The organism is Pectobacterium sp. PL64 (assembly GCF_022477975.1).
GTDB classification, from domain to species: Bacteria; Pseudomonadota; Gammaproteobacteria; order Enterobacterales; family Enterobacteriaceae; genus Pectobacterium; species Pectobacterium jejuense.
The window spans coordinates 4,723,948-4,839,290 of record NZ_CP092070.1 but is presented as its reverse complement, the minus strand read 5'-3'; the positions used below and the strand labels follow the sequence as shown (position 1 = coordinate 4,839,290).

The following is a 115,343-nucleotide window of genomic DNA, read 5'->3' as shown; positions in this document are numbered from 1 at the left end:
GCTACAGGATTCCAGCCTGTTCTCGAAACGCTTAGGCTCGATGCCAATGGTGGTCTGTGCCGCAAAAAGCTATCTGGCGCAGCACGGCACGCCGGATAAACCATCAGATATGGTGAATTTTTCCTGGCTGGAATACAGCGTACGTCCCGACAGCGAATTCGAGCTGATCGCCCCGGAAGGCATTTCGACCCGCGTCACGCCACAGGGGCGCTTTGTCACTAACGATCCACAAACGCTGGTGCGCTGGCTTAAGGCCGGCGCGGGTATCGCATACGTGCCGCTCATGTGGGTTGTAGACGAAATCAATCGCGGTGAAATCGAGATTCTGTTCAACCGCTACCACTCCGACCCGCGCCCGGTCTACGCGCTCTACACCCGCAAAGATAACCTGCCGCTAAAAGTACAAGTCTGCATTAACTACATGACGGAATACTTCAAAAACGTCGCTCTGACATATCAGGGTTATCGGCAGAATCATAGCGAGGAAAAAAAGTAGGTTTTGCAAAGAGGAAAATGCGAGGCGTTTCCCTCTTTCATACAAAACACATCCCGATCCCGCCATCCGTGCGTTATACCTCTTTCCTTCGTTCAGAAAAGTAAAATCACATGGATAACGTACGAATAAATTCGTACAATATAGGTGAGAGATGGGATTCAAGAATGCCAAAAAGCAGCTTATTGTCTGTTTGCAGTCAGGTAATGTTCTGCATGAGGCCAGAGGGAATATCAGCACGAAGAATTTGCTGGCAACCGGACAAATATCAATAACAGAACTCATTGATATTATTTATCAATCTGCCGGGCCATCTTACTCCTCTTCACCCCATCATTTTGCAGCGCATATTGATGTTCATATCATCCGTTGCCGCCATCGGGGAATACCGTGGTATATCAAATGGTATTTCACCGAGCCGGATTGTGTCTTTATTAGCGTCCACCATTGAGGCGATGACATGAAAATTTTCAAAGTCGGCGATACACAGGCCGCTCTCTGTAACACATGCCAGTCACTTGAAACCGCGACGTTTCAGCTTAAAGACGTCCCGTTCAGCGATAATAGCGGCGTGGTGAGACAGGTTTTGGTTGGCGTTTGCGAACGCTGCGGAAATGTTGCCATCATCCCCCATCAGTCTACCCCCATGATTAAGAAAGCGCTGGATGTGCAACGTAAAGCGTTGGAAAGTCGAGTGCCCGCACACATGATAGACATCCTGAATCTGGCAAGTTGCGAATTAGGTGGGGAGCCCGATTTTATTCCCACGCTGATGAAATATTATCTGCACACACTGGCGGCTGACCACGCAGCGGCAAAAGATATCCCGCGTTTTCTACAAAGTGATTTGGCAAAAGGAAAATCCGAGAAACGTCTTTCACTTAAAGGTCGGCATGTCGCGACAGACATTGATGTACTAAAAACCACGACAAACATCTCCAGCACAACAGACCTGTTAAAAGGCATTGTTCTCAAGATTAAGGAAGACGTTTTGGTACAGCGGGATGAAATACACATCAAGCAGCTCAAATCGATTATTGCCGCGGTGTCCTGATTGTGTGCTCCGCTACATAAAAAAACCGTGCTAATAAAGCACGGTTTTAAAGGAAACTCGGGAGGTCAAAACGAATTATGCGGTGCCGCCGACGGTCAGGCTTTCCAGCTTCAACGTAGGCTGACCCACACCGACAGGTAGGCTTTGCCCTTCTTTGCCGCACACGCCGACGCCTTTATCCAGCGCCAGATCGTTGCCGACCATCGAGATCTGCTGCATCGCTTCAATGCCGGAGCCAATCAGCGTGGCACCTTTGACTGGCGTAGTAATTCGACCTTTTTCGATCAGGTATGCTTCGGATGTCGAGAAGACGAACTTGCCAGAGGTGATATCAACCTGACCGCCGCCAAAGTTTGGTGCATATAGGCCGTATTCGACGCTGGAGATGATCTCTTCCGGCGTGGATTTACCGGCCAGCATGTAGGTGTTCGTCATACGCGGCATCGGCAGATGCGCATAAGATTCGCGGCGACCGTTGCCCGTTGGCGCAACGCCCATCAGACGAGCGTTCAGCTTGTCCTGCATGTAGCCTTTCAGAATACCGTTTTCAATCAGGACATTATATTGCCCTGGAACGCCTTCATCGTCCATCGAGAGCGAGCCGCGACGCCCGGTCAGCGTGCCGTCGTCCACCACCGTACACAGCTCTGATGCAACGAGTTTCCCCATCTGCCCGCTGAATACGGATGTACCGCGACGGTTAAAATCACCTTCCAGACCGTGACCAACCGCTTCATGCAGCAGTACGCCCGGCCAGCCGGCACCCAACACCACAGGCATTGGCCCGGCAGGAGCGGCCACCGCCGACAGGTTAACTAGCGCCATACGCACGGCTTCTTTCGCCCAGGCGTCAACGCGCGCTTCGCCGTCAGCCACTTCCCAGAAATAGTCATAGCCGCCACGCATGCCGCCGCCGCTGGAACCGCGTTCACGTTTACCCTCAGACTCGACCAGCACGCTGATCGACAGACGAACCAGCGGGCGCACATCTGCCGCCAGCGTACCGTCCGTCGCCGCTACCAGCACCAGCTCATACACACCGGTCAGGCTGGCTGACACTTCCTGTACGCGCGCATCTGCGGCACGTGCGACCGTATCAGCACGCTGCAACAGCGCAATTTTATCCTCACGCGTCAGGCTATCCAACGGGTTCAACGTTGGATAAAGCGCATGATGCGACACCGCTCCCAACGTGTGCGCAGTCCCTGTGCCTTGTTCCCGCACAATGCTGCGTGCAGCCTGCGCGCTCTGATGCAATGCGTTCAGCGTGATCTGATCGGCATAAGCAAACCCGGTCTTTTCACCGTCAATCGCACGGATACCCACGCCCTGATCGATATTGTAAGAACCGTCTTTAATGATGCGATCTTCTAGTACCCACGACTCATGGTAGCTGGACTGGAAATAGAGATCGGCATAGTCCAGTCGACGCTCATTAAGCGACCCCAGCACAGCGGCAAGATCGTCAAGATTCAATTTATTGGCGGTGAGTAACTGCTCACTGACAAACGAAAGGCTCATAGTTTTTCACTCTTTATCAGATAATCGGCTGAGTACGCTGCGCTGCCCCAACGGCATTATTCGCCTTTCTTCTTGTTCGGCTCACGCAGCACTTCCTGAATCTTTGGCTGATCGAGGCTACCGGAAATCTGGTAGCGAATCAGCGAAATCTTGTTCCATAGCGGTGCCAACACTTTACTGGCAGCAAACACCGCGGCCCCGACAACCGGGTTAACGGCAAATGCGGTCGCCACCCCCACCGTCGCGGAAATTTCCGGAGCGATAACCGCTTCCATATTGACCTGTCGCTTAGCGAGATCGAGATCGCCTTTTATCGCGATATCGGCCTCCAGCCCGTCGACCAACATATCATCAGTATGCAACACGCCGTCTTTAATCCATGCCGTGTTGCGAATCGAGTCAAAATAAAATCCGCGACCAAACGTATCGCTAAAATCGAACCGCAGCTTACGCATCAGCGCATCAAAGCTCAATAAACGCAGCAATTGGCCAGCCTGACCCGTGCCGACCTCAGCAATTTCACCTTTGCCGATACGCGTGTGCAATATTCCGCTCAGGCTGGCAATATCCGGCGCCCAAGGCGTACCACGCCAGTACAGATCGTAGTCCACATCGAAAGTAACCGGCTTTCAGCGGTGAATCAACGCCGAACCAGTTGGCATTCTGCTCCAGGCTATCCCCCGTCAGGCGGCCTTTTAGCGCAGTCCGCACGCCTTCCGCGTTTTCCTGCCAGGAACCGTTTACCGTCAGGCGGGCTTTGCCCGTATCAATCATACCGTCTGCCAGCGTTAATTTTTCCTTTTCTGGCAGCAGCGTCCCCTGAATACGTCCCATATTCTGCCCGATAATCCAGCACTGGCGACAGTTAAACGCCAGCGACGGCCAGTCTTCAAAGCTGATACTCGGATCGTTTAGCGGTGATTTTTTCTCTGCTAATGCCACCGGGTTGGTCGCTTCATTCCCTTTCCACTGAGGATTGTAGTAGAGATAATTGATGTCGCTGCGCCACATGCCACGATTGGGTATCTCAACCGTTCCGTCAATTTCGCGTCCTTTTGCCTGCACTTCACTGCCAGCAAGCGTATTTTTACGCGTGACTTCCAGATCGTGCCACTGCTGCCCCAGCAGTTGCAGCTCAGGCGTCCGCAGCGTCACCGCTTCTGGAAAACGTAGCGTACTGTGCGCTTTTTTTCCTTCCGCTGATGTCGAGGCACGCAGCGAAGGCAGGAGTCCCAGCCAGCTTTCAGCATCCAGCGGCGGAAGATCGAGCACCAGCGAGGAATCTTCTGGTAATGCAGGAGCCGCCGTTGCCCCGTTCTGCCAGCTTGCTCGCGCCAGCGTCACGGTGTCGCCTTTCAGCAGCCATTGACTATTGAAGTGGTTATCCTTGCCCAGCCGTCCCTGCATCGCGAAACCATTCAGGTCACCGCTAGCTTTTACCTCCAGCGGCAGGCTCTCGCCAGCGGGTTTACTTAGCGGGTTAGGTAAGTGACTACTTACTTTATTTAGATCAGCCTGTACATCAACAGCATACGTTGTTTTACCGGAATGCGGCAGGTTGACGGCCACAGTACTCTTCCAACCCGCCGTGCCGGACAGGGCTTTGCTGGCCGATGCCGGTAAACCGGGCAAGAGCGCAGGCTGCCAGTCGCCCTGCAAGCCAACATTCACCAGAAAAACCTTCGCTTGCTCTTCCGTCGTGAAATTGACCGCCATCGGCTGATTCATCCAGTTCGCCTGAAGCGTATCACTGCGTAAGTTGCCGTTTTCATAGCGAAACTTACCGGTGAGACTCTTAATTGTGGTATCCAGCGGCTTGATGTAGAGGCTGTTATTGTTCAGCGCGATATCACCACTGGCGCGGACATCGTCACCGGCAAGCGGGATATCCAGATGCAGTGTGCCTTTTACTGGCCCACCAATTTTCAGCTCATCCAGCGCCGTACCCAGCGAGGATTTCAGCGGCGTCTGATGAAAATAGTTCCCCACTTCAGGCCCCGGACCGTCCAGTTCGCCATCGACGAGCAGCATCTCTTTTTCATAATCGGGAATGACCGCGCTAATGTTTTTGCCTTCCACCTTGCCCAGCCAGACTTGCGGCGCAAACATCCACAGACCGTTGTTGGCAAAGTCCAGATTGATATCCAGCGGCGTCAGCGCAGGCCAGCCCGGCTGAAATTCGAAGGTGGCTTCTTTAACCGGCACCCAGACTTCAAACTGGCCTTCGTTGTGCGTATACGGGAAATGCTGCGGGTTACCGGCAAAGATCAGCGTGGCGTTATCGACATGGCCGCCTTTCAGCGCACCACTCAGATAGTCCACCAGCTCGGTGCCCATAAACAGTTCAGGATAATAGCGCCAGGCATCCGCCGCATCGGTCAGCCGAATACCCGCCAGAATATCCAGCTTCGGTTCCTGTTTAGCGGGCTGTTCATAGCGGAAATCACCGTTAGCCCATAGCGATTTGGCCTGCACGTCCAGTCCATGACTCCAGAGCGCCAGACCCTGTGCGTCATTACGCCAGTCAATCGTGCCGCTAGCCTGCTTGATTTCCAGCGGCGCGCGGAACATATCAACATAGGGCAGCGTGCTCTGCTTTAACGCGACGCTGACTTGACCACGCTCTACGCTACCGCGAGCAGAGCCAGAGAAATGATCGACCCCCGGCAGTAATTTCCACTGTTTCCAGCTCACATCCTGCCAGTTGGCCTGAAAACGGCTTCGCTCCGGCTGTTGCAGAGGGATATCGACGGCAACGGTATTCAGCGTGCCCGTCGGTTGCAGTTCATCCCAGCGCGCTTTCAATTCTGGCGTCGTGCCGGACAGCAGCGGAAGCAGCGTGCTTACCCGCTCCAATGCCACGTTGCTGGCTCGAACGCGCAGCTCTTCCTGCCGATCAGGCCCTAGCATGTGTTCATTTTTTGGCAGCCAGAGCGCAGAGAGCCGACCTTTCGGCCAGGCGACGCCATCCGTTGCCACATTCAATTCAGGCACATCCACCTGCCAGCCATTTTCCTGACGGCTGACGTGCAACGTCATGTCATCCACATTCAGGCGATGCGCATCGCTGCCTTCACCCCAGCCTGCCGTTCCGTGATTGAGGAACACATCACCGCTGTGGATGTCGCCGTCACGGACGTTCAACCAGGCTGCCAAACTAAAATCGGCACTTTCCAGCCCGGTCGTGTTTTTCATCCAGCGGCTGAGCCAGGGCTTCATATCGATATTGTCAGCTTGCAGGTAGAACGTGCCGTTGCTGAGCAGCCCCTGATCGTCGTGCAAATCCATACGCATCTGCACGACACCGTGCTGACCATTAAAACTCGACAGGCTGATCAAGCCTTCCGCCCGGTGACGCTTCTCGGAATTCAGCCAGGTCAGTTGCGGGATGCTCAGCTCCGCGCGGGAACCGGAAGGGGTCAGAAAGGTAATCTGGCTGTCACGCAGGTCAAAGTGGTCAAACTGGCGCAGGAAAAGATCGCTGACCTTCCCTGATTCCATCAGTTTGCTATCCTGCTGCTGCCCGGTAAATTGGCTATTAATATCCAGTTTTAACTGGTGAAACGTGAGATCGCGAAACTGCCAGCGCCCGTGCAGCAGCGACTGCCACACATCCAGCGCCAGCGTAATGCGTTCAACCTGCCAGTCCGATTCCGGCAGGGACGTGCGAAGCTTTTCAATTTCCAGCGTGGGGCCAAAGGACTCCCAGCGCCCCGTCATCGAGCCGATTTCTAACGGAACACCGGCAGCAGACTGCGCCCAGGCCACCAGCTGTGGCCGGAAGTGATCGAGCTGTGGCAGCACCAGTCTTAAGCCGCTGACTAACAGCGCTACCATCACGACAAGAGTGGCACCCGTGATGATGAGTATTCCGGGCAGTCGCCTCACTAATTTCTCCTTCTTTCGTCGCCGACGACGAGCGCACGAATTTACATCATGACGACGTCAAACTGCTCCTGGCTATACAGGGGTTCGATTTGTACTTTTACCTGTTTGCCGACGAAAATTTCGACCTCAGCTAACGCGTGCGATTCTTCACTTCTCAGCGCTTCCCCGACTGCCGGTGAGGCATAGACCAGGAAACGATCGGTATCATAAGCGTGGTGGACACGCACGATTTCACGCATGATTTCATAGCAGACGCTTTCTACCGTCTTCACCGTACCACGACCATTACAGGTCGGGCATTCATGACACAGCACGTGTTCGATACTCTCACGCGTGCGTTTGCGCGTCATCTCCACTAATCCTAGTTGAGAGAAGCCGCTAATACTGGTTTTGACCCGATCTTTACTCAGCGCCTGCTCCAGAGAATGCAGCACCCGCCGACGATGATCTTCATTATTCATATCGATGAAGTCGATAATGATGATGCCACCGAGGTTACGCAGACGCAGCTGTCGTGCAATCGCCTGCGTCGCTTCCGTGTTGGTATTGAAAATGGTTTCATCCAGATTGCGGTGGCCGACGAATGCCCCCGTGTTAATGTCGACGGTCGTCATCGCTTCGGTTTGATCGATGATCAAATAGCCGCCAGACTTCAGTTCAACCTTTCTGTCCAGTGAACGTTGGATCTCATTTTCCACGTCAAACAGGTCAAAAATCGGCTGTTTACCCGCATAGTGTTCAAGTTTGCAGGTCATCTCCGGGATATATTCGGCGGTAAATTCCAGCAGCGCTTCATACGTCAGTCGGGAGTCAATCCGAATGCGATCCAACGCGGCACCAGCAAAATCACGCAAAATACGCTGGGCGAGCGCCACTTCACCGTAGAGCTTACATTTGGTCTGGTTGCGCTTTTTGCGCTCCATCACCTTGCCCCACAGACGCTTCAGGAACGCCGCATCCTGCGAGAGCTCTTCTTCACCGACGCCTTCCGCAGCGGTACGAATGATGAAACCACCGTCATCATCACAATACTCGGCGACCGTTTTCTTTAAGCGCTCGCGTTCCGCTTCGCTCTCAATCCGCTGTGACACGCCGACATGCGATGCACCCGGCATAAACACCAGATAGCGCGACGGCAGCGTGATATCCGTCGTCAGACGTGCGCCTTTCGTTCCCAGCGGATCCTTGACCACCTGCACCATGAGATCCTGTCCCTGACGCACCAGTTCGGCGATATCACGGACGTGAAAATTCTTCTGTTCGTCACCGGCAACGCATTCGGTGTGCGGCATGATATCGGACGCGTGCAGGAATGCCGCTTTATCCAGACCGATATCCACAAACGCCGCCTGCATGCCCGGCAGGACGCGACTCACGCGGCCTTTATAAATGTTGCCGACAATGCCGCGCTTCGCATCGCGCTCAATATGAATTTCTTGCAGAATGCCGCCATCGATATAGGCAACGCGCGTTTCTGACGGTGTAACGTTTACCAGTAACTCAGCAGTCATGTTTTCCTCTTGCACTCCGCAACGCAGCAAAATTACTGAATAGCTCATGGGTTTCTACCAGCGGCAGCCCAACCACCGCGTAATAGCTCCCGTTAAGCGACCGGACAAAGCATCCACCTTTGCCCTGAATACCGTAAGCCCCGGCTTTATCCATCGGTTCGCCGCTGGCGATATACCGTTCGATATCCTGCTGCGAGAGCGGACGGAAGACGACATCGGTTATCACCAGACAGCTCAATACATCGTCTTTATCTGCCAGCGCGACGGCTGTCATCACCTGATGTGGTTTCCCGGATAGCTGACTCAGCATCGCTGCCGCATGGGCTTCATCCTGTGGTTTTTCCAATACCTGACCGTTCAGCACCACAATGGTGTCGGCACCCAGAACCGGTAAATCAGACGGGGCCGCCACGACACCCGCAGCCGCTTTTTCATGCGCCAGACGCCGAACATAAACTTCCGCCGCCTCCTCCGGTAACCGCTGTTCTTCCACCGCGACATTCAGTACAGAAAAAGGAATATCGAGCTGCGTGAGCAGTTCGCGACGGCGAGGAGAAGCGGAGGCCAGATAAAGCTGAGTCATGAATCACCTTATTGCACAGTAAACTGACGACGAATTTTACGCATCAGCAGGAACAGCCACGGCCAGAGTACGCCATCAACGACGCAATTCCAGAGTGTTTCCGGTCGGAAAGAGACATTAATAACTAAAAATTCTGCCCAGAATACCGTGAGATCCATCAGCAGCGACAACAACATGACGATTAATGCCTGCTGCCATAACGCCATATTTCGGAATAACTGGAATTTAAAGGCAACCAGATAAGCAACAATGCTCAGCGCCAGCGCCCGTACTCCCAGTGTAGACCCAAGAATCAGGTCCATAATCAGACCTAATATAAATCCTGTGCCGACATTCACCCGATGTGGCAATGCCATCACCCAGTAAATGAGAAACAGCGTCAGCCAGGAAGGGCGAAACATGTAGATTTCATCCGGCCACGGCATAATCTGCAAAACCATGGCGATTAGAAAAGAAAGCCAGATAATCCAGTTGCCATGCCTGCGATAACGGTTCATTGGCGGCCTCTTTGCGGCTCGGCGGTGGGCGTAGCGGTATCAGGAGGAAGCGGCGGTCCCATGTCGTCAGGCGACGGTAAAACCTGTGGCATCATCTGCATCAGGCGCTCATTGGCAACCCGATGTACTTCCGCTGGCGGCAGCGCCGTATTGGAGTTGTTTTCCACGCCCCACAGTAAGAGCAGATAGCGCAGACGCTGTAGTCCCGCTGTCGGACGTGCCTGAATAATCGTATAGGCTCGCTGTGTATCAGCCTTGACCGATGACACCACACCAACGGGATACCCTTCGGGGAAACGACCGCCCAGACCCGATGTGACCAGCACGTCACCCACTCGGATGTCGGTATTGTTAGGCAAGTGTTCGAGTTGCAGATCGTCGGCGCAGCCATTGCCGGCGGCAATCACGCGGATATCATTGCGTAGCACCTGAATCGGCAACGCGTGGGAAACATCACAAATCAACAAAACCCGGCTGGTAAACTGACCAACCGCTACAACCTGACCCACCACGCCTTTATCGCTGATGACCGGTTGCCCTTCATACACGCCGTTCGACTGACCTTTATCAATCACCACCTGATCGCTGTAAGGGTCGGTTCCGGCGGACATCACCTGTGTCACCATCTTCTGCTCATCCTGACGCAGCGGCGAGCCGAGCAGTTCACGTAAGCGCGCATTTTCCTGCTTGAACTGGCCTAGTAGCAACAGGTCACTGTTTTTCATCAACAGTTCCTGACGCAGCGCGGCATTTTCAAGGCCTAATTGCTCACGGGTTGCCAGTGAGGCAGACATATTGTCCAGAACCTGACGGGGCCCATTCGCCAGAAAATAGAATGGACTGACGGTGGTGTCCATGTACGTTCTGATTTTGACGAACGAACCGAGCCGACTGTCCGCAACGATCACGACAATCGCGGTAACGACAGCAAGAAAAAGTCGTAATTGCAGGGAAGGCCCCCTGCTAAAAAGCGGCTTCATAAAATTTGCGTATTCCTCGACAGCAACCTCAAATCGCACCTGGCGATTTTTAACGTCACAAAGCGGTGCCCCGTAGGGCGAATTTCATTGCTCAGGCAAATAAAAAAGGGGTAACCACGAAAGATGAAAAACGCAGGCGTTCATCCATCCGGTCCCCCCTTTTCCAGACAGGATTACTCCTCGCTGAACAAATCGCCACCGTGCATGTCGATCATTTCCAGCGCCTTGCCACCGCCACGGGCGACACAGGTCAGCGGATCTTCAGCCACCACAACCGGAATACCGGTTTCTTCCATCAGCAAACGATCCAGGTTACGCAGCAGCGCACCGCCGCCGGTTAACACCATACCACGCTCGGAAATGTCGGAAGCCAGTTCCGGTGGACACTGTTCCAACGCCGCCATGACCGCGCTGACGATACCCGTCAACGGCTCTTGCAGCGCTTCCAGAATTTCGTTGGAGTTCAGCGTGAACCCACGCGGTACGCCTTCAGCAAGGTTACGGCCGCGCACTTCAATCTCTAGCACTTCGTCGCCCGGATAAGCGGAGCCGATTTCATGCTTGATACGTTCTGCCGTCGCTTCACCAATCAGTGAACCATAGTTACGACGAACGTAGTTGATGATCGCTTCATCAAAGCGGTCACCACCAATACGTACAGAAGAGGAGTACACCACGCCGTTCAGCGAGATCACTGCAACTTCGGTAGTACCACCACCGATATCTACAACCATGGAACCGGTCGCTTCGGATACTGGCATGCCAGCACCAATCGCAGCCGCCATCGGTTCTTCGATGAGGAACACTTCACGGGCACCGGCACCCAGCGCGGATTCGCGAATGGCACGACGTTCAACCTGCGTTGCGCCGACCGGAACACAGACCAGCACGCGCGGGCTCGGACGCATAAAGCTGTCGCTATGCACTTGCTTGATGAAGTGCTGCAACATTTTTTCTGTGACCTGGAAATCGGCAATCACACCGTCTTTCATCGGGCGAATCGCCACGATATTCCCAGGCGTTCTACCCAGCATCTGCTTAGCGTCATGGCCGACTGCCGCCACGCTCTTTTGAGAACCGGCACGATCCTGACGAATCGCAACCACAGAGGGTTCATTCAGTATGATGCCCTGCCCTTTAACATAAATCAGGGTATTGGCGGTACCCAGGTCGATGGACAAGTCGTTGGAAAACATGCCACGAAATTTCTTAAACATAACTAAAGGATAATCCTGCAAGCTGGGGGCGAAAAATAAATCCGCCTACTTTACCAACCACACGAAGCAGCGACAAGGCACGAAAAGGCTCTGCTTCGGTGAAAAATGAGTCTGCGTTACGCACGTCGGCGTCAGGGAGAAGGCACAACATGCTTTCTCCTCAGGCGGCAAGGCATCTTACCACTGTCCACCCGACAGAATTGCGCTAACACAGGACATAAAATCTAACATTTAATCGGATTGCCGCTAACGTAAGCACACACTAACCGATTTAACAACCGCCTCATTCTACGTCAATTTGAACGGGACGTTTATATTAAACACGATGCCGTGGTGAATATTTTTTCAGCTCATCCGTTACAGGGACTGATGCGGCAAAAAAATCGCCTTGCCCACCATAAACGCCCTTGCCCAACAACATTCGCCACTCCTCTTTGGTTCGCACGCCAGCGGCAAACACCCGCGTTTGCGTCCCTTTACAGGCCTCGGTCAGGCTTTGTACAAACAGCTGATTTTCCGGTCGGCGCTCAAGACTGCGGACCAAACCAGGATGAAGCTTGATGATCTCCACGGGGAGTGACTTGATATACGTCGTACTGACCAGCGTCAAACCCGCCTGCGTAACCGCCAGGCGACAGCCTAATCCCAGGATCAAATTGAGAACTGGGCGCAGGCGGCCGATATATTGACAGACATCTGCCTCTGCAAGTTCAAATAAAATGCACTGACGCTGCGTTTTCGGACATTGCAGTAAGACGTCTTTCAACCAACGCAGGAAAGGTTTCTGCAAAAGTGAGTCCACACTTACCGGTAGAGCCAGTGTTTCTCCCGGCCAGCTCGCTGACAGATCAATAATTCGTGCCACAAGCTGCCGATCATAGCTGGCTGCCAACCCCAGTTGTTGAACCAGCGGCATATACTCCGCCGCGAGCAGCTCCTGTTCTCCGTCATAAATCCGGCTCATCATTTCGCGATGATGCACCACGCCCTCTTTTGTCACCGCAGGTTTCTGATACAGCCGTGGGCCACCGCGTGCCAGCGTCTGTTCCAGCAGGGTCCGCCATTTCACGCTGCCACGCCCTTTTTCAGGCACCTGCCTGTCAAACACGCACCAGCTGTTACCGCCCTGCAACACCGCATTACGCGTCGCGTCTTCCACACTTTCCATCACCTGCTCGGCGCTTTGCCCGCCGCGATAGGCACAAATACCAATGTGGAGAACGTCCTCGCGATCGATCAACGGACAGGCGGGGAGAATATCGATAGACTTCACCAGCTGCGTGGCAATTGCAGTGGCTTCCTTTAGCGTGCTGTGGGGGAGCAATACGGTGAAATCGCTGCTGAAATAACGCGCCAGCAGCGCAGAGGGATAGCGCATGACAAACGTCGATAGCAGATTGACCAGCGTGAAACGGTATTCCTGAAGCGCATTGGTATAACCGTGCGTTTCTTGCAACGTTTCAAAATCAGGTACGCGAATCATCATGACGACGCCGTGCGTCCCCACTTCTTCGCCATCTTCCAGCTGTGTGGTCAATTGATTATCAAAAAACAGACGATTACTCAGCCCGGTTTCAGCATCCTGCGCGGCGAAAGCACGAATTAACGTATCAACCCGCCCGCGTTCCTCACGTGCTTCCACTAAGTCAGACAGCAGTTGATCGAGCGCCCCGCTGGTCTTAACCGGCCATTCACGTACCGAGCCCTGCATAACCGATTCTCGCTCGCCCTTGAGAATACGCTGTGCGCGCTTTTCCAACTCTTCCTGTCCGGCAGCCTGCCGACGCAGCCAGCGAATGGAGAAGTACAGCATAAGGAGCATCAGACCCGCCGCCAGCAGTACCGATAGCGTCGACACCACGAAACGCGGTAAACCGATCAGCGGGTCGACATATTTTAAGGCGATCGTCATGTTCAAATGATGCATCAGCGGAAACTCGACCTCATGATAGAGGTGCGTGCGTTCCCAGCCGGCCTCGGGCAGCTGTATTGAATAGAGGGTCGAATCGTTATCCTGAATATCCAACGACACAATGCCTGCCGTTTTCATCATTCCCGGCAGCCAATATTGAATATTTTCGGGCGATTGCACTAATAGCGCCTGATCGATACTGGCCGTGACCTCGCGTAGCTGTTGCTCGGTTCGCAACTGGCTATAATAACAGAGGCTAAATATGCTACTGAAAAGCATAAGAAAAATGGCGAGAACCGTCAGCAATACTATGAGTATCGAGAACCTGGTCGTAAATCCCATCCCTGCGTCCTATTCCAAATAATTGTTATTTCTGCGAGTTTGTTGTTTTTTATCAGTTCGCATAGGCCAGCTACATAGTACTTTTTTAACAAACAGTACCTTTTAACAAATAGTACCTGTAATAACTATAGTCGTTAATGACTTCCCCATTTTAATCCTGCTACAGGAGATAGCCCATGCAGGCTTTAGTTCTTGAACAGTCAGACGGACTGACCCACGCTCAGATTCGCGAGATTGACGCCGAGCAGCTTCCCACCGGGGATGTAACTGTCGATATCAACTGGTCCGGCATTAACTATAAAGATGCGCTTGCCATTACCGGCAAAGGCAAAATTATTCGTAACTTCCCGATGGTTCCTGGAATCGACTTCGCTGGAACCGTGCGCCACAGCGACAACGATCGGTTTACCGTCGGCCAACCTGTCATCCTGACCGGTTGGGGCGTGGGTGAAAACCACTGGGGCGGATTGGCGCAACAGGCACGCGTGAAGAGCGATTGGCTGGTTCCATTGCCCGCATCGTTGGATGCACGTAACGCTATGATTCTGGGTACGGCAGGCTTTACCGCGATGCTGTGCGTGATGGCGTTGGAAGACGGCGGTATTACGCCGGACAGCGGCGACATTATTGTGACAGGTGCCAGCGGCGGCGTCGGCAGTACGGCTGTCGCCCTGCTTGCAGAGCTAGGCTATCAGGTGACTGCCGTCAGCGGCCGTGCTGACAACACCGATTACCTGAAAAAACTGGGCGCCAAACAGGTGCTGGATCGCAGCGAATTCAGCGGAAGCCCTCGTCCGCTGGAGAAACAACGTTGGGCTGGCGCGGTGGATACCGTCGGCGATAACGTGTTGGCGACGCTGCTGGCACAGATGGATTACAACGCGACAGTCGCCGCATGCGGTCTGGCTGGCGGTGTTGCCCTGCCGACTACCGTGATGCCATTTATTTTACGTAATGTTCGCCTGCAAGGCGTGGATTCCGTGATGGCACCGCTGGCTCGCCGTCAGCAAGCGTGGGAGCGTCTGGCTGCCATTCTGCCTGAGTCGTTCTATCAACAGGTAACGCAGGAAATCGGGTTGGAAGATGTCCCTGCTGTTGCCGCCGCCCTGCTGGAAAACAAAGTCACTGGCCGCACGTTGGTGAAAATCAGCTAACGTCTTTTGTTGACGCACTCAGCCACCTTCGGGTGGCTGTTACACCCTGCAAAAAAGTATTTCATCTCTCCTGTCGCGGTTTTTACCGCAAGTCATCTATAACTAAGTGAACGGTAAGCATTAAAAACGCCACTTTGCGTCAACAATAATAATGACTGGCGGGAGTTCACATGCACAAACATCGCAAGTTCACGGAAGCCGACGTTACCCCAGAATCCCTCTTCTATCAGCGTCGGCGCGTCTTAAAAGCGCTGGGTATTTCCGCTGCGGCGCTCTCACTGCCATTTTCCGCACAGGCTGACCTGTTGGCCTGGTTTAAAGGCGGTGATAAACCGAAAGCGCCGCCGGGTAAACCGCTCACATTTAGCCAGCCTGCCGACTGGAAACTCGATCTGCCGCTCACGCCGGAAGATAAGGTCACGGGTTATAACAACTTCTATGAATTTGGGTTGGATAAAGCCGATCCGGCAGCGAATGCCGGCGGGCTAAAAACCGAAGGCTGGACCGTCAAAATAGACGGCGATGTCGCCAAACCCGCTCACGCTGGATATCGACGATTTACTCAAACGCTTTCCACTGGAAGAACGGATCTACCGCTTCCGCTGCGTTGAAGCGTGGTCGATGGTGATTCCGTGGGTCGGGTTTGAGTTAGCCAAGCTGATTAAATACGCCGAACCCACCAGCAATGCCCGCTACGTAGCGTTTCAGACGCTTTACGACCCGGAGCAGATGCCGGGACAAAAAGATCGCTTCATGGGCGGCGGGCTGGATTACCCCTATGTAGAAGGGCTGCGGCTGGATGAAGCCATGAACCCGTTGGCGCTGCTGGCCGTCGGCGTTTACGGCAAGACATTGCCGCCACAGAACGGTGCGCCCATCCGCTTAGTCACGCCCTGGAAATACGGCTTCAAAAACATCAAATCCATCGTGCATATCCGGCTTACTCGCGAACAGCCCCCGTGCACATGGAATCTGGCGGCACCGGATGAGTATGGCTTCTATGCCAACGTTAACCCGCATGTGGATCACCCGCGCTGGTCGCAAGCGACAGAACGCGTCATTGGTTCCGGCGGGCTACTTAACGTTGAGCGCCAACCCACGCTGTTGTTCAACGGCTATGCCGATCAGGTCGCCTCGCTGTATCGCGGTCTGAATCTGCGCGACAACTTTTAGTTAACAACACAAAACATCTAGCGAATAACACAAAACTTCTCGCTATCGCCTCCTGTCAGGATAGGAATTTACATCAGCATGAGACTGACGTTACAACACATTACCCGGTTAAAAGTGCTACTCCATCTGGCTGGTTTTCTGCCGCTGCTGTGGCTGATATTGTCCGTTGACCAAGGGTGGTTCAGTGCCGACCCGGCCAAAGATATCCAGCACTTTACCGGAAGAATGGCGCTGAAATTGCTGCTGGCGACGCTACTGGTTACACCATTAGCGCGCTACGGCAAACAGCCGCTGCTCATTCGCTGCCGACGCCTCCTCGGGCTGTGGTGCTTTTTCTGGGCGACGTTACATCTGGTGAGCTATGCACTGCTGGAGCTGGGCCTGGATCATTTGGCGCTGCTGGGCAAAGAGCTGATATCCCGACCGTATTTAACGTTGGGAATCATAAGCTGGTTGATTTTGCTGGCGCTGGCGGTGACGTCGCCACAGATAATGATGCGCAAGTTGGGATCGCAATGGCAAAAACTGCATAATTTCGTCTATTTAGTCGCCATCCTTGCGCCTATCCACTATCTTTGGTCAGTTAAAACGCTCTCACCGCAGCCTATTTTGTATGCGCTCGCGGCGCTGATATTGCTGCTGTTTCGTTATAAGAAATTTCGCCAATGGTGGCGCTAAACGCCGCAGCGACACGGGAAAAGCCGGTGACGGACAGCAGTGAGATTCACGCCTTCTCACGGTCTGGCGCAGGAATATCTCCGCAGATAAGACCAGTATTTAGCTGCGAATTGCCACGATATGGTTATAATGCACGACTTTAATTTCTCGGGCCGGACAATTTGCGTCACGAAAGGTGACAAACGAATAGCTTCGCGCTATTTTGTGCGACACCAAGTCAATCGCGGGAGATAGCAGCACAATGGCAGAAAAGTTTCACATTTTGCTCTTGAACGGTCCAAACCTGAATCTGCTAGGAACCCGAGAGCCCGACAAATACGGTAAGACGACGTTAGCAGACATTGTCAGCGAGCTGGAAACACAGGCGCAGGCATTGAACGTGGAGTTTTCCCATCTGCAATCCAATGCGGAACATGTCCTGATCGATACCATCCATCAGGCCAGAGGAAACACCGACTTCATTCTGATTAACCCGGCGGCATTTACCCACACCAGCGTTGCGCTGCGTGATGCCTTGCTGGCTGTCGCGATTCCGTTTATCGAAATTCATCTGTCCAACGTGCACGCACGTGAGCCTTTTCGTCATCATTCCTACCTTTCTGATGTTGCGGTAGGCGTGATATGTGGCCTGGGGGCAGATGGTTATCAGTATGCTTTACAGACGGCGGTAAAACGCCTGTCAACTTCCAATTAAACAAAAGAGTACGGAACCACATCCATGGATATTCGTAAAATCAAAAAACTGATCGAACTGGTTGAAGAGTCCGGCATCGCCGAACTGGAAATTTCTGAAGGTGAAGAATCAGTACGTATCAGTCGTGCCCCAGCAGCGGTTAACTACCCGATGATGCAACAGGCTTACGCTACGCCGATGATGCAGCCACAGCCTGCACTGGCAGCCGCCGTTGCACCAGCGCCAGTGGAAGCTGCAGCAGCACCGGCTGCCATCAGTGGACACATCGTTCGTTCTCCAATGGTTGGAACCTTCTATCGCACCCCAAGCCCGGATGCTAAAGCCTTCGTGGAAGTGGGTCAGCACGTCAATGTTGGCGATACCCTGTGCATCGTCGAAGCCATGAAAATGATGAACCAGATCGAAGCCGACAAGTCAGGCGTGGTTAAAGCCATCCTGGTCGAAAGCGGTCAGCCGGTTGAATTTGACGAGCCACTGGTTGTCATCGAATAACGAGGCTTATCATGCTAGATAAAATCGTTATCGCTAACCGCGGAGAGATTGCGCTGCGTATTTTGCGTGCCTGTAAAGAACTGGGCATCAAAACCGTCGCCGTTCACTCCAGTGCGGATCGCGATTTGAAACACGTATTGCTGGCGGACGAAACCGTGTGTATCGGCCCGGCACCGTCAACAAAAAGCTATCTGAACATCCCTGCGATTATTTCCGCTGCGGAAATCACGGGTGCCGTCGCGATTCACCCTGGTTACGGCTTCCTGTCCGAAAATGCGGATTTTGCCGAGCAGGTTGAACGCTCTGGCTTTATCTTCATCGGCCCACGCGCAGAAACCATTCGCCTGATGGGTGACAAAGTGTCTGCCATCACAGCCATGAAAAAAGCGGGTGTTCCAACCGTACCAGGCTCTGATGGCCCTCTGACCGACGACATGGACGCTAACCGTGTTCATGCAAAACGCATTGGCTATCCGGTCATCATCAAAGCCTCTGGCGGCGGCGGTGGTCGTGGTATGCGCGTCGTGCGCAGCGACAAAGAGCTGGAACAATCCATCAACATGACCCGTGCGGAAGCCAAAGCGGCTTTCAATAACGACATGGTCTACATGGAAAAGTATCTGGAAAACCCACGTCACGTGGAAATTCAGATTCTGGCTGATGGTCAGGGCCACGCGGTTTATCTGGCCGAGCGTGACTGCTCCATGCAGCGTCGCCACCAGAAAGTGGTGGAAGAAGCGCCAGCACCGGGCATTACGGACGAGCTGCGTCGCAATATCGGCGATCGCTGTGCCAAAGCCTGTATCGATATCAACTATCGTGGTGCGGGTACGTTTGAGTTCCTGTACGAAAACGGTGAGTTCTACTTCATTGAAATGAACACCCGTATTCAGGTGGAACATCCGGTAACCGAAATGATTACCGGCGTGGATCTGATCAAAGAGCAGCTGCGCATCGCTGCCGGTATGCCACTGTCCATCAAGCAGAAAGACGTCAAGGTTCGCGGCCATGCGGTGGAATGCCGTATCAACGCGGAAGATCCGAACACGTTCCTGCCAAGCCCAGGTAAAATCACGCGTTTCCACGCGCCGGGCGGCTTTGGTGTCCGTTGGGAATCGCATATTTACGCCGGTTATACCGTACCGCCGTATTACGATTCCATGATCGGCAAGCTGATCACCTATGGTGAAACGCGCGAAATCGCGATTTCCCGTATGAAGAACGCACTGGCTGAACTGATTATCGATGGCATCAAAACCAACATCGAACTTCAGATGAAGATCATGAGCGACGAAAACTTCCAGAGAGGTGGCACGAACATCCACTATTTGGAGAAGAAACTCGGCTTGCAGTAAACACTGCGCAATCGAGTCAAAAGGCCAGCTTATGCTGGCCTTTGTTATTTAGGGTATTGTTATTTAGGATATATATGCCCTCGGGGATTAATACTGGTAAGCAACGCCTAACCAGTAGTTACGCCCTTCCTCAACATAACCTTCCTGATAAGCGTAAGCCGAATCAAACAGATTATTGACCGACGCATTCACGCTAAAGCCGGCACCCAGACGATAATCCACCCGCACATTGGTCACCGCAAATCCGCGCGTTTTATCGTTATTATCCGAATTATTGAATCCCCAGCTACGCGCTTCTTCCATCACCGTAATGCTGACCGGTTCGACAGGCGTGATCGTTGCCCAGGCGAACACCTTATGCTTCGGCAGATCGACAATGTTGCCGATTTCTTTGCGTTTCACATCGCTATGAATCAACCCATAGTTAACCCCGACGGTTAACCAGTCTTTGACATCACCGTGAATACCCAGATCTATGCCGTAGTAATCGACCCGGCCGCTGTTACGGTTTTGGATCAAACTCGGCGTAATGTTATGTGACAGAATCGCATCCGATACCCGGTTGTAGTACACGCTGGCATCGTAGCCCCAGCCCTCGGTCAAGCCCCCGCGATAGTTCAGCTCAAGGTTTTGCGCACGCTCGGGTTTGAGGTTCGGATTAACCAGCGCATCCTGATTTTTGGCTGGCTTAGAAGTGGTGTAACGCTCTTTCAGCGTCGGGAAACGGCTGCGTTCAGACAGCGATAATTGCAGCTCATCGCGATTATCGAAGCGATACTTCGTCATCATCTGCCAGTTGAATGCATCCTGATTATTTTGGTCATAATTTGTTAGCGTGCCGTTCTTCTCATGCTTCATGCCCTGCTTGCTGTCGCGCCAGTCGTAGCTTACGCCAAACACCGCGTCCAGCTTATCGGACACATTCCACTGGTATTCGCTTGCCATCGACCAGGTTCGGTCCTTATAGCGATCGTAAGGCGCATTAATCGCCCCTTTCTCGCGATGCACGTCATCTTTCCAGTGTACGGCGAACGACAGCAGATCCAGTTCGCGCATATCAATCCCTAATTGCAGCCCCGCGCCGTTACTGAAATCCGCATAATGGCTATAGTTACCGCTCTTATTTTTGAAATCCGCCAGCGTTTTATACATCAGCAAGGTATTTTCAAATTCATCGTGATAGAAGCGGCTTTTCAGCGTCATTCTGTCACTAAGCTTTGTGGTGCCCTGATAGTAATAGCTTTCTTTGTTGTAGTCCGGCCATTGCCAATAGCGTCCTGACTGACCGCTGTTGCCTGCATAAGGTGGCGTATTCTTTTCACCTTCCTGATTGATGTAGGTAAACGTATATTCATCGGATTCCCGCGGCGTAAACCCGACCTTCAGCATGCCGCGCTTGTCATCATTGCCGGAATTCATCCGCTGACCTTCGCTACCGGCAGTCGCGTTATCAACCCCGTGAGGCAACCCGGTAAACCGCTGCTTCTGACGACTGCCGCTAATCTGGAAGAACCCCAGATCGCTTTTCCCGCCAAACGACGCATCCATGTTATGCGCATTGTCACGCCCGCGCGCCCAGCCCTGATTTAAGCGTACGTTCGCTTCCAGCTCTTTTTTCGGCCGCAGCGTCGTCAGGTTAATCGCGCCCCCCATTTGATTCGGGCCCTGCAACAGCGAGGTATACCCTTTTGACACCTCAACCGCCGCCAGATCGGAAGCCTGAAAACGGCCAAGATCCAGGTTGCCGTCATAGGGAACATAAATCGGCACGCCGTCGAGGAAAACCGGCACCTGTCGGCTATCAAAGCCGCGAACTTTTACCTGTTGTTCGCTGCGCCCGCCTGATTTTTGTAACGTCACGCCCGGCACGATATTCAGCGCTTCCGCCACATTGCGTCGATTTAGCTGGTTAATCTGCTCCTGATTCACGATATCGTTAGTCGCCGCAACCGGACTGCTCCATACCGTCATCACGTCTTTATCCTTCGTATTCTCAACCGCGTCACCAGAGGCGGCATAGACGCAAGAAACAGGTAATAGACTGGCGGACAACAACCAACTTAACTTCTTTATTTGCATGACATTGTTCCCTTAAAAAAACACATTGCTGTATAAAAACTTATATAACGATAGATGTCGCCACTTCCCGTCATCCGGGCGTTCAGGATGATGGCGTTAGCGTTTTGGCGTTAAAACGACACGAATATCGGCAGAGGGCGCGTGGTAAGGCGCAGAGGTGACGAGCAGAGCAACGCCGGTTTCGGCATAGCGTTGAACCGTTTGCAGATTGATTCCTCCCGCCGCAGATACCTTACACGCGGGCGCATGGCGAGCAGCGTAAGACAGCGTGGCGATCACCTGTTCAGGCGTAAACTTATCAAGCTGTAGAATGTCGGGCCCGGCGCTAAGCGCCATCATCGCCTCATCAGGGCTATCCACTTCCACGATGATGGCTTTCTCCGGTGCCGCGTGGCGTAGTTGGGCAACATGGGCGGCCCAATCGTCCTGATTCGACAAAAAGCGACGATGGTTGGTGAATAACAGCACCGTTTCTGCACAGCCCATACGGTGCACAATTCCGCCTCCGGCCAACACGGCCAAGACCGAGAGCAGCTTCGTGCCCGGAATAATTTTGCGCGTACAGGCAATCTGCCCAGATGGCACCTCACGGGTATAAATTGCCTTCATTTGATGCAGATACTCGCTGACGCCACAGCACCACTCCAGCACGTTCTGCGTAACTTTCCATCCCTGATGTAACGCGGCGACATTGCCCGTTGCGGCAAGCATCGCCGCGCCGGGCGGCACGCATTCCCCTTCCTGAACGCAATACGTCACCCGCAGCCCCAGCCGCTGTAGCAGGCGTTCCGCCACCGGCATCCCGCTCACACACCCGCCCTGACGATGGAAAAACGTGATGTCCCCTTCCCCTTGCCCTATTCCCAGCGCCCGCGTGGTGACATCACCGTACTGAATATCTTCCTGTAAGAGCTGGTCAAGGTACGCATCCGGGATATAAATCATCGTGCGAACTCCGCATGTGGCACCACATCCCAGTAGACAAACGCCCAATCCCGCGTCGGTGAAACAAGCGGAATATCATCATCCTGATGCGCATCGTAATAGGCTCTCAGGCGCTGTTTTTCTTCCTCACTCAACTTGCCTAATGACCAGGCTACGCCTTCCGCAAAACGCTCGAAGGTTTCGGCATGCCTTTGGCAATTCTGCCCGCGAATAAAGCTCACGTTGGCGTGAATGCCCATGCGATAGAGGATGTTCACGGCATAGATATAGTTCGGTAACGATGTCGACGTTCGCCCGATTGCCGCCGAAATCCGTGGATCGACAAACGTAGGGGAAACGGTGTGGGTGGTGTACACCCGCAGGCGGGCTTTCTGATTCAGCTTGTAGAGCGCGGCCGCCAGATCCATGACCAGCGTCGATCGCGATGCCACCACAATGTCGCAGTCGGGCAGATCCGCCCAGTCGTCTTCCCAGGCACGGTGAGCAAATGTCGCATTCGCTATCCCCATCGCCTCCGCCCGACGACGCGCCACATCCAGCATGCCCTCGCTGTAATCAATGCCGTAAACCTGTTCAAGCCGCGACGCCACATTGAGGCAGACCGACCCCGGCCCACATCCAACGTCCAGCAGCGTTGTCGCCCCCGAGAAATCCATGCTGGCGATGAACCGATCCAGATACGGATCGCGTGGCCCCGCGCATTCTATTGCCATGTTTTCTGCGCGCTTGTCCCAGTGTTCCGGGGTTTTGGCGGTTCTGGCCGCCCGCGCCATATGCGCCTGATAAAGCGCGGAAAAATCAATCTCGTCGATAATCATATTCTCTTCCTGACTTATCTTTTATTCGATGCCGTTTGCCTGCACGCGCAGGGCATCAGGTACGGAAATGGGCGTGAATATCCGCTTCTTGTACGCCGTACAGCGCCGCCAGTCTCGTTGGCGTCAGCAGCGCGTCCGGGGTTCCCTGTTCCGTCCCCGCGCCGGGGTGTAGCAAAACCACGTTATCCGCCACGGCTCGCGCATGCTGAGGATGGTGGGTGGACATCAGCACCGCGATGCCGCTTTCTTTAAGCCGCTTGATGTGTGCCAATAATCGAATCTGGTTGCCAAAATCCAGACTGGCCGCCGGCTCGTCCATCACCATCAGCGCAGGCTGCTGTACTAATGCACGGGCAATCAGTACGCGCTGGCGCTCTCCTCCGCTCAGCGTCGCGTATGAACGCTGGCTCAGCGACAAAATACCGAGCTGTGATAACACCGTTTCAGCACGCGCGATCTCACGTTTTCCGGGCGTGGAAAAGAGCGACAAACGGGGATGACATCCCATCAGCACCATATCCAGCACGCGAAAGGCAAAGGGAGAGTCATGCGCCTGAGGCACATAGGCTGCGACCTGTGCGAGCGCTCTGGCAGACCATGCGGCAATGGGTTTTTCGGCGATGTGTATCTGACCGGAAAAGGCAGGAATCAGACCCAACAGGGTGCGCATCAGGGTCGTTTTGCCACTGCCATTGGTTCCCAGCAAACAGGTAATCTGCCCGGATGGCAGTGAAAACGAGATGTCGCGGTTCACAACGGTGCGGCCATATCCGACACTAACCGCCTGAAGCGTAGCGATACTGCTGCCCGTCATGCTCTTTCCCCCCTCAACAGCAGGAGCAGAAAGAAGGGCGCACCGATGGACGACGTCAGAATGCCGAGCGGCAGTTCAATCGCAGCGATCGTTCGCGCTAGCGTATCGGTGAGTAACAGCAGCAGCGCTCCAACGGCAATAGAAACGGGTAATAGCCGATTAAAATTGTCTCCGACGATCAAACGGCAGATGTGCGGCACCACCAGCCCTATCCACCCGATGATTCCCGCAATCGACACCGCGCTGGCGGTAATTAACGTCGCCGCAAAAATGAATAACAGCCGCGTATAAAGGATATTCACGCCCAGCGTGCGGGCTTCTTCATCCGGCAGGCTCAGCAGATTCATGCGCCAGCGCAGTAAAATAAGCGGGGCTAGTCCAATCACAATCAGTATTGCGGCAACGTTTAAATCCTGAACGGTGATGGCGGAAAGCCCACCCAAGAGCCAGAAAGTAATAGACGGTAGCTGAGTATAGGGATCGGCCAGGATCTTGATCAGTGCGATCGCCGCGCCGCCTAATGCACCGATCGCCATACCCACCAGCACCAGCGCCAACACGGGATCGTGTCGTTTCGCCATACGGGCAATCAGGCAGACCAGCGTCACCGCCCCCAGCCCACCGACAAACGCCAGAAGCTGAATAAACAGCATCGGTAAGCCAAGGAAAATCCCGAGCGTCGCCCCTACGCCAGCACCGGCAGAGACGCCGAGAATATCGGGAGAAACCAGAGGATTACGGAACATGCCCTGATAAGCCGCACCAGCAGCGGCTAACCCGGCACCAATCAGCAGCGCCGCCAGCATGCGCGGCACGCGAATGTTCCAGAACACCGTCGCTTTACGCGGCTCGATCGACGCCGTTCCCTGCGGGGCAGAGATAATTTGCAGGATTTCATGCACAGAGAGGGAATAGTGCCCCACTGCTAAGGCGAGCAGCGCACTGCCGATCAGCAAAACCCCCAGCACTAGAGTAATGGTATGGCTTTTCATGCCACTCTCAGCAGTTGCTCAAGCTGCGCATCATTCAGATCGGTATGGTAAAACAGGCGGAAAAACGTTCGGGTATCGCTTTTGAGCTGCTGAGCGGTGGCAGGGTCAAAATGGCTTTGTAAGCGGCACAGCCCCAGCAGCCGATTCAGGCCGGGTGGTGCATCCAGCCAGCCGAAGGGCAAACCGGACATCAGGATCACACGCTGCTGTGCAACCGCATGCACGCCCTGCCATTGCTCCGAGTGCGTAATGTGCTGATAACTCTGCACATCCTGCGTGATGATAAGCTCCGGATTCCACCGCAGAATGTGCTCCATCGACACCTGAGTCAGCGTTTTTAATTCCCCTGCGGTCGCGACATTCTCAAAACCCAGCAGCTCCACCGCTTCGGTATGGAGAGAACCACGCAGTCCGGTTTCCAGCCCCATCGCCCCGCGAGCGAAATAGAAGCGCGGTTTCTCGGTTTGTGCACTGGTACGGTAAGCATTTTCACGCTGCAAAATAGCCTCGGCAAACTGCGCCTGCTGCTCCGCTCGCGCCGCGACATTCAGTAACTGCCCCACCTGCCGGAGCTGTGAAGGCGTGTCCAGCAAGCCGCCATCCACCAGCACGTAAGGTACACCAGTCTGCTGTGACGTCCTCTGCGCCAGCGAGCGATACGTTTCATCGGCGCTTCCACAGTCAATGATGATGTCTGGATTCAGCGTCAGCAGTTTTTCCAGCGATAGCGTACTGGCTCGGCCCGATAAGCGTCCCAAACGCGGCAATCGGCGTACGGTTTCAGAAAACAGCGCCCCTGATTCACCCGACAAATCAAACGATGAAAACCCAAGCAGCTTTTCTGGCGCCAGTGCTAACAGCAGCAAATCCGCAGGTGGTCCCGCGCTGATAACACGCTGAATATCAGAAGGGTTGGGAATCTGACCAAACCGTCCGGCAATGCGGTCAAACGCATGTGCAAAGGACGCAGGCAAAAGAGGTAAAGCAGACAGTGCCGCCAGATACGACAAAAAAGTACGCCTGTTAATTCCCATGATGATCCCAGAGTTAAATAATATCCGCTCTAAATAATTCAAATTTCAGGCAGGCGGCAAGCGAAGGCATCCCGATGAGCTTACTCAGGTAAGTGATTCGGGTGACTAAGCGCAGCCAACGTACATGCAATTTGAAGTATGACGAGCATCGTTATATATATTTTTATACATCGATATTATCCACACACAAAATTCAGGGTCAATCATCCAGATCACATTTCCAGCGATAGTTGATGTGGGTCATTTGAACAGCGAAATAAGGGGTGTTTTACGCGGGGATACATCGAAGGAAGAAATAGCCTGCGGTAAAAAATAAGCCGATAAACCCGTATAGGTCGGTCGTTTATCGGCTGGGAGCGGTATAATTCGCTAAAGAAATCGGCAATTATTTCCGGGTAGCCAGAATAATACTGGATGCTTTAACCAGAGCGATTAATTCGCTGCCCACATCAATGTTCATGTCTTCCAGACTTTCATTGGTAACGGTTGAGGTCAGCGTCAACCCACCGGCAGTCACCAGTTGTACTGTCGAGTTGACAGCACCTTTCGTAACAGAACTCACCTTACCGTGAAACTGATTGCGGGCAGAAAAATTCAAACCACATTCGGCGGATGCCAGAATGACCCAAGGGGCTTTCACCAACGCAATGGCCGGTTTGCCAACGGCAAGGTCCATAGACTGACAGCTGGCTCGTGTAATCACCGTCGTTAACTTATCCCCACTTTCCAGGGTCAATGCGACTTCATTGTTTACCGCACCCTCAACAATGGAAGACACAACACCCGAAAGCTGATTTCTTGCTGAAACTGACATAACGACTCCTTTGGTTCATCTTTAACATAATAGTAACGACTAAATAATCCAGACAGCAGGAAGTTGCGACACGATAATTACCTGATGCACAACAGCGCCAATATCGTTGGCGCTATTATTACTTTCCTTTCGTATCGCAACTATTCCACGCTGGAATAACAGACGATAAATAATAGCCCTATAGTAAACGTTCTCCTGAGAAAATTATGCGATGTGACGTCCATCATTCGCCAATTACCTCAAGATCAATAAGCCAAGATACTCATTTAGTATTATTTTGTGACGAGATAGATTTTATTTTCGCTGTTATTTACTGGTGATGTTACCGAATCAGGTAAGGTAATCTGGCACGCAACACCTCCTTTTTCCCCATAACGACGCAGATTTTTTCACCACGCGATGAGTCCCCCCTGCGACTGGCTTTTACGCTGATGGCGTAATTCTTACTAGTCAATTGGCCCACATGCCGTAAAATTCCCGCTTTCGTCATCACGACGTTCATAACAATACCCATGTCCTAAAATGACGGGTTGATGCTCCCATTTACGGTGGAGAAGAACATGGATACACGCTTTCCTCAGGCGCACAAAGAGGCCCGCTGGGCTTTTGGCCTGACGCTGGTTTATTTATTGGCCTGGGTGCTTGCCGCCTATTTGCCAGACAACACACAAGGGATCACCGGCCTTCCACACTGGTTTGAGATGGCCTGCCTGCTGCTGCCACTCGTGTTTACGCTGCTGTGCTGGCTGATGGTGCGCGTCATTTTCCGCGATATCTCACTGGAGAGTGACGATGCAAATTGAAATTTTATTGCCGCTGATTGGCTATCTGCTGCTGGTGTTCGGGCTGTCGGTCTATGCGTATCGCCGCCGTCAGGCGGGTAACTTTCTTAACGAATATTTCCTCGGCGGCCGTTCGATGGGAGGGTTTGTCCTGGCGATGACGCTGATCGGCACTTACGTCAGCGCCAGCTCTTTTATCGGCGGGCCGGGTGCCGCGTATAAATACGGACTGGGCTGGGTGCTGCTTTCGATGATCCAGCTTCCCACCATGCTGCTGTCACTCGGGATCCTGGGGAAAAAGTTCGCCATTTTGGCGCGGCGCTACAACGCCATCACGCTGAACGACATGCTGTACGCCCGCTACAACAGTCCGCTGCTGGTATGGTTTGCCAGCATCAGCCTGCTGGTCGCGTTTATCGGTGCCATGGCCGTGCAATTCATCGGCGGCGCACGCCTGCTGGAAACTGCGGCGAACATTCCTTACGACATCGGCCTGCTGATTTTCGGCGTCACCATCGCGCTGTACACCACGTTTGGCGGCTTCCGCGCCAGCGTGCTCAATGATGCGATGCAGGGCATCGTGATGCTGATCGGCACCGTCATCCTGCTGGTCGGCGTGATCTATGCTGCTGGCGGCCTGCACAGCGCAGTGGATAAGCTGCAACAGATTGACCCGATGCTGGTGTCGCCGCAGGGCAGCAACGGTATTCTGTCGATGCCGTTTATGGCTTCATTCTGGGTGCTGGTCTGCTTCGGCGTCATCGGCCTGCCAAACACCGCCGTCCGCTGTATCTCTTATCGCGACAGCAAAGCGCTGCACCGTGGGATTATCATCGGCACGATCGTCATCGGCATTCTGATGCTCGGCATGCATCTGGCCGGTGCGCTGGGTCGTGCCGTAATGCCAGATCTGACCATTCCCGATCAGGTGTTACCGGCGCTGATGGTCACCGTATTACCACCGCTGGCCGCTGGGATCTTTCTCGCCGCGCCAATGGCCGCTATCATGTCCAACATTAATGCGCATCTGCTTCAGGCTTCCGCCACGATCATTAAAGATCTCTATCTCAGCGTACGTCCGCAGCAGATCCATAACGAACGCCGCATCAAGATCCTGTCCAGCATGACCACCCTGCTGTTAGGCCTGCTGGTGCTGCTGGCCTCCTTACGGCCACCGGATATGATCATCTGGCTGAACCTGCTGGCGTTTGGCGGGCTGGAAGCGGTGTTCCTGTGGCCGCTGGTACTGGGCCTGTACTGGGAACGCGCGAACGCCGCGGGGGCGCTTAGCGCCATGTTCACCGGGGCGATTTGCTATACCTTACTGGCTAGCTTCAATCTTCAGCTAGCTGGATATCACCCGATTGTGCCATCGCTGTTACTCAGTCTGATGGCGTTTATTATTGGCAACCGCTTTGGTCATAACCCACCAGCGCCGGTTGCCACTTCATCTTCACTTTAAATGTAATAGAGACTGCTATGCCGTGGATTCAACTGAAAATAAACACCTCAGGAAAGGTTGCAGAACAACTGGGTGACGTCATGATGGAAAGCGGTGCGGTATCCGTTACGTTTCAGGATACGCACGATACTCCGGTGTTCGAGCCGCTGCCGGGCGAGACCCGCCTGTGGGGCGATACCGACGCAATTGCGCTGTACGATGCCGAAACCGATATGAACGCGGTTATCGCCATACTGGAGCAAGAGCCGCTGCTGGGCGTCGGTTTTAAACACAAGATCGAACAGCTGGAAGACAAAGACTGGGAACGCGAGTGGATGGATAACTTCCACCCAATGCAGTTCGGCAAACGTCTGTGGATTTGCCCAAGCTGGCGTGACATTCCTGACCCAACGGCCGTCAACGTGATGCTCGATCCGGGTCTGGCATTTGGCACCGGCACCCATCCAACGACCGCGCTGTGCCTGCAATGGCTTGACGGACTGGATCTGGAAGGGAAAACCATCATCGATTTCGGCTGCGGTTCCGGCATTCTGGCGATTGCCGCCCTGAAACTGGGTGCAGCACGCGCTATTGGGATTGATATCGATCCGCAGGCAATTCAGGCCAGCCGCGATAACGCACAGCGCAACGGTGTTTCCGAGCGTCTTGAGCTTTATCTGCCGAAAGACCAGCCTGCCGACCTGTCTGCCGATGTCGTCGTTGCCAACATCCTTGCTGGCCCGCTGCGCGAACTGGCTCCGCTGATTAGCGATTTACCTAAAGCAGGTGGTCACCTCGGCCTGTCCGGTGTCTTGGCCACGCAGGCCGAAGGCGTCGCAGAAGCCTACGCAGACAAGTTCACACTCGATCCAGTGGCTGAACGCGAAGAGTGGTGCCGCATTACCGGCCAACGCCGCGCATCGTAATAACGTCATCCCGCTAGTCCCGCCCACCGTACGTACAACGGTGGGCACCTTTCTTCTTGCTATATCTCACGATTGATCCCCATAAACAGGCGTATGATGCAGCTCGGCAAGCGACTGGACGTCACCTGCGCCCAGCGCATCAACGATGCCATATCATTATTTTCAAGGGATGAAAAATGAAAGGTAAACTCTCTATCGTATTGATGCTAACCGCCAGCTTTTCCGCCTTGGCGGCCGATCCGGTTCACTGGGGCTACGAAGGCAACGGAGATCCCGCACACTGGGGAAAGCTATCTCCAGACTTCTCGCTGTGTGAAACCGGTAAAAACCAGTCACCCATTAATATCCGCCAGGCGCTGGACGCCCAGCACGACCCTCTACAGTTAGCTTTCCAGTCTGGGACACAGCAAATTATCAACAACGGGCATACCGTTCAGGTTAACGTTGGCTCGGGGAATACGCTGGTATTGGATAACGAGACATTCACCTTGCAGCAGTTTCACTTTCACGCACCGAGCGAGAATGAAATCGATGGTAAACAGTTTCCACTGGAAGGCCATTTTGTCTATAAAGACGCGTCTGGCGCGCTTACCGTTATCGCGCTGATGTTTCAGGAGGGAGAGGCCAATCTGCCGCTAGCCACGACCTGGCAGCAGATTCCGGCTCAGGTTAATCAGGCAGAGGACGTGCGCACGCCAATCGCGATTCAGAGCCTGTTACCTGCATCATTAAACTACTATCGGTTTAGTGGGTCGCTCACCACGCCACCTTGCTCAGAAGGCATTCGCTGGCTCGTGCTGGATCACCCCGTCACTGCCTCTGCCGATCAGATAAACCAGTTCCGCTCGGTCATGCATCACGCTAATAATCGCCCCACACAGCCGCTTAATGGCCGCATCATCATCCATTAAGCCACTTCGCGAGTGCTGGTCAGACTGTTCTGTCGGCCAGCCTCAGGTCAATCAGCACCCTTTTTTGCCACATTAACCAACGCATTTCACTGATAAAGCATTGATAGCCTGCTGTATCTTCACCAAAAATGACCGCGCTTGCAGATAAAATTCTGTAAACAGATGATTATTTCCCAGAACAAAAAATCGACATAAAAATATAACTAGCTGTTAAATATGAATAATATTTTTATGCATCCTTATGAAGTGCATTTTCATTGATCGATAGCCGCAAATTGGTCAAAGTTTGGCCTTTCATCTGACGTAAAAAATGCGTAATATACGCGCCCTTGCAGGCACAGTATGGTCAATTTTTGTCTATGCACATTGGACAATTTCAGCTTAGTAATCGCTTGATAGCAGCCCCAATGGCTGGTATTAGCGATCGCCCATTTAGAGCACTCTGTCATGCGATGGGCGCTGGAATGACCGTGTCTGAAATGCTTTCTTCCAACCCGGAAGTATGGCGTTCAGACAAGTCGCGTTTGCGAATGGTCCATAGCGATGAACCGGGTATCAGAGCCGTGCAAATTGCCGGTTGTGACCCCGATGAGATGGCAGCGGCAGCGAGAATCAACGCTGATTCCGGTGCGCAGATCATCGACATCAATATGGGCTGCCCGGCGAAGAAGGTGAACCGCAAGATGGCAGGATCTGCGTTGTTGCAGTATCCGGATTTGGTCAAACAGATCCTCTCTACGGTAGTGAAAGCGGTAGACGTACCGGTAACACTGAAGATCCGAACCGGTTGGGCACCAGAGCACCGCAACTGTGTAGAAATTGCCAAATTGGCTGAAGACTGTGGCATTCAGGCGTTAACCATTCACGGACGCACCCGTGCGTGCCTGTTCAATGGTTTCGCCGAATACGACAGCATTCGGGCAGTTAAGCAGGCCGTTTCCATTCCTATTATTGCGAATGGCGACATTACAGACCCGCATAAAGCCAGAGCGGTTCTTGACTACACCGGGGCTGACGCCCTGATGATAGGACGAGCCGCTCAGGGAAGACCCTGGATCTTTCGGGAAATCCAGCATTATCTGGACACAGGGGAGTTGCTGGCACCAATGCCGTTGGCAGAGGTTAAGCGCTTGTTGATCGAGCACATACGGGAATTGCACGACTTTTATGGTCCAGGCAAGGGATTTCGTATCGCTCGTAAGCACGTATCCTGGTATCTCCAGGAACATGCCCCAAACGACCAGTTTAGGCGCACATTCAACGCCATTGAGGATGCCAGCGAGCAGCTGGAGGCGTTGAAGGCATATTTTGAAAATCTTGCGTAAACAGAAAAAGAGCTGACAGAACTATGTTCGAACAACGCGTGAATTCTGACGTACTGACCGTTTCCACTGTAAACTCTCAGGCTCAGGTAACCCAAAAACCCCTGCGCGACTCGGTTAAACAGGCACTGAAGAACTATTTTGCTCAATTGAACGGTCAGGATGTAAGTGACCTGTATGAGCTGGTATTGGCTGAAGTTGAACAGCCACTGTTGGACATGGTGATGCAATACACCCGCGGTAACCAAACCCGCGCTGCCCTGATGATGGGCATCAACCGCGGTACTCTGCGTAAGAAATTGAAAAAATACGGCATGAACTGATACTAATCAGTTAAGCATTTGAAAAAAGGCGCTTTACCTCTTGGTTAAGCGCCTTTTTCTTTGCCCTCTATTTAGGCAGTAGCAGCCTTAGCATGGACAGTCTGAGCGGTGGCGTCCAAGATGAGGAATCCGTTGTTAATGACTCATCCCTTCTTGCGTATCCGTCTCCGGCACATGAAAGAGCCGATGCAGGTTATTCAGCCGTTCCGCTAACACGAACGTTAAAATCTCTTTCGATTCTGGATTGTCCAATTCGACAATGGCGTAAGCCAACGCACGACACTGATCGAGTGCTTCTTCGGGTTCTAGCGGCGTGTTATCAAACATGGCGCACCTCCTGAGCAGGCAGGCGGCCAGCAAAGAGCATGACATGACCATCAGGGGAATATTCCCGCGCCTGACATTCGGTGCCAGCGATAATATGCACGACACGCTGGGAAGATGTTCCCAGAGCAAGAAAGCGATACTGAAATTCGGGGCGAGTTTGGGTAGACTGGATATCAGCCATAGTGTTAGCTCCAATAACATTGTGGTTAGAGGCTCGTAGGTGTTGGTAGCACCTGCGAGCTTCGCTATTTTTAACCTTGAATTACTCAAGGTATCAGCCACTATATGGGTTGGGACGTCAGCAGTAGTATCTCGACTGTGTGTCTAGTCGCCCCTATATTTTTTCGTTATCTCTACATTGAATAGAGTTATTTTAAATGACATTAAAGACTTGTATAGAGGAAATGGATTTATCAACACTTTCATTTGCCAACGATATTTTACGTTATCTTGATGAACAGGAAATTTCTCTTATTGAACCAGCTAAGATTTCTAGTGTAGACCTATCGAAGGTAGTTGGAACGACCCATATAAATTATAGAGGAAAAACGTGGGGAGAGCTAAAACCAGTAATAGGTACATCAGAAGGGGATATTTCCAACATTGAAGTTGCGTGTCAACCTTTAAAGCGCGCTGTAACAAATATCTATGCTTTAGAGAAAAAACCTGAATATTATCTCACCATGGAGGAAAAGGATGACTGGAGTTTTATCGAGCTAAACGGAGAATTTTATATATCAGAGGGTAATAATAGAACAGTTATTGGTCGGTTTTTTTTACATCTCAATGATAAGCCACCAATTATTCATGGTGTTAAGGTTACAACAGCAATTAAGAAAAATGGGTTTCACGAAGTAGGCAAGGTTAAAAGCGTTTTATCAAAAATTTTCAGCTACCTAAGAGTATAAGCACCATCAAAAACGCGCTTTTTGACTCTCGATCCGCAACAACTCGTAGGATCCCCATCCGACTATCTATTTTAACCGCCGCTGTTACAAAAATCAGTCAGATTAAGCAGCGGCTAATCCAGAATCACAACACCTCAACCAGCTCAAATTCTTCAAACACCAGCATCATATCTGGGGCGAAGGTGCCTTCTCGTTCGAAAAACGTCTGATGGCCTTCGCGCCATCATAGCCGTAAAGCGGCGATCAGGTAATATCCACTTCCACCCAGAGCGCGGCATGGTCGGACGCCGCCGTGTCCCATGAGGTGACTTCGGGTAGCGGCGTAACGGGTTCCGCGCCCTCTTTGGCGGCAATCTTATCGATATTATAAATCCCCCGACGCTCAATTCCCCACTCCACCACCGCCTGATGTAGCGGCGCAGACAGGAAAATATAGTCCAGCTGATTTAACCGAGCGCCCTTCTTTCCCCCAGAGAAATAGTAGGTATAACGCTCTTTCTCCGGGCGTTCAGGCTCGATAACCGGGTGTAAGTCCGACAGAGAAAACAGCGGGGCCAAACTGTGCCAGGGGTTGGACGAATCTTCGTTCAAATCGCCGAGGATAACCACGTAGTCCTTCTTGAGATCGTAAGTCTGTTGAACAATCTCCGCGACGCGTTCGGCCTGATCGCGGCGCTTCTCCACCCCACGCTGCCGCTCTTCTTCTGTTTGACCACTCTGGCTTTTGAAATGGTTACACAGAATATAAATCGGCTGTTTGAGACCAGCATCTAACGTCACTTCAAGGCAATCGCGGCTAAAGACCGGATCAAAGCGCTTTCCAGCATCAAAAATATGCGTGCGGAGCTGGGCAATCCGATAGCGCGTCAGGCAGGCAACATCAATGCCGCGTGGATCGTTCGGGCTGTCGATCATCACGAACTGGCTGAATTTATTTTCCCCCAGCACCTGATTATTGAAATCACGCAGGACATCCATGTTTTCGACTTCAACGGCGCACAGAATATCGGCGTTAAGCAGGGTGATAATCTTGCCCGTATTCTTACGCTGCTGACTGCTGAACTCCTGCGCCTTAAACACGATTTCGCCGATCCAATCCCCACGACCACGGCAGCTTTTGTTGATCCTAAATCCGGTGCCAGCGTCCTCCTTTTTCCATCGCCCCAGCGTGCCCGCATCGGTACGGATATCAATATAAGGGCGCAGCACGATAGACAGGCGGAACACCTGATCTTTCAGGGCATCATCGTATTGGGGTTGTTCGAGAAGGTGCTGAAGCTGCCTGACCTGTTGCAATAAAGCATCGATCTGCTGGGAATCGGGGAGATTGAGAATCGCGCTACGGTGGAACAGGTTCTCAACGTTATAGCTGGCGATGCGGATTTTCATTGTTGTCTCCTGCTAGGTAGTGGCAAAAGCAATGATGTCCTTTTGAGAATAGAAGCACATTGTGACAGTTGGGCAGCATTCCCAACAGCAATAGACCTTTTCTATCGTTCTTTAACTCAACATGGTTAAAACGTGTTAGACGCACTATATTCACTACAAAAGTCAGGCTCGTGACAAAAGTACGCACGCCATGAGTACTATATTCACTTCTGATATAAATAATCACACAACGTGATTTATAAACAGATGTTTTGTCGCGTAGATTCTTTATTAACAAAAGTTATAAGCGCATCACTGCACACCACTCACAGGAATTCATAATGAAAAAAATACGTTTTGCTTTACTGACCAGCGCCCTGCTTGCTACCAGCGTATTCGCTCATGCCGATGACCTTAGCGCCATCAAGTCTGCAGGGGTTATCAAGATCGGCACGGAAGGCACCTACGCGCCTTATACCTATCATGATAAATCAGGCCAGCTGGTTGGCTTCGATGTGGATATTGGCCGTGCGGTGGCAGAAAAACTCGGCGTGAAAGCCCAGTTCATTGAAGGGCGTTGGGATGGGTTAATCGCCGGTATTGATGCCAAGCGCTACGATGCGGTCATCAATCAGGTTGGCGTAACCAAAGAGCGTCAGGCCAAGTATGATTTCTCCAAGCCTTATATCGATTCCAAGGCGGTGCTGGTTGTCCGTGGCGATAACACCACCATCAAAGATTTCAGCGATCTGAAAGGCAAAAAATCTGCCCAAAGTCTGACCAGTAACTACTCTAAGCAAGCCACCAGCTACGGTGCGGACATTGTGCCGACGGACGGCTTTAATCAGTCGCTGGATCTGGTTCTTAGCGGCCGTGCCGACGCCACGTTAAACGACAATCTGTCCTTCCTGGATTTCAAAAAGCATAAGCCAGATGCCAACGTGAAGATTGCGGCGACCTCAAAAGACGGCGAACCTTCTGCGATTCTGGTGCGTAAAAATCAGGAACCACTGGTGGAAGCATTGAATAAAGCTCTGGATGAAATTAAAGCAGACGGCACCTATAAAACGATATCTGTGCGATACTTCGGGGAGGATGTTTCTCAATAATCGCCCTGTTATCAGAGCGCGCTGTCATCAATTATGATGGTCATCAGCGCGCTCTGTAATTAGCGCATACCGTTATCGGAGCTCGTTTTCATGCCGCCTTGGCTACAACTCATGGCAGACTCCTTTTGGAGTCTGCTTTCTGCGGGACTTAAATTTACTGTCCCTCTGGCTATTCTGTCTTTCATCTTTGGCTTAGCCCTTGGCATTCTCATCGCACTGGTTCGCCTTTATGGCCCAAAGCCGCTGAAATGGCTGGGTGATTTCTACGTTTGGGTTATTCGTGGCACGCCGTTACTGGTGCAGCTTTTCCTGATTTTTTATGGGCTGCCCAGCGCGGGGATTACTCTGGATGCCTTCCCCGCTGCACTCATTGGCTTCACCATCAGCGTGGGTGCCTATAGCTCGGAGATCGTGCGCGGGGCCATCTTGTCTGTCCCGAAAGGCCAATGGAATGCCGCCTATTCTCTAGGCATGAACGGCAGGCAGGCGATTCGCTGGGTCATCTTCCCACAATCTGTTTTCGTGTCACTGCCGCCGCTCTCCAATACGTTTATTTCCTTAATCAAGGATACGTCGCTGGCCGCCGTCATCACCGTGCCAGAGATGTTTTTATCCGCTCAGCGCATCGTTTCCGTTACCTATGAACCCTTAATTCTGTATGTCGAGGCTGCACTGATTTACCTGATGTTTAGCACCGTGCTAAGCCAGTTACAGGTGAAACTCGAAAAGTATTATCAGCGCCACATTACGCACTAACACCTCCCGCATCAGCCCACGCCATCTGCTGGGCTGATGACATTTCCGCGTTCCCAGACTCTCCCTGATCAACAGACAAACCTGAAGACGCCTTATGATCTCCATTTTGACGCACTAAAACAGGGCGCATCAGCCTCTTTGCATTTGTCACGGTGCGCGAATACCCAATTAGGATTACCTACTTAGATCAATAAGCATTCCTTTTCGTCTTCATTATCAAGCAAATAGAAAATTGGCATTTTATTTGCTTTGCTCTGCTCACGTCGGCATCCCGACAGACAGGTATGGTGCACCTCATTGTGCACCGCAACACAACGGTGTACTGCAACAACAGCAGATAACTCTAGACGCTAGGATGATTATGAAAAGAATAGTGATTTCTACTCTGGTTGCTGGCGCGTCACTCTTTGCCGCAATCAATCAAGCCCATGCGGGTGCAACGCTGGACGCCATTCAGAAGAAAGGATTTGTGCAATGCGGTATCAGCGATGGCTTGCCCGGTTTTTCCTATGCAGATGCCAGCGGCAAATACTCCGGCATTGATGTTGACGTGTGCCGCGGACTTGCTGCCGCCGTATTCGGCGATGCCAATAAAGTTAAATACACGCCGCTGACGGCAAAAGAACGCTTCACTGCGCTGCAATCCGGCGAGGTTGACGTGCTGTCGCGCAACACGACCTGGACCTCCTCCCGCGACGGCGGCATGGGCATGCTCTTTACCGGCGTCACCTACTACGACGGCATTGGCTTCCTGACGCATAACAAAGCGGGCTTAAGCAGTGCAAAAGAACTGGATGGCGCAACCGTTTGTATTCAGGCAGGTACCGATACCGAACTGAACGTCGCTGACTACTTCAAGACCCATAAAATGCAGTACACCCCTGTCACGTTCGACCGCTCTGATGAAAGTGCCAAAGCGCTGGAATCTGGCCGCTGCGATACGCTGGCATCAGACCAGTCACAGCTGTATGCACTACGTATCAAGCTGAGCAAACCTGCTGAATTCATCGTTCTGCCAGAAGTGATTTCCAAGGAACCGCTGGGCCCAGTGGTACGCCGTGGTGATGAAGAGTGGTTCTCGATCGTACGCTGGACGCTGTTCGCCATGCTGAATGCCGAAGAGATGGGCGTGACCTCGAAAAACGTCGATCAGCTGGCAGCAAAACCTACCACGCCAGATATGTCCCACCTGCTGGGTCACGAAGGCAGCTACGGTAAAGATCTCAAATTACCGAATGATTGGGCATTCAAAATCATCAAACAGGTCGGCAACTACGGCGAAATCTTCGAGCGTAATGTCGGTATGGGCAGCGAGTTGAAAATTAAGCGCGGCCTGAACGAACTATGGAACAAAGGCGGTATCCAGTACGCGCCAGCGGTACGTTAATTATCAGAAAAACCCGGGCGCAGTGGATCGCTGCGCCCTTCAGTACCCCCGTTTCGAGGTTCCAGCATGCTACAACGCCCAACCGTAAAAGGTGATTTATCACTGACTAATCCAGCGGTGCGCGCCTGGCTGTATCAAATTGTCGTTGTTATCGCGGTATTGGCTGTCGCAGCTTACCTGTTGCACAACACGGTGACCAATCTGGCACAGAGGGGCATTACCTCTGGTTTCGATTTCCTGAATAAAAGCGCCGGCTTTGGCATCGTCCAACACCTGATTGACTATCAACAAGGTGACTCCTACGCCCGCGTTTTTCTTGTTGGGCTATTCAACACGCTTCTGGTTTCGGCGTTGTGTATCGTGTTTGCGTCGATTCTCGGCTTCTCTGTTGGTCTGGCTCGACTGTCCGACAACTGGCTACTACGAAAAATATCTAACGTTTACATCGAGATATTTCGTAATATCCCGCCGCTATTGCAGATCTTCTTCTGGTATTTTGCCGTACTGCGAAATCTGCCGGGGCCACGCCAGTCAATCAACGCGTTTGATGTCGCCTTCCTCAGCAACCGGGGCTTTTACCTGCCCTCTCCTGAATTGGGACCGGGCGCAGCGGCGTTTTTCCTTTCTCTGCTGATCGCATCAGTTGTGGCATGGGTCATCTTTCGGCGTAACCGACGCTATCACGCGTTAACCGGCCAGCCACGTAAAACCTGGCCGCTGACGTTAGGCATGTTGCTTGTGCTGTGCGCTCTCAGCCACCTGATTTTCGGCCCCGCCTTTCACTGGGATATGCCGGAATTAAAAGGATTCAACTTCCGCGGCGGCATGGTGCTGATCCCTGAGTTGGCGGCGTTAACCGTCGCCCTTTCGGTCTATACCTCATCGTTTATCGCTGAGATCATCCGTTCAGGCATCCAATCGGTTTCCCACGGTCAACACGAGGCAGCACGCTCTCTCGGCTTACCGAATCCCGTTACGCTGCGCAAAGTGATCCTCCCACAGGCGCTGCGCGTCATCATTCCACCACTGACCAGCCAGTATCTGAATATTGTGAAGAACTCGTCGCTGGCTGCCGCGATTGGCTATCCCGATATGGTGTCGCTGTTCGCAGGAACGGTGCTCAACCAGACCGGTCAGGCCATTGAAACCATCGCCATTACCATGTCGGTATACCTCATTATCAGCCTACTGATTTCGCTGCTGATGAACCTGTATAACCGCAAGATCGCGTTAGTCGAACGCTAAGAGGCCGTCATGACGATGAACCATTATACGCAAGGCCGTCAGTCCTCTCTGTTCAAAGCGATGCAGTGGGCACGGCGTAATCTCTTCTCAAGTATCAGCAATAGCCTGTTAACGCTGTTTTGCCTCTGGCTATTGTGGGTTGCCATACCGCCACTGCTGAACTGGGCGATCTTTCAGGCTAACTGGATCGGTACTACCCGCAATGACTGTACGCGTGATGGCGCCTGCTGGGTCTTCATTCACGCCAGATTTGGTCATTTCATGTATGGCCTGTATCCGGCGGCAGAAGTCTGGCGTATTAACTTCGCACTCGCCATCGGGTTACTCAGCATTCTGCCAATGTTCCTGAAAAGTATCCCTTATCGCGGGCGCTATATTGCCGTCTGGTCGGTGGCATATCCGCTCATCGCCTGGTGGTTGCTTTACGGCGGTTTTGGAGGACTCAGCAGAGTAGAAACATACCAGTGGGGCGGGCTAACATTGACGTTGATCATCGCTGCCGTGGGTATCGCCGGTGCGTTACCGCTTGGTATCTTGCTCGCATTAGGTCGCCGTTCCACGCTGCCGATAGTCCGTATGCTTTCCGTCGTGTTCATCGAATTTTGGCGTGGTGTACCGTTAATCACCGTGCTTTTTATGTCATCCGTGATGCTGCCGCTGTTTTTAACGGAAGGCACCACGATCGATAAACTGCTAAGGGCATTAGTCGGCGTTATTTTATTCCAGTCTGCTTATGTCGCAGAAGTAGTTCGCGGTGGTTTACAGGCGCTCCCTAAAGGACAGTATGAAGCCGCTGAATCCCTAGGCTTAGGCTATTGGCGCATGCAGGGGCTGGTCATCCTCCCGCAAGCGCTGAAAATGGTTATCCCGGGTCTGGTGAATACCATTATTTCTCTCTTTAAAGACACCAGTCTGGTGATCATCATCGGCCTTTTCGATCTATTCAGCAGCATCCAACAGGCAACGGTCGACCCCACCTGGCTGGGTATGTCAACAGAAGGCTATGTCTTCGCTGCCATGGTCTATTGGATTTTCTGTTTCAGCATGTCGCGCTATAGCCAACATCTGGAAAATCGTTTTAACACCGGACACAAGTCACACTGAGGCCATCCATGAATCAGACTGCATTCACTCAATCAACCGATCACATGATTACCTTAGAGAATGTGAATAAGTGGTACGGGCAATTTCATGTGCTTAAAGACATCAACCTGCAGGTCAGGCAAGGAGAACGGATTGTACTGTGCGGCCCTTCCGGCTCGGGGAAATCAACCACCATACGCTGTATTAATCATCTTGAAGAACATCAGCAAGGGCGAATTGTTGTTGATGGGATTGAATTAAATAATGATTTGCGCAATATCGAAAAAATTCGTACTGAAGTCGGCATGGTTTTTCAGCACTTCAATTTGTTCCCACACTTAACCGTATTGCAGAACTGCACGCTGGCACCATGTTGGGTACGCCACACGCCGAAAAAAGAAGCGGAAGAGCTGGCAATGCACTATCTGGAACGCGTGCGTATCGCCGCACATGCGCATAAATTTCCGGGGCAGCTATCTGGAGGTCAGCAGCAGCGTGTGGCCATCGCACGCTCACTATGTATGAAACCCAAGATTATGCTGTTTGACGAACCGACGTCTGCGCTGGATCCTGAAATGGTGAAAGAGGTGCTCGATACTATGCTTGGGCTGGCTCAGGATGGGATGACGATGCTTTGCGTCACGCATGAAATGGGATTCGCAAAAACTGTCGCTGATCGGGTGATCTTTATGGATCAAGGAGAGATCGTGGAACAAGCCCCACCGGATATTTTCTTCTCCAGCCCTCGCTCAGAGCGTACTCAGGCATTTCTCTCACAAATCCTGCACTAAGCTAAAGCATCCTGCCTGCGTGTCCTACGCAGGCCTTCCCCAATATCACCATTATGATGGATCTCACAGCTCGCGTTATCGCATAACCAACGCGGGCTGGATAAGGTAGGGAAGTTCCTGCATCCGAAAACTGCCCGATGTCCCGTATTTGCTACGGCTATCTACCAGATACACCTAAATAAGTGCACAACAGTGAGCAAATCGTTGCAGCAAAAAGCCCTCGTCTTTCGACGAGGGCTTTCCACTTATTTGATGCCTGGCAGTTCCCTACTCTCACATGGGGAAGCCCCACACTACCATCGGCGCTACGGCGTTTCACTTCTGAGTTCGGCATGGGGTCAGGTGGGACCACCGCGCTATCGCCGCCAGGCAAATTCTGTTTCATTCCAACCGTTATGTTCCACTTTTTGTGTCACACAACCATCAGAACCAATCTCTGAACAAGCTAAAATCAAAATCTCTGAGTCGCCCACAAAACACCTTCGGTGTTGTAAGGTTAAGCCTCTCGGGTCATTAGTACTGGTTAGCTCAACGTATCGCTACGCTTACACACCCAGCCTATCTACGTCGTCGTCTTCAACGGCCCTTCAGGGGCATCTAGTGCCCAGGGAAGACTCATCTCGAGGCAAGTTTCCCGCTTAGATGCTTTCAGCGGTTATCTCTTCCGCACTTAGCTACCGGGCAATGCAATTGGCATCACAACCCGTACACCAGTGGTGCGTTCACTCCGGTCCTCTCGTACTAGGAGCAACCCCTCTCAATCTTCCAACGCCCACGGCAGATAGGGACCGAACTGTCTCACGACGTTCTAAACCCAGCTCGCGTACCACTTTAAATGGCGAACAGCCATACCCTTGGGACCTACTTCAGCCCCAGGATGTGATGAGCCGACATCGAGGTGCCAAACACCGCCGTCGATATGAACTCTTGGGCGGTATCAGCCTGTTATCCCCGGAGTACCTTTTATCCGTTGAGCGATGGCCCTTCCATTCAGAACCACCGGATCACTAAGACCTGCTTTCGCACCTGCTCGAGCTGTCACTCTCGCAGTCAAGCTAGCTTATGCCTTTGCACTAACCTCCTGATGTCCGACCAGGATTAGCTAACCTTCGTGCTCCTCCGTTACGCTTTGGGAGGAGACCGCCCCAGTCAAACTACCCACCAGACACTGTCCGCAACCCGGATCACGGGTCCACGTTAGAACATCAAACATTAAAGGGTGGTATTTCAAGGTTGGCTCCACGCAGACTGGCGTCCACGCTTCAAAGCCTCCCACCTATCCTACACATCAAGGCTCAAGGTTCAGTGTCAAGCTATAGTAAAGGTTCACGGGGTCTTTCCGTCTTGCCGCGGGTACACTGCATCTTCACAGCGAGTTCAATTTCACTGAGTCTCGGGTGGAGACAGCCTGGCCATCATTACGCCATTCGTGCAGGTCGGAACTTACCCGACAAGGAATTTCGCTACCTTAGGACCGTTATAGTTACGGCCGCCGTTTACCGGGGCTTCGATCAAGAGCTTCGCCTTGCGGCTGACCCCATCAATTAACCTTCCGGCACCGGGCAGGCGTCACACCGTATACGTCCACTTTCGTGTTTGCACAGTGCTGTGTTTTTATTAAACAGTTGCAGCCAGCTGGTATCTTCGACTGATTTCAGCTCCATGAGCAAGTCACTTCACCTACCATCAGCGTGCCTTCTCCCGAAGTTACGGCACCATTTTGCCTAGTTCCTTCACCCGAGTTCTCTCAAGCGCCTGAGTATTCTCTACCTGACCACCTGTGTCGGTTTGGGGTACGATTTGATGTTACCTGGAGCTTAGAGGCTTTTCCTGGAAGCGTAGCATCGGTTACTTCATCACCGTAGTGACTCGTCATCACGCCTCAGTGTTAACAATGACCCGGATTTACCAAAGTCATCCACCTTCACGCTTAAACCGGGACAACCGTCGCCCGGATAACCTAGCTTTCTCCGTCCCCCCTTCGCAGTAACACCGAGTACAGGAATATTAACCTGTTTCCCATCGACTACGCTTTTCAGCCTCGCCTTAGGGGTCGACTCACCCTGCCCCGATTAACGTTGGACAGGAACCCTTGGTCTTCCGGCGTGCGGGTTTTTCACCCGCATTATCGTTACTTATGTCAGCATTCGCACTTCTGATACCTCCAGCAGCCCTCACAGGCCACCTTCGACGGCTTACAGAACGCTCCCCTACCCAACAACACCTAAGTGTCGCTGCCGCAGCTTCGGTGCATGGTTTAGCCCCGTTACATCTTCCGCGCAGGCCGACTCGACCAGTGAGCTATTACGCTTTCTTTAAATGATGGCTGCTTCTAAGCCAACATCCTGGCTGTCTATGCCTTCCCACATCGTTTCCCACTTAACCATGACTTTGGGACCTTAGCTGGCGGTCTGGGTTGTTTCCCTCTTCACGACGAACGTTAGCACCCGCCGTGTGTCTCCCGTGATAACATTCTTCGGTATTCGTAGTTTGCATCGGGTTGGTAAGTCGGGATGACCCCCTAGCCGAAACAGTGCTCTACCCCCGAAGATGAATTCACGAGGCGCTACCTAAATAGCTTTCGGGGAGAACCAGCTATCTCCCGGTTTGATTGGCCTTTCACCCCCAGCCACAAGTCATCCGCTAATTTTTCAACATTAGTCGGTTCGGTCCTCCAGTTAGTGTTACCCAACCTTCAACCTGCCCATGGCTAGATCACCGGGTTTCGGGTCTATACCCTGCAACTTAACGCCCAGTTAAGACTCGGTTTCCCTGCGGCTCCCCTATACGGTTAACCTTGCTACAGAATATAAGTCGCTGACCCATTATACAAAAGGTACGCAGTCACCTAACAAGTAGGCTCCCACTGCTTGTACGTACACGGTTTCAGGTTCTATTTCACTCCCCTCGCCGGGGTTCTTTTCGCCTTTCCCTCACGGTACTGGTTCACTATCGGTCAGTCAGGAGTATTTAGCCTTGGAGGATGGTCCCCCCATATTCAGACAGGATGTCACGTGTCCCGCCCTACTCATCGAACTCACAGCTTGTGCATTTTTGTGTACGGGACTATCACCCTTTACTGTGCGACTTTCCAGACGCTTCCACTAACACACAAACTGATTCAGGTTCTGGGCTCCTCCCCGTTCGCTCGCCGCTACTAGGGAATCTCGGTTGATTTCTTTTCCTCGGGGTACTGAGATGTTTCAGTTCCCCCGGTTCGCCTCATGACACTATGTATTCATGTCATGATAGTGTGTCGAAACACACTGGGTTTCCCCATTCGGGTATCGTCGGGTATAACGCTTCATATCAGCTTACCGACGCTTATCGCAGATTAGCACGCCCTTCATCGCCTCTGACTGCCTAGGCATCCACCGTGTACGCTTAGTCGCTTAACCTCACAACCCGAAGGTGTCTTTGATAACTCAAAGTCACTGTTCGCGCTGCGATTATTTGAGAGACTCATTAACATACTGACACGCCATTCATACCCGCAGGCATCAATGCATGTTCAGCTGTCATGTTTCAATTTTCAGCTTGTTCCAGATTGTTAAAGAGCAATATCGTAAACATGACTCCGAAGAATCATCTTTAAGATATTCGTGATAATGTCTTTCACTCATTATCGGATTGGCGTCCCCAAGGGGATTCGAACCCCTGTTACAGCCGTGAAAGGGCAGTGTCCTAGGCCTCTAGACGATGGGGACACGAAAAATCCGCACCAGGTCATAAACCCGGCACGCTCGCGTCAGCATGAGTCTACACTCATGACATCAACAGGTGCGCTTGCTCAGTATTTTCATCAGACAATCTGTGTGAGCACTTCACGCAACACACATCTTTTTGGTAAGGAGGTGATCCAACCGCAGGTTCCCCTACGGTTACCTTGTTACGACTTCACCCCAGTCATGAATCACAAAGTGGTAAGCGCCCTCCCGAAGGTTAAGCTACCTACTTCTTTTGCAACCCACTCCCATGGTGTGACGGGCGGTGTGTACAAGGCCCGGGAACGTATTCACCGTAGCATTCTGATCTACGATTACTAGCGATTCCGACTTCATGGAGTCGAGTTGCAGACTCCAATCCGGACTACGACGTACTTTATGAGGTCCGCTTGCTCTCGCGAGGTCGCTTCTCTTTGTATACGCCATTGTAGCACGTGTGTAGCCCTACTCGTAAGGGCCATGATGACTTGACGTCATCCCCACCTTCCTCCGGTTTATCACCGGCAGTCTCCTTTGAGTTCCCGACCGAATCGCTGGCAACAAAGGATAAGGGTTGCGCTCGTTGCGGGACTTAACCCAACATTTCACAACACGAGCTGACGACAGCCATGCAGCACCTGTCTCAGAGTTCCCGAAGGCACTAAGCTATCTCTAGCAAATTCTCTGGATGTCAAGAGTAGGTAAGGTTCTTCGCGTTGCATCGAATTAAACCACATGCTCCACCGCTTGTGCGGGCCCCCGTCAATTCATTTGAGTTTTAACCTTGCGGCCGTACTCCCCAGGCGGTCGATTTAACGCGTTAGCTCCGGAAGCCACGCCTCAAGGGCACAACCTCCAAATCGACATCGTTTACAGCGTGGACTACCAGGGTATCTAATCCTGTTTGCTCCCCACGCTTTCGCACCTGAGCGTCAGTCTTTGTCCAGGGGGCCGCCTTCGCCACCGGTATTCCTCCAGATCTCTACGCATTTCACCGCTACACCTGGAATTCTACCCCCCTCTACAAGACTCTAGCCTGTCAGTTTTGAATGCAGTTCCCAGGTTAAGCCCGGGGATTTCACATCCAACTTAACAGACCGCCTGCGTGCGCTTTACGCCCAGTCATTCCGATTAACGCTTGCACCCTCCGTATTACCGCGGCTGCTGGCACGGAGTTAGCCGGTGCTTCTTCTGCGGGTAACGTCAATCGACAAGGTTATTAACCTTACCGCCTTCCTCCCCGCTGAAAGTGCTTTACAACCCGAAGGCCTTCTTCACACACGCGGCATGGCTGCATCAGGCTTGCGCCCATTGTGCAATATTCCCCACTGCTGCCTCCCGTAGGAGTCTGGACCGTGTCTCAGTTCCAGTGTGGCTGGTCATCCTCTCAGACCAGCTAGGGATCGTCGCCTAGGTGAGCCATTACCTCACCTACTAGCTAATCCCATCTGGGCACATCTGATGGCGAGAGGCCCGAAGGTCCCCCTCTTTGCTCTTGCGAGGTTATGCGGTATTAGCTACCGTTTCCAGTAGTTATCCCCCTCCATCAGGCAGTTTCCCAGACATTACTCACCCGTCCGCCGCTCGTCACCCAGAGAGCAAGCTCTCCTGTGCTACCGCTCGACTTGCATGTGTTAGGCCTGCCGCCAGCGTTCAATCTGAGCCATGATCAAACTCTTCAATTTAAGATTTGTTTGATTTGCTGAACTCGTCAGCGATGCTCAAAGAATTAGTAACTGTTCATTCGTAATGAATTTACTGTTGTTCACTCTTCAAGACTTTTTATATCGTTAAGATACGGTCTTGTGAGTGCCCACACAGATTGTCTGATTAAATTGTTAAAGAGCAGTGCCACTTCATCGGTGGCGCGGGCTGCATATACTATGCTTTTCCGCTGTGAAGTCAAGTCATTACTGACCGCCTTCGTTGAATCTTTTTTCCTGTCACCCCAACCGCGTGTCGCTGTTGCCGTGTCAGTGGAGGCGCATTATAGGGACGTGTTTTTGCGAACGCTAACTGAATATTTCTCTTTATTCCGCAATTATGGCTCTGACAAAGACGATATTCACATACCGTTCTTTACTGACTACCCAAATCCAGGGGATAACATCATCATGCAACAACGCCGTCCAATTCGCCGCGCTCTGCTCAGCGTTTCTGACAAAGCAGGTATTGTCGAATTTGCTCAAGCTCTGTCCCACCGTGGCGTCGAGCTCCTTTCAACTGGTGGAACCGCCCGTTTGCTGGCCGATGCTGGCTTAGCGGTGACTGAAGTCTCTGACTACACCGGCTTCCCAGAAATGATGGATGGGCGAGTGAAGACCCTGCACCCAAAAGTACACGGCGGCATTCTGGGACGACGCGATCAAGATGATGCGATCATGACGCAGCACGATATCAAACCGATTGATATCGTGGTTGTGAATCTGTATCCGTTTGCTCAGACCGTTGCTCGTGAGAACTGCACATTAGAAGATGCGGTTGAGAATATCGATATCGGTGGGCCGACGATGGTTCGCTCCGCCGCCAAGAACCATAAAGATGTGGCTATCGTGGTCAAGAGCAGCGACTACAGCGCCATCATTAATGAAATCGACGCCAACGAGGGTTCACTGACCTACGAAACCCGTTTCGATTTAGCCATTAAAGCCTTCGAACACACTGCCGCTTACGACAGTATGATTGCCAACTACTTTGGTGCACTGGTTCCGCCTTACCACGGTAAAACCGATAAACCATCAGGTCACTTCCCGCGCACGTTAAACCTGAACTACATCAAAAAGCAGGACATGCGCTACGGCGAGAATAGCCATCAGCAAGCTGCCTTCTATATAGAAGAGAATATTCACGAGGCCTCTGTCGCTACCTCAACACAGTTACAAGGCAAAGCACTGTCTTATAACAACATCGCCGATACCGATGCGGCGCTGGAATGTGTGAAAGAATTTGCCGAGCCGGCCTGCGTTATCGTTAAGCATGCGAATCCGTGCGGCGTAGCGATTGGCGACTCAATTCTTGATGCTTACGAGCGCGCCTATAAAACTGACCCAACATCTGCATTCGGCGGCATTATCGCTTTCAACCGCGAGCTGGATGAAGAAACAGCGCAGGCCATCATTAGCCGCCAGTTTGTCGAAGTCATTATTGCCCCATCTGCCAGTGAGGCTGCATTGAAGGTGACCGCAGCCAAACAGAACGTACGCGTCCTGACGAGCGGTAGCTGGCAACAACGCGTTCCTGGGCTGGACTTCAAACGCGTCAACGGCGGTTTGCTGGTACAGGATCGCGATCTGGGCATGGTCGATGCGTCTCAGTTACGTGTCGTAACCGAGCGCCAGCCGAGCGAACAGGAATTACGTGATGCCCTTTTCTGCTGGAAAGTGGCTAAGTTTGTTAAATCCAATGCGATTGTGTACGCACGGGACAACATGACCATCGGGATAGGTGCTGGCCAGATGAGCCGCGTTTACTCAGCGAAAATCGCCGGTATCAAAGCGAGCGATGAAGGGCTGGAAGTAAAAGGTTCCGCTATGGCGTCTGATGCATTCTTCCCATTCCGTGATGGTATTGATGCCGCTGCGGCCGTTGGCATTACCTGCGTGATCCAACCGGGCGGGTCGATTCGTGATGATGAAGTCATTGCTGCCGCCAACGAACACGGCATTGCGATGATCTTTACCGACATGCGCCATTTCCGCCATTAATTCTGGAGCTGACCGAAATGAACATTTTAGTAATTGGTAATGGCGGACGCGAGCACGCGCTAGCCTGGAAAGCCTCACAGTCACCACTGGCGAAACGTGTTTATGTTGCTCCAGGAAACGCGGGTACCGCGCTTGAGCCAGCGCTGACCAACGTCGATATCGCCGCCACTGATATTCCAGCGTTAGTCGCGTTTGCCCAAGAAAACCACATCGATTTAACCATCGTTGGCCCCGAAACACCGCTAGTTATCGGCGTTGTGGATGCATTTCAGAGCGCGGGTCTAAAAATCTTTGGCCCAACGCAGGGCGCTGCACAGTTAGAAGGCTCTAAAGCCTTTACTAAAGATTTTCTGGCGCGTCACAATATTCCATCAGCGGAATACCAGAACTTCACCGAAGTTGAACCCGCGCTGGCCTATGTCCGCAGCAAAGGCGCACCGATCGTCATCAAGGCCGACGGACTAGCCGCTGGTAAAGGCGTGATTGTCGCCATGACGTTGCAGGAAGCAGAGAACGCCATTCAGGATATGTTGGCGGGGAATGCATTCGGCGATGCCGGACACCGTATCGTGGTGGAAGAGTTCCTTGATGGCGAAGAAGCCAGCTTCATCGTTATGGTAGATGGCAAGAATGTATTGCCGATGGCAACTAGCCAGGACCATAAACGCGTTGGGGATAAAGATACGGGCCCGAATACCGGTGGTATGGGCGCTTATTCGCCAGCTCCGGTGGTGACCGATGAAATCCACCAGCGCGTGATGGATCAGGTGATTTGGCCGACCGTCAACGGCATGGCCGCAGAGGGAAATACCTATGTCGGCTTCCTGTATGCCGGTCTGATGATTTCTGCCGATGGTCAACCAAAAGTGATCGAATTCAACTGCCGCTTTGGCGATCCAGAAACACAGCCAATTATGCTGCGTCTGCGCTCCGATCTGGTGGAACTGTGTCTGGCAGCCTGTGACGGCACGCTGGATCAGAAAGATTCAGTCTGGGATGAACGTCCATCTCTGGGCGTGGTATTGGCTGCAGGCGGCTATCCGGCTGACTACAATACAGGCGATGTGATTTCCGGTTTACCTCAGCAGGATGCCGAAGATGGCAAAGTTTTCCATGCTGGTACCAAGTTGAACGGCAGTAATGTCGTCACCAACGGCGGCCGTGTACTGTGCGTCACTGCATTGGGCAATACCGTGGCTGAAGCGCAACAACGTGCTTATGAAATCGCAGCGGGTATTCAGTGGCAAGGAGTATTCTGTCGAAAAGACATCGGCTACCGTGCGATTGAGCGCGAGCAAGCTTGATAAGCGATGCGATAACGATTGCCTGATCAATACTGAAGCCCGGAGAAATCCGGGGTTTTTATAGCCAGATTTTTTGTATACCCTAAATAATTCGAGTTTCAGGACAAAACGTTAGCGTTTTGAACAACGCAAAGCGTTGGCCCGTTAGGGCGAGGCTCATTTATGCGCTTCGTAACGCGGTAAGAGAGGGAATCCCGATGAGCTTACTCAGGTAAGTGATTCGGGTGAGTGAACGCAGCCAACGCACATGAAACTTGAAGTATGACGGGTATGGCTATTTAGGTTCCCACTGGCAGACGTCATCTTCCACCACCAGCAATAGCTGCGTCCCTTCTGGCGCTTCCAGCCACGCGACGTTTAGCGGGCGCGTTGCATGCGCTTTTTGCTGCGCGATCCATTCACGCGAGTCATTGTCAAAATCAGGGCGAACCACCGTGCCGTCACAAGACTGCACCTGCCCTTCCAGCCATTTCCCTTGCTTTAGCCTCACCTTGCCTGCACGCAATACATCGCTCAATTCCAGCATGCGCTTCGCATCGAACTGGTAGAGCGAGATTTCATCATCAGAAACCGATTCACGTCTTTCGGCAAGCTGCCGCTGCATAAAGCTGACGGTTCCATCTTCTGCAAAGCGCAAACGCATATCTTCTTGTTGCGTCCCGAGCTGATTACGTTGTATCTCGCGTAGCTTATCCTGCTGGAACGTATAGCGCGTCACCACCAGGGCATTGCCTTGAAGCGGGTTGTATACGGTGGTCAGCGCCGTCGTATTCTGCGCATCATCCTTACGCCACAAACGCACAACACCACGATCGGCAACGTAGCCGCTGGCGAAAACGTCCGGCGGTGCGGTGCGGCTACTACAAGCTACCACGGCGATAAGCACGAGGCCTGCGCCACACAAACGTCGTAAAAGCAAAAGGGGCGAAACCGCCCCTCTGCTTAAACTTTTAACCGGCATGGGCTTATTTAACAGCGTCTTTCAGAGCCTTGCCAGAAACAAATGCTGGCACGTTGGCAGCAGCGATTTTGATTTCTTTACCGGTTTGTGGGTTGCGGCCAGTGCGCTCATTACGATGGTTCACTTTAAACGTACCAAAACCAACCAATTGTACTGCATCACCTTCTTTCAGAGACTCGGTAATTGCCGCCAAAGTTGATTCCAGAGCTGCTTTAGCCTGTGCTTTTGACAGATCAGCTTTGTCCGCAATTACATCAATCAGTTGAGTCTTATTCATAAGTTATCCTTACAGTGTGTTTATCGCTTGCTAAGCATCGAGTGCGACGGATATGCCCTTTCCCGTTTCAGGGTGTAATAGCACTCTCCTGCATACACGCACCGACAGCCACTTTTTTTACGCCCCCCAAATGTAGACCAGACAGGGTGCGAATGTGAAGCCTTAAGACAGGCCATTTCAGGCCTTAAATCACGTTTTATCGCGTTATTGATGCAAATTTATCCCGATGTTACTACTTCCGGCCTCGCGCAGATCGGAACGGAGCCCTTTGATCAGCTCAATATCGCGTTCTTCGCAGGCCGCCAACAGGCGAAAAATCTCCCATTGGATGTCCCATTCTTCTTCAATTGCAGGCACAACCTTGAGCTCATCGTCGGTCATTTCTTTGCCTGCCTGCGTCATTTCCAGCATGGCAACTGTGCGAATAGACGTTTCGCTAATCGCTATCGCATGTTCCAGCGTTTCACCGCTTAAGCGCGAATGAATCAGCTCGCCCAGTGCGATACAGGCATCAATAGCCGGGTAGACGCCGTAAAGATCGTAATCTTCCGCGGCGGGAACCGCTTCTTCCAGCTTTTCCAACTGGCTATCAAAATTGACCTTAGCATCTTTAACAACCAATGTTTCCCATACCAGATCGAGAATGCGACGGTAAACCATCGCGTCGCCGAATTCTGTTTGACGACAAAACTCGTGGTAATTTGGATACATACGTTCACAAAGACATGCCATGAAAGTGACATGTTGCCAGCTCGCCAGCTTTTCCAGACGTAAATGAATGGGGTTACGTAACATTTTTATGCTCATTAACGGCGACGGACGGCAGTGTACCTGAAATCACAGTGACGCCCTATGCCTGAATTCCTAAAGTTTTACGACAATACGTTAGCGGCTTGCTGCCGTTGCCAACGCACAAATGCGGGACGATTTGATGCGACAGCATCAGCCCAACGAGTCGGCTCCGGTAAACGGTAGCCGCGCATACAAGATTGTACCCAGTGCAATGCACTATCCTGACTGACTCGATGCCCTGTCGCCACAAACAGCGGATTACAGCGCGCTTTACTGCGCCATACCCAGCCAATCTGCTCGCCCTTATCCAGTAACGGCTGCTGGCTGCCAACGCCCTCCGCCAATGGCTCAAATCGGCCACAAAGTCGACTTTTCGCCACGCCAATCGTCGGAACATCAGCTAGCAGACCGAAATGGCTGGCAACGCCGAGACGACGCGGGTGGGAAATCCCATGCCCGTCGACAAACAGCAGATCCGGTTTCTGTTCAAGCAACGCCCACGCGGCGAGTAGCCCAGGGCATTCACGAAACGAAAGAAAACCGGGGATATAAGGCATTGTCGTGCTGATACGCGCAATCTTGTATTCTATCAGTTCCAACGAAGGATAGCGCATTACCGCAATCGCAGCGCGGGTTACTGAGCCTTCTTGCTCAAAGCCAACATCCGCACCCGCGATAAACGTGGGCTGCTCAAAAGGTAAATCGTCGTGCCGAATCACATCAGAAGCGCGGGCCAACTGTTCAGCCCGCAGCCGTTGTGTATCAATCACATCACCTCCTGTGAATCATGCGTGATAAGGGCGAGACAAGCGATGGACGGCCTCAACAAACACGCCTGCATGCTCCGGCGGCACATCCTGATGAATGCCGTGACCCAGATTGAAAACATGGCCATTGCCTTGTCCAAATCCGGCCAGGATCGATGCCACTTCCTGCTCGATCCGTGCCGGATCGGCATACAACATCGACGGATCCATATTTCCCTGTAGCGCGACTTTATCGCCTACGCGACGGCGTGCGTCGCCGATATCGCTCGTCCAGTCCAGCCCTAACGCATCACAGCCGGTTTCCGCCATCACTTCCAGCCACTGGCCTCCACCTTTGGTGAAGAGCGTCACTGGCACACGGCGGCCTTCGTTCTCGCGCTGTAATCCGTCAACAATCTTATGCATGTAATGCAGGGAGAATTCTTTGTAGTCACGCCCGCTCAGCGCGCCGCCCCAGGTATCGAATACCATCACCGCCTGCGCACCTGCGCGAATCTGCGCGTTGAGGTAAAGAATGACGCTATCCGCCAGCTTATCCAGCAACAGGTGTAGCGTTTTAGGCTCGGCGAACATCATTTTCTTGATGACGGTAAACGCTTTGCTGCTACCGCCTTCAATCATATAGGTCGCCAGCGTCCACGGGCTGCCCGAGAAGCCGATAAGCGGCACTTCCCCAGCGAGATTTTTACGGATCGTCCGCACCGCGTTCATCACATAACCGAGTTCCTGCTCTGGATCGGGAACCGGCAGGTTAACCACATCGGCATGAGACGCGATCGGAGACTGAAAGCGCGGACCTTCCCCTGCTTCAAAATAAAGTCCTAAGCCCATGGCATCAGGGATAGTCAGGATATCGGAGAACAGGATCGCCGCATCCAGCGCATAGCGCCGTAAAGGTTGTAACGTGACTTCACAAGCCAACTCTGCGTTTTTACACAGCGACATAAAATCACCCGCCTGTGCGCGCGTTGCCTTATATTCCGGCAGATAACGCCCCGCCTGACGCATCATCCACACTGGGGTGACATCAACGGGTTGGCGTAATAACGCCCGCAAATAGCGATCGTTTTTCAGATCAGTCATGTTCTTTTCCTTTCAACCTCACGGCGGTTCTACACCGGATAGATGTGATGAAACGGATGCGTTATAAGGCGAGCGCTTTATGAAGCGAATACGCTATGACGCAGGTGCGCGGTGTACGCGAGCCATTCATGACGCCAATACTACCACGTCAGCCTTCGTTCTCGTGATAAGCGCGGCACAGTACCACCGTATCTTCGATAAGCCGACGTGCCACAGTGCCCGGCGGAGGCAACTGCGGGAGTTGGTCATAACGGAACCAGCCTGCGTCACGCAGCTCTTTCGGGTCATGCTTGATTTCGCCACCCGCATAGTCGGCCATAAACGCCATCATCAGTGAATGCGGGAATGGCCAAGGCTGCGAGCTCACATAGCGCAGGTTTTTTATCTGAATTTGGCTCTCTTCCATCACCTCACGCACGACCGTCTGCTCCAGCGTTTCGCCCACTTCGACAAATCCGGCCAGCACGGTGTACATGTTTCCGCGATGCCGATTGTGTTGTGCCAGCAAAATTTCCTCGCCACGGCGAATCGCAACGATGATGCAAGGCGCGATCTGCGGATAATAGCGCTCTTTGCAGTGGTGACATAAGCACGCCAGCTCGGTTTTACTCCGCACCATTTCATGGCCGCAATAACCGCAAAAACGATGAGAGCGATAGAATTCAGCCAGCTGTACGCCGCGCCCCGCGAGTTGGAATAAGCCGACGTCCTGATCGAGCAACTGGCGAACCGATGCCATATCGGAATCCCGCCCCTGACAGACCAGCCAGACAGGCAGTCCTTGCCATTCACCAATTTGGCGAGCCGTTTTCCCCTGCAACGACCACGCCGTAGCCGTTCCGCGCGGTAATTCTCCCTGAGGGAGCCAGATTTGTACCGCATCGCTAACTACCCACCAGCCGGTTTCGTCACCTTTTAGCGTCTGTTCCATATCTTTTTATTGCTCCACTGCCACTTCACTGGCATTTTACATTCAGAGTGATTACATAAGTTTTATAACTGGGATTTCAGTTATTTCTTACCGTTCACGGAGTCAACAATGCTAAACCAGCTACAAAGTCTAACTGAATACGTTGGTGGCAATAATGCGTTAATCGACCAATGGCTACAAGCGCGTAAGCAGCTTCTGGTGGCTTACTATCATCTGGTTGGCATCAAGCCGAATAAGGAAACGCTTTCTCTTCTGGATGAAGAGGCATTGGATAATTTTTGCCAGAATCTGGTGGACTATCTTTCTACCGGCCACTTTCATTTATACGAAAAAATGCTGCATGAAGCCGCGACGCACAGCGAACAAGTATTAGCGCTTTCCACCCAGCTCGACCTCGCCCTGCAAAATAACACGCAGCAAATTATGACGTTTTACGATAGCCATCTGGCGGCAGCCATCGACCACGATAACTGCCTCGAATTCCAGCAGGCACTCTCCCACGTCGGCGAAGCGCTGGAAGAACGTTTTACGTTAGAAGACAGAATGATCCAGCAGGTTTACGACAAATAGTCGTCATTTGACGTTATTTCAGGACATCATCACACATTGTAAAAGCAAAAGCGGCACGCTTTGACATCCGCGTTTTGCCGACATACAGTGTAGGGGTTTTATTGGCCCGTTTAAGAGACGGGCATATCTTGTCGGAGTGCCTAGCGTGCTCGTGTTTCGTTTATGACGAAATTTATGAGCGCACAGGCTGAGACCGTTAATTCGGGATCCGCGGAACCTGATCGGGTTAATACCTGCGAAGGGAACAAGAGTAATGCACCTCATTGAGCCCAAGGCTGTGTATTCCCACATACCTGCTCTGACGCTCAATATCATTATTACTCCCTCCGGGCTCCAGACAAGCAATCTTCCCTTTACGTCTTACAGGAACTTGCTATGTCTACAGAACCATTGTCTAAAGAACCGTTATCTGTAAACCCATTGTCTACAGAAGCACAGCTACCCACAGCATCCAAATCGGGTCGCCGTGAACAGCGTGCCGCCGCCCAGCAGTTTATTGAAACCTTACAGGGAACCGCCTTTCCCAATTCCAAACGCATTTACCTTACGGGCTCACGTGATGATATCCACGTACCGATGCGAGAAATTCAGCTCAGCCCGACACTACTCGGCGGCAGTAAAGACAACCCCCAATACGAGCCCAATGAGCCAATCCCGGTTTACGATACGTCAGGGCCTTATGGCGATCCCGCTGCGCAACCCGATGTCCGAGTTGGGCTAGCGAAGCTGCGCACCAGTTGGATTGCAGAACGTCACGACACCGAGGCGCTATCTGGCGTCAGCTCCGATTTCACCCAGCAGCGTCTGGCGGATGCGGGTCTGGATCATCTGCGCTTCGAGCACTTGCCACGACCTTTACGTGCCAAAGCGGGCAAACGCGTTACTCAACTTCACTATGCGCGACAGGGCGTGATTACCCCCGAAATGGAATTTATCGCCATTCGCGAAAATATGGGACGCGAGCGTATTCGCACTGACGTGCTACGCCAGCAGCATCCGGGCCAAAGTTTCGGAGCTCTCCTGCCGGAGAACATCACGCCGGAATTTGTCCGTCAGGAAGTGGCCGCCGGCCGCGCCATTATCCCTTCCAACATCAACCACCCAGAATCAGAGCCGATGATTATCGGCCGCAATTTTCTGGTGAAGGTTAACGCCAATATCGGCAACTCCGCCGTGACCTCCTCCATCGAAGAAGAGGTGGAAAAGCTGGTCTGGTCTACCCGCTGGGGTGCAGATACGGTGATGGATCTCTCCACTGGTCGCTATATTCACGAAACCCGCGAGTGGATTCTGCGTAACAGCCCCGTGCCAATCGGGACGGTACCGATTTATCAGGCGCTGGAGAAAGTGAACGGCGTGGCGGAAAACCTGAACTGGGAAATGTTCCGCGATACGCTGCTGGAGCAGGCGGAACAGGGCGTGGACTACTTCACCATCCACGCTGGCGTGCTGTTACGCTACGTACCGATGACCGCTAAACGCCTGACCGGCATCGTCTCACGCGGCGGCTCCATTATGGCGAAGTGGTGCCTGTCGCATCACAAAGAGAGCTTCCTGTACGAACACTTCCGTGAGATTTGTGAAATTTGTGCCGCTTACGACGTCGCGCTGTCGCTGGGTGACGGCTTACGCCCCGGCTCCATTCAGGATGCCAACGACGAAGCCCAGTTTGCCGAACTGCATACGCTGGGCGAGCTGACTAAAATCGCCTGGGAATACGACGTTCAGGTGATGATCGAAGGCCCCGGCCACGTTCCGATGCAGATGATCCGCCGCAACATGACCGAAGAGCTGGAGCACTGCCATGAAGCGCCGTTCTATACGCTCGGCCCACTCACCACCGATATCGCACCGGGTTATGATCACTTCACCTCCGGCATCGGTGCAGCCATGATCGGCTGGTTCGGTTGCGCGATGCTCTGCTACGTGACGCCGAAGGAACATCTTGGCTTGCCGAACAAAGAAGACGTTAAACAGGGGCTGATTACCTACAAGATCGCCGCTCACGCCGCCGATCTGGCAAAAGGCCACCCCGGCGCGCAGATCCGCGATAACGCCATGTCAAAAGCGCGTTTCGAATTCCGCTGGGAAGACCAGTTCAATCTGGCGCTCGATCCCCAAACCGCTCGCGCCTACCACGATGAAACCCTGCCGCAAGAATCCGGTAAAGTCGCCCACTTCTGTTCCATGTGCGGCCCCAAATTCTGCTCGATGAAAATCTCACAGGAAGTACGCGACTACGCGGCGAAACAGGAAGCGGAAGCCAAACCGATTGAAGTCGGTATGGAGCAGATGTCGCAAGAATTCCGCTCACGCGGCAGCGAGCTTTATCACAGCGCCACCAGCCTGCAAACCGAGGTAAGCAAATGACGGACTCGACGCCTTTTGCCCCAACGGCACAGCGGCTGGGGCTTTATCCCGTCGTCGATAGCGTGGAATGGATCGAGCGACTACTCGGCGTCGGGGTGAAAACGATCCAGCTCCGGATCAAAGGTCGGTCAGATGAACAAGCAGAAGCCGAGGTGATCCAGGCGATCGCCTTGGGTCGCCGCTATCAGGCGCAGCTTTTCATCAATGACTATTGGAAATTAGCCGTAAAACATCAGGCGCACGGCGTACATCTGGGTCAGGAAGATCTGGATACCGCCGATCTGATCGCGATTAAACAAGCTGGCCTGCGTTTAGGCGTCTCCACGCACGACGATCGTGAGCTGGCGCGCGCGGTGGCGATCAGCCCGTCCTACATCGCGCTGGGGCATATTTTCCCTACGCAAACCAAAGACATGCCATCAGCGCCGCAGGGGCTCGCTGAACTGACGCGCCACATCACCAATCTGCAAGACCGTTTTCCCACCGTGGCGATTGGCGGTATCAGCATCGATAGCGTCCCTGCGGTGCTAAAAACGGGCGTCGGCAGCATTGCCGTCGTCAGCGCCATTACGCAGGCACCAGACTGGCGGCAAGCAACGGCAACGTTGCTCAGGATGATTGAAGGGCGGGAGGCATAATATGGCAACGCATCACCACTCTACGCCAGCCGGACTGAGCGATAGCGAGTTCATGCGCTACAGCCGTCAACTCATGCTGGAAGATATTGGCCCGGACGGTCAGGATAAGCTCAAAGCCGCACGCGTTCTGCTGGTCGGACTGGGTGGGCTGGGCGCGCCCGCGTCGCTCTATCTGGCTGCCGCAGGGGTCGGCACGCTGCTGCTTGCCGACGATGACACACTGCATATCAGCAACCTGCAACGTCAGATTCTGTATCGCACCAGCGATACCGACAAGCCCAAAGCCGTGCTGGCCCAGCGTCAGCTACAGGCGTTAAACCCGAACTCAGAAGCGATTGCGATTACCGAGAGGCTCAGCAGCGACGCGTTACGCCATGCCGTCAGCCGCGTCGATCTGGTGCTGGATTGCAGCGATAACATGACCACTCGCCATGAGGTTAACGCCGCCTGCTTTCGCGCAGGTAAGCCGCTCATCAGTGGGAGCGCCGTCGGCTTCAGCGGCCAGCTCGCCGTCTTCACGCCGCCTTATCACGCTGGCTGCTACACCTGCCTGTACCCTGATACGACCGAACCACAACGCAACTGCCGTACCGCAGGCGTGCTGGGTCCGGTGGTCGGCGTAATTGGCACACTCCAGGCGCTGGAAGCGATCAAACTGCTGGCTGGTATGCCATCCGCGTTGGACGGCAAGCTGAGAATGTTCAATGGCAAACAGCAGAGTTGGAACACGCTTCAACTAACCCGCGCGCCCCATTGCCCGGTATGCGGGGGAGCAGTATGAGAATCACGCTGAATGATGAGCCCTTTGAATTCCCAGAGGCTATCACGGTTAAGGCGCTGCTGAGCCAGATCAATCGGCTCCAGCCTGGTACAGCGTTGGCCATCAACCAGACCATTATCCCGCACGCCACCTGGTCACAGCATCAGGTGCAGGACGGTGATGATATTTTGCTTTTTCAGGCCATCGCGGGAGGATGACATGCTGCACATTGCCGATACGACATTTACTTCACGGCTACTGACCGGCACCGGGAAATTCGCCACGCCAGAACTGATGCTGGCAGCGCTTGAGGCTTCCGGCTCTCAGTTGGTTACCATGGCGATGAAACGCGTTGACCTGAACGGCGGCAACGATGCCATTCTTGCCCCGCTACGCCAGCTCGGTATTAAGCTGCTGCCGAATACGTCGGGTGCCAAAACCGCAGACGAAGCCATTTTTGCAGCCCGACTGGCGCGTGAAGCGCTGGGCACTCGCTGGCTGAAACTGGAAATTCATCCCGATGTGAAATACCTGCTGCCCGACCCTATCGAAACCCTGAAGGCCGCCGAACAGCTGGTAAAAGAGGGATTCACGGTACTGCCCTACTGCGGTGCCGACCCGGTACTATGCAAACGGCTGGAAGAAGTCGGCTGCGCGGCGGTGATGCCGCTGGGCGCACCGATCGGCTCCAATCAGGGACTGCAAACGCGTGACTTTCTCCGCATCATCATCGAACAGGCGCGCGTTCCGGTGATTGTCGATGCGGGTATTGGCGCACCCAGCCATGCGGCTGATGCGCTGGAAATGGGAGCCGATGCCGTTCTGGTCAACACGGCCATCGCCGTTGCTCGCGATCCCGTGGCGATGGCGCACGCATTTCGGCTGGCAGTCGATGCCGGAGGGCTTGCTCGTCAAGCCGGGCTGGGAAGTAAGCAGTTTGTCGCCAGCGCCACCAGCCCGCTCACCGGTTTTCTTCATCGGCAAACAGAAGGGACAAGGTGATGAACGTCGATTTCCAAACCGTCTGGGAACAGCTCGACTGGGATGACCTGACGCTGCGCATCAACGGTAAAACCGCACGCGATGTTGAACGAGCGCTTGCTGCCCCACACCTGACGCGTGACGATTTTATGGCGCTCATTTCACCTGCCGCCAGTACCTATCTGGAACCGCTAGCTCAGCGGGCGCAACAGCTTACCCGACAGCGTTTCGGCAATACGGTAAGCTTCTATGTCCCGCTGTACCTGTCCAACCTGTGCTCCAACGACTGTACCTACTGCGGCTTTTCGATGAGTAACCACATCAAGCGAAAAACGCTGGATGAAGCAGAAATCCTGCGTGAATGCGCCGCTATCAAGGAACTGGGGTTTGAACACCTGTTGCTCGTGACTGGCGAACATCAGCGTAAAGTAGGCATGGATTATTTTCGTCGCGTCTTTCCGCTGATCCGACCGCTCTTCAGTTCGCTGATGATTGAAGTTCAGCCCTTGTCGCAGGACGAGTACGCCGAATTAAAAGCACTGGGTCTGGATGGCGTGATGGTCTATCAGGAAACCTATCATCCGGCGACCTACCAGTTGCACCATCTCAAAGGACAAAAGCAAGATTTCCACTGGCGACTCGCCACGCCGGATCGATTAGGTCGTGCGGGGATCGACAAGATCGGGCTGGGCGCCTTAATCGGCCTGTCCAATAGCTGGCGCACCGACTGCTACATGGTGGCAGAACACCTGCTGCACTTACAACAACACTACTGGCAAAGCCGGTATTCTATCTCGTTCCCGCGTCTGCGCCCCTGTGCGGGCGGCATTGAACCGGCGTCACTCATGGATGAAGCGCAGCTCATGCAGGTGATTTGCGCATTCCGGTTGCTGTCGCCGGATATTGAGCTGTCGCTATCCACACGTGAGTCGCCTTTCTTCCGCGATCATGCCATTCCTATCGCAATTAACAACGTCAGCGCATTTTCCAAAACCCAGCCGGGTGGCTACGCCGACGACCATCCAGAACTGGAACAGTTTTCACCGCATGACTCGCGGCGCCCTGAAGACGTGGCGCAGGCCATCATACGTGCAGGTCTCCAACCCGTGTGGAAAGACTGGGACGGTTATTTAGGCCGGTAGTTACCGAACAGATAAGACAGCGATACGCTTGATTTGGGACGCGACTCGCAAGCCGAAATGAGAATTACACGGAAGACAATATTCTCAGGATAACGCCGCGCAACATGACATTCGGCCTATCGTCACGGCATTCGCTGAGTAATACAGTAGCGTCGTTGGCAAGCCTGAGCATGATTACGGAGCTTGCTGGCCAGAGCCGTTTGCTACTTATCGGCTCTGCACATCAACCCGCCGATACGGGACTTATCCTTACCCGTATCGGCCCTTCCTTAACAATAATCAGGTTACGTTCTGGTCAGGAAACGTGTGCATCATCTTCGCGATTTCACTACCCACGATGCGCAGCCCTTCCCTCATCTCTTCCGTGAAGCGATTGGCATAATTGAGCCGAAGACAATTACGGTATTTTCCCGAGGCGGAGAAGAGCGAACCCGCCGCTATCTGTATGCCCGCTTTTCTGACCTCGCGGCTGAGTTTGAGCGAATCAAAATATTCAGGCAGCTCAATCCACATCAGAAAGCCACCTTGCGGGCGACTCACACAAATATTGGACGGAAAATACTCACGAACCCAGCAGGTAAACGTATCCAGATTAGCTTTGTACTGAGCACGCATACGGCGTAGATGAGGCTGATAGTGTCCGCTACGAATAAATTCTGCCACGGCTAACTGGGGCTGTACCACCGTCGATCCCGTGCTGATGTATTTTGTATGGATCACGCGTTCCAGATAGCGCCCCGGGGCGATCCAGCCGACGCGCAAACCGGGTGCCAGATTCTTTGAAAACGAACTGCACAACAGTACACGTCCGTCTTCATCAAATGATTTTATCGCGCGGGGACGCGGATATTCATAAGCCAGCTCGCCATAGGCATCATCTTCAATAATCGCGATATCAAAATGCTGCGCTAGCGTCACCAGCGATTTCTTGCGGGCGTCAGGCATGATGAAGCCAAGCGGATTGTTACAGCTTGGCACCAGAAGCACGGCTTTGATCGGCCACTGATCCAACGCCAGTCTTAACGCTTCAAGACTGATCCCCGTTACTGAATCGGTTGGGATCTCGATCGCTTTGATATCCAGCCCACGGAGGATCTGCATTGTGCCCGGAAAAGCCGGTGACTCAACGGCTACGATGTCGCCGGGTTGGCAAACGGCGCGGACAGCGACAAATAGAGCTTCCTGACATCCGGTCGTGACCACAATATCATCTTGGGTGAGCTGGCAGCCGCAGTCGACGGTAAGACGGGCAATCTGCTCACGCAGCGCAGGCACGCCATATACGCTGTCATATTGTAAGATCCGAGGATCCTGATATTGGCAGAGGCGAGCCATCTCTTTCCACAGTGGTTTGATGGTCGGCTGGCTTACATCCGGCATTCCGCTGCCAAATTTCAACACGTTGGTTTCCAGACGCACATTCACCAACTCCAGCACCGATTCCCACTGCGTGATCTCAACCGGACGTTGAGCAGGACGAGTCAGCGCGGGTACGGGCGGCGTTGCCTTACGCGGCGTGACAAAATATCCCGAACGCGGCTGCGGCATAATCAACTGCCGGGTTTCCAGCAGATGGTAGGCTTGCTGGACGGTACTGATGCTCACACCATGTTCTGTACTCAGCGCCCGCACAGAAGGCAGGCGTTCTCCGCTTTGGTACAACCCTTGTTCGATCCGCTGTTCTAACAGCCCAGCCAGGTGTTGATAACGCGTCATCAGTATCATTCCCTATCAAGATTCGCAGCAGTAACCAGTACAGATTCACATAAAAATCACCATTCAGATGCAATATCACACAATCTGTATGCTAAAAAAATGGATTTTTTGAGTCTGTATTGAAAATACCTTTCGCCTCATCATAGCGATCATTCACTGGCGAGGGGGAAAATATGGAATTTCATGAGAATCGATCACAAAAACCGTTCCGCGAGTCACCGTTTTGGCTAATGCTGATTTTGCCGTTCCGCTTGTTGAAAGCCTGGCGGGCAAGGGCACAAACGCTGAAGATACTGCAAAATATGAGCGATGACGGGCTTAAGGATATTGGGCTAAAGCGAAGCGATCTTGATCGGTTCAGATAACGCCACGGCAAAAACAGTAGACTAAAAAGCAGTAAAAAAATATGCCGATACAGACTCTGCATCTGTATCGGCACGCGAGATGGGTGAAGTAAAGAGGTTAGTTAGGTAAGGCGTCCGCTGATGTTGCCTTCATCCGCATTCCGACAATCGCCGAAAGTAAGCAGCCAATGGCAAGGTAAGCTGCCACCGCATGCCATGAACCATCCATAAACTGCACCAGCAGAACGGCGATAAAAGGTGTAAACCCGCCGCCAACCACGCTGGCGACCTGATAACCCACACCTGCCCCGCTATAGCGGTACGCCGTACCAAATAGTTCGGTAAACATCGGCTGCTGTACGCTAACAATCATATCGTGGGCAATATTCGCCAGCATGATGGCAAAGAACAGAATCAGCAGTGTGTTATGGCTTTCCAGCGCCATAAAGAATGGCACCGCACTCGCCGCCCCAATCAGTGCACCAGTAACGTAGATCCGACGGCGGCCAAAGCTATCTGCCAGATAGGCAAAGAAAGGAATAGATACGCAGCTGATCGCCCCCACCAGCAGCCCGATGTTCAGGAAGATATCCCGCGATAGCCCAAGATGAGTCGTAGAATAATTGAGGGCAAACGCGGTAACGATATACATCGTCAACAGTTCGCCAAGCCGTAGCGCAATAATCAGCAGAAATGCCTTCGGGTGCTGGCGCAGTGCTTCCATGATAGGGAACGAACGCAGTTTATTGGCTCTTTCTCCTAACGTTTTATTCGCCTCAAATTCCTGAGACTCATCCATCCCGTTACGCACCCACCAGGCGATAGCCACCAGAATCAGGCTGAACAAGAACGGCAGACGCCAGCCCCAGGTGGTAAATTCTTCATTGGTCGTCAAGTTGCTCACCACCGATACCGACCCAGTAGCTAGTAACAGCCCGACCCCAAAGCCAACCTGTACGCCGCTGCTGTAAAAGGCTTTCTTCTTCTTCGGTGCATTCTCTACCGCCAACAGCGCCGCCCCGCCCCATTCACCACCGACCGCAAATCCCTGAATTGCCCGCAGCGTAACCAGCAGCACCGGTGCCCACCAGCCGATGGAATCAAACGACGGCAACAGACCAATCAGCGCAGTAGAAATGCCCATCATCCAGACCGTGATCATCAGCATTCGTTTACGGCCCAGCTTATCGCCGAAGTGGCCGAACACCATGCCACCTAGCGGTCGAAACAGGAAACCAACGCCGAACGTACCAAATGCCGCCAGCGTCCCCATTGTCGGGCTGACCTGTGGGAAAAATTCGGTATTAAATACAAGAGCGGCAACAATTCCGTACAGTAGAAAATCATACCAGTCGACAACGGCCCCCACAAAACTGCCCCATGCTGCGCGTTTTGCTCGATGTTGAGAATGGCTTACTGACTGTGTTTGTAGGGTTTTATCAGAAGAAAGTGAGTCATCTTGCTGAGGTAATGAGCCGCCAGGCTGTGAGAGTGTTGGCGTAGTTGAGGTGTCCATGTCGGTTCCGTTCTATTTACTTTACACTACTGTACAACAAAAAATTTCAGGAAGAAATAAAACGCCGGGAACGTTTTATAACAACGCACAGCGTTGGCCTTTCAGGGGGGAAGGCAAGGACGCCTTCCATCAATTTTTAACGTCGTTTGCGACGGCCTTTAGGTAGCGCACAGGGATGTGCGCAATAAAAAACCCCAGCCATGATAGCTGGGGTTTTTGTTATTTACCGCATGATAGTGCAGCGTAAAGAGACTTACTCGTCGTCGCTGCTACCAAAGCCTGCGTTCAGCAGTTCGGCCAAGTTAGCAGAAGCTTCATCGGCACTCACCTGAGGCACGACAGGTGCTTCACCCGCCTGACGGCGGCGCATACGATCCTGATGGTACGCATAACCTGTACCCGCTGGGATCAGACGACCTACGATAACGTTCTCTTTCAGGCCACGCAGTTCATCACGTTTACCCGCAACAGCGGCTTCGGTCAGTACGCGAGTGGTTTCCTGGAACGATGCCGCAGAAATGAAGGACTCGGTCGCCAGAGATGCTTTGGTGATACCCAGCAGATCGCGGCTGAACGTTGCCGTAATCTTGCCATCCGCTTCCAACTGACGGTTGGCAATCTTGATGCGAGACACTTCTGCCTGTTCGCCTTCCAGGAACTCGGTGCTACCTGCGTTAACGATGGTGCCTTTACGCAACATCTGACGAACGATAACTTCGATGTGTTTATCGTTAATCTTAACGCCTTGCAGACGGTAAACTTCCTGAACTTCGTTGGTGATATAACGCGTTACTGCATGTACGCCACGCAGACGCAGGATATCGTGCGGAGACTCTGGGCCGTCGGAAACAACGTCACCACGTTCTACCACTTCACCTTCGAACACGTTGAGCTGACGCCATTTCGGAATCATCTCTTCGTAAGCATCGCTGCCATCCAACGGAGAAATCACCAGACGGCGTTTACCTTTGGTTTCTTTACCGAAGGAAATGATACCGCTGATCTCTGCCAGAATAGCCGGCTCTTTCGGACGACGGGCTTCGAACAGGTCGGCTACGCGTGGCAGACCACCGGTAATATCCTTGGTACCGCCGGATTCCTGAGGAATACGCGCCAAAGTATCACCGCTGCTGATTTTCACGCCGTCTTCCAACTGCACGATCGCTTTGCCCGGCAGGAAGTACTGAGCAGGCATATCCGTACCTGGAATCAGAACATCTTCGCCTTTGTCATCAACGATTTTCAGTGCCGGACGCAGGTCTTTACCGCTACCGGTACGCTCTGCACTATCCAGAACCACGATAGAGGACAAACCGGTCAGTTCGTCGGTCTGACGAGTGATCGTCTGGCCGTCGATCATATCGGTGAAGCGAATGTTACCGCTCACTTCGGTGATAACTGGCATGGTATGCGGGTCCCAGTTAGCGACAGTTTCGCCACCGCTAACTTCTGCACCATCGCCTTTCGCCATTGCCGCACCGTAAGGCACTTTATAGCTTTCTTTAGTACGTCCGAATTCGTCGATCAGTTTCAGTTCGGTATTACGTGAAGTAATAACCAGTTTACCGTTGCTGTTCACGACGAACTTCGCGTTGCTCAGTTTCAGGCTACCTTTGTTTTTCACCTGAATGCTGGACTCAGCTGCCGCACGCGATGCCGCACCACCGATGTGGAACGTACGCATGGTTAACTGTGTACCTGGTTCACCGATGGACTGTGCCGCGATAACCCCGATGGCCTCACCTTTGTTGATGATATGACCACGAGCCAGGTCGCGACCGTAGCAGTTGGCGCACACGCCAAAGTCAGTTTCGCAGCTTACGACTGAACGTACTTTAACGGCGTCAACGGAGTTCTCTTCCAACATGTCACACCACTGCTCATTCAGCAGCGTGTTACGTGGAACCAGAATGTCCGCTGTGCCCGGTTTGATCACGTCTTCAGCCGTTACACGACCCAGTACGCGCTCACGCAGTGGCTCTTTAACATCACCACCCTCGATAACCGGCGTCATCATGATACCTTCGTGGGTACCACAATCGTCTTCGGTCACAACCAGATCCTGCGCAACGTCAACCAGACGACGAGTCAGATAACCGGAGTTCGCTGTTTTCAGTGCGGTATCCGCCAGACCTTTACGAGCACCGTGCGTTGAGATGAAGTACTGGAGTACGTTCAAACCTTCACGGAAGTTTGCGGTAATTGGCGTCTCGATGATCGAACCATCTGGTTTCGCCATCAGACCACGCATACCCGCCAACTGACGAATCTGTGCCGCAGAACCACGCGCACCGGAGTCAGCCATCATAAAGATGCTGTTGAAAGAAACCTGCTGCTCAACCACGCCATCACGGTTAACCACATCCTCAACGGACAGGTTTTCCATCATCGCTTTCGCAACACGTTCGTTCGCCGCCGCCCAGATATCGATCACTTTGTTATAGCGTTCGCCCGCGGTAACCAGACCAGACTGGAACTGCTCCTGAATCTCGGCAACTTCGGTTTCGGCTTCTTCGATAATCTCGGCTTTTTTCTCCGGGATAACCATGTCATCGATACCTACGGAAGCACCAGAGCGCGCCGCGTAAGCAAAACCGGTGTACATAGTCTGGTCAGCGAAGATAACTGTCGGTTTCAGACCCAAAATGCGGTAACAGGTGTTCAGCATTTTGGAGATCGCTTTCTTGCCCAGAGGCTGGTTAACGATCGAGTACGGCAGACCTTTCGGTACGATCATCCACAGGATGGCGCGACCGATAGTCGTATCAATAATCGACGTCTGATGCGTAACATCGCCTTCGATGCTCTTGATCTCTTCCGTGATACGCACTTTAACGCGCGCATGCAGAGAGGCCAGACCGGCGCGATAAACGCGTTCAGCTTCTTTCGGACCCGTGAGCACCATGCCTTCGCCTTTGGCGTTAACACAGTCACGCGTCATGTAATACAGACCCAATACCACGTCCTGAGAAGGAACGATGATTGGCTCACCATTCGCAGGAGACAGGATGTTGTTGGTCGACATCATCAGCGCACGCGCTTCCAACTGGGCTTCCAGCGTCAGCGGTACGTGAACAGCCATCTGGTCACCGTCGAAGTCGGCGTTATAGGCCGCACAAACCAGCGGGTGCAGCTGGATCGCTTTACCTTCGATCAGTACCGGTTCAAATGCCTGGATACCCAAACGGTGCAGTGTTGGTGCACGGTTCAGCAGTACCGGGTGTTCGCGGATAACTTCGTCCAGGATATCCCATACGACAGCTTCTTCGCGCTCAACCATTTTCTTGGCTGCTTTAATGGTGGTAGCAAGACCACGCAGTTCCAGCTTGCCGTAGATGAACGGTTTGAACAGCTCCAGTGCCATTTTCTTCGGCAGACCACACTGGTGCAGACGCAGGTATGGACCAACGGTGATAACGGAACGACCGGAGTAGTCAACACGCTTACCGAGCAGGTTCTGACGGAAACGACCCTGTTTACCTTTGATCATGTCGGCCAAAGATTTCAGAGGACGTTTGTTAGAACCGGTGATCGCACGACCGCGACGGCCGTTATCCAGCAGGGCATCAACCGCTTCCTGCAACATACGTTTTTCGTTACGTACGATGATGTCTGGCGCAGCCAGATCCAGCAGACGTTTCAAACGGTTGTTACGGTTGATCACGCGACGATACAGATCGTTCAGGTCGGAAGTCGCAAAACGACCACCATCCAGCGGAACCAACGGACGCAGATCTGGCGGCAGTACCGGCAGAACGGTCAGGATCATCCACTCTGGCTTGTTACCAGACTGTACGAACGCTTCCAGCAGCTTAATACGCTTCGTCAGCTTCTTACGTTTGGTTTCGGAGTTGGTTTCGGTCAGCTCTTCACGCAGCTGCTCGCATTCCTGCTCCAGATCCATATTCTTCAGCAGAGCCTGGATCGCTTCAGCGCCCATTTTCGCGTCGAATTCATCACCAAACTCTTCCAGCGCATCCAGATACTGCTCTTCAGTCAGGATCTGACGGCGCTCAAGGTTGGTCATGCCGCCTTCAACCACGACATAAGATTCAAAATAAAGCACGCGTTCGATATCACGCAGCGGCATATCCAGCAGCAAACCGATACGGGAAGGCAGTGACTTCAGGAACCAGATGTGCGCAGTTGGAGAAGCCAGCTCAATGTGGCCCATACGCTCACGGCGCACTTTAGTCTGGGTCACTTCAACGCCGCACTTCTCACAAATAACACCGCGGTGTTTCAGGCGCTTATACTTACCGCACAAGCACTCATAATCTTTTACCGGCCCAAAGATACGGGCGCAGAAAAGGCCGTCACGTTCAGGTTTGAACGTACGGTAGTTGATGGTTTCTGGCTTTTTAACTTCACCAAAAGACCACGAACGGATCATGTCTGGCGAGGCCAGAGCAATTTTGATCGCATCAAACTCTTCGGTTTTAGTTTGCGCTTTCAGAAACTTTAATAAGTCTTTCACGGATTGGCTCCTGTCGGAGTTAGACCTGATAGACACCTGAACCATGCCGTTAAAAACACAATTCAGGTGTCCCTATGACGAATGCCAGCAATACAACGAGCTGGGATTACTCTTCTTCCAGCTCGATGTTGATACCCAGCGAGCGGATTTCTTTCAACAATACGTTGAAGGATTCCGGCATGCCTGGTTCCATCTGATGATTGCCATCCACGATGTTTTTATACATCTTGGTACGGCCGTTCACGTCATCAGACTTAACGGTCAACATTTCTTGCAGGGTATAAGCTGCACCATAAGCTTCCAGCGCCCACACTTCCATCTCACCGAAGCGTTGACCACCGAACTGTGCCTTACCACCCAGCGGCTGCTGAGTAACCAGGCTATAAGAACCGGTGGAACGGGCATGCATCTTATCGTCAACCAAGTGGTTCAGTTTCAGCATGTACATGTAGCCCACTGTAACCTGACGCTCAAATTGCTCACCGGTACGTCCATCGTACAGGGTAATCTGACCGGAGGTAGGGATACCGCCCATCTGCAACAGTTCCTTGATTTCTTTCTCTTTTGCACCGTCGAATACCGGCGTTGCAATTGGCATACCTTTCTTCAGGTTTTCAGCCAGACGCATCACTTCTTCGTCTGAGAAAGTGCTCAGGTCGACTTTTTGACGCACATCGTCGCCCAGGTCATAGGCTCTCTGGATGAACTCACGCAGTTTAGTCACTTCTTCGTGCTGCTTGAGCATGGCGTTGATTTTCTCGCCGATACCTTTTGCAGCCATACCCAGGTGGGTTTCCAGAATCTGACCAATGTTCATACGTGAAGGTACGCCCAGCGGGTTCAGTACGATATCGACCGGCGTACCGTTCTCATCGTAAGGCATATCTTCGATCGGGTTGATCTTGGAGATAACACCTTTGTTCCCGTGACGACCAGCCATCTTGTCACCCGGTTGGATCTGACGTTTAACGGCCAGATAAACCTTAACGATTTTCAGCACGCCTGGTGCCAGATCATCGCCTTGGGTGATTTTACGGCGCTTAGCTTCGAGTTTTTTCTCAAACTCGTGCTTCAGCTCATCATACTGTTCTGCCAGCTGTTCCAACTGATTCTGTTTATCTTCATCAGTCAGACCCAGTTCCAACCAGCGCTCGCGCGGCAGTTTGTCCAGTTTGTCAGCTTCTACGCCGCCGGAAACCAGCACAGCGTGGATACGTGCAAACAGGCCCGCTTCCAGAATCTGCAATTCTTCAGTCAGGTCTTTCTTCGCCTGCTTCAGCTGCATTTCTTCGATTTCCAACGCACGTTTGTCTTTTTCCACGCCATCGCGCGTAAAGACCTGTACGTCGATAATCGTACCGGAAACACCGTTTGGTACACGCAGAGAAGAGTCTTTAACGTCAGACGCTTTCTCACCGAAGATCGCACGCAGCAGCTTCTCTTCTGGCGTCAGTTGGGTTTCACCTTTCGGCGTTACCTTACCAACCAGAATGTCACCACCGGTCACTTCAGCACCGATGTAAACAATGCCGGACTCATCCAGTTTGGAAAGTGCTGCTTCACCCACGTTCGGGATGTCCGCAGTAATTTCTTCAGGCCCCAACTTGGTGTCACGAGACACACAGGCCAGTTCCTGAATGTGGATGGTCGTAAAGCGATCTTCCTGAACCACACGCTCGGAAACGAGGATGGAGTCTTCGAAGTTGTAACCATTCCATGGCATGAATGCCACGCGCATGTTCTGACCCAGCGCCAGTTCACCCAGATCGGTGGACGGGCCATCTGCCAGAACATCACCACGTTCTACCGGCTCACCCAGAGACACACACGGCATCTGGCTGATGCAGGTATTCTGGTTAGAACGGGTATATTTGGTCAGGTTATAGATGTCGATCCCGGCTTCGCCCGGATACATTTCATCGTCATTAACGCGGATTACAATACGGGATGCATCCACGTACTGTACTGTACCACCACGTTTGGCTACGGCAGTTACACCGGAGTCAACCGCAACAGCGCGTTCCATACCGGTACCAACCAGCGGCTTATCAGCGCGCAGGGTCGGAACGGCCTGACGTTGCATGTTCGCACCCATCAGGGCACGGTTGGCGTCATCGTGTTCCAGGAACGGAATCAGGGATGCACCGACGGAAACCACCTGCTGTGTGGAAACGTCCATGTATTCAACCTGATCGCGGCTGAACAAGCTGGACTCGCCTTTGTTACGGCAGGTAACCAGTTCGTCGATGAAGCGGCCTTCTTCGTCCAAATTGGTGTTCGCCTGTGCGATAACGAAGTTACCTTCTTCAATCGCAGACAGGTAATGGATCTCATCCGTCACCACGTTGTCACGCACGCGACGATACGGGGTTTCAAGGAAACCGTATTCGTTCGTTTGCGCATAAACGGACAGGGAGTTGATCAGACCGATGTTCGGACCTTCCGGCGTTTCGATAGGACAAACGCGGCCGTAGTGAGTCGGGTGTACGTCACGAACTTCAAAGCCAGCACGTTCACGCGTCAGACCGCCTGGACCCAATGCGGAGATACGACGTTTGTGCGTAATCTCGGACAGCGGGTTGTTCTGGTCCATAAACTGTGACAGCTGACTTGAACCGAAGAACTCTTTCACGGCAGCCGAAATCGGCTTGGCGTTGATCATGTCCTGTGGCATCAGCGTATCAAGGTCGCCCAGAGACAGACGCTCTTTTACAGCACGTTCTACACGCACCAGACCAACGCGGAATTGGTTTTCTGCCATTTCGCCGACGGAACGGATACGACGGTTGCCGAGGTGGTCGATATCATCCACTTCGCCTTTACCGTTGCGGATATCAATGAGCTTCTTCATCACTTCGATGATGTCATCTTTGCTCAGGATACCGGAACCTTCGATCTCATCACGTAGCAGAGAACGGTTGAACTTCATACGACCAACCGCAGACAGATCGTAGCGGTCTTCAGAGAAGAACAGGTTCTCAAACAGCGTTTCTGCTGCTTCACGCGTTGGTGGCTCACCAGGACGCATCATGCGATAGATTTCAACCAGCGCGCTCAGACGATCGTTTGACGGATCGACGCGCACGGTTTCAGACATGTATGCACCATGATCAAGATCGTTGGTGAACAGTGTCTCAATACGTTTGTGACCAGACTGGCTCAGTTTAGCCAGCAGATCCAGCGACAGCTCCATGTTGGCTGCGCCGATCAGTTCACCGGTGCTCTCGTCGATATAATCTTTGGACAGTACTTTGCCAGCGATATATTCAACAGGCACTTCAATGCGCTCAATGCCGTCTTTCTCTAACTGACGGATATGACGTGCAGTGATGCGGCGACCTTTTTCGATATAAACTTTACCGTTCGCTTCAATATCAAACGATGCGGTTTCACCACGCAGGCGCTCAGGAACCAGATCCATCTGCAATTTATTGCCATTGATTTCATAGACAATTTTATCAAAGAAAAGATCGAGAATCTGTTCGGTGGAATAACCCAGCGCGCGCAGGATAATGGTCGCAGGTAATTTGCGACGACGGTCGATACGGACAAACAGGTTATCCTTCGGATCAAACTCGAAATCCAGCCAGGAACCACGGTAAGGAATAATACGTGCGTTATACAGCACCTTACCTGAAGAGTGGGTTTTACCTTTGTCGCTATCGAAGAACACACCTGGACTACGGTGCAACTGAGACACGATTACGCGCTCAGTACCGTTGATCACGAAGGTACCGTTATCGGTCATGAGCGGAATTTCGCCCATGTAAACTTCTTGTTCTTTGATGTCTTTAACGGTGCCTTCAGGCGCTTCGCGCTCGTAGATCACCAGGCGCAGTTTTACGCGTAGCGGCGCAGAGAACGTCACACCACGGATCTGACATTCTTTAACGTCAAATACTGGCTCGCCCAAGCGATAGCTAACGTATTGCAGCTCTGAATTACCGCTATAGCTTTTTATAGGGAAAACAGAACGGAATGCAGCTTCCAAACCGTACTGACCTTCCGGGTCTTGCTCGATAAACTTCTGGAACGAGTCAAGTTGGATAGAAAGGAGATAAGGTATGTCCAAAACCTGTGGACGTTTACCAAAATCCTTACGAATGCGTTTTTTCTCGGTATAGGAGTAAACCATAGGGTTCCTCAGCTAGCTGACAAGTCGAACCACTCTGTCTGCCCTAACAAGGGCAGTTCATGCAACACTATTTATGTTGGTCGGAAAATAGAGAACTTTCCGTAATACGTCTTTCTATTACTCTTAAACCATTTCGTTGCTCTTGCTTAGGCATGGAGCCCATGCAGGAAAGCAGTATATTAAGTCGTCAATAGAAAAAAATATTGGGAGAAATCAATGGCTAAACAGTGTGAAATCCCATTGATGCCCTACAGCGCAAAAAGGCTGGTGACTAAAAAGTCACCAGCCATCAGCCTAATAAATCAGGCTGCAACCTGAAAGGTTGGCTTATTTAACTTCAACTTCTGCGCCAGCTTCTTCCAGTGATTTTTTCAGTGCTTCAGCGTCATCTTTGCTCACGCCTTCTTTCAGAACTGCAGGTGCAGATTCAACCAGATCTTTGGCTTCTTTCAGGCCCAGACCAGTTGCGCCGCGAACAGCTTTGATTACAGCAACTTTGTTAGCACCGATAGCTTTCAGCACAACGTCGAACTCAGTTTTTTCTTCAGCAACTTCAGCTGGGCCAGCAGCAACAGCTACAGCAGCAGCAGCAGAAACACCGAATTTTTCTTCCATAGCAGAAACCAGCTCAACAACATCCATTACAGACATAGCTGCTACTGCTTCCAGAATTTGATCTTTAGTGATAGACATAACAATTGTTCCTAAGAATCAGAAATAGTTTATACGTTAGCAAGTACGTTAGAAAAGAAAGTGCTATTACGCAGCTTCTTTTGCATCGCGAACAGCAGCCAGAGTGCGGACCAGTTTGCCTGCAGCGGCTTCTTTCATGGTCGACATCAGACGTGCCAGTGCTTCTTCGTAAGTCGGCAGCGTTGCCAGACGGTCAATTTGAGCCGCCGGGATCAGCTCACCTTCAAAGGCTGCAGCTTTGACCTCGAATTTTGCATTCGCTTTCGCGAACTCTTTGAACAAACGAGCAGCGGCGCCCGGGTGTTCCAGAGAATATGCAATCAGGGTCGGACCGACAAACGTGTCTTTCAGGCACTCAAATTGAGTACCTTCAACAACGCGGCGCAGCAGGGTGTTACGAACAACACGCATGTAAACGCCAGCTTCACGCGCTGCTTTACGCAGTTCGGTCATTTTATCAACGGTAACGCCACGGGAATCCGCAACAACCGCAGACAGCGCACCTTTGGCTACTTCGCTGACTTCAGCAACAATCGCTTGTTTGTCTTGAAGATTTAATGCCATTAGCTTTTGCTCCTGGATTTAGCCGGAGAAACTCTCCGGAACTCACTTCACTTATCGCCAAAATTAGAGATAAGCGTTGAAACACGGTGAGCAGAATCCAGTAAAAATTATTCTTTATAAAAAAGAAAAACGTTATTTAGGCTCTGTCACCGTCTACGCAGGGAATTAAGTTTCTTACGAAACACCTGCGGTCTTGGACGGAGGCCTGGATAGGCCAGGCTCCAACCGAAAATTCTTGCGTCATTCCACTTGAGGAACAACGGGCGTAAAATTATAGGTAAATCTCACACCCGAGTAAAGCGGAACAAAAGCTATTAGTTAGCAGCAGCGTTCAGACCGCTCTGGTCGATGGCAACGCCAGCGCCCATAGTGGTAGACAAGCTAACTTTCTTGATGTACACGCCTTTCGCCTGAGATGGTTTTGCTTTTTTCAGCGCAATCAACAGAGACTCTAGGTTTTCTTTCAATTTGTTAGAATCGAAATCAACCTTACCGATAGTGGTATGGATGATGCCGTTCTTGTCGTTACGGTAACGAACCATGACCAGCTTTAGCATTGTTAACCGCTTCAGCAACGTTAGGAGTTACAGTACCCACTTTCGGGTTTGGCATAAGGCCGCGTGGACCCAGAACCTGGCCCAATTGGCCAACAACGCGCATTGCATCTGGAGATGCAATAACAACGTCAAAGCCCATTTCGCCTTTCTTGATCTGATCAGCCAGATCTTCCATGCCCACGAATTCAGCGCCAGCGGCTTTAGCAGCTTCAGCGTTTGCACCTTGGGTGAAGACAGCTACGCGAACAGAACGACCGGTGCCGTGAGGCAGAACGGTTGCACCGCGAACGTTTTGGTCAGATTTACGTGCATCGATGCCGAGGTTAACAGCTACGTCTACACTTTCTACGAACTTAGCAGTGGCCAGCTCTTTGAGCAGAGCAACAGCTTCGTTGATGTCATACTGTTTAGTTACATCAACTTTGTCACGGATCACGCGCATGCGCTTGGTCAGCTTAGCCATTTATTAATCCTCCACTACCAGGCCCATGGAACGAGCAGTACCTGCGATAGAGCGCGCCATGGCGTCTACATCAGAACCAGTCATGTCCGCAGCTTTAGTTTCTGCGATTTCACGAACCTGAGCGCTCGTTACTTTACCTACTTTGTCTTTGTTCGGCTTGCCGGAACCAGACTTGATACCAGCCGCTTTCTTCAGCAGAACAGCTGCTGGAGGCGTTTTGGTAACGAAGGTGAAAGAACGGTCAGAATAAACGGTAATAACAACCGGAGTCGGCAGACCCTTCTCAAGGCTTTCAGTTTTAGCATTGAATGCCTTACAGAATTCCATGATGTTAACACCTTGCTGACCCAGAGCCGGACCTACCGGTGGGCTCGGGTTAGCCATACCAGCTGCAACTTGCAGCTTGACGTAGGCTTGTACTTTCTTGGCCATTTAACTTTCCTCGATTGGGTAATAGCGCCTAGTAAAAGGCTCCCCGTGGTTTGTGTTACGTTTCAGTCGCCGTTAAGGCCACTGAAAAACAAAAGGCGCGAAATTATAGGTTAATTTCGCGCCATAGGCAAGTCGCTATTTTCAGCAAATCTTATCAGGCAATTAGCCTTTTTCGACCTGAGCAAAGTCCAGTTCAACAGGAGTCGCACGACCAAATATAGAAACAGACACCTTCAGGCGGCTCTTCTCATAGTCTACTTCTTCAACAACACCGTTAAAGTCGGCAAATGGACCATCGTTGACACGAACCATTTCACCCGGTTCAAACAGCGTTTTCGGACGAGGTTTGTCACCAACCTGCTGGAGACGATTCATAATCGCATCCACTTCTTTGTCACTGATTGGAGCAGGACGGTCAGATGTGCCGCCAATGAACCCCATAACACGAGGTACGCTGCGTACAAGATGCCAACTAGCATCTTCCATCACCATCTGTACTAAAACATAACCAGGGAAAAACTTGCGTTCGCTCTTGCGACGCTGGCCACCACGGATCTCAACGACTTCTTCAGTCGGAACCATGACTTCGCCAAACAGTTCTTCCATATTATGGAGTTTGATATGTTCACGCAGAGATTGTGCTACGCGACCTTCAAAACCAGAAAACGCCTGAACGACGTACCAACGTTTTTTTGGAGCTTCAGACATCTTAGAACCTCAGGCCAGTGATAAACGATACCAGACGGACCAGAATACCATCCAGTCCCCACAAAATCAGTGACATCACGGCAGTCACCGCGGCAACGATTAACGTGGTGTGTAACGTTTCCTGACGAGTCGGCCAAATTACTTTGCGCACTTCGGTACGCGCTTCGCGAGCAAACGCTACGGTTGCTTTGCCTTTCGTGGTCAGCAGTGCCACACCACCGGCTGCGGCGATCAGGATAACAACGGCCAATGCACGCAGAGGAAGACTAAATTCGCGGTAATAATAATTGCCAACAATCGCAACAACCAGCAAGGCACCTACTACTAGCCACTTAATCACTTCCAGGCCACGCCCACTATCCTGAGCTTCGGTATTCGCAGCGATTCAACAAATAACTTTGCCCCGCAACCACGGGGCAACCAAACCGAAAGATTTTCAGCATTACATACTTTAGCCCGCGCCTACTGTACGGCCGCCTTCACGGATTGCGAAACGCAAACCGTCGTCCATCGCGATTGGGTGGATCAGGGTAACAACCATTTTGATGTTGTCGCCCGGCATTACCATCTCTACGCCTTCTGGCAGTTCGATGGTGCCCGTTACGTCAGTGGTACGGAAGTAGAACTGAGGACGGTAGCCTTTGAAGAACGGAGTATGACGGCCGCCTTCATCTTTGCTCAGGATATACACTTCGGATTCGAACTGAGTGTGCGGCTTGATTGAACCCGGCTTGACCAGTACCTGACCACGCTCGATTTCTTCACGCTTGATACCACGCAGCAGAACACCAACGTTCTCGCCTGCACGACCTTCGTCCAGCAGTTTGCGGAACATTTCTACGCCGGTACAGGTAGATTTCGCAGTATCTTTGATACCAACGATTTCAACTTCTTCACCGACTTTAACGATACCGCGCTCTACACGACCGGTAACAACAGTACCACGACCGGAGATGGAGAATACGTCTTCGATTGGCAGCAGGAACGGCTTGTCAATCGCACGCTCTGGTTCTGGGATGTAAGAATCCAGGTGCTCTGCCAGTTCGATGATTTTTGCTTCCCACTCAGCTTCGCCTTCCAGCGCTTTCAGAGCAGAACCACGAACCACTGGGGTGTCGTCGCCTGGGAAGTCGTACTGAGACAGCAGCTCACGCACTTCCATCTCAACCAGTTCCAGCAGCTCTTCGTCATCAACCATGTCACATTTGTTCAGGAACACGATGATGAAAGGAACGCCAACCTGACGACCCAGCAGGATGTGCTCACGGGTCTGAGGCATTGGGCCGTCAGTCGCAGCAACAACCAGGATCGCGCCATCCATCTGGGCAGCACCGGTGATCATGTTTTTCACATAGTCGGCGTGTCCTGGGCAGTCAACGTGCGCATAGTGGCGAGACGGGGTATCGTATTCAACGTGAGAGGTGTTGATGGTGATACCACGTGCTTTTTCTTCTGGTGCGTTATCGATCTGGTCGAATGCACGAGCAGAACCACCGTAGGTTTTAGCCAGAACGGTAGTGATTGCAGCGGTCAGCGTTGTTTTACCATGGTCAACGTGGCCGATAGTACCGACGTTAACGTGCGGTTTTGTTCAAATTCACAGAAAGAAAATCAGGAGGAGGAAAAGGAAGTGGTGCTGATAGGCAGATTCGAACTGCCGACCTCACCCTTACCAAGGGTGCGCTCTACCAACTGAGCTATATCAGCACATCTTGGAGCGGGCAGTGGGAATCGAACCCACATCATCAGCTTGGAAGGCTGAGGTAATAGCCATTATACGATGCCCGCATCCTGGAACTCGGCTACCTAATTTTTCTGTAGATTTTGAAGTTGAGGAATAAGATTTTATAGACCCCGCCTTCGTCGATCCGGCTTAGTCTTACTACCGTATCGAATATCCTGTTTCCAGGATTGAATTTGGTGGTGGGGGAAGGATTCGAACCTTCGAAGTCTGTGACGGCAGATTTACAGTCTGCTCCCTTTGGCCGCTCGGGAACCCCACCTGATTGTGTACTTGATGGTGCCGGCTACCGGAATCGAACTGGTGACCTACTGATTACAAGTCAGTTGCTCTACCTACTGAGCTAAGCCGGCTTCAAGTGCTGCGCATTCTAGGTAGACAGAACGCTCGATGCAACAAAAAAATTGCGTAAAATGCGCTATCGCTTAGATTTTATCCAAATTCAGCTATAAATCTAGAGTAACAGTAAGAATTAGCGCAAAGAACCACCAACTCTATCCAACAAAGTGGTGATTTCACCATCAACGGTCCTCTTGTTTCTCTTGCACCAAAAATACAGTTTTGCCCTTTAGAAGAGCAGTCGCTGCACTGACTGATGCTATTTTGCTCGCTTTTCTAAGAGAATAGACCTGGAATGCATTTTGCTTGGTTAAGAATAAATTTCTGTCGAAGGGAAAAAATACGATGAAAACCGTTCAACTCAATGCAGCAACCTTACCTGTCTATCGTGAGGAACTGGCTAATCTATTGATAGATGCTGTAGAAAAAGGCGCTTCTGTTGGATACCACTCGCCACTATCCCACAAAGAAGCCACAGAATATTTTCATAGTTTGCAAACATCCGTTTCCAACGGTGAACGTATGATATGGGTCGCGCGCGATGAGGAGGGTATCGTCGGAAGCGTACAGCTCGAGTTGTGTCAAAAACCAAACGGGAAAAACAGAGCTGAAATTCAAAAATTACTGGTTCATAGCCGCATAAGAAGAGCGGGAATAGGCCGACTACTCATTCAGCTATTGGAAAAGAGCGCACTTTTACAGCAGAGGGGCCTGCTCTACTTAGACACCCAAGCAGGTTCTCCCGCAGAAGCGTTCTACCGTGCCTTGGGTTATCGCCATCTGGGAGAATTGCCAGACTATGCTTGTACACCTGATGGCTATTACCATCCAACGGCGATCTATTATAAGCGCCTCTTTGCTGTGAATGGTTTAGGTAAAGCCATCGCTAGCTAGCGAGCACCCGGTGCGTAAACATAGAAGCATCGGGCACAGCACCGATTTTCTCTTCTTATTTCTAGCAGCAAAGTGTTAACCTGCCCATTATCAAAAATTTATTACATAAGAGAAGGTGCCGCGATCATCGCGTTGGCTAAACTAATAGCCCGTTTTCTTCGCTGGGCTGAGAGTCCCTTTTCTTACCTGTGAAGCAGGCAGAACACGACTTATGAGCAACAGAGAGCAATCCTTGGCCACGCCATATCTACAATTTAACCGCAGCCAATGGGCCGCCTTGCGCGATTCCGTCCCGTTAACGCTGACAGAGGAAGAAATCGTTAAGCTCAAAGGCATTAACGAAGACCTTTCACTAGACGAAGTCGCGGAAATTTATCTGCCGCTATCTCGCCTGCTCAATTTCTATATCAGTTCTAATTTACGCCGTCAGGCTGTGCTTGAGCAGTTTTTAGGAACCGATGGCCAAAAAATACCTTACATAATCGGTATCGCAGGTAGTGTCGCTGTAGGGAAAAGTACCACAGCCCGTGTGCTCCAAGCGTTATTAAGCCGCTGGCCAGAACACCGCAGTGTAGAACTTATAACAACCGATGGATTTCTTCATCCAAATAAGGTGCTAAAAGAACGCGACTTGATGAAGAAAAAAGGCTTTCCACAATCCTATGATATGCACAGCCTGGTAAAATTTGTTTCTGATATAAAGTCAGGTACGCACAAAGTCACAGCCCCGACTTATTCCCATCTAACATATGACATCGTCCCTAATAACAATAAAGTGTTGGAACAGCCTGATATTTTAATATTAGAAGGGTTGAATGTCTTACAAAGCGGAATGGACTATCCACATGATCCACATAGGGTTTTCGTTTCTGATTTTGTAGATTTCTCTATCTATGTGGATGCACCTGAAACACTGTTACAGACATGGTATATAAATCGCTTTTTGAAGTTTAGGCAAGGTGCATTCTCAAATCCAAATTCATACTTTCATAATTATGCAAAATTGACGAAAGAAGAAGCCGTCGGCATTGCATCTCAATTATGGAAGGAAATTAATGGACTTAATCTAAAAGAAAATATCCTTCCTACCCGGGAGAGAGCTAGTCTTATTATGACTAAAAGCGCTAATCATGCCGTTGAATGTGTCCGATTAAGAAAGTGAAAATGAATGAATATGTAAAAGGGGGAATCCCCCCTTTTTTATGCACCGCGCAGAGAAATTTCTCCACCAATATACGGCGTTATCAAACCATCATTTTCTAATAACAATGCACCCTGGCGATCGATTCCTCGGTCTATCCCATGTATTTCGCGATTACCGATAATCAAGCGGATCGGACGATTAAAATAGTTATCCAACTTTTCCCATCTCGGAATAAATGGTTCAAGACCTTGTAGTTCAAAGACGGCTAAAGCGCTTCTTAATTCAGAAATAAGAGTCGAAGCGAGAGTATTACGATTAATCTCTATACCCGCCTCTTGTAAATTTATCCAGCCCTGGTTAATCGTATCGGGAGCAGGTTCTCTCATCTGTAAATTAATACCTGCGCCAATTACCAAATTAGCAGCATCACCCGTTTTCCCTGTCAGTTCGACAAGGATGCCAGCTAACTTTCTATCCTTCAGGTATAAATCATTAGGCCATTTGACTCGAACACCATCAGCACCAAGCTTATGCAGTACTTCGGCCATTACGATACCGATAACCAGACTAACCCCAACAGCCGCAGCTGGCCCCTGCTCCAGGCGCCAATATAGGGACAAATATAAATTAGCACCAAAGGGCGAAAACCATTGCCGCCCCCGACGACCACGCCCAGATTGCTGATATTCAGCAAGACATGCATCACCGGAGGATAAGGTGTCCAACCGGTCTAAAATATACTGATTAGTAGAATCAACGACAGGTAAAACTGTTACTCCACCTTCTGGTAGGTGCTTGAGGATAGCCTCCTCATCTAATAACTGCATAGGCGCAGGTAAAGAATAGCCCTTGCCCGTCACAGTAAAAACATCAATTCCCCAATCGCGTATAGTTTGAATATGTTTATTAATCGCAGCACGACTCATCCCCATCATTTCGCCCAGTAACTCACCGGAATAAAACTCCCCATCAGAGAGGATTTTAATCAACTTAAGAGGAACTGTAATATCTTTCATGATAATACCTCGATGGCATTGACCTCTCCATGCGCAGCAATAAAGCGAACTTCAGGTTCCAGCTGTATGGAGAATTTTTCAGAAACCTGGTTACGGACGTAACGAGCTAATTCAACAATATCTGAACTTTTTGCATTATTTTTATTAATCAGAACTAATGCCTGTTTCTCGTGAACAGCGGCACCACCAAGCTGGAATCCTTTAAGGTTGCACTGATCAATTAACCATCCAGCTGCCAATTTAACGTTACCATCGGCTTGTAAATACTGAGGTGCATTCGGATACTCTCGTAAAATACGTTCGGCATGCTGTTGTGTAATTATTGGATTTTTGAAGAAGCTACCAGCATTACCTGTCACTACAGGATCTGGGAGTTTACTCCGACGCATATGACATACAGAATCAAATACTTGCTGTGGCGTCACAGTTTCAGGATTCAGTTTTGCCAAATCGCCGTAGTTAAGTACTGGGTTCCACTCTTTCTTTAAAAAGAACCCTACTGCTGTAATCGCAAACCCAGAGCGGTATTGATGCTTAAATATGCTTTCACGGTAACCGAACTGGCATTCCTCAGAGGTAAAATGCATGACGTTACCTTCAGCCAGATCCAACACGTCAACATAATCACAAACATGCTGTAATTCGATACCGTACGCACCGATATTCTGTATCGGTGCAGAACCCACACATCCGGGAATTAATGCCAGATTTTCTAACCCAGCAATGCCACGCTTAAGCGTATATTCAACTAATTGATGCCAATTCTCACCTGCACCAACATGAAGATACCAGCCATCGCTTTCTTCTCGAATATCTATACCCTTGAGCCGATTTAGCAGAATAGTACCTAAAAAATCTTCAAGAAAAAGGACATTACTCCCTTCCCCTAGCAACAAAATCGGCTCTTGTGATGCGCTGGCGACGCGCCATCCTTCAATCAATTTCTCCTGAGTATCCGCAACCTTAATACAAGATGCGGAAACAGGTAATGAGAAAGAGTTATAAGACTTTAATGAAATAGCGCTCGACGCCATGATAGAAATACCTACTAATTCAGATATCACATAGTCTACCTGATCTATGCAAGATACCGACTGTCCACTCTTTCGACGAGGGCTTTCCACTTGTTTGATGCCTGGCAGTTCCCTACTCTCACATGGGGAAGCCCCACACTACCATCGGCGCTACGGCGTTTCACTTCTGAGTTCGGCATGGGGTCAGGTGGGACCACCGCGCTATCGCCGCCAGGCAAATTCTGTTTCATTCCAGCCGTCGTACACCGCTTACGCGCTCGCACAACCACCAGAACCAATCTCTGAACAAGCTAAAATCAAAACACGTTTTTATGAGTCGCCCACAAAACACCTTCGGTGTTGTAAGGTTAAGCCTCTCGGGTCATTAGTACTGGTTAGCTCAACGTATCGCTACGCTTACACACCCAGCCTATCTACGTTGTCGTCTTCAACGGCCCTTCAGGGGCATCTAGTGCCCAGGGAAGACTCATCTCGAGGCAAGTTTCCCGCTTAGATGCTTTCAGCGGTTATCTCTTCCGCACTTAGCTACCGGGCAATGCAATTGGCATCACAACCCGTACACCAGTGGTGCGTTCACTCCGGTCCTCTCGTACTAGGAGCAACCCCTCTCAATCTTCCAACGCCCACGGCAGATAGGGACCGAACTGTCTCACGACGTTCTAAACCCAGCTCGCGTACCACTTTAAATGGCGAACAGCCATACCCTTGGGACCTACTTCAGCCCCAGGATGTGATGAGCCGACATCGAGGTGCCAAACACCGCCGTCGATATGAACTCTTGGGCGGTATCAGCCTGTTATCCCCGGAGTACCTTTTATCCGTTGAGCGATGGCCCTTCCATTCAGAACCACCGGATCACTAAGACCTGCTTTCGCACCTGCTCGAGCTGTCACTCTCGCAGTCAAGCTAGCTTATGCCTTTGCACTAACCTCCTGATGTCCGACCAGGATTAGCTAACCTTCGTGCTCCTCCGTTACGCTTTGGGAGGAGACCGCCCCAGTCAAACTACCCACCAGACACTGTCCGCAACCCGGATCACGGGTCCACGTTAGAACATCAAACATTAAAGGGTGGTATTTCAAGGTTGGCTCCACGCAGACTGGCGTCCACGCTTCAAAGCCTCCCACCTATCCTACACATCAAGGCTCAAGGTTCAGTGTCAAGCTATAGTAAAGGTTCACGGGGTCTTTCCGTCTTGCCGCGGGTACACTGCATCTTCACAGCGAGTTCAATTTCACTGAGTCTCGGGTGGAGACAGCCTGGCCATCATTACGCCATTCGTGCAGGTCGGAACTTACCCGACAAGGAATTTCGCTACCTTAGGACCGTTATAGTTACGGCCGCCGTTTACCGGGGCTTCGATCAAGAGCTTCGCCTTGCGGCTGACCCCATCAATTAACCTTCCGGCACCGGGCAGGCGTCACACCGTATACGTCCACTTTCGTGTTTGCACAGTGCTGTGTTTTTATTAAACAGTTGCAGCCAGCTGGTATCTTCGACTGATTTCAGCTCCATGAGCAAGTCACTTCACCTACCATCAGCGTGCCTTCTCCCGAAGTTACGGCACCATTTTGCCTAGTTCCTTCACCCGAGTTCTCTCAAGCGCCTGAGTATTCTCTACCTGACCACCTGTGTCGGTTTGGGGTACGATTTGATGTTACCTGGAGCTTAGAGGCTTTTCCTGGAAGCGTAGCATCGGTTACTTCATCACCGTAGTGACTCGTCATCACGCCTCAGTGTTAACAATGACCCGGATTTACCAAAGTCATCCACCTTCACGCTTAAACCGGGACAACCGTCGCCCGGATAACCTAGCTTTCTCCGTCCCCCCTTCGCAGTAACACCGAGTACAGGAATATTAACCTGTTTCCCATCGACTACGCTTTTCAGCCTCGCCTTAGGGGTCGACTCACCCTGCCCCGATTAACGTTGGACAGGAACCCTTGGTCTTCCGGCGTGCGGGTTTTTCACCCGCATTATCGTTACTTATGTCAGCATTCGCACTTCTGATACCTCCAGCAGCCCTCACAGGCCACCTTCGACGGCTTACAGAACGCTCCCCTACCCAACAACACCTAAGTGTCGCTGCCGCAGCTTCGGTGCATGGTTTAGCCCCGTTACATCTTCCGCGCAGGCCGACTCGACCAGTGAGCTATTACGCTTTCTTTAAATGATGGCTGCTTCTAAGCCAACATCCTGGCTGTCTATGCCTTCCCACATCGTTTCCCACTTAACCATGACTTTGGGACCTTAGCTGGCGGTCTGGGTTGTTTCCCTCTTCACGACGAACGTTAGCACCCGCCGTGTGTCTCCCGTGATAACATTCTTCGGTATTCGTAGTTTGCATCGGGTTGGTAAGTCGGGATGACCCCCTAGCCGAAACAGTGCTCTACCCCCGAAGATGAGTTCACGAGGCGCTACCTAAATAGCTTTCGGGGAGAACCAGCTATCTCCCGGTTTGATTGGCCTTTCACCCCCAGCCACAAGTCATCCGCTAATTTTTCAACATTAGTCGGTTCGGTCCTCCAGTTAGTGTTACCCAACCTTCAACCTGCCCATGGCTAGATCACCGGGTTTCGGGTCTATACCCTGCAACTTAACGCCCAGTTAAGACTCGGTTTCCCTGCGGCTCCCCTATACGGTTAACCTTGCTACAGAATATAAGTCGCTGACCCATTATACAAAAGGTACGCAGTCACCTAACAAGTAGGCTCCCACTGCTTGTACGTACACGGTTTCAGGTTCTATTTCACTCCCCTCGCCGGGGTTCTTTTCGCCTTTCCCTCACGGTACTGGTTCACTATCGGTCAGTCAGGAGTATTTAGCCTTGGAGGATGGTCCCCCCATATTCAGACAGGATGTCACGTGTCCCGCCCTACTCATCGAACTCACAGCTTGTGCATTTTTGTGTACGGGACTATCACCCTTTACTGTGCGACTTTCCAGACGCTTCCACTAACACACAAACTGATTCAGGTTCTGGGCTCCTCCCCGTTCGCTCGCCGCTACTAGGGAATCTCGGTTGATTTCTTTTCCTCGGGGTACTGAGATGTTTCAGTTCCCCCGGTTCGCCTCATGACACTATGTATTCATGTCATGATAGTGTGTCGAAACACACTGGGTTTCCCCATTCGGGTATCGTCGGGTATAACGCTTCATATCAGCTTACCGACGCTTATCGCAGATTAGCACGCCCTTCATCGCCTCTGACTGCCTAGGCATCCACCGTGTACGCTTAGTCGCTTAACCTCACAACCCGAAGGTGTCTTTGATAACTCAAAGTCACTGTTCGCGCTGCGATTATTTGAGAGACTCATTAACATACTGACACGCCATTCATACCCGCAGGCATCAATGCATGTTCAGCTGTCATGTTTCAATTTTCAGCTTGTTCCAGATTGTTAAAGAGCAATATCGTAAACCCTGACTATTACTAATCAGTTTTAAGATATTCGTGATAATGTCTTTCACCGCATTATCGGCATTGGCGTCCCCAGCTGAGCTATAACCCCATCGTTGCTTACAGATACCGTGATACCACTCACGGAAGAGTTGGTAGGCCTGACGATGGGGACACGAAAAACCGACCTCACCCTTAAACCCGGCACGCTCGCGTCAGCATGAGCTACAAGACATCAACAGGTATTTTGACTCTTATTTTCATCAGACAATCTGTGTGAGCACTTCACGCAACACACATCTTTTTGGTAAGGAGGTGATCCAACCGCAGGTTCCCCTACGGTTACCTTGTTACGACTTCACCCCAGTCATGAATCACAAAGTGGTAAGCGCCCTCCCGAAGGTTAAGCTACCTACTTCTTTTGCAACCCACTCCCATGGTGTGACGGGCGGTGTGTACAAGGCCCGGGAACGTATTCACCGTAGCATTCTGATCTACGATTACTAGCGATTCCGACTTCATGGAGTCGAGTTGCAGACTCCAATCCGGACTACGACGTACTTTATGAGGTCCGCTTGCTCTCGCGAGGTCGCTTCTCTTTGTATACGCCATTGTAGCACGTGTGTAGCCCTACTCGTAAGGGCCATGATGACTTGACGTCATCCCCACCTTCCTCCGGTTTATCACCGGCAGTCTCCTTTGAGTTCCCGACCGAATCGCTGGCAACAAAGGATAAGGGTTGCGCTCGTTGCGGGACTTAACCCAACATTTCACAACACGAGCTGACGACAGCCATGCAGCACCTGTCTCAGAGTTCCCGAAGGCACTAAGCTATCTCTAGCAAATTCTCTGGATGTCAAGAGTAGGTAAGGTTCTTCGCGTTGCATCGAATTAAACCACATGCTCCACCGCTTGTGCGGGCCCCCGTCAATTCATTTGAGTTTTAACCTTGCGGCCGTACTCCCCAGGCGGTCGATTTAACGCGTTAGCTCCGGAAGCCACGCCTCAAGGGCACAACCTCCAAATCGACATCGTTTACAGCGTGGACTACCAGGGTATCTAATCCTGTTTGCTCCCCACGCTTTCGCACCTGAGCGTCAGTCTTTGTCCAGGGGGCCGCCTTCGCCACCGGTATTCCTCCAGATCTCTACGCATTTCACCGCTACACCTGGAATTCTACCCCCCTCTACAAGACTCTAGCCTGTCAGTTTTGAATGCAGTTCCCAGGTTAAGCCCGGGGATTTCACATCCAACTTAACAGACCGCCTGCGTGCGCTTTACGCCCAGTCATTCCGATTAACGCTTGCACCCTCCGTATTACCGCGGCTGCTGGCACGGAGTTAGCCGGTGCTTCTTCTGCGGGTAACGTCAATCGATAAGGTTATTAACCTTATCGCCTTCCTCCCCGCTGAAAGTGCTTTACAACCCGAAGGCCTTCTTCACACACGCGGCATGGCTGCATCAGGCTTGCGCCCATTGTGCAATATTCCCCACTGCTGCCTCCCGTAGGAGTCTGGACCGTGTCTCAGTTCCAGTGTGGCTGGTCATCCTCTCAGACCAGCTAGGGATCGTCGCCTAGGTGAGCCATTACCTCACCTACTAGCTAATCCCATCTGGGCACATCTGATGGCGAGAGGCCCGAAGGTCCCCCTCTTTGCTCTTGCGAGGTTATGCGGTATTAGCTACCGTTTCCAGTAGTTATCCCCCTCCATCAGGCAGTTTCCCAGACATTACTCACCCGTCCGCCGCTCGTCACCCAGAGAGCAAGCTCTCCTGTGCTACCGCTCGACTTGCATGTGTTAGGCCTGCCGCCAGCGTTCAATCTGAGCCATGATCAAACTCTTCAATTTAAGATTTGTTTGATTTGCTGAACTCGTCAGCGATGCTCAAAGAATTAAAACTGTTTATTCGTAATGAATTTACTGTTGTTCACTCTTCAAGACTTTTTATATCGTTAAGATACGGTCTTGTGAGTGCCCACACAGATTGTCTGATTAAATTGTTAAAGAGCAGTGCCACTTCATCGGTGGCGCGGGCTGCATATACTATGCTTTTCCGCTGTGAAGTCAAGTCATTACTGACTGCCTTCGTTGAATCTTTTTTCCTGTCACCCCAACCGCGTGTCGCTGTTGCCGTGTCAGTGGATGCGCATTATAGGGACTTCTCGGCCACTGACAAGCGCTGTTGCCGTGTCAGTCGAAAGAGGCGCATTATAGGGAGTACCATCTGGCAAGGCCATTTTCAGTTCTTCTGCTAATAATGGAAAATGCGTACACCCAAGCACAACTGTATCTGGCGGTTCCGGTAAACGCAGCCAAGGGCGCAGAATTTTTTGCAATTCGGAGATAGAGATCGTCTCACCCTGCAATTTCGCTTCCGCTAACTCGACCAGTTCTGACGATCCCAGCGATAAAATCTGGCAATCCGTCGCAAAACGGGCAATCAGTTCGTGCGTATATGGACGTTGAACCGTTGCGCGCGTCGCCAGTAGGCCAACGACACCGTTGCGCGTCAGCTTAGCCGCAGGTTTCACCGCAGGGACAACGCCCACGACAGGGAAAGTAAAACGCTCACGTAGTGCAGGAAGGGAAATCGTACTCGCCGTATTGCAGGCGATCACAACCAATGCGAGCTGATGGCGTAGTTGAACTGCGTTAACAATCTCAACCACGCGCTCGATAATAAACTGCTGTGATTTCTCACCATAAGGAAACGCTTCGTTATCGAATGCGTATATATAGTGAAGATCCGGCAAGAGCTGCCGGATTTCATCATAAACAGACAGCCCGCCTACGCCAGAATCGAAGACCAGAACCGTAGGACGGGATGGCAGGTTAGAAGGTATAGCTTCCTGTGAGATAGTATTCTCGCCCTGCCGTGCGGTAGCCATATGCCGTCTCATAATCTTTATCAAACAGGTTGGCGATTCTACCACGAACTGTCAGATGAGAGGTGATCGGATATGAAGCGGAAACATCAACCGTACTGTAGCTAGGTAGGCGGCGGGTATTTGCTGCATTATCAAACCGCTTACCTACATACTGGTAGCTCAGATTAAAATCGACGTCATACAGGTTCCAATCAACTTGGTACTTTGCTTGCTGCTTCGCACGACGGGCCAAAACCTTATCGTTTTCATCGTTACGGGCATCAAGATAGTCCAAAGTGATTTGATGATTCAGTACACCAGTCTCAAATGATCCCGTCCACTCCAGCCCCTTCATCGTTGCTGCATCAACGTTATAATAAGTCCCGGTATTTGTTGCAAAAGCATACTCATACGCGATCAGATTATCGATCTTATTAATATAACCCGACAAACGCCAACTTAATGGCCCGGTTAAACCTTCCAATCCAGCTTCCCATTGTTTCGACTCTTCAGGCTTTAGGTTTTCATTTGATTCAATATCGAAACGCTTCTGACCATACAACTGTCCCAAAGTGGGTGCCTGAAAGCCTGTCGCATAGGAGAGGGTTACTCTGTAATCGGGGAAGAATTCCCAGCCTGATGCAAGCTGCCAAGTACCATGCCTACCAAATTTCTCATTGTCATCACCGCGTACAGACCCTTCCAGAATAACAGCACCATATTGCTGTTGCGCGGTTAAATAGGCCCCTGAATTATCCTGCTTATAACGATTACTCTCGCGGTTCAGTGTATTAAAACTCACACCTTCTGAAGTTAACTTCTGCTGGCGCCAGTCAATGCCCGCACTGACCATACCATGGCTGAGCGCCAAGGTATTCCCCCACAGCACGTCATATTGGTCAATATCATCTTGAGAGTTATAAGCACCATAGCGCCCTTGAGTACTGAGATATTGGATTGAAGTATATTTCTGATAGCTAGCAATCAACTGAGAAGCATAATTTTCCTGGGAGAATCGCAACCCGCCACTATAGGTATGGTTGTAGCTCTGCTGTTCATTTTGAATAGGAAAACCAAAGTCTTGGGAAAGCGCATCATAGTCACTGTTGCTGCCATAACCGTAGCCACGGAAGAACCCAGAAATTGAATCATTAAACTGATGTTCAACACCTGCCCAGAATGCTTTATTGCGCCAGCCATCTTTATCTGAGTCTAACGCCTGATTAGATGAATCCGGATAAACATTGAATCCCCGAGTATCCTGATAAGCTCCAGCCAAAGAGACTCGAGTGCTATCACCAACCGACTGATGCAAGCTTCCACTATATTCCTGATAGCGGTTCGAACCAGCCCCTGCATTGAGTACTGTTTTATTTTCTGTTGTTTGCGTAATGATATTAACCACGCCACCAATAGCGTCGGCACCGTATACCGCCGAACGTGGGCCACGCATAAACTCAATACGCTGTACTAAAGCAATCGGAATAAGGTTGAAATCAGGATCGCCTGTAATGCCGTATTTAGCAATAGGGACACCATCAATGAGTACCAACGTATGACGTGCTTCCGAGCCCCGAATATACATTGATGCACTTTGTCCCAACCCACCAGTCTGAGAAATATTCACCCCTGGCAATCGACGCATAACTTCCAAAACATTCTTCGCTTGCCACCGATTGATGTCATCACGAGTGACCACGTCAATTGATGCCAGCACCGACGAAACCGGCTGTGCGAAACGATTTGCTGTAACTACCATATCGTCGGTATTTTTTTCCGATGACGAATTTGGAGATGAACTGTTTTCCTGCGCCCAGCCAGAAAATGCCGTGACAGAAAGCGCCGTCAGCAGCGAAATTTTTTTAATCATTGTTAAAGCATCCGAGAAATAATAAGGATGCCGCAGGCTCTGTTAATAGCACGCGATATGCAGAACCAATTGCGACGTATTCCGGCAGGTCTTCGGGCTTGGATGCCGTTGTGACCACAAACCGTCAATGACGGTAAGGGATACAACGAAAGCGATGACTTCCCATCTATAAAGACAGTGTCTGCATAATAATGCTATCGCCGGGGCTTTCCTTACCGCTGCGCGTCAGCTCCAGATTTACACTGGATTCCCTTTTGACTTGTGATACAAGGCCGGACGCTCATCCTACAATCGCGAATTGTGGAAGTCTAGACTTCTATATCACTACAGGATAATAACGTAACAAAACTGGACTTCCTGGCCGGATTCCCTACAATTCCCGGCCAATAACACCCTTTTAGACGCTGTTCAGACGAGAAAAACATGACGCCAGAAATCCTGCCCATCGAACAATACGACGACCAGCTTGCAGAGAAAACCGAGCGTCTGCGTGGCATGATGGCACCGTTCAATGCACCGGAGCCTGTCGTCTTCCGTTCTCCCGTCCGCCACTATCGGATGCGCGCCGAGTTCCGTATCTGGCACGAGGGTGACGAGCTTTACCACATCATGTTTGACCAGCAAACCAAGCAGCGTATCCGGGTCGATCGCTTTCCGGCAGCTAGCGAGTTAATCAACCGCCTGATGCCGGAACTGCTTGCCGCCATCCAGCCCGATTCCGTTCTGCGCCGTAAACTGTTCCAGATAGACTATCTATCCACCCTGAGCGGCGAAGTGATCGTTTCTCTGCTGTATCACCGCGCACTGGATGAGGAATGGCAGGAACATGCCCGTGCGCTGCGCGATAGCCTGACAGCGCAGGGGTTCCGTCTACAGTTAATTGGCCGCGCGACAAAAACCAAAATCTGCCTCGATCGCGATTATGTCGATGAATGCCTGCCGGTTGCAGGTCGGGATATGATTTACCGACAGGTAGAAAACAGCTTCACGCAGCCGAATGCCGCAATCAATATTCAAATGCTGGAGTGGGCGCTGGATGCGACGGCGGGATCGACAGGGGATTTGTTGGAACTGTATTGCGGCAACGGCAATTTTTCACTCGCGCTGGCAAGAAATTTCGAACGCGTGCTGGCGACTGAAATCGCCAAACCATCCGTTGCGGCGGCACAATATAATATCGCGGCGAATCAGATAGAGAACGTGCAGATTATCCGCATGGCGGCAGAAGAATTTACGCAGGCCATGCAGGGCGTGCGTCAGTTTAACCGCTTACAGGGTATCGATCTGACGAGCTACCAGTGCGAGACCATTTTTGTTGACCCGCCGCGCAGCGGACTGGATGACGAAACAGTGAAACTGGTGCAGGCGTATCCGCGCATTCTTTATATTTCCTGCAACCCAGAAACGCTGAGCAACAACCTGCAAACACTCTCGGAAACCCACGACATTCGCCGTCTGGCGCTGTTCGATCAATTCCCTTACACCCATCACATGGAGTGTGGCGTGTTGTTGGAAAAACGTCAGTAACGCATACAATCTGGCGGGTTACCCCGCCAGCATTACCCGCTACAGCGTCTCGCTCTCTTCTGCGGATACAGAATCCGTCTCTTTTCTGCGGCGCAGCTTCAGGCCAATCCAGAAAACCAACACCACGCACAGAATTGAAGGAATAAAGTTCGATCCAATGGCGGGATATTCAACGCGCACGATGGCGCTGTAAATCAATAATCCCAGCAGAAAACTGGCCGCCGCCAGCATCGGAATGCCTTCCGGCATACTGTGGTGCAAATAACGTTGATGCAGGCAGTAAATGGACAATACCAGCGCAATCAGGGGAAAAATCGAAAACGGAACAATGCTGCTAAACAAGGCGGCGAATGCGCCGTTTACGGATAAGCCCGCAATCAACGCCAGCACCAGCGTACCTTTTTCTTGATGAGGTTTGTCTGTCATGGTTTCTCCCTTCTCATGTTGGTATAGAGGATTTATGGCACGGTAAAGCTACTATCGTGTTCTTTTCTGTACCAGTAATAAGCGCCTTTGGCGATCATCCGCAGTTGCAGTACTAACCGCTCTTCCAGCTGTTTACGCTGTTCCAGAGAAACATCCAGAGCTTCCGCCCCCGCGCTGAAAACAATGGTCACCATCGCTTCCGACTGCGCTTCCGCGAAACTGCGGGGAATATGGTTTTCCACCTCAAGATAATCCGCCAGTTCAGCGATAAAATGCTGAATCTCCCGCGCTACCGCCGCACGGAATGCCGCCGACGTCCCTGAGCGCTCACGCAGCAAGAGCCGGAACGCATTAGGATTATTGCCGATAAATTCCATGAAGGTGGAAACCGACGTCCTGATGATGCTACCGGTTTTGGCGATACGCTGCCGAGCCTGTCGCATTAACTGGCGCAGCATCAGCCCGCTTTCGTCAACCATTGTCAGCCCCAGCTCATCCACGTCACGAAAATGACGATAGAAAGACGTCGGTGCGATACCCGCTTCGCGAGCAACTTCACGCAGGCTCAGGCTGGCAAAGCTGCGCTCAGCGCTTAACTGGCTAAATGCAGCTTCAATAAGGGAACGACGAGTCCGTTCTTTTTGTTGTGCTCTGACACCCATTATGCTGCCCAAATGATCTACTCCCCTTTCCAGAGGGGCACTATAGCAAACTTTATTGTCCGCAGAATGAGACAAAGTTTGCCATATTAAGATGTGAGAATCTGTTTCCATAGTAAAGGCAGGGATGATTGGGTTCTGCCGCAGTCAATGTTACAATGCACAATGTTACAGTCGCGTTATTAATTTGTATAAAAACAGGTTTAACCTACCATGACTCTACAACATCAATTCGATTACGATGCCATCGTTATTGGTTCCGGTCCCGGCGGTGAAGGTGCAGCAATGGGATTGGCTAAGCACGGTGCCAAAATTGCGGTGATTGAACGTCACTACAATGTCGGCGGCGGCTGTACCCACTGGGGTACGATTCCTTCTAAAGCCCTCCGCCACGCCGTCAGCCGCATTATCGAGTTCAATCAAAACCCCCTCTACAGTGACAACTCCCGCATTATCCGCTCCTCATTTTCCGACATCCTGCGCCACGCCGACAGCGTCATTGGTCAGCAAACCCGTATGCGACAAGGATTTTATGAGCGTAACCAGTGCGAGTTGTTTTCTGGTGAAGCCAGCTTCATCGATGCACATACGATTGCCGTTCACTACCCAGACAATACCCATGAAACGCTGACCGCCGCGAATATCATCATCGCGACCGGTTCACGTCCGTATCATCCGGCAGAAGTCGACTTCAACCACCCGCGCATTTATGACAGTGACTCGATTCTGCAACTCGACCACGAGCCTCAGCACGTCATTATTTACGGCGCGGGCGTTATTGGCTGTGAATATGCCTCTATCTTTCGCGGCCTGAGCGTGAAGGTCGATTTAATCAACACCCGCGATAGGCTGCTGGCCTTTCTCGATCAGGAAATGTCGGATGCCCTGTCCTACCATTTCTGGAACAACGGCGTGGTGATTCGCCACAACGAAGAGTTCGAGAGTATTGAAGGGTTGTCTGATGGCGTTATCGTTAATCTGAAGTCAGGCAAAAAGATGAAGGCGGACTGCCTGCTTTATGCCAACGGGCGCACGGGGAACACGGAAACGCTGGGGCTGGAGAATATCGGCCTGAGCACCGACAGCCGCGGCCAGCTCAAGGTCAACAGCATGTACCAGACGGCGCTGGCGCATATTTATGCCATCGGCGATGTCATTGGCTATCCTAGCCTGGCATCAGCAGCGTACGATCAGGGTCGACTCGCTGCACAGGCGATCATCAAAGGCGATGCCAGCGCGCATCTGATCGAAGATATCCCAACCGGCATTTATACCATCCCGGAAATCAGCTCCGTGGGGAAAACCGAGCAAGAGCTCACCGCGATGAAAGTGCCTTATGAAGTCGGGCGGGCGCAGTTCAAACATCTGGCACGGGCGCAGATTGTTGGGATGAATGTGGGGAGTTTGAAGATTCTGTTCCACCGTGAAACGAAACAGATTCTGGGTATTCACTGCTTTGGTGAGCGCGCCGCTGAGATTATCCACATCGGGCAGGCCATCATGGAACAGAAAGGTGAAGGCAATACTATCGAATATTTCGTTAATACCACCTTCAACTATCCAACCATGGCAGAAGCGTACCGTGTAGCCGCGCTGAACGGGCTTAACCGCTTATTTTGACAGGTTTTCCATATAGCCCTGCATATGCTCGCGGATGGTATCAGCAAGTTGCTCATAACGTCCGCGCAGCGGTGAACCGGGGCGATACACCAGCGCGATAGTGCGCTTGGGCTCCGGCTTATAGCACGGCAAATAGCAGACGCCGTCGCGTTCGCGCTCACGCGGAACAGACAACGACGGCAGAAGCGTAATACCGCTTCCGGCTGCGACCATGTTGCGCAGTGTCTCCAGGCTGGTCGCCCGGAAATGCGTATCTTCATCTGCCCCCGCCTGAAAACAGAAGCCCATGGCCTGATCGCGCAGGCAGTGGCCGTCTTCCAGCATCAGCAGTTTCTCACCCGCCAGATCGGACATTGCCACGCGTTCGCGGTTCGCCCAAGGGTGATCCTGATAAATGGCCAGCTTCATCGGCTCATCGAAGAGGGGAACTTCGATAAAGGCTTCGGACTCTTTCACCATCGCGAGAATGGCGCAGTCCAGTTTGCCGCTGTCCAACTGGGCCAGTAACTGATGGGTTTGCGCTTCATGCAGATACATTTCGAGTTTGGGGAACGTGCGATGCAGCATTGGAATGATTTGCGGCAGCAGATAAGGCCCCACAGTGGGGATCAGACCGATATGCAGCGGCCCGGACATGGTTTCACCCTGCTGGCTCGCCATCTCTTTTAATACTTTAACCTCGCGTAATACCGTTCGTGCCTGCTCAACCAGCAGCAGCCCGGCTTGCGTAAACAAGACCTTGCGGCTGGTTCGTTCCAGCAGCATCACGCCGAGTTCATCTTCCAGTTTACGAATCTGTCCACTGAGTGTTGGCTGACTCACATGGCAGGAATCTGCCGCACGCCGAAAGTGACGATGTTCTGCCAGCGCGACAAGATACTCTAAGTCCCGAATATTCATTATTATTCTCCTTATCATGATAGCTAACAGCGATAGATAGGATATCAATGAACGACAATCCCTATCAACATCCAAAATGAATAATATATCCCACCGAAGCGTATCTATTTATTTCTACAGGAATAAAACAATATTTTTACGATTTCGGTACTACTTGGGTATCTGCCAGACTCCAGCCACGCTATAACAAGCGGGCTAACATCTTCAATGTGATTTGGCAGTGACAGCATTTTGTGTGCGTCGGGCAACAATACCCTTGCGAACGATGTCTGGAAAGCTGACCAGCGGCAAAGCAAGGAAAGCATCGAAACTGGTGAAGAGAAAATAGGATTGAATATTCAGAGGGGGTAGTTAATAGGGGATAGTTAATCACGTCGCCGCGTGACCATCATACTGTGATGCGCCGTGCGAATAGGAATCTCATCCCTGAGACTCCTCCTTTTCAGAGCCGCAATAAGTGACGTTGAAAGGCATTCCAATACCGTTACTCTTCGTCACCGCGTTGCAGCCTCTTTCTTCCTGAAATCTTGCGTATCGCCTCAGCGTGCCACATCAGGGCGGACGCCCAGCGTATGGCAAATCGCATAGCTCAGCTCCGCGCGGTTCAGCGTATAGAAATGGAAATCTTTTACGCCTTCACGACTGAGAATTTTCACCATATCCATGGCGATAGACGCGCCCACCATTTTGCGGGTTTCTGGATCGTTATCCAGGCCGTCAAACATGGTCGTCATCCAATTCGGCACACGGACGTTGGTCATCGTGGCAAATTTTTGCAACTGCTTGAAGTTCGACACTGGCAGAATGCCCGGCACAATTTCTACATCGATGCCCGTTGCCACACAGCGGTCACGGAACCGCAGGTAGCTTTCTACGTCGAAAAAGAACTGTGTGATCGCGCGATTCGCGCCAGCATCAATCTTGTGTTTCAGGTTAATCAGGTCAGCCTGCGCGCTTTTCGCTTCAGGGTGTACTTCAGGATAGGCGGCAACCGAAATATCGAAATCACCGACCTCTTTCAGCAGGGAAACCAGATCCACCGCGTACATGTCCGGTTTGCCGCCTTCTGGAGGCAAGTCGCCACGCAGCGCGACAATATGGCGGATACCGCTCTCCCAGTAATCCTGAGCGATGTCACGCAACTGTTCGCGTGAAGCATCGATGCAGGTCAGGTGAGGTGCCGCTTCCAGACCAGTACGCTCTTTAATCGTTTTGATAATGCTGTGAGTACGGTCACGCTCGCCAGAATTCGCCCCGTAGGTCACGGAAACAAACTTGGGCTTCAGGCTGCTCAGTCGATCAATAGAGCTCCACAGGGTGTCTTCCATCTCGCTGGTACGCGGCGGGAAAAATTCGAATGACACATTAATGCGTCCCTGTAATTCCGCCAGACTTTGATTCAGCGCTTCCCGCTGGTTTGCGTGAAAAAAGCTCATACCTGCTACCCCGTTGACCGTGACTGTTATTATCATTCGCTACACGTCTATACGTTTAGACGGCTATATAGAAAATGACGTAATCCGCTTAAAGAGTCAACGTTTTTCAGCACGGCAAGCCGTGATGATTACTCACGCTAAATGAAGAAAGTTCATGATGGGTTTCCCGCAAAAGTGCTGTCTCTTCGTCACATTGTTATGTCAACGTAGAGACAGTTTCGTGTGCCATCGCGAGAATCTAGGAAACACGCCATCAGCCGCAGGGAAAATCGTGAAAATGTACGGTATGCCCTTCTTCCGTTGTCAGAAAAATGGCGTACTGCGGGGCTTCCAGGCTGACCTCAAATCCGGGAGCGAAGCGCAGCGCGGACTGGTGATTGGTGCCGCGTATCGTGGTGAACGATATACCTCGCCAGTTGCCGCTAGCAGGCCGATGCACGTGCCCCGCGGATATATGCCGCACATTGCCGAAACGGTGACACACTTGATACAGCGCGTCTGCTGCCTCGGGGGCTAATCGAACGTTATCCAGCGCCGGAAGCCCGATAGACATCGGGGGGTGATGCAAGAACAGGAACACATTCTTGCCTTCCGCAGCCTGAAGCTGTTGTTCAAGCCACGCCAGCCGCGCTGAACACAGCGTTCCGCCCACCTCACCAGCCTGCAACGAATCCAGCAGAATGACGCAATCATCTCCCACGGACGTCACGTTCTGCACAAACCCGTTTTCATCCGCCAGCGTCGGGAACTGGGCCAAAAACGTCTCCCGGTCGTCGTGATTCCCCATCGTTACACGCCAGGGAAGCTGGAGTTCAGCCAGCGCCGAGGCCAGAAACGCATAAGATGCCGCACTGCCGTCATCGGACAGATCGCCGGAGATGACCACCAGATCGGCATCGCGATGGTGTGCATTGATGTTGGCAATCGCCGCCTTCAACTGCTGTTCCGGGTCGCGGCCATGCAAATTGCCGCCTTGTGCGGTCAGATGGAGGTCGGAAAGTTGAATCAGTTTCATATTATCCTCGGTTTTCACTATCCACGTGTTATCGCCTGCCAGTACCGTTACGCCGACTGGCGGCGGATTAGCGGGGCAGCCACTTTCGCTCGACACGCGGGTTCTTGTACCTGAGACTGGCGTCGATCGAGCAACGCCAGCGCTTGTGCCGCCATCGTTGCGGGATCCTGACGAAATGTCGTCAACGCATAGGCATCCCACCCTGCGGCCGGAATATCATCAAACCCGATCACCATGAGATCCTGCGGAACAGCTAGTCCACACTGCTTTGCGCGATCGATCACGCCGAACGCCACTAAATCGTTAACGCAGAACACCGCATCTGGCCTGGCGACTTCGGGAAGCGAAAATAGCGTCTGCCCCACCGTCAACCCGTCGTCATAGTCCGTATCATCACCACGTACCACAACCACGGGCAGCCCTAACAAACGCGCTTCTTCACAAAACGCCTGTTCACGTTCGATGATATTGGGCGTTGCCGAAGCCGCTCCGGCCAGAGCCAGACGCGTTCTGCCCGATGAGGCAAACAGCCGCGCCGCCATACGCGCAGCGGTGTCATTATCAATGTGTACGCTGTCACACGCCGGTTCGTGCCGCCCGATAACAATCAGCGGCTGGCCGTTTAGCTGCGCCAGTTCGACGAATTCTTTTGGCGGCGAGCCGGAAAGTACAATCGTCGCTTCCGCACGGTGACCAAACAGAATCGAACGCGCGGCAGCCATCGCTTCCCGCACATGACCGGTATTGATGAGCACGGGAATCGAACCGCGTTGAATTAAGGCCTGCGACAGCTCTGCGACCAAATTGGCGCGAAACCCAACCTCGGGGTGCGTCACCACTAGCCCCACTAGACGGCTGCTGTTCGCCAGCAGACCACGGGCCAGATCGTTAACCTGATAGCCCAACTCCTGCGCCGCCGTCATGACTTTGGCATAGGTGGCAGCCGACACGCTGGCGCCGGGGGTAAAACTGCGGGACACCGCCGAGCGCGATACGCCAGCCCGACGAGCGACATCCTGTGCACTAACGTAGCCCTGTTTACCTGCCGTCATTTCCCTATCCTTGCCATTACGTCGGCTTTCAAAAAACGCTCCACCACCAGCATGAACAGCACAGAAGGAATCAGCAGCACCAGCGCGGTAATGGAAGCGATCTGATAGTTACCACCTGCCCCCGCGGTATAGAGCAGCAGCGGCATCATCTGCACGTCCGGTGCCCCCACGAAGTAGCTGCCGGTAAATTCATCTAGCGACTCGAGGAAAACGAAGATGGCCGATGCCATCAGCCCCGGCATAGCCAGCGGCAAGGTGATGCCGACAAACGCACGCCACGGCCCGGCACCAATTGAACGCGCCGCCTGCTCCATTTCACGCCCCACCGCCGAGAATGCCGCCGAGGCAATCCAGACCGCAAACACCAGCCCGTGAACCGTGTGAACGAGCACCACGCCCAGCAGCGTGCCGTTCAGCCCCCACTGATAAAACAGGCGGGCGATGTTGACGTACACCGTCAGATTCGGAAACGCCTGCGGGATCAGGAAGACCAGCAGTATCAATCCACGAGCAGGCAGCGGCAGACGCGCCAGCGCATATCCCGCCGGAATCGCCAGCGACAGCGAGGCCAGCACGGTGAACACCGCCACCATCACGCTATTCCCCAGCGCTTCCCAGGCCACCCCACGCGGTGAAAACACCCGCTTCCAGAAGGCGAAGCCCCAGTCATTAGGCAGCAGATGGGGATAGAACCATTTTTCCGCCACTGACCACAGCAGGAGGTTAGCCAATGGGCCAAAGATCAAGAAGATCAGCGTCCCCAGAATCAGCATTCTCGGGATCCACCACAGTACGTTCTTCATGCCTTCTCCCTCATGTTCAAGCGGAGATAAATCACGGCAAACAAGCCGGTCATCAGCAGGGAAATCACCCCCAACGCATTCGCCACGCCATAATCGCCGTAGGCGTTAATGCGGAAGGCAATATTGGCGGTTAGCATCGTCGGCGACTGGGCATTGATCATCATCGGTACGGACAGCACCGACATCATGGTGACGAAAGAGAGAATGAGTCCGGTGAGCAGCGTTTGCCCAACCTGAGGCACCACAATTTCACACAGGATACGCAAGCGCGATGCGCCTAAGTTACGGGCGGATTCGATCATCGTGCGATCCAGCGACGCCATCGCGCCCGCGACCAGCAGCGCCACAAACGGTGTCTGTTTCCAGACGAAGGCAAACACGATGCCGCGCCAGTCCAGCCAGTTGCTGGCGCTGGCCATATCGATAATGCCGAGCGTATCCAGTGCGCCATTCAGCCAGCCATTCTTGGCCAGAAACGTGCGTAAAATTTGCCCGGTCACGATAAACGGGATAAACAGCGGCCAGCGATAGACCCAACGCAGCAGCGCCACCATGCGCGGGCTTTCCCCCAGCGTCAGGTAACCGCCGATCATGACGGACAGCAGGCCAATCAACAGCGTTGAGAGGCTCACAATCAGTAAGGTAAACAGGATATCGGGCAGATACAGCGTTAATGCCGTGACAAAGTTATCAATGCCCACGCCATTCTGACTGACAAAAGCGCCCCCAACCGACAGCCCCAGCGGCGTGATAAAACAGACGGCCACCACCGCCAGTGCGGGTAGCACAAGCGCGATACCCGCCAGTCGGGAAGAGAATTGGGATACTTGCAACATGAATGTCTCCGCGCTCTGGCTTCATCCCGCCAGAGCGCATGTGGTACTAGGTGTGTATACCCTAAATAATTCGAGTTGCATGCAGGCGGCAACCGCACGAGTCCCCAGGTGCTTACTCAGGTAAGTGACTGGGGTGAGTAAGGGCAGCCAACGCACAAGCAGCTTGAAGTATGACGGGTATAATTACTTCGCCATCGCCTGCTCATAGGCGTTCAGAATCGCAGTGTGATAAGGCGCGATAGGGAACGTTTTTCCTTTGCTCGCCAGCTCATCAGGCGTCACATCCGTGAACAGACGCTGCCATACTGCGGGCTTCAACTCTGCCTGAACGTACTTGGCGTCGATCCCCGGATACCAGTTAAAGCGTTCAACAATCCCTTCAGCCTGCACTTTGGCGCTGGTTGCCAGTTCGACAAACTGTTTAGCCAGTTCGCGGTTCGGTGCCTGTGCGGGGATGACATAGTGCATCGGCTGCCCCGGCATACCGGGCGCAGGCAGCAGCAACTTGAAATTGTCCGGCAGCTGTCCGCTCGCTTTCCAGGAATAGAACATATCGACCCATACCGGCCCCATCGCGATTTCACCGCGGCTCAGCATGTCGAGCGTGCCAGCGTTGCCCGGCGTCAACGTCACGTTCTTGTTAAAGGCTTTCAGGCGCTCAAACGCCGGCTGCCATTTCTGCGCTTCCGCTTCGTCAAACGGCCCGTTCATCAGCTTCTGGGCATCGCCGCCGTAAGTATAAATCCAGCCCATGACGAAGCTGACGCCCGATGCGCCGCCCTTAATGCCGTTGTAGCCGAACATCTTCGGATTCGCAGCGGCCCACTGCTGGATTTCGTCATAGCTTTTAGGTGGATTCGCGACCATGCTGGGGTTATAGGCCAGCGCCGTCTGGCTACTGAACATCGGCATAACATAGCCTTTCACGTCCGTACCCATGGCTTTATCCGCTGCGGCCATGCTGACCAGCTTGCCGCTGGCGATATCATCGCGATATTTCAGCAGGTCGCCCTTTTGCACCATCGGGCCGACAAATTTCTCGTGCACAACCGCAACATCGGTGTCCCAGACTTTGGCACCGGCGGCCTGCTGTGCATTGAAGCGCTCAAGAATCTTCTGCGACCCCGCATCACCCGGTCCGGTGCCGACGGCACGTACTTTTACGCCGGGATGCTGCTTCTCAAACAGCGGCCCCAGATATTCATTGACATAGTCGACCATGTTTTGGTCACCCGCCGTCAACACCGTTAATTCCTGTGCCTGTACCGCCGCCAGCGGCGTACTCATCATCAGCGTTGCAGCAAAAATGCGTTTCATCTCATTTGTCTCCAATTCAGGATCAGGCCGTCAGGCCGGGAAGCGGGGAATAAAGTGAAGTGGTATCCGGTATCGCCGTCGAAGATGTTGCCTCTTCTGCCAGCGGGAAAAGAAACAGCGCCTCGGCAGGGATCTGCACCGCAACCCGCTGCCCGATGGCATAAGGGTGCGACGCATGAACCTGTATCCGCCAGGTGCCGCTGGAAATCGTATGTAGCCAGTATCCGCCGGGGTAGCTTTGGGACTGTACCGTGCCGTAGCGCATCAACATGCCGGGCTGGATAAGCGGGACGTCCGACGCATCGTAAAGGCGAGCGGCTTCCGCGCGAAAACGTGCTTCTATCGCGCCGGGCGGTAGCGACGTGTTCGCTGGCACCAGCGAATGACTCTCGGCATCACCGGGAATCATCAGAGTATCGCCGTCATAGCGCGCTTCCAGCACCAGCCGATTTTCCGCGCCCATAAACGCCGCGACAAACGAGCTGGCCGGATGGTGATACACCTCTTGCGGGCTGCCCGCCTGCATGATGCGACCCTGATTCAAAATCACGATGCGGTCCGCCATCACCATCGCTTCTTCGCGATCGTGTGTCACGTGGATTGCGGTCAATCCCAGCCGCTGTTGCAGCGCACGGATCTCATCACGCAGTTGCAAGCGGATGCGGGCGTCCAGATTGGAGAGCGGTTCATCCAGCAGCAGAATATCCGGCCGTACCGCCAGTGCGCGGCCCAAGGCAACCCGCTGGCGCTGTCCACCGGACAGTTCCGCAGGCTTACGAGCGCTCAGGCCCGTCAAACCGAGCATGGTTTCCAGTTCCGCCACACGGCTGGCAATCTCAGCACGCGGGACGCGGCGCAAACGCAGTCCGTAGGCAATATGCTGTGCCACTGTCATATGCGGCCACAGCGCATAGCTCTGAAACACCAGCGCCATTCCGCGTTTCTCTGGCGGCGCTTGCGTCATATCCTGTCCGTTAACGCGAATCGCCCCCGCACGCGGTGACGAGAACCCAGCGACCGTACGCAGTAGTGTCGTCTTGCCACACCCTGACGAACCGAGCAACGCCACGAATTCGCCCTGCGCAATCTCCAGATGGATATCGTTCAATACGGCGGTCGTGCCGTATCCAACATGTAGATGGTCGATGACAATGTGCGGGGCTGCCGCAGAGGAAGTTGTTTTTTGCACAGCTGTGCATTCCACGATAATCAAACAATGCGCTGATTGTGCGGTGACATCGTGTCAGTGGCGTGTTGTCACCGTGACATTTCAGTGACACGACTGACGAGGAAGATAGCGGCGAAATTTCTTAGCAAGAAGGGAAACGATGGAGTGGGTCTCTTGAGTATTGGCCATCTCCCCATACGCGGAGACGGCCAACGGTATGTCGCGCTTACAACAGGTTCTACAACAGCTGTGCCAGACGGTTTAGGTCAGACTGAAGCGCACCGGCGGTGACATCGCGCCCCGCGCCCGGCCCACGGATAACCAGCGGGTTATCCCGATACCAGCGGCTTTCAATCGCAAACACGTTATCACCCGGCAGTAGCGAGGCCAGCGGATGATCGGGGCGAACCGCTTCAACGCCAACGCGCGCTTTACCGTTGCTGTCAAAGCGTGCGACGTGACGCAGAACCAGACCCATTTCCTGTGCCGCTTCCAGACGACGCAGCATTTGCTCGTTCAGCGAATCGCCGTTCTCGAAGAAGTAATCGACAGAACCCTGCTCACAGCCCGGCGGCACCAGCGACTCAACCCGAACCTGACTCGGCTCGATGTCATAGCCCGCTTCACGCGCCAGAATCACCAGCTTACGCATGACGTCCTGACCAGAGAGGTCAACACGCGGATCCGGCTCAGTCAGTCCTTGCTGGCAAGCTTGATCGACCAGTTCGGTGAACGGCACGGTGCCGTCAAACTGCAAGAACAGCCAGGAAAGCGTGCCGGAGAAAATCCCGCTAATCGCCAGAATACTGTCGCCGCTTTCTCGCAGATCGCGCACCGCAAAGTTGACCGGCAACCCTGCGCCCACAGTCGCGTTATACAACCAGTGACGATCCGTTTTCGCGAACGCATCGCGGATCTGGCGATAGTTATTGCCGCCGGATGCACCCGCCAGTTTGTTAGCGCTGATGACGTGGAAACCATAGCTGGCGAAATCCAGATACAGGTCGGCGACCGACTCACTGGCGGTGACATCCAGCACCACCAAATCATCGAAGGGGTGCGCACGCATCCACAGGAACAGATCTTCGCCATCCCTTTCCTGCGCTTCACTTTCGAAGAAAGCCAACGCACGGCTGGCATCCAGTCCGTCATAGTTCAACAGGCTGCGCGTACTGTCCACCACGCCAGCCAGTACAAACTCAAAACCGGTGCGTGCAGACAGATTGCTCTGCTCACGCGCAAACAGCTCCAGCCAGCGTGAACCAATGTTTCCTTTGCCGAACAGCACCAGACCGATACGTTTTTCTGCCCGGAACAGCGAATGGTGCAGCCCGCGAATCAGATGCTCTGTCGGGCCGACACGCAGCACCGCCACCAGACTGATGCCATCATCGGCCTGGCGGACAAATTCAATCGGCTGATCTTTCAACTGCTGATAGAAGCGGTGGCTGTGTAGCGGGTTTTTACCCACGCCCGCGCCCACCATCGCGACCATCGCCAGACCGTCACGCTGATTGAGTTCAACGGGTAACGCGGCCTGTGCCAGCAGTTGCAGCGCGCTATCCACCACTTCGGAGGTGTAGCACAGTTGCAGCAGATTACGATCCTGATGAACACCGACTGCCAGCGGTTTCAGCTGCGCACGGTTCAGAAGCTGTTCGACTTCTTTTTGCAGCAGCACAAAATCGTGTTCAGAAGGAACCTGAACTTCAATCAGGCACACGTCATCATGGCTGGTGACAATTTTGGCACCCGTCCCCGAGGCCAGCACGCGTTCGATACGCGTCGACCCTTGTTCAGGCTGATAGCTGCAACGCAGTTGCAGGTCGATATCGCTGCCGGAAACGGGCTGTAAGGTACGCGTATGTAAGACCGGTGCCGCCAGACGTGCCAGTTCACTGGCTTCATCCAGTCGCAGCAGCGGCAGCAGGCAGGCATCTTTCACTTTGCGCGGGTCGGCGCTATACACCCCAGCGACGTCGCTCCAGATGGTCACGCGCTCAACGCCCGCCAGTGCACCAATTTGTGTGGCGGAATAGTCACTTCCGTTGCGTCCCAGCAGCACCGTTTCACCTGCATCATTGCGGCAGATAAAACCGGTTACCACTAAACGCTGACCTGCGTGTTGCGTCAGATATTGCTGCAACAGCGGCCAGGAACGTCCTTCATCCACCTGTGGCTGTGCGGCACGTTCCGCACAGAGAAAATCACGCGCATCCAGCCACGCTGCATTCATATCCAGATGGTTCAACACGGCAGACATCAGGCGAGCCGACCAAATTTCACCGTGCCCAACCACTTCGGCGTAGACGGCATCCGTTATCTTGCCATCCAGCAGCGCAGCCAAACGCTCCAGATCGCGGATAAACTGAGCGGTCAGCGTCTCTGCCTCTTGCGCAGGCAGCAGCCCGGCAATCAATTCACTGTGGTAGCGGCGTAATGCCTGCTGAACCTGATGCGCCGACAGACGATCGCTCTGGCTCAGTTTCAACCAGCTAATCAGCTGGTTTGTGGTACTGCCTGCGGCAGACACCACCATCAAATCACCGGGGTGGCTATACTCCGCCATAATACCGGCTACGCGCAGGTAACACTTCACATCGGCCAGACTGCTACCGCCAAACTTATGCAGCTGTCGGCCTGTTACCGATGGCGCTACTCCTAATGCACTCATTCTTACCTCTTGGCTGCGGCTTGAAACGCACGATCCAGATCGGCAACCAGATCATCGCCGTCTTCAATGCCGGTGGAAATACGCAGTAATGTTTCAGAGATACCCGCCGCAGCACGCGCTTCTGGCGCCATGCCGGCATGCGTCATCGTTGCCGCATGAGAGATGAGGCTTTCCACTCCGCCCAGCGATTCCGCCAGGGTGAACAGCTCCAGCGACGCCAGAAAACGGCGCAGCGTGTCTTCATCTCCATCCAGCTCAAAACTTAGCATAGCGCCAAAGCCAGATTGTTGACGGCGGGCAATATCATGGCCGGGATTGTTCGGCAGTGAAGGATGGTACAGCGCCTTCACCAACGGCTGCGTCTGTAAGAATTCAACCACTTGTTGCGCATTACGCTGCGCGGCCGCCATGCGCGGTGCCAGAGTACGCAGGCCACGTAGCAGCAGATAGCTGTCAAACGCTGCGCCCGTAACACCGATGTTGTTCGCCCACCAGGCCAGTTCAGTAATGGTATCGGCATCTTTGGCGATCACTGCACCCGCCACGACATCAGAGTGACCGTTCAGGTACTTGGTACATGAATGCACCACCAGATCGGCACCCAGCTCCAGCGGCTTCTGCAACGCCGGGCTCAGGAAGGTGTTATCCACCACGCTGACCGCGCCCGCTTCCCGCGCGGCCTGACAAATCGCGGCAATATCCACGACGCGCAGCAGCGGATTGCTCGGGCTTTCCACCAGCACCAGCTTCGGCTTTTCTGCCAACGCCGCGTTGAGCGCATCGGTATCACTTTGATCGACAAATTTGACGCGAAATGCGCCGCGCTTGCTCAGGCTGTCAAACAGACGATAGCTGCCGCCGTAGCAATCATGCGGTGCCACCAGCAGATCGCCGGGACGCAGGAACACCGTGCAAACCAGCATAATCGCCGACATTCCGCTGCTCGTCATTACCGCACCCGCACCGCCTTCCAGTTCGGCAAGCGCACGCTGCACAACATCACGCGTGGGGTTACCGCGACGCGAATAGTCATGTGCGCGTGGCTGGTTGAATCCGGTAAAGTTATACGTGCTGGAAAGGTGAATGGGTGGGACGACGCAGCCATACTGCTCATCATCATTTAACCCGCTGCGGACTGCGATCGTTGCCTGTTTACGCGTCATCGGCTCATTTCCTGGCTGGAGGCTGAAAAGATAGGAACTTAAGAGTAAACGCAGTTTTAATAGACGTCAACACATCTAGACATCTAAACTTCTTTGCGTATAGATTGAGCATAAGCATAATAACCGCTAGAATTGTGGCATTTCATGACAGATGCTGTCTTCATTAGATTAATTTTTAAGGTATCCCATGGCTGAGTGGAACGGCGAGTATGTCAGCCCTTACGCTGAACACGGTAAAAAAAGCGAGCAAGTCAAGAAGATAACAGTATCTATCCCATTGAAAGTACTAAAGATACTGACTGACGAACGCACGCGTCGTCAGGTGAACAACCTGCGCCATGCCACCAACAGCGAGCTGCTGTGCGAGGCGTTCCTGCACGCGTTCACGGGACAACCGTTACCGAATGACGAAGACCTGCGTAAAGAACGCAGCGATGAAATTCCTGAAGCCGCGAAAATCATCATGCGTGAAATGGGTATCGACCCGGATACGTGGGAATACTGATCGCGTTTGCGCTGTCAATTTTCTAGCTAACCCCGCCTTCTCCGGCGGGGTTTTGCTATGCAGTGCAACCCGCTCAACACACCACTCTTCATTAACCTCTAAAACCTCGAACTTCCACCGCTCGCGCTTCTTCCGATCGCTTCCTCTTCCACTCACATTGTGAATCGGGATTGCATTTAATTTGTTATGTTATAACATATCATTTTTGATCTATGACGGTGATATGCCCGCATCATGACAGAGCTTCTCTCCAGTAACCCCGTGCTGCTACAGCTTCACCATGTTTCCGTTGCCGACGCCAATCACGCGCCGAGGCTCAGTGATATTTCTCTGTCCATGCAGGCTGGCGAGCGTTTGGCGCTGGTTGGGCCCAACGGCAGCGGTAAATCCACGCTGCTACGCGTGTTAACCAGCGAGCTCGGCACAACGACGGGGCACATCTACCTAAATGGGCAACCGCTGAATACACTCAGCCGCCATGAGCGAGCAAAGCGCATCGCGATTTTGGCGCAGAACGATGCACCGGATCTGCGTCTGCGGGTCGCAGAGTACGTCGCCTTAGGGCGGATTCCCCACCACGGATTCAGCACACCTGCGTACGATCGCCAACTCATCGAAGAAGCGCTGGACGATACCGGCTTATTACCGCTGCGCCACCGCCTGCTGGGCACGCTCTCCGGTGGAGAACGTCAACGCGCGTCGCTGGCACGTGCGTTCGCGCAAACGCCGCAGCTCCTGCTGCTGGATGAACCCACTAACCACCTCGATCCGTTAGCACGTGCGCAGTTGCTGTCTCTCGTGCGGAAACGCGGTATTTCAACGCTGGCTGTGCTGCACGACCTGCCACTGATCACCCCCTTTGCCGACCGTGTCGCTGTTTTGCAGCAGGGAACGCTACTCCGCTGGGGAACACCTGCACACGCGCTGAGCGCCGACTGCGTGAAATCCGTATTTGGGATGGAGAGCTTTACGGTGCCACACCCGATAAACGGTTCGCCCATTCGCATCTTTGAAGCCCCTGAACTGCACTAAGGAACCATGATGAAAATAACGCTTCTGTCTGGACTGCTGGCATTGACGTCGTGCTGGGTACACGCCTCGGGTTTTCCCGTCACGGTGGATAGCTGTGGGCAACCGCTGACCTTCACCCAGCCGCCACAGCGAGCCGTTATTCATGACCTGAACATGACGGAAATGGCGTTTGCACTTGGGCTGCAAAAAAATATTGTCGGGCTGACGGGGATCACCGGCTGGTATAAAGCGCCTCCAGACTTTATCAAACAGCAGGGCACCATCCCCGAACTGGCAGCAAAATACCCGACGTTGGAAAACCTGCTGGCTGTACACCCGGATTTCTTCTTTGCAGGGTGGAACTACGGCATGAAAGTCGGTGGCGAAGTCACACCGCAAGCGCTGCAAAAATACGGCATTCAGACGCTGGTACTCAGCGAAAGCTGCGTTTTCACCGAACAGCAGAAACAGCGGCCGCGAGCCAGCATGGATCTGCTTTACGGCGATATGCTGAAACTGGGGAAAATCTTCGGTAAGCAGGAACAGGCTCAGGAACAGATTGACGGCTGGAAACAGCACATTGCCGAACTGCAAATCCGTATTGGCAATCAACCAAAGCAGACGGTTTTTCTGTATGACTCTGGCGACGATAAGCCGTTTACCAGCGGGAAATTCGCCATGCCAACTGCCATCATTGAGGCCGCGGGCGGCAAGAACGTAATGGACGATATGGAGACGAGCTGGGCTTCGACATCGTGGGAAAGCGTGGCGGCACGCGAGCCTGACTTTATCATTTTGCTGGATTACCAGACCGGCAACGGTGCAGATGCCTTAAGACGTTTTCTGGAATCACATCCGCTGATGAAATTTACCCCCGCCGTACAACAGCATCGCTATCTAAAGCTGCAATATGCAGAGCTCACGCCGGGACCCGCGAATATCGCTGCCGTTGATAAACTAGCGCACGCACTCTACCCGGATGCCTTTAAGTGAGCCCAACGTCTTCACGTTATGCAGTGACCTTCGTTATCGCGCTGCTGATACTGGCTGGGCTGATGCTGTTAAATATTGCGACAGGCAGCACGACGATCCCCCTTACGCAGGTCGCCAGCGTGTTGGGGCTATCGTCGGCAGACGTGTCACCGATGACGTCACGCATCATTCTGGAACTGCGTATTCCCCGCAGCCTGCTGGCAGCGCTGTGCGGCGCGGGGTTAGCGATGGTCGGGGCCTTTTTGCAAACGGCAACCCGCAACGATCTGGCCGACCCGTTTCTGTTTGGCCTGTCTGCTGGTGCCTCAGCGGGGGCAGTCGCCGTCATCACCCGCTTTGGTGAGCAACTCGGTGACTGGGCGCTGCCGATGGCGGCCTTCTGTGGCGGTATCTTATCGGCTGTCGCCGTGACCGTGCTGTTTCTGCTGCAACAGGCGCGGGGCGCAGAGCGTTTGATTATCTGCGGATTAGCGATCTCATTTCTGTTCGGCGCGCTGACAAATTATTTAGTGTTTTCCGGCGATCAACGGGCCGCCAGTTCGATTCTTTTCTGGTCGCTGGGTGGGTTGGGCCTTGCCCGTTGGGACACGTTGCCTTTTGCGGTGTTCAGCGTTCTGCTGCTATTCGGCCTTACCGCCCTACGCTGGCGCGCACTCGACGCTCTGCTGGCTGGCGGACAAACCGCGGCCTCAATGGGGGTTAATCTGTCTCGCGTACGGGTAGAAATTTTCATCTGCTGCGCGTTCGCCACGTCGCTGTTAGTCGCGCTGACCGGCGTGATTGGTTTTATCGGCCTGATGATTCCCCATCTGGCTCGCCCGTTGAGCGGCGTGCTACACAAGAAGCTTCTGCCGCTGACCGCCGTGCTGGGTGCGATACTGCTGTGCGGCGGCGATTGGCTCAGCCGGCAGCTACTGGCCCCTCAGGAATTGCCCATCGGGATTATTACCGCGGGGTTGGGCGGCATCTTCGTTCTGGGAATGCTGGTAAAACGTCAGCAGGGATGAAAGAGGTAGACTTAAAATAACTCCAATAACCCCCAAAATATTGCCAGATGGAGTTATTGGGGTTATCTAACTGGAAGGATTTACCGATAGGCACGGTAAAAAGCATCAGGAAACAGGCAGGAATATGATCATCGCTGACCCGAAGAGGCTGAATTATGTTTTATCCCATTGCAATTGAAGCAGGCGACGATACCCACGCATACGGTGTAACAGTGCCAGATCTACCGGGCTGTTTTTCTGCAGGCGATACGCTAGATGATGCCATCGCGAATGCTAAAGAGGCGATTACCGGACATATCGAACTGCTGATCGAGATGGGTCAGGATATTCCCGCCGTGTCATCAGTAGGCCAATTGGCAAAAAGCGCAGAATACGCTGGGTACACGTGGGCGGTTGTTGATATCGATGTGACGCGTTTAATGGGCGGTTCAGAAAAAATTAACGTTACACTGCCTAAGTCGCTGATTGACCGAATTGATCGGTGCGTGGCAAGTAATCCTGAATTTAAAAGCCGCTCAGGTTTTCTCGCGCAGGCAGCATTAGAGCGAATCTCGTCTTCACGATGAACAGCACTGACCCACCAGAAACAACAAAGGCACCTGTCGGTGCCTTTGCAGAAAGTTACTGTACCAATTGGCCAGTAGAACTTATTTTTTAGCGCCTGGAACGGAGAAACGCTTGTTGAAGCGGTCAACACGGCCACCAGTTGCAACATCACGTTGTTTGCCGGTGTAGAACGGGTGGCATTCGCCACAAACGTCCAGGTTCAGGTCACGACCCACGGTAGAATGGGTTTTGATCACGTTACCGCAAGAGCAAGTTACAGTAACTGCAGAATAATTCGGGTGAATACCTTTTTTCATGGGGAAACCTCAGTTAAGGCCGTGTCGCTATCCAGCCCTGTTCCGCCAGACACCACACGAAAGTTGTATAAGTAAGTTTCATTATGCAAACGGCGCGATGATTTTCGCGAACAGCATAATGGCGGCGGATCATACAGAATCCGCTACCCTGATGCAATCGCATCCACACATTATCCCTCGCAGCATGTACACTAGCGCCTTGCGTTATTTTCACCCCGCGTCGCGCATGATACAGACCGCTCGGTTATGTCATTGATCGCCACGCAAATCACGTCGACTATCACGGAGAAGTTATGTCTGTCGCTCAGGTCGCTTTGCCCGTGCCACTGGCACGTACATTCGATTATTTGCTACCCGCAGGAGGCATCGCTCCGCAGGTCGGCGCGCGCGTCAGCGTCTCCTTTGGTAATCGTAAAGCGATCGGCATTATTACCGCCCTGAGCGACACTAGCGAACTTCCGCTTGAGCAATTAAAACCCGTGCATGACGTGCTGGACGAACAGCCTCTGTTCCCACCCAGCCTGTGGCGCATTTTGCTGTGGGCCGTTGAGTATTACCACTATCCGATTGGCGAAGTGCTGTTCCACGCGCTGCCGATCCTACTGCGTCAGGGGAAACCCGCACACCGCGCGCCGCTCTGGCAGTGGTTTGCTACCGAACAGGGTCGAGCAACGCCGCTCAGCACGCTCAAACGCGCGGCAAAACAGCAGCAAGCGCTAGCGGCCTTACTTCAGTCGCCGCTTTATCGCCATCAGGTGAGCGAAATCGGGCTGACGGAAACGGCGTTGCAGGCGCTGCGCAGCAAAGGACTGTGCGAATTACAGGCCGCAGAGCAAACGCTCCACGACTGGCGTCAAAGCTTTAGTTTGGCGACCGACCGACTGCGTTTGAATACCGAACAGGCCACTGCCGTCGGCGCGATCCGCAGTGAAGATAATCACTTTGCCGCCTGGCTGCTCGCGGGTATCACCGGTTCGGGCAAAACCGAAGTCTATCTCAGCGTGCTGGAAAACGTGCTCGCGCAGGGCAAACAGGCGCTGGTATTAGTGCCGGAAATTGGCCTGACGCCGCAAACCATCGCCCGCTTTCGCGAACGGTTTAATGCACCGGTGGATGTGCTGCACTCGGCACTCAACGACAGCGAACGCCTTGCCGTCTGGCTACGTGCCCGCAGCGGTGAAGCCGCCATCGTCATCGGAACACGGTCGGCGTTATTTACTCCCTTTGCCCGTTTGGGGCTGATTGTGATTGATGAAGAACACGACAGTTCCTATAAACAGCAGGAAGGCTGGCGCTATCACGCCCGTGATTTGGCAGTCTTCCGCGCCAGAGAAGAAGATATTCCCATCGTCATGGGAACGGCGACGCCCGCGCTGGAAACGCTGTATAACGTCCAGATCGGCAAGTATCGACGCTTGAATCTGACCAAAAGAGCGGGCAATGCCGCGCTCGCCAAACAGCACGTCATCGATCTGAAAGGGCTGCCGCTGACGGCGGGGTTATCCCAGCCGCTGATTACCCGCATCCGCCACCATCTGACGAACGATAATCAGGTTATTTTGTTCCTCAATCGGCGCGGGTTCGCCCCCGTGGTGATGTGCCACGAGTGCGGCTGGATTGCCGAGTGTCAGCGCTGCGATCACTACTATACCTACCACCAGCATCAGAGGATGTTGCGTTGCCACCACTGCGACAGCCAGCGTCCGGTGCCACAACAGTGCCCCGGCTGCGGCTCAACGAATATGGTACCGGTCGGTCTGGGTACCGAGCAGTTGGAGCAAAGCCTTGCGCCGATCTTTCCCGATGTCCCGATCACCCGCATCGACCGTGACACCACCAGCCGTAAAGGAGCGCTTGAGCAACAGCTCTCGCAGGTCAGGCAAGGCGGCGCACGTCTTCTCATCGGCACACAGATGTTGGCGAAGGGGCATCATTTCCCTGACGTAACGCTGGTGGCTTTACTGGACGTGGACGGTTCGCTGTTCTCTGCCGACTTCCGTGCCGCCGAGCGTTTTGCGCAGCTCTATACTCAGGTGGCGGGTCGTGCAGGACGGGCGGGCAAGGCGGGCGAAGTGGCGCTGCAAACACACCACCCGGAACATCCACTATTACAAACGCTGCTGCAACAGGGCTACGATGCCTTTGCCAGCCAGGCGCTGACTGAACGGAAAAGCGTTTTTCTGCCGCCGTTTACCAGCCATATTCTCTTCCGCGCTGACGACCACGATAATCAGCAGGCCGCATTATTCCTCCAGCAGTTGCGTAATTTGCTGGAAGCGAGCCCACTGCGGGATGAATCACTCTGGCTGCTGGGCCCAGTCCCTGCGTTGCAACCCAAACGTGCGGGACGCTTCCGCTGGCAGCTTTTGCTACAGCACCCCTCCAGAGCGCTATTGCAGAAACTGGTCAGAACGTCGCTGACGCTAATCGGCACGCTGCCGCAGGCGCGTAAAGTGAAATGGATGCTGGATGTCGACCCCACGGACGGTTAGCGCGTCCTGTTAGATCATTTCGGTTTCTTGCCACTCATTTTTTGCGATCGGCGTCGAGAACACGATATTCATCACACTTTCTGTGCAAATTAAGCAACAAAACCTGCGTTCAATCTGTTATCACTGTCTGCGCAGGCCGTATGCTGAGGCCAGACCGTTTACTGAGGTCAGGTCGTGTTGAGGTATAGCGCCGTTCCACCGGCATACCGTTCCCGAAAAGCGTTACCCGTAATCATAGAAAGTCAGTAGACAGGGGCGTTC

At 52.6% G+C, this 115,343-nt stretch carries 90 protein-coding genes, 5 tRNA genes, 6 rRNA genes, 5 pseudogenes and 2 riboswitches (1 of these 108 running past the window's edge); of the genes and pseudogenes, 42 read left to right on the top strand and 64 right to left on the bottom strand.

Annotated elements, in window-relative coordinates; genetic code table 11:
• From aaeR to HP572_RS21740, 3 genes are all read left to right on the top strand, one after another.
• Positions 1 to 496, top strand: the 3' portion of a protein-coding gene (gene aaeR / locus HP572_RS21750) for an HTH-type transcriptional activator AaeR (protein WP_240584314.1). Its footprint begins 440 nt before the window's first position; 496 of the gene's 936 nt are visible here — the last part of the coding sequence; its start codon lies off the left edge, out of view; it ends in the stop codon at positions 494 to 496.
• A gap of 151 nt (positions 497 to 647) precedes the next feature.
• Positions 648 to 944, top strand: a complete 297-nt coding sequence (locus HP572_RS21745; protein WP_240584313.1) for a hypothetical protein — start codon at positions 648 to 650, stop codon at positions 942 to 944.
• Positions 945 to 953: 9 nt separating this feature from the next.
• Positions 954 to 1,547, top strand: a complete 594-nt coding sequence (locus HP572_RS21740; RefSeq protein ID WP_174869205.1) for a hypothetical protein — start codon at positions 954 to 956, stop codon at positions 1,545 to 1,547.
• Between the two features lie 75 nt (positions 1,548 to 1,622).
• On the opposite strand, the gene tldD is transcribed toward HP572_RS21740, so the two are convergent.
• From tldD to csrD, 8 genes and pseudogenes are all read right to left on the bottom strand, one after another.
• Positions 1,623 to 3,068, bottom strand: a complete 1,446-nt coding sequence (gene tldD / locus HP572_RS21735; RefSeq protein ID WP_039556310.1) for a metalloprotease TldD — start codon at positions 3,066 to 3,068, stop codon at positions 1,623 to 1,625.
• Positions 3,069 to 3,124: 56 nt separating this feature from the next.
• A pseudogene (yhdP, locus tag HP572_RS21730) lies at positions 3,125 to 6,956 on the bottom strand (AsmA2 domain-containing protein YhdP).
• Positions 6,957 to 6,997: 41 nt separating this feature from the next.
• Positions 6,998 to 8,467: a ribonuclease G gene (rng, locus tag HP572_RS21725; protein ID WP_205554214.1), complete on the bottom strand. Its 1,470-nt coding sequence runs from the start codon at positions 8,465 to 8,467 to the stop codon at positions 6,998 to 7,000.
• On the bottom strand, positions 8,457 to 9,050 hold the full coding sequence (locus HP572_RS21720) for a nucleoside triphosphate pyrophosphatase (protein WP_240584312.1): 594 nt from the start codon (positions 9,048 to 9,050) through the stop codon (positions 8,457 to 8,459). The genes rng and HP572_RS21720 overlap by 11 nt, the downstream gene beginning before the upstream one ends.
• 8 nt (positions 9,051 to 9,058) lie before the next feature.
• A complete protein-coding gene (mreD, locus tag HP572_RS21715; protein WP_205554219.1) occupies positions 9,059 to 9,547 on the bottom strand; it encodes a rod shape-determining protein MreD in 489 nt (162 codons plus the stop codon).
• Positions 9,544 to 10,527 carry a rod shape-determining protein MreC gene (gene mreC / locus HP572_RS21710; RefSeq protein WP_240584311.1) on the bottom strand — a complete coding sequence of 328 codons (984 nt, stop codon included), beginning with the start codon at positions 10,525 to 10,527 and terminating at the stop codon, positions 9,544 to 9,546. Before mreC ends, mreD begins: the two co-directional genes overlap by 4 nt.
• 173 nt (positions 10,528 to 10,700) lie before the next feature.
• Positions 10,701 to 11,744 carry a rod shape-determining protein MreB gene (gene mreB, locus HP572_RS21705; RefSeq protein ID WP_010300322.1) on the bottom strand — a complete coding sequence of 348 codons (1,044 nt, stop codon included), beginning with the start codon at positions 11,742 to 11,744 and terminating at the stop codon, positions 10,701 to 10,703.
• Between the two features lie 316 nt (positions 11,745 to 12,060).
• Positions 12,061 to 13,998, bottom strand: coding sequence for an RNase E specificity factor CsrD (csrD, locus tag HP572_RS21700; RefSeq protein WP_205554223.1), 1,938 nt, complete (start codon positions 13,996 to 13,998; stop codon positions 12,061 to 12,063).
• A 176-nt stretch (positions 13,999 to 14,174) separates the two neighbouring features.
• Here csrD and HP572_RS21695 point away from each other — a divergent pair, with 176 nt between their 5' ends.
• The 6 genes and pseudogenes from HP572_RS21695 to accC all read left to right on the top strand — a co-directional run bounded on the left by HP572_RS21695 (position 14,175) and on the right by accC (position 19,544).
• A complete protein-coding gene (locus HP572_RS21695) occupies positions 14,175 to 15,152 on the top strand; it encodes an MDR family oxidoreductase (RefSeq protein WP_240584310.1) in 978 nt (325 codons plus the stop codon).
• A 170-nt stretch (positions 15,153 to 15,322) separates the two neighbouring features.
• Positions 15,323 to 16,325 (top strand): annotated as a pseudogene (gene msrP / locus HP572_RS21690) (protein-methionine-sulfoxide reductase catalytic subunit MsrP).
• Positions 16,326 to 16,403: 78 nt separating this feature from the next.
• The gene (gene msrQ / locus HP572_RS21685; RefSeq protein WP_014913834.1) at positions 16,404 to 17,003 is read left to right on the top strand and encodes a protein-methionine-sulfoxide reductase heme-binding subunit MsrQ; all 600 of its coding nucleotides are present in this window, start codon (positions 16,404 to 16,406) and stop codon (positions 17,001 to 17,003) included.
• Between the two features lie 241 nt (positions 17,004 to 17,244).
• Positions 17,245 to 17,697, top strand: a complete 453-nt coding sequence (gene aroQ / locus HP572_RS21680) for a type II 3-dehydroquinate dehydratase (RefSeq protein WP_010681552.1) — start codon at positions 17,245 to 17,247, stop codon at positions 17,695 to 17,697.
• A gap of 24 nt (positions 17,698 to 17,721) precedes the next feature.
• On the top strand, positions 17,722 to 18,189 hold the full coding sequence (accB, locus tag HP572_RS21675; protein WP_010681551.1) for an acetyl-CoA carboxylase biotin carboxyl carrier protein: 468 nt from the start codon (positions 17,722 to 17,724) through the stop codon (positions 18,187 to 18,189).
• A gap of 11 nt (positions 18,190 to 18,200) precedes the next feature.
• Positions 18,201 to 19,544, top strand: coding sequence for an acetyl-CoA carboxylase biotin carboxylase subunit (gene accC / locus HP572_RS21670; protein WP_014913833.1), 1,344 nt, complete (start codon positions 18,201 to 18,203; stop codon positions 19,542 to 19,544).
• A gap of 87 nt (positions 19,545 to 19,631) precedes the next feature.
• Here accC and HP572_RS21665 read toward each other — a convergent pair whose 3' ends face one another.
• The 7 genes from HP572_RS21665 to HP572_RS21635 form a co-directional block, all read right to left on the bottom strand.
• Entirely contained in the window at positions 19,632 to 21,623 is a 1,992-nt protein-coding gene (locus HP572_RS21665; RefSeq protein ID WP_240584309.1) for a TonB-dependent siderophore receptor, read from the bottom strand.
• Between the two features lie 96 nt (positions 21,624 to 21,719).
• Positions 21,720 to 22,568 (bottom strand): ModD protein, encoded by an 849-nt coding sequence (gene modD, locus HP572_RS21660; RefSeq protein ID WP_240584308.1) that lies wholly within the window; start codon positions 22,566 to 22,568, stop codon positions 21,720 to 21,722.
• Entirely contained in the window at positions 22,565 to 23,386 is an 822-nt protein-coding gene (locus HP572_RS21655; RefSeq protein ID WP_240584307.1) for a class I SAM-dependent methyltransferase, read from the bottom strand. Before HP572_RS21655 ends, modD begins: the two co-directional genes overlap by 4 nt.
• A gap of 55 nt (positions 23,387 to 23,441) precedes the next feature.
• A complete protein-coding gene (locus HP572_RS21650) occupies positions 23,442 to 24,200 on the bottom strand; it encodes an ABC transporter ATP-binding protein (RefSeq protein ID WP_240584306.1) in 759 nt (252 codons plus the stop codon).
• Positions 24,197 to 25,192, bottom strand: coding sequence for an iron ABC transporter permease (locus tag HP572_RS21645; RefSeq protein WP_240584305.1), 996 nt, complete (start codon positions 25,190 to 25,192; stop codon positions 24,197 to 24,199). Before HP572_RS21645 ends, HP572_RS21650 begins: the two co-directional genes overlap by 4 nt.
• Positions 25,189 to 26,226 (bottom strand): ABC transporter substrate-binding protein, encoded by a 1,038-nt coding sequence (locus HP572_RS21640; RefSeq protein WP_240584304.1) that lies wholly within the window; start codon positions 26,224 to 26,226, stop codon positions 25,189 to 25,191. The genes HP572_RS21645 and HP572_RS21640 overlap by 4 nt, the downstream gene beginning before the upstream one ends.
• Before the next feature lie 385 nt (positions 26,227 to 26,611).
• Entirely contained in the window at positions 26,612 to 27,040 is a 429-nt protein-coding gene (locus HP572_RS21635; RefSeq protein WP_240584303.1) for a molybdopterin-binding protein, read from the bottom strand.
• Positions 27,041 to 27,600: 560 nt separating this feature from the next.
• Between HP572_RS21635 and HP572_RS21630 the strand changes: the two genes are divergently transcribed.
• From HP572_RS21630 to fis, 6 genes are all read left to right on the top strand, one after another.
• On the top strand, positions 27,601 to 27,843 hold the full coding sequence (locus HP572_RS21630) for a YhdT family protein (RefSeq protein ID WP_039482401.1): 243 nt from the start codon (positions 27,601 to 27,603) through the stop codon (positions 27,841 to 27,843).
• Positions 27,833 to 29,284, top strand: a complete 1,452-nt coding sequence (gene panF / locus HP572_RS21625; RefSeq protein ID WP_240584302.1) for a sodium/pantothenate symporter — start codon at positions 27,833 to 27,835, stop codon at positions 29,282 to 29,284. The genes HP572_RS21630 and panF overlap by 11 nt, the downstream gene beginning before the upstream one ends.
• Before the next feature lie 17 nt (positions 29,285 to 29,301).
• On the top strand, positions 29,302 to 30,189 hold the full coding sequence (gene prmA, locus HP572_RS21620) for a 50S ribosomal protein L11 methyltransferase (protein ID WP_240584301.1): 888 nt from the start codon (positions 29,302 to 29,304) through the stop codon (positions 30,187 to 30,189).
• Positions 30,190 to 30,365: 176 nt separating this feature from the next.
• Positions 30,366 to 31,100 carry a carbonic anhydrase gene (locus tag HP572_RS21615; protein ID WP_240584300.1) on the top strand — a complete coding sequence of 245 codons (735 nt, stop codon included), beginning with the start codon at positions 30,366 to 30,368 and terminating at the stop codon, positions 31,098 to 31,100.
• A gap of 359 nt (positions 31,101 to 31,459) precedes the next feature.
• Positions 31,460 to 32,425, top strand: a complete 966-nt coding sequence (gene dusB, locus HP572_RS21610; RefSeq protein ID WP_010300275.1) for a tRNA dihydrouridine synthase DusB — start codon at positions 31,460 to 31,462, stop codon at positions 32,423 to 32,425.
• 23 nt (positions 32,426 to 32,448) lie between these two features.
• Positions 32,449 to 32,745, top strand: coding sequence for a DNA-binding transcriptional regulator Fis (fis, locus tag HP572_RS21605; RefSeq protein ID WP_005975342.1), 297 nt, complete (start codon positions 32,449 to 32,451; stop codon positions 32,743 to 32,745).
• A gap of 135 nt (positions 32,746 to 32,880) precedes the next feature.
• Here the strand turns inward: fis and HP572_RS21600 are convergent, their stop codons facing one another.
• The gene (locus HP572_RS21600; protein ID WP_240584299.1) at positions 32,881 to 33,072 is read right to left on the bottom strand and encodes a hypothetical protein; all 192 of its coding nucleotides are present in this window, start codon (positions 33,070 to 33,072) and stop codon (positions 32,881 to 32,883) included.
• Positions 33,065 to 33,253: a host cell division inhibitor Icd-like protein gene (locus HP572_RS21595; RefSeq protein WP_240584298.1), complete on the bottom strand. Its 189-nt coding sequence runs from the start codon at positions 33,251 to 33,253 to the stop codon at positions 33,065 to 33,067. The genes HP572_RS21600 and HP572_RS21595 overlap by 8 nt, the downstream gene beginning before the upstream one ends.
• Before the next feature lie 196 nt (positions 33,254 to 33,449).
• On the opposite strand from HP572_RS21595, the gene HP572_RS21590 reads away from it, so the two are divergent.
• On the top strand, positions 33,450 to 33,980 hold the full coding sequence (locus HP572_RS21590; RefSeq protein WP_240584297.1) for a hypothetical protein: 531 nt from the start codon (positions 33,450 to 33,452) through the stop codon (positions 33,978 to 33,980).
• 124 nt (positions 33,981 to 34,104) lie between these two features.
• Here the strand turns inward: HP572_RS21590 and HP572_RS21585 are convergent.
• Positions 34,105 to 34,203, bottom strand: a pseudogene (locus HP572_RS21585) (ASCH domain-containing protein); the annotation flags it as partial.
• Positions 34,204 to 34,223: 20 nt separating this feature from the next.
• Entirely contained in the window at positions 34,224 to 35,369 is a 1,146-nt protein-coding gene (locus HP572_RS21580) for an endonuclease/exonuclease/phosphatase family protein (RefSeq protein WP_240584296.1), read from the bottom strand.
• Between the two features lie 320 nt (positions 35,370 to 35,689).
• On the opposite strand from HP572_RS21580, the gene HP572_RS21575 reads away from it, so the two are divergent.
• From HP572_RS21575 to HP572_RS21550, 6 genes are all read left to right on the top strand, one after another.
• Positions 35,690 to 36,457 carry an amino acid ABC transporter substrate-binding protein gene (locus HP572_RS21575; RefSeq protein ID WP_240584295.1) on the top strand — a complete coding sequence of 256 codons (768 nt, stop codon included), beginning with the start codon at positions 35,690 to 35,692 and terminating at the stop codon, positions 36,455 to 36,457.
• 90 nt (positions 36,458 to 36,547) lie between these two features.
• Entirely contained in the window at positions 36,548 to 37,213 is a 666-nt protein-coding gene (locus tag HP572_RS21570; RefSeq protein WP_039498201.1) for an amino acid ABC transporter permease, read from the top strand.
• Between the two features lie 361 nt (positions 37,214 to 37,574).
• A complete protein-coding gene (locus HP572_RS21565) occupies positions 37,575 to 38,600 on the top strand; it encodes an amino acid ABC transporter substrate-binding protein (protein WP_039278959.1) in 1,026 nt (341 codons plus the stop codon).
• A 66-nt stretch (positions 38,601 to 38,666) separates the two neighbouring features.
• Positions 38,667 to 39,845 carry an amino acid ABC transporter permease gene (locus tag HP572_RS21560; RefSeq protein WP_240584294.1) on the top strand — a complete coding sequence of 393 codons (1,179 nt, stop codon included), beginning with the start codon at positions 38,667 to 38,669 and terminating at the stop codon, positions 39,843 to 39,845.
• Positions 39,846 to 39,854: 9 nt separating this feature from the next.
• A complete protein-coding gene (locus HP572_RS21555; protein ID WP_240584293.1) occupies positions 39,855 to 40,949 on the top strand; it encodes an amino acid ABC transporter permease in 1,095 nt (364 codons plus the stop codon).
• 8 nt (positions 40,950 to 40,957) lie between these two features.
• The gene (locus HP572_RS21550) at positions 40,958 to 41,719 is read left to right on the top strand and encodes an amino acid ABC transporter ATP-binding protein (RefSeq protein WP_039313845.1); all 762 of its coding nucleotides are present in this window, start codon (positions 40,958 to 40,960) and stop codon (positions 41,717 to 41,719) included.
• A 254-nt stretch (positions 41,720 to 41,973) separates the two neighbouring features.
• On the opposite strand, the gene rrf (HP572_RS21545) is transcribed toward HP572_RS21550, so the two are convergent.
• From rrf (HP572_RS21545) to HP572_RS21530, 4 genes are all read right to left on the bottom strand, one after another.
• Positions 41,974 to 42,089, bottom strand: a 5S ribosomal RNA gene (rrf, locus tag HP572_RS21545).
• A 122-nt stretch (positions 42,090 to 42,211) separates the two neighbouring features.
• Positions 42,212 to 45,117 (bottom strand): 23S ribosomal RNA (locus tag HP572_RS21540).
• A 233-nt stretch (positions 45,118 to 45,350) separates the two neighbouring features.
• Positions 45,351 to 45,426 (bottom strand) — tRNA-Glu (locus tag HP572_RS21535).
• 140 nt (positions 45,427 to 45,566) lie between these two features.
• Positions 45,567 to 47,108: ribosomal RNA gene (locus tag HP572_RS21530) — 16S ribosomal RNA — on the bottom strand.
• The 16S, 23S and 5S rRNA genes sit together here with 1 tRNA gene alongside, the layout of an rRNA operon.
• Positions 47,109 to 47,537: 429 nt before the next feature.
• Here HP572_RS21530 and purH point away from each other — a divergent pair.
• Together purH and purD are read left to right on the top strand one after the other, a co-directional pair.
• The gene (gene purH / locus HP572_RS21525) at positions 47,538 to 49,127 is read left to right on the top strand and encodes a bifunctional phosphoribosylaminoimidazolecarboxamide formyltransferase/IMP cyclohydrolase (protein ID WP_240584292.1); all 1,590 of its coding nucleotides are present in this window, start codon (positions 47,538 to 47,540) and stop codon (positions 49,125 to 49,127) included.
• Positions 49,128 to 49,144: 17 nt separating this feature from the next.
• Entirely contained in the window at positions 49,145 to 50,431 is a 1,287-nt protein-coding gene (gene purD / locus HP572_RS21520; RefSeq protein ID WP_240584291.1) for a phosphoribosylamine--glycine ligase, read from the top strand.
• A gap of 274 nt (positions 50,432 to 50,705) precedes the next feature.
• Here purD and HP572_RS21515 read toward each other — a convergent pair whose 3' ends face one another.
• The 6 genes from HP572_RS21515 to nudC all read right to left on the bottom strand — a co-directional run bounded on the left by HP572_RS21515 (position 50,706) and on the right by nudC (position 55,242).
• Positions 50,706 to 51,392 carry a DUF1481 domain-containing protein gene (locus HP572_RS21515; RefSeq protein ID WP_240584290.1) on the bottom strand — a complete coding sequence of 229 codons (687 nt, stop codon included), beginning with the start codon at positions 51,390 to 51,392 and terminating at the stop codon, positions 50,706 to 50,708.
• Positions 51,393 to 51,396: 4 nt separating this feature from the next.
• The gene (gene hupA / locus HP572_RS21510) at positions 51,397 to 51,669 is read right to left on the bottom strand and encodes a nucleoid-associated protein HU-alpha (protein WP_005970302.1); all 273 of its coding nucleotides are present in this window, start codon (positions 51,667 to 51,669) and stop codon (positions 51,397 to 51,399) included.
• Positions 51,670 to 51,873: 204 nt separating this feature from the next.
• Positions 51,874 to 52,464, bottom strand: a complete 591-nt coding sequence (locus tag HP572_RS21505; protein WP_039508841.1) for a YjaG family protein — start codon at positions 52,462 to 52,464, stop codon at positions 51,874 to 51,876.
• Positions 52,465 to 52,541: 77 nt separating this feature from the next.
• Positions 52,542 to 53,231 carry a deoxyribonuclease V gene (gene nfi, locus HP572_RS21500; RefSeq protein ID WP_240584289.1) on the bottom strand — a complete coding sequence of 230 codons (690 nt, stop codon included), beginning with the start codon at positions 53,229 to 53,231 and terminating at the stop codon, positions 52,542 to 52,544.
• A gap of 15 nt (positions 53,232 to 53,246) precedes the next feature.
• Positions 53,247 to 54,311 (bottom strand): uroporphyrinogen decarboxylase, encoded by a 1,065-nt coding sequence (hemE, locus tag HP572_RS21495; protein WP_240584288.1) that lies wholly within the window; start codon positions 54,309 to 54,311, stop codon positions 53,247 to 53,249.
• 148 nt (positions 54,312 to 54,459) lie between these two features.
• Positions 54,460 to 55,242, bottom strand: a complete 783-nt coding sequence (nudC, locus tag HP572_RS21490) for an NAD(+) diphosphatase (RefSeq protein ID WP_010285519.1) — start codon at positions 55,240 to 55,242, stop codon at positions 54,460 to 54,462.
• Between the two features lie 108 nt (positions 55,243 to 55,350).
• On the opposite strand from nudC, the gene HP572_RS21485 reads away from it, so the two are divergent.
• The 7 genes from HP572_RS21485 to thiH all read left to right on the top strand — a co-directional run bounded on the left by HP572_RS21485 (position 55,351) and on the right by thiH (position 61,703).
• Complete coding sequence (locus HP572_RS21485) at positions 55,351 to 55,812, top strand: Rsd/AlgQ family anti-sigma factor (RefSeq protein ID WP_010285518.1); 462 nt, start codon at positions 55,351 to 55,353, stop codon at positions 55,810 to 55,812.
• A 122-nt stretch (positions 55,813 to 55,934) separates the two neighbouring features.
• Positions 55,935 to 56,073: riboswitch (TPP riboswitch) on the top strand.
• A gap of 114 nt (positions 56,074 to 56,187) precedes the next feature.
• Entirely contained in the window at positions 56,188 to 58,182 is a 1,995-nt protein-coding gene (gene thiC / locus HP572_RS21480; protein WP_240584287.1) for a phosphomethylpyrimidine synthase ThiC, read from the top strand.
• A complete protein-coding gene (gene thiE / locus HP572_RS21475; protein ID WP_240584286.1) occupies positions 58,179 to 58,820 on the top strand; it encodes a thiamine phosphate synthase in 642 nt (213 codons plus the stop codon). Before thiC ends, thiE begins: the two co-directional genes overlap by 4 nt.
• A gap of 1 nt (position 58,821) precedes the next feature.
• The gene (locus HP572_RS21470; protein WP_240584285.1) at positions 58,822 to 59,601 is read left to right on the top strand and encodes a molybdopterin-synthase adenylyltransferase MoeB; all 780 of its coding nucleotides are present in this window, start codon (positions 58,822 to 58,824) and stop codon (positions 59,599 to 59,601) included.
• Positions 59,598 to 59,798 carry a sulfur carrier protein ThiS gene (gene thiS / locus HP572_RS21465; RefSeq protein WP_240584284.1) on the top strand — a complete coding sequence of 67 codons (201 nt, stop codon included), beginning with the start codon at positions 59,598 to 59,600 and terminating at the stop codon, positions 59,796 to 59,798. Before HP572_RS21470 ends, thiS begins: the two co-directional genes overlap by 4 nt.
• Position 59,799: 1 nt before the next feature.
• Positions 59,800 to 60,582, top strand: coding sequence for a thiazole synthase (locus HP572_RS21460; RefSeq protein WP_039499872.1), 783 nt, complete (start codon positions 59,800 to 59,802; stop codon positions 60,580 to 60,582).
• Positions 60,582 to 61,703 (top strand): 2-iminoacetate synthase ThiH, encoded by a 1,122-nt coding sequence (thiH, locus tag HP572_RS21455; RefSeq protein WP_240584283.1) that lies wholly within the window; start codon positions 60,582 to 60,584, stop codon positions 61,701 to 61,703. Before HP572_RS21460 ends, thiH begins: the two co-directional genes overlap by 1 nt.
• Before the next feature lie 279 nt (positions 61,704 to 61,982).
• Here the strand turns inward: thiH and HP572_RS21450 are convergent, their stop codons facing one another.
• Positions 61,983 to 63,419 (bottom strand): PLP-dependent aminotransferase family protein, encoded by a 1,437-nt coding sequence (locus HP572_RS21450; RefSeq protein WP_039499867.1) that lies wholly within the window; start codon positions 63,417 to 63,419, stop codon positions 61,983 to 61,985.
• 173 nt (positions 63,420 to 63,592) lie between these two features.
• Here HP572_RS21450 and HP572_RS21445 point away from each other — a divergent pair, with 173 nt between their 5' ends.
• On the top strand, positions 63,593 to 63,784 hold the full coding sequence (locus HP572_RS21445; protein WP_039499865.1) for a DUF1127 domain-containing protein: 192 nt from the start codon (positions 63,593 to 63,595) through the stop codon (positions 63,782 to 63,784).
• Between the two features lie 97 nt (positions 63,785 to 63,881).
• Here the strand turns inward: HP572_RS21445 and shiA are convergent, their stop codons facing one another.
• The 14 genes and pseudogenes from shiA to HP572_RS21375 form a co-directional block, all read right to left on the bottom strand.
• Positions 63,882 to 65,279, bottom strand: a complete 1,398-nt coding sequence (gene shiA, locus HP572_RS21440; RefSeq protein WP_104210378.1) for a shikimate transporter — start codon at positions 65,277 to 65,279, stop codon at positions 63,882 to 63,884.
• A 253-nt stretch (positions 65,280 to 65,532) separates the two neighbouring features.
• On the bottom strand, positions 65,533 to 69,756 hold the full coding sequence (rpoC, locus tag HP572_RS21435) for a DNA-directed RNA polymerase subunit beta' (RefSeq protein WP_014913797.1): 4,224 nt from the start codon (positions 69,754 to 69,756) through the stop codon (positions 65,533 to 65,535).
• A 106-nt stretch (positions 69,757 to 69,862) separates the two neighbouring features.
• Positions 69,863 to 73,891, bottom strand: coding sequence for a DNA-directed RNA polymerase subunit beta (gene rpoB / locus HP572_RS21430; protein WP_039281880.1), 4,029 nt, complete (start codon positions 73,889 to 73,891; stop codon positions 69,863 to 69,865).
• 327 nt (positions 73,892 to 74,218) lie between these two features.
• The gene (gene rplL / locus HP572_RS21425; protein WP_010285496.1) at positions 74,219 to 74,584 is read right to left on the bottom strand and encodes a 50S ribosomal protein L7/L12; all 366 of its coding nucleotides are present in this window, start codon (positions 74,582 to 74,584) and stop codon (positions 74,219 to 74,221) included.
• A gap of 66 nt (positions 74,585 to 74,650) precedes the next feature.
• Positions 74,651 to 75,148: a 50S ribosomal protein L10 gene (rplJ, locus tag HP572_RS21420; RefSeq protein ID WP_010285495.1), complete on the bottom strand. Its 498-nt coding sequence runs from the start codon at positions 75,146 to 75,148 to the stop codon at positions 74,651 to 74,653.
• Between the two features lie 314 nt (positions 75,149 to 75,462).
• Positions 75,463 to 76,168, bottom strand: a pseudogene (rplA, locus tag HP572_RS21415) (50S ribosomal protein L1).
• A 3-nt stretch (positions 76,169 to 76,171) separates the two neighbouring features.
• The gene (rplK, locus tag HP572_RS21410) at positions 76,172 to 76,600 is read right to left on the bottom strand and encodes a 50S ribosomal protein L11 (RefSeq protein ID WP_005970337.1); all 429 of its coding nucleotides are present in this window, start codon (positions 76,598 to 76,600) and stop codon (positions 76,172 to 76,174) included.
• 162 nt (positions 76,601 to 76,762) lie between these two features.
• A complete protein-coding gene (gene nusG, locus HP572_RS21405) occupies positions 76,763 to 77,308 on the bottom strand; it encodes a transcription termination/antitermination protein NusG (RefSeq protein WP_005970339.1) in 546 nt (181 codons plus the stop codon).
• A gap of 1 nt (position 77,309) precedes the next feature.
• Complete coding sequence (gene secE / locus HP572_RS21400) at positions 77,310 to 77,693, bottom strand: preprotein translocase subunit SecE (RefSeq protein ID WP_240585802.1); 384 nt, start codon at positions 77,691 to 77,693, stop codon at positions 77,310 to 77,312.
• Between the two features lie 66 nt (positions 77,694 to 77,759).
• Positions 77,760 to 78,872, bottom strand: a complete 1,113-nt coding sequence (tuf, locus tag HP572_RS21395; RefSeq protein ID WP_240585801.1) for an elongation factor Tu — start codon at positions 78,870 to 78,872, stop codon at positions 77,760 to 77,762.
• Positions 78,873 to 78,939: 67 nt separating this feature from the next.
• Positions 78,940 to 79,015, bottom strand: a tRNA-Thr gene (locus HP572_RS21390).
• A gap of 6 nt (positions 79,016 to 79,021) precedes the next feature.
• Positions 79,022 to 79,096: transfer RNA gene (locus tag HP572_RS21385), tRNA-Gly, on the bottom strand.
• A gap of 130 nt (positions 79,097 to 79,226) precedes the next feature.
• Positions 79,227 to 79,311: transfer RNA gene (locus HP572_RS21380), tRNA-Tyr, on the bottom strand.
• A gap of 15 nt (positions 79,312 to 79,326) precedes the next feature.
• Positions 79,327 to 79,402 (bottom strand) — tRNA-Thr (locus HP572_RS21375).
• 331 nt (positions 79,403 to 79,733) lie between these two features.
• On the opposite strand from HP572_RS21375, the gene HP572_RS21370 reads away from it, so the two are divergent.
• Both HP572_RS21370 and coaA read left to right on the top strand, forming a co-directional pair.
• Positions 79,734 to 80,282, top strand: coding sequence for a GNAT family N-acetyltransferase (locus HP572_RS21370; protein WP_240584282.1), 549 nt, complete (start codon positions 79,734 to 79,736; stop codon positions 80,280 to 80,282).
• A gap of 211 nt (positions 80,283 to 80,493) precedes the next feature.
• Positions 80,494 to 81,444 (top strand): type I pantothenate kinase, encoded by a 951-nt coding sequence (gene coaA / locus HP572_RS21365; protein WP_039281895.1) that lies wholly within the window; start codon positions 80,494 to 80,496, stop codon positions 81,442 to 81,444.
• Between the two features lie 38 nt (positions 81,445 to 81,482).
• Here the strand turns inward: coaA and birA are convergent, their stop codons facing one another.
• From birA to btuB, 7 genes and pseudogenes are all read right to left on the bottom strand, one after another.
• The gene (gene birA, locus HP572_RS21360) at positions 81,483 to 82,442 is read right to left on the bottom strand and encodes a bifunctional biotin--[acetyl-CoA-carboxylase] ligase/biotin operon repressor BirA (protein WP_240584281.1); all 960 of its coding nucleotides are present in this window, start codon (positions 82,440 to 82,442) and stop codon (positions 81,483 to 81,485) included.
• Positions 82,439 to 83,476, bottom strand: coding sequence for a UDP-N-acetylmuramate dehydrogenase (gene murB / locus HP572_RS21355; RefSeq protein ID WP_240585800.1), 1,038 nt, complete (start codon positions 83,474 to 83,476; stop codon positions 82,439 to 82,441). The genes birA and murB overlap by 4 nt, the downstream gene beginning before the upstream one ends.
• Positions 83,477 to 83,575: 99 nt before the next feature.
• Positions 83,576 to 83,691 (bottom strand): 5S ribosomal RNA (gene rrf / locus HP572_RS21350).
• A gap of 128 nt (positions 83,692 to 83,819) precedes the next feature.
• Positions 83,820 to 86,725, bottom strand: a 23S ribosomal RNA gene (locus tag HP572_RS21345).
• 459 nt (positions 86,726 to 87,184) lie between these two features.
• Positions 87,185 to 88,726, bottom strand: a 16S ribosomal RNA gene (locus HP572_RS21340).
• A 368-nt stretch (positions 88,727 to 89,094) separates the two neighbouring features.
• Positions 89,095 to 89,766: pseudogene (gene murI, locus HP572_RS21335) on the bottom strand (glutamate racemase); the annotation flags it as partial.
• Positions 89,711 to 91,615, bottom strand: coding sequence for a TonB-dependent vitamin B12 receptor BtuB (gene btuB / locus HP572_RS21330; RefSeq protein ID WP_240584280.1), 1,905 nt, complete (start codon positions 91,613 to 91,615; stop codon positions 89,711 to 89,713). The gene btuB and the pseudogene murI, both read right to left, overlap by 56 nt.
• Positions 91,616 to 91,680: 65 nt before the next feature.
• Positions 91,681 to 91,907: riboswitch (cobalamin riboswitch) on the bottom strand.
• Positions 91,908 to 92,038: 131 nt separating this feature from the next.
• Here btuB and trmA point away from each other — a divergent pair.
• On the top strand, positions 92,039 to 93,142 hold the full coding sequence (gene trmA / locus HP572_RS21325) for a tRNA (uridine(54)-C5)-methyltransferase TrmA (protein WP_240584279.1): 1,104 nt from the start codon (positions 92,039 to 92,041) through the stop codon (positions 93,140 to 93,142).
• 39 nt (positions 93,143 to 93,181) lie between these two features.
• Here the strand turns inward: trmA and HP572_RS21320 are convergent, their stop codons facing one another.
• Both HP572_RS21320 and fabR read right to left on the bottom strand, forming a co-directional pair.
• Positions 93,182 to 93,568, bottom strand: a complete 387-nt coding sequence (locus HP572_RS21320; RefSeq protein ID WP_205549711.1) for a YijD family membrane protein — start codon at positions 93,566 to 93,568, stop codon at positions 93,182 to 93,184.
• Positions 93,569 to 93,600: 32 nt separating this feature from the next.
• Positions 93,601 to 94,230 carry an HTH-type transcriptional repressor FabR gene (gene fabR / locus HP572_RS21315; RefSeq protein WP_039486831.1) on the bottom strand — a complete coding sequence of 210 codons (630 nt, stop codon included), beginning with the start codon at positions 94,228 to 94,230 and terminating at the stop codon, positions 93,601 to 93,603.
• Between the two features lie 210 nt (positions 94,231 to 94,440).
• Here fabR and sthA point away from each other — a divergent pair, with 210 nt between their 5' ends.
• Complete coding sequence (sthA, locus tag HP572_RS21310; protein ID WP_014916982.1) at positions 94,441 to 95,847, top strand: Si-specific NAD(P)(+) transhydrogenase; 1,407 nt, start codon at positions 94,441 to 94,443, stop codon at positions 95,845 to 95,847.
• On the opposite strand, the gene oxyR is transcribed toward sthA, so the two are convergent.
• From oxyR to metB, 10 genes are all read right to left on the bottom strand, one after another.
• The gene (gene oxyR / locus HP572_RS21305; RefSeq protein WP_010281486.1) at positions 95,839 to 96,747 is read right to left on the bottom strand and encodes a DNA-binding transcriptional regulator OxyR; all 909 of its coding nucleotides are present in this window, start codon (positions 96,745 to 96,747) and stop codon (positions 95,839 to 95,841) included. The genes sthA and oxyR overlap by 9 nt on opposite strands.
• A 539-nt stretch (positions 96,748 to 97,286) precedes the next feature.
• Positions 97,287 to 98,183 (bottom strand): methylenetetrahydrofolate reductase, encoded by an 897-nt coding sequence (gene metF, locus HP572_RS21300; protein ID WP_240584278.1) that lies wholly within the window; start codon positions 98,181 to 98,183, stop codon positions 97,287 to 97,289.
• Between the two features lie 253 nt (positions 98,184 to 98,436).
• Positions 98,437 to 99,294 (bottom strand): phosphodiesterase, encoded by an 858-nt coding sequence (locus HP572_RS21295; RefSeq protein ID WP_240584277.1) that lies wholly within the window; start codon positions 99,292 to 99,294, stop codon positions 98,437 to 98,439.
• Positions 99,246 to 100,250, bottom strand: coding sequence for a LacI family DNA-binding transcriptional regulator (locus HP572_RS21290; RefSeq protein ID WP_240584276.1), 1,005 nt, complete (start codon positions 100,248 to 100,250; stop codon positions 99,246 to 99,248). Before HP572_RS21290 ends, HP572_RS21295 begins: the two co-directional genes overlap by 49 nt.
• Positions 100,247 to 101,053 (bottom strand): ABC transporter permease, encoded by an 807-nt coding sequence (locus tag HP572_RS21285; protein WP_240584275.1) that lies wholly within the window; start codon positions 101,051 to 101,053, stop codon positions 100,247 to 100,249. Before HP572_RS21285 ends, HP572_RS21290 begins: the two co-directional genes overlap by 4 nt.
• The gene (locus tag HP572_RS21280) at positions 101,050 to 101,889 is read right to left on the bottom strand and encodes an ABC transporter permease (RefSeq protein ID WP_240584274.1); all 840 of its coding nucleotides are present in this window, start codon (positions 101,887 to 101,889) and stop codon (positions 101,050 to 101,052) included. Before HP572_RS21280 ends, HP572_RS21285 begins: the two co-directional genes overlap by 4 nt.
• A gap of 183 nt (positions 101,890 to 102,072) precedes the next feature.
• Entirely contained in the window at positions 102,073 to 103,206 is a 1,134-nt protein-coding gene (locus tag HP572_RS21275; RefSeq protein ID WP_371745292.1) for an extracellular solute-binding protein, read from the bottom strand.
• Between the two features lie 22 nt (positions 103,207 to 103,228).
• Positions 103,229 to 104,395 carry an ABC transporter ATP-binding protein gene (locus tag HP572_RS21270; protein WP_240584273.1) on the bottom strand — a complete coding sequence of 389 codons (1,167 nt, stop codon included), beginning with the start codon at positions 104,393 to 104,395 and terminating at the stop codon, positions 103,229 to 103,231.
• A gap of 217 nt (positions 104,396 to 104,612) precedes the next feature.
• Positions 104,613 to 107,048, bottom strand: a complete 2,436-nt coding sequence (locus HP572_RS21265; RefSeq protein ID WP_240584272.1) for a bifunctional aspartate kinase/homoserine dehydrogenase II — start codon at positions 107,046 to 107,048, stop codon at positions 104,613 to 104,615.
• Positions 107,049 to 107,050: 2 nt separating this feature from the next.
• A complete protein-coding gene (metB, locus tag HP572_RS21260; protein WP_240584271.1) occupies positions 107,051 to 108,211 on the bottom strand; it encodes a cystathionine gamma-synthase in 1,161 nt (386 codons plus the stop codon).
• Between the two features lie 187 nt (positions 108,212 to 108,398).
• On the opposite strand from metB, the gene metJ reads away from it, so the two are divergent.
• The 5 genes from metJ to HP572_RS21235 all read left to right on the top strand — a co-directional run bounded on the left by metJ (position 108,399) and on the right by HP572_RS21235 (position 112,293).
• Positions 108,399 to 108,716 (top strand): met regulon transcriptional regulator MetJ, encoded by a 318-nt coding sequence (gene metJ / locus HP572_RS21255; protein ID WP_005973355.1) that lies wholly within the window; start codon positions 108,399 to 108,401, stop codon positions 108,714 to 108,716.
• A 234-nt stretch (positions 108,717 to 108,950) separates the two neighbouring features.
• Positions 108,951 to 109,748 (top strand): ABC transporter ATP-binding protein, encoded by a 798-nt coding sequence (locus tag HP572_RS21250; protein ID WP_240584270.1) that lies wholly within the window; start codon positions 108,951 to 108,953, stop codon positions 109,746 to 109,748.
• A 9-nt stretch (positions 109,749 to 109,757) separates the two neighbouring features.
• Positions 109,758 to 110,720: an ABC transporter substrate-binding protein gene (locus HP572_RS21245; RefSeq protein ID WP_240584269.1), complete on the top strand. Its 963-nt coding sequence runs from the start codon at positions 109,758 to 109,760 to the stop codon at positions 110,718 to 110,720.
• Entirely contained in the window at positions 110,717 to 111,727 is a 1,011-nt protein-coding gene (locus HP572_RS21240; RefSeq protein WP_240584268.1) for an iron ABC transporter permease, read from the top strand. Before HP572_RS21245 ends, HP572_RS21240 begins: the two co-directional genes overlap by 4 nt.
• A gap of 155 nt (positions 111,728 to 111,882) precedes the next feature.
• Positions 111,883 to 112,293, top strand: coding sequence for a type II toxin-antitoxin system HicB family antitoxin (locus HP572_RS21235; protein WP_240584267.1), 411 nt, complete (start codon positions 111,883 to 111,885; stop codon positions 112,291 to 112,293).
• Positions 112,294 to 112,374: 81 nt separating this feature from the next.
• Here the strand turns inward: HP572_RS21235 and rpmE are convergent, their stop codons facing one another.
• On the bottom strand, positions 112,375 to 112,590 hold the full coding sequence (gene rpmE, locus HP572_RS21230; protein WP_010281510.1) for a 50S ribosomal protein L31: 216 nt from the start codon (positions 112,588 to 112,590) through the stop codon (positions 112,375 to 112,377).
• Between the two features lie 293 nt (positions 112,591 to 112,883).
• Between rpmE and priA the strand changes: the two genes are divergently transcribed.
• Positions 112,884 to 115,082, top strand: a complete 2,199-nt coding sequence (priA, locus tag HP572_RS21225) for a primosomal protein N' (RefSeq protein ID WP_014916996.1) — start codon at positions 112,884 to 112,886, stop codon at positions 115,080 to 115,082.
• Positions 115,083 to 115,343 lie beyond the last annotated feature (261 nt).

Bases quoted from the DNA above. Each gene is read 5' to 3' on its own strand.
- HP572_RS21745 (WP_240584313.1), top strand. From the start codon at position 648: ATGGGATTCAAGAATGCCAAAAAGCAGCTTATTGTCTGTTTGCAGTCA.
- HP572_RS21740 (WP_174869205.1), top strand. From the start codon at position 954: ATGAAAATTTTCAAAGTCGGCGATACACAGGCCGCTCTCTGTAACACA.
- tldD (WP_039556310.1), bottom strand. From the start codon at position 3,068: ATGAGCCTTTCGTTTGTCAGTGAGCAGTTACTCACCGCCAATAAATTG.
- rng (WP_205554214.1), bottom strand. From the start codon at position 8,467: ATGACTGCTGAGTTACTGGTAAACGTTACACCGTCAGAAACGCGCGTT.
- HP572_RS21720 (WP_240584312.1), bottom strand. From the start codon at position 9,050: ATGACTCAGCTTTATCTGGCCTCCGCTTCTCCTCGCCGTCGCGAACTG.
- mreD (WP_205554219.1), bottom strand. From the start codon at position 9,547: ATGAACCGTTATCGCAGGCATGGCAACTGGATTATCTGGCTTTCTTTT.
- mreC (WP_240584311.1), bottom strand. From the start codon at position 10,527: ATGAAGCCGCTTTTTAGCAGGGGGCCTTCCCTGCAATTACGACTTTTT.
- mreB (WP_010300322.1), bottom strand. From the start codon at position 11,744: ATGTTTAAGAAATTTCGTGGCATGTTTTCCAACGACTTGTCCATCGAC.
- csrD (WP_205554223.1), bottom strand. From the start codon at position 13,998: ATGGGATTTACGACCAGGTTCTCGATACTCATAGTATTGCTGACGGTT.
- HP572_RS21695 (WP_240584310.1), top strand. From the start codon at position 14,175: ATGCAGGCTTTAGTTCTTGAACAGTCAGACGGACTGACCCACGCTCAG.
- msrQ (WP_014913834.1), top strand. From the start codon at position 16,404: ATGAGACTGACGTTACAACACATTACCCGGTTAAAAGTGCTACTCCAT.
- aroQ (WP_010681552.1), top strand. From the start codon at position 17,245: ATGGCAGAAAAGTTTCACATTTTGCTCTTGAACGGTCCAAACCTGAAT.
- accB (WP_010681551.1), top strand. From the start codon at position 17,722: ATGGATATTCGTAAAATCAAAAAACTGATCGAACTGGTTGAAGAGTCC.
- accC (WP_014913833.1), top strand. From the start codon at position 18,201: ATGCTAGATAAAATCGTTATCGCTAACCGCGGAGAGATTGCGCTGCGT.
- HP572_RS21665 (WP_240584309.1), bottom strand. From the start codon at position 21,623: ATGCAAATAAAGAAGTTAAGTTGGTTGTTGTCCGCCAGTCTATTACCT.
- modD (WP_240584308.1), bottom strand. From the start codon at position 22,568: ATGATTTATATCCCGGATGCGTACCTTGACCAGCTCTTACAGGAAGAT.
- HP572_RS21655 (WP_240584307.1), bottom strand. From the start codon at position 23,386: ATGATTATCGACGAGATTGATTTTTCCGCGCTTTATCAGGCGCATATG.
- HP572_RS21650 (WP_240584306.1), bottom strand. From the start codon at position 24,200: ATGACGGGCAGCAGTATCGCTACGCTTCAGGCGGTTAGTGTCGGATAT.
- HP572_RS21645 (WP_240584305.1), bottom strand. From the start codon at position 25,192: ATGAAAAGCCATACCATTACTCTAGTGCTGGGGGTTTTGCTGATCGGC.
- HP572_RS21640 (WP_240584304.1), bottom strand. From the start codon at position 26,226: ATGGGAATTAACAGGCGTACTTTTTTGTCGTATCTGGCGGCACTGTCT.
- HP572_RS21635 (WP_240584303.1), bottom strand. From the start codon at position 27,040: ATGTCAGTTTCAGCAAGAAATCAGCTTTCGGGTGTTGTGTCTTCCATT.
- HP572_RS21630 (WP_039482401.1), top strand. From the start codon at position 27,601: ATGGATACACGCTTTCCTCAGGCGCACAAAGAGGCCCGCTGGGCTTTT.
- panF (WP_240584302.1), top strand. From the start codon at position 27,833: ATGCAAATTGAAATTTTATTGCCGCTGATTGGCTATCTGCTGCTGGTG.
- prmA (WP_240584301.1), top strand. From the start codon at position 29,302: ATGCCGTGGATTCAACTGAAAATAAACACCTCAGGAAAGGTTGCAGAA.
- HP572_RS21615 (WP_240584300.1), top strand. From the start codon at position 30,366: ATGAAAGGTAAACTCTCTATCGTATTGATGCTAACCGCCAGCTTTTCC.
- dusB (WP_010300275.1), top strand. From the start codon at position 31,460: ATGCACATTGGACAATTTCAGCTTAGTAATCGCTTGATAGCAGCCCCA.
- fis (WP_005975342.1), top strand. From the start codon at position 32,449: ATGTTCGAACAACGCGTGAATTCTGACGTACTGACCGTTTCCACTGTA.
- HP572_RS21600 (WP_240584299.1), bottom strand. From the start codon at position 33,072: ATGTTTGATAACACGCCGCTAGAACCCGAAGAAGCACTCGATCAGTGT.
- HP572_RS21595 (WP_240584298.1), bottom strand. From the start codon at position 33,253: ATGGCTGATATCCAGTCTACCCAAACTCGCCCCGAATTTCAGTATCGC.
- HP572_RS21590 (WP_240584297.1), top strand. From the start codon at position 33,450: ATGACATTAAAGACTTGTATAGAGGAAATGGATTTATCAACACTTTCA.
- HP572_RS21580 (WP_240584296.1), bottom strand. From the start codon at position 35,369: ATGAAAATCCGCATCGCCAGCTATAACGTTGAGAACCTGTTCCACCGT.
- HP572_RS21575 (WP_240584295.1), top strand. From the start codon at position 35,690: ATGAAAAAAATACGTTTTGCTTTACTGACCAGCGCCCTGCTTGCTACC.
- HP572_RS21570 (WP_039498201.1), top strand. From the start codon at position 36,548: ATGCCGCCTTGGCTACAACTCATGGCAGACTCCTTTTGGAGTCTGCTT.
- HP572_RS21565 (WP_039278959.1), top strand. From the start codon at position 37,575: ATGAAAAGAATAGTGATTTCTACTCTGGTTGCTGGCGCGTCACTCTTT.
- HP572_RS21560 (WP_240584294.1), top strand. From the start codon at position 38,667: ATGCTACAACGCCCAACCGTAAAAGGTGATTTATCACTGACTAATCCA.
- HP572_RS21555 (WP_240584293.1), top strand. From the start codon at position 39,855: ATGACGATGAACCATTATACGCAAGGCCGTCAGTCCTCTCTGTTCAAA.
- HP572_RS21550 (WP_039313845.1), top strand. From the start codon at position 40,958: ATGAATCAGACTGCATTCACTCAATCAACCGATCACATGATTACCTTA.
- purH (WP_240584292.1), top strand. From the start codon at position 47,538: ATGCAACAACGCCGTCCAATTCGCCGCGCTCTGCTCAGCGTTTCTGAC.
- purD (WP_240584291.1), top strand. From the start codon at position 49,145: ATGAACATTTTAGTAATTGGTAATGGCGGACGCGAGCACGCGCTAGCC.
- HP572_RS21515 (WP_240584290.1), bottom strand. From the start codon at position 51,392: ATGCCGGTTAAAAGTTTAAGCAGAGGGGCGGTTTCGCCCCTTTTGCTT.
- hupA (WP_005970302.1), bottom strand. From the start codon at position 51,669: ATGAATAAGACTCAACTGATTGATGTAATTGCGGACAAAGCTGATCTG.
- HP572_RS21505 (WP_039508841.1), bottom strand. From the start codon at position 52,464: ATGTTACGTAACCCCATTCATTTACGTCTGGAAAAGCTGGCGAGCTGG.
- hemE (WP_240584288.1), bottom strand. From the start codon at position 54,311: ATGACTGATCTGAAAAACGATCGCTATTTGCGGGCGTTATTACGCCAA.
- nudC (WP_010285519.1), bottom strand. From the start codon at position 55,242: ATGGAACAGACGCTAAAAGGTGACGAAACCGGCTGGTGGGTAGTTAGC.
- HP572_RS21485 (WP_010285518.1), top strand. From the start codon at position 55,351: ATGCTAAACCAGCTACAAAGTCTAACTGAATACGTTGGTGGCAATAAT.
- thiC (WP_240584287.1), top strand. From the start codon at position 56,188: ATGTCTACAGAACCATTGTCTAAAGAACCGTTATCTGTAAACCCATTG.
- thiE (WP_240584286.1), top strand. From the start codon at position 58,179: ATGACGGACTCGACGCCTTTTGCCCCAACGGCACAGCGGCTGGGGCTT.
- HP572_RS21470 (WP_240584285.1), top strand. From the start codon at position 58,822: ATGGCAACGCATCACCACTCTACGCCAGCCGGACTGAGCGATAGCGAG.
- thiS (WP_240584284.1), top strand. From the start codon at position 59,598: ATGAGAATCACGCTGAATGATGAGCCCTTTGAATTCCCAGAGGCTATC.
- HP572_RS21460 (WP_039499872.1), top strand. From the start codon at position 59,800: ATGCTGCACATTGCCGATACGACATTTACTTCACGGCTACTGACCGGC.
- thiH (WP_240584283.1), top strand. From the start codon at position 60,582: ATGAACGTCGATTTCCAAACCGTCTGGGAACAGCTCGACTGGGATGAC.
- HP572_RS21450 (WP_039499867.1), bottom strand. From the start codon at position 63,419: ATGACGCGTTATCAACACCTGGCTGGGCTGTTAGAACAGCGGATCGAA.
- HP572_RS21445 (WP_039499865.1), top strand. From the start codon at position 63,593: ATGGAATTTCATGAGAATCGATCACAAAAACCGTTCCGCGAGTCACCG.
- shiA (WP_104210378.1), bottom strand. From the start codon at position 65,279: ATGGACACCTCAACTACGCCAACACTCTCACAGCCTGGCGGCTCATTA.
- rpoB (WP_039281880.1), bottom strand. From the start codon at position 73,891: ATGGTTTACTCCTATACCGAGAAAAAACGCATTCGTAAGGATTTTGGT.
- rplL (WP_010285496.1), bottom strand. From the start codon at position 74,584: ATGTCTATCACTAAAGATCAAATTCTGGAAGCAGTAGCAGCTATGTCT.
- rplJ (WP_010285495.1), bottom strand. From the start codon at position 75,148: ATGGCATTAAATCTTCAAGACAAACAAGCGATTGTTGCTGAAGTCAGC.
- rplK (WP_005970337.1), bottom strand. From the start codon at position 76,600: ATGGCCAAGAAAGTACAAGCCTACGTCAAGCTGCAAGTTGCAGCTGGT.
- nusG (WP_005970339.1), bottom strand. From the start codon at position 77,308: ATGTCTGAAGCTCCAAAAAAACGTTGGTACGTCGTTCAGGCGTTTTCT.
- HP572_RS21370 (WP_240584282.1), top strand. From the start codon at position 79,734: ATGAAAACCGTTCAACTCAATGCAGCAACCTTACCTGTCTATCGTGAG.
- coaA (WP_039281895.1), top strand. From the start codon at position 80,494: ATGAGCAACAGAGAGCAATCCTTGGCCACGCCATATCTACAATTTAAC.
- birA (WP_240584281.1), bottom strand. From the start codon at position 82,442: ATGAAAGATATTACAGTTCCTCTTAAGTTGATTAAAATCCTCTCTGAT.
- murB (WP_240585800.1), bottom strand. From the start codon at position 83,476: ATGGCGTCGAGCGCTATTTCATTAAAGTCTTATAACTCTTTCTCATTA.
- btuB (WP_240584280.1), bottom strand. From the start codon at position 91,615: ATGATTAAAAAAATTTCGCTGCTGACGGCGCTTTCTGTCACGGCATTT.
- trmA (WP_240584279.1), top strand. From the start codon at position 92,039: ATGACGCCAGAAATCCTGCCCATCGAACAATACGACGACCAGCTTGCA.
- HP572_RS21320 (WP_205549711.1), bottom strand. From the start codon at position 93,568: ATGACAGACAAACCTCATCAAGAAAAAGGTACGCTGGTGCTGGCGTTG.
- fabR (WP_039486831.1), bottom strand. From the start codon at position 94,230: ATGGGTGTCAGAGCACAACAAAAAGAACGGACTCGTCGTTCCCTTATT.
- sthA (WP_014916982.1), top strand. From the start codon at position 94,441: ATGACTCTACAACATCAATTCGATTACGATGCCATCGTTATTGGTTCC.
- oxyR (WP_010281486.1), bottom strand. From the start codon at position 96,747: ATGAATATTCGGGACTTAGAGTATCTTGTCGCGCTGGCAGAACATCGT.
- metF (WP_240584278.1), bottom strand. From the start codon at position 98,183: ATGAGCTTTTTTCACGCAAACCAGCGGGAAGCGCTGAATCAAAGTCTG.
- HP572_RS21290 (WP_240584276.1), bottom strand. From the start codon at position 100,250: ATGACGGCAGGTAAACAGGGCTACGTTAGTGCACAGGATGTCGCTCGT.
- HP572_RS21285 (WP_240584275.1), bottom strand. From the start codon at position 101,053: ATGAAGAACGTACTGTGGTGGATCCCGAGAATGCTGATTCTGGGGACG.
- HP572_RS21280 (WP_240584274.1), bottom strand. From the start codon at position 101,889: ATGTTGCAAGTATCCCAATTCTCTTCCCGACTGGCGGGTATCGCGCTT.
- HP572_RS21275 (WP_371745292.1), bottom strand. From the start codon at position 103,206: ATGAAACGCATTTTTGCTGCAACGCTGATGATGAGTACGCCGCTGGCG.
- HP572_RS21265 (WP_240584272.1), bottom strand. From the start codon at position 107,048: ATGAGTGCATTAGGAGTAGCGCCATCGGTAACAGGCCGACAGCTGCAT.
- metB (WP_240584271.1), bottom strand. From the start codon at position 108,211: ATGACGCGTAAACAGGCAACGATCGCAGTCCGCAGCGGGTTAAATGAT.
- metJ (WP_005973355.1), top strand. From the start codon at position 108,399: ATGGCTGAGTGGAACGGCGAGTATGTCAGCCCTTACGCTGAACACGGT.
- HP572_RS21250 (WP_240584270.1), top strand. From the start codon at position 108,951: ATGACAGAGCTTCTCTCCAGTAACCCCGTGCTGCTACAGCTTCACCAT.
- HP572_RS21245 (WP_240584269.1), top strand. From the start codon at position 109,758: ATGAAAATAACGCTTCTGTCTGGACTGCTGGCATTGACGTCGTGCTGG.
- HP572_RS21235 (WP_240584267.1), top strand. From the start codon at position 111,883: ATGTTTTATCCCATTGCAATTGAAGCAGGCGACGATACCCACGCATAC.
- rpmE (WP_010281510.1), bottom strand. From the start codon at position 112,590: ATGAAAAAAGGTATTCACCCGAATTATTCTGCAGTTACTGTAACTTGC.
- priA (WP_014916996.1), top strand. From the start codon at position 112,884: ATGTCTGTCGCTCAGGTCGCTTTGCCCGTGCCACTGGCACGTACATTC.